This is a genomic window from Paenibacillus terrigena DSM 21567 (genome assembly GCF_000374845.1).
GTDB lineage: Bacteria > Bacillota > Bacilli > Paenibacillales > Paenibacillaceae > Paenibacillus_K > Paenibacillus_K terrigena.
The window spans coordinates 290,018-405,360 of the sequence record NZ_KB895417.1 but is presented as its reverse complement, the minus strand read 5'-3'; the positions used below and the strand labels follow the sequence as shown (position 1 = coordinate 405,360).

The 115,343-nt window shown below is 46.2% G+C and carries 115 protein-coding genes, 5 tRNA genes, 1 riboswitch and 1 other annotated feature (2 of these 122 running past the window's edge); of the genes, 25 read left to right on the top strand and 95 right to left on the bottom strand.

Annotated features, from left to right (window positions below; genetic code table 11):
* From C558_RS0118005 to C558_RS0117935, 15 genes are all read right to left on the bottom strand, one after another.
* Window positions 1-19, bottom strand: partial view of a glycoside hydrolase family 65 protein gene (locus C558_RS0118005; RefSeq protein WP_018757685.1) — the 5' end (the start) only. The gene continues 2,312 nt to the left of window position 1, outside the view; 19 of the gene's 2,331 nt are visible here — the first part of the coding sequence; it begins with the start codon at window positions 17-19; the stop codon falls past the left edge of the window.
* A 365-nt stretch (window positions 20-384) separates the two neighbouring features.
* Window positions 385-2,604 (bottom strand): alpha-L-rhamnosidase-related protein, encoded by a 2,220-nt coding sequence (locus C558_RS0118000; protein ID WP_018757684.1) that lies wholly within the window; start codon window positions 2,602-2,604, stop codon window positions 385-387.
* Between the two features lie 150 nt (window positions 2,605-2,754).
* On the bottom strand, window positions 2,755-3,765 hold the full coding sequence (locus tag C558_RS0117995; protein WP_018757683.1) for a LacI family DNA-binding transcriptional regulator: 1,011 nt from the start codon (window positions 3,763-3,765) through the stop codon (window positions 2,755-2,757).
* Between the two features lie 148 nt (window positions 3,766-3,913).
* Window positions 3,914-5,002: an LLM class flavin-dependent oxidoreductase gene (locus C558_RS0117990; protein WP_018757682.1), complete on the bottom strand. Its 1,089-nt coding sequence runs from the start codon at window positions 5,000-5,002 to the stop codon at window positions 3,914-3,916.
* Window positions 5,003-5,036: 34 nt separating this feature from the next.
* Complete coding sequence (ssuE, locus tag C558_RS0117985; protein WP_018757681.1) at window positions 5,037-5,609, bottom strand: NADPH-dependent FMN reductase; 573 nt, start codon at window positions 5,607-5,609, stop codon at window positions 5,037-5,039.
* 30 nt (window positions 5,610-5,639) lie between these two features.
* Window positions 5,640-6,983, bottom strand: a complete 1,344-nt coding sequence (locus C558_RS0117980; RefSeq protein WP_018757680.1) for an LLM class flavin-dependent oxidoreductase — start codon at window positions 6,981-6,983, stop codon at window positions 5,640-5,642.
* A gap of 49 nt (window positions 6,984-7,032) precedes the next feature.
* Window positions 7,033-7,500, bottom strand: coding sequence for a DinB family protein (locus tag C558_RS0117975; protein ID WP_018757679.1), 468 nt, complete (start codon window positions 7,498-7,500; stop codon window positions 7,033-7,035).
* A gap of 13 nt (window positions 7,501-7,513) precedes the next feature.
* Window positions 7,514-8,680: an N-methyl-L-tryptophan oxidase gene (solA, locus tag C558_RS0117970; RefSeq protein WP_040675247.1), complete on the bottom strand. Its 1,167-nt coding sequence runs from the start codon at window positions 8,678-8,680 to the stop codon at window positions 7,514-7,516.
* Window positions 8,677-9,858: a M20 peptidase aminoacylase family protein gene (locus C558_RS0117965; RefSeq protein ID WP_018757677.1), complete on the bottom strand. Its 1,182-nt coding sequence runs from the start codon at window positions 9,856-9,858 to the stop codon at window positions 8,677-8,679. The genes solA and C558_RS0117965 overlap by 4 nt, the downstream gene beginning before the upstream one ends.
* Window positions 9,859-9,898: 40 nt before the next feature.
* Window positions 9,899-10,915 carry an LLM class flavin-dependent oxidoreductase gene (locus C558_RS0117960; protein WP_018757676.1) on the bottom strand — a complete coding sequence of 339 codons (1,017 nt, stop codon included), beginning with the start codon at window positions 10,913-10,915 and terminating at the stop codon, window positions 9,899-9,901.
* Between the two features lie 12 nt (window positions 10,916-10,927).
* Entirely contained in the window at window positions 10,928-11,680 is a 753-nt protein-coding gene (locus C558_RS0117955) for an amino acid ABC transporter ATP-binding protein (protein ID WP_018757675.1), read from the bottom strand.
* Window positions 11,677-12,387: an amino acid ABC transporter permease gene (locus C558_RS0117950; RefSeq protein ID WP_018757674.1), complete on the bottom strand. Its 711-nt coding sequence runs from the start codon at window positions 12,385-12,387 to the stop codon at window positions 11,677-11,679. The genes C558_RS0117955 and C558_RS0117950 overlap by 4 nt, the downstream gene beginning before the upstream one ends.
* A complete protein-coding gene (locus C558_RS0117945; RefSeq protein ID WP_018757673.1) occupies window positions 12,384-13,169 on the bottom strand; it encodes an amino acid ABC transporter permease in 786 nt (261 codons plus the stop codon). The genes C558_RS0117950 and C558_RS0117945 overlap by 4 nt, the downstream gene beginning before the upstream one ends.
* 35 nt (window positions 13,170-13,204) lie before the next feature.
* Entirely contained in the window at window positions 13,205-14,038 is an 834-nt protein-coding gene (locus C558_RS0117940) for a transporter substrate-binding domain-containing protein (RefSeq protein WP_018757672.1), read from the bottom strand.
* Window positions 14,039-14,164: 126 nt separating this feature from the next.
* Complete coding sequence (locus tag C558_RS0117935; RefSeq protein WP_018757671.1) at window positions 14,165-15,043, bottom strand: LysR family transcriptional regulator; 879 nt, start codon at window positions 15,041-15,043, stop codon at window positions 14,165-14,167.
* A gap of 255 nt (window positions 15,044-15,298) precedes the next feature.
* On the opposite strand from C558_RS0117935, the gene C558_RS0117930 reads away from it, so the two are divergent.
* A complete protein-coding gene (locus tag C558_RS0117930) occupies window positions 15,299-15,841 on the top strand; it encodes a GNAT family N-acetyltransferase (RefSeq protein ID WP_018757670.1) in 543 nt (180 codons plus the stop codon).
* A gap of 340 nt (window positions 15,842-16,181) precedes the next feature.
* Here C558_RS0117930 and C558_RS0117925 read toward each other — a convergent pair whose 3' ends face one another.
* The 3 genes from C558_RS0117925 to C558_RS0117915 are packed head-to-tail and all read right to left on the bottom strand — an operon-like array spanning window position 16,182 to window position 20,181.
* On the bottom strand, window positions 16,182-16,730 hold the full coding sequence (locus tag C558_RS0117925) for a DUF1697 domain-containing protein (protein WP_245583823.1): 549 nt from the start codon (window positions 16,728-16,730) through the stop codon (window positions 16,182-16,184).
* Window positions 16,727-18,466: an ABC transporter ATP-binding protein gene (locus C558_RS32640; RefSeq protein WP_018757668.1), complete on the bottom strand. Its 1,740-nt coding sequence runs from the start codon at window positions 18,464-18,466 to the stop codon at window positions 16,727-16,729. The genes C558_RS0117925 and C558_RS32640 overlap by 4 nt, the downstream gene beginning before the upstream one ends.
* Window positions 18,463-20,181, bottom strand: a complete 1,719-nt coding sequence (locus C558_RS0117915; protein ID WP_018757667.1) for an ABC transporter ATP-binding protein — start codon at window positions 20,179-20,181, stop codon at window positions 18,463-18,465. Before C558_RS0117915 ends, C558_RS32640 begins: the two co-directional genes overlap by 4 nt.
* Before the next feature lie 133 nt (window positions 20,182-20,314).
* On the opposite strand from C558_RS0117915, the gene C558_RS0117910 reads away from it, so the two are divergent.
* Window positions 20,315-20,521, top strand: a complete 207-nt coding sequence (locus C558_RS0117910) for a helix-turn-helix domain-containing protein (RefSeq protein ID WP_026263983.1) — start codon at window positions 20,315-20,317, stop codon at window positions 20,519-20,521.
* Window positions 20,518-21,216 (top strand): effector binding domain-containing protein, encoded by a 699-nt coding sequence (locus tag C558_RS0117905; RefSeq protein WP_018757666.1) that lies wholly within the window; start codon window positions 20,518-20,520, stop codon window positions 21,214-21,216. The genes C558_RS0117910 and C558_RS0117905 overlap by 4 nt, the downstream gene beginning before the upstream one ends.
* A gap of 390 nt (window positions 21,217-21,606) precedes the next feature.
* On the opposite strand, the gene C558_RS0117895 is transcribed toward C558_RS0117905, so the two are convergent.
* The 17 genes from C558_RS0117895 to C558_RS0117820 all read right to left on the bottom strand — a co-directional run bounded on the left by C558_RS0117895 (window position 21,607) and on the right by C558_RS0117820 (window position 36,439).
* Window positions 21,607-22,467 carry a WD40/YVTN/BNR-like repeat-containing protein gene (locus tag C558_RS0117895; protein ID WP_018757664.1) on the bottom strand — a complete coding sequence of 287 codons (861 nt, stop codon included), beginning with the start codon at window positions 22,465-22,467 and terminating at the stop codon, window positions 21,607-21,609.
* Window positions 22,468-22,592: 125 nt separating this feature from the next.
* On the bottom strand, window positions 22,593-23,564 hold the full coding sequence (locus C558_RS0117890) for a hypothetical protein (protein ID WP_018757663.1): 972 nt from the start codon (window positions 23,562-23,564) through the stop codon (window positions 22,593-22,595).
* A gap of 20 nt (window positions 23,565-23,584) precedes the next feature.
* Window positions 23,585-24,583, bottom strand: coding sequence for a hypothetical protein (locus tag C558_RS0117885; protein WP_018757662.1), 999 nt, complete (start codon window positions 24,581-24,583; stop codon window positions 23,585-23,587).
* A gap of 49 nt (window positions 24,584-24,632) precedes the next feature.
* Window positions 24,633-25,535, bottom strand: a complete 903-nt coding sequence (locus C558_RS0117880) for a helix-turn-helix transcriptional regulator (protein WP_245583830.1) — start codon at window positions 25,533-25,535, stop codon at window positions 24,633-24,635.
* Window positions 25,536-25,677: 142 nt separating this feature from the next.
* Window positions 25,678-25,869, bottom strand: a complete 192-nt coding sequence (locus C558_RS33235) for a hypothetical protein (RefSeq protein ID WP_083927206.1) — start codon at window positions 25,867-25,869, stop codon at window positions 25,678-25,680.
* 128 nt (window positions 25,870-25,997) lie between these two features.
* Window positions 25,998-26,828: a sugar phosphate isomerase/epimerase family protein gene (locus C558_RS0117875; RefSeq protein WP_018757660.1), complete on the bottom strand. Its 831-nt coding sequence runs from the start codon at window positions 26,826-26,828 to the stop codon at window positions 25,998-26,000.
* Between the two features lie 184 nt (window positions 26,829-27,012).
* Window positions 27,013-28,413 (bottom strand): alpha-L-fucosidase, encoded by a 1,401-nt coding sequence (locus tag C558_RS0117870; protein WP_018757659.1) that lies wholly within the window; start codon window positions 28,411-28,413, stop codon window positions 27,013-27,015.
* Between the two features lie 198 nt (window positions 28,414-28,611).
* Complete coding sequence (locus C558_RS0117865; RefSeq protein WP_018757658.1) at window positions 28,612-29,538, bottom strand: methyl-accepting chemotaxis protein; 927 nt, start codon at window positions 29,536-29,538, stop codon at window positions 28,612-28,614.
* Between the two features lie 47 nt (window positions 29,539-29,585).
* Window positions 29,586-30,383: an ATP-binding cassette domain-containing protein gene (locus C558_RS0117860; RefSeq protein WP_018757657.1), complete on the bottom strand. Its 798-nt coding sequence runs from the start codon at window positions 30,381-30,383 to the stop codon at window positions 29,586-29,588.
* Window positions 30,380-31,579 (bottom strand): staphylopine family metallophore export MFS transporter CntE, encoded by a 1,200-nt coding sequence (gene cntE / locus C558_RS31315; protein WP_018757656.1) that lies wholly within the window; start codon window positions 31,577-31,579, stop codon window positions 30,380-30,382. The genes C558_RS0117860 and cntE overlap by 4 nt, the downstream gene beginning before the upstream one ends.
* Before the next feature lie 13 nt (window positions 31,580-31,592).
* Window positions 31,593-32,402 (bottom strand): ABC transporter ATP-binding protein, encoded by an 810-nt coding sequence (locus C558_RS0117850; protein ID WP_018757655.1) that lies wholly within the window; start codon window positions 32,400-32,402, stop codon window positions 31,593-31,595.
* Window positions 32,377-33,285, bottom strand: a complete 909-nt coding sequence (locus C558_RS0117845; RefSeq protein ID WP_018757654.1) for an ABC transporter permease — start codon at window positions 33,283-33,285, stop codon at window positions 32,377-32,379. Before C558_RS0117845 ends, C558_RS0117850 begins: the two co-directional genes overlap by 26 nt.
* Before the next feature lie 3 nt (window positions 33,286-33,288).
* Complete coding sequence (gene nikB / locus C558_RS0117840) at window positions 33,289-34,239, bottom strand: nickel ABC transporter permease (RefSeq protein WP_342662344.1); 951 nt, start codon at window positions 34,237-34,239, stop codon at window positions 33,289-33,291.
* Window positions 34,240-34,257: 18 nt separating this feature from the next.
* Window positions 34,258-35,898 carry a nickel ABC transporter substrate-binding protein gene (gene nikA, locus C558_RS0117835; RefSeq protein WP_040675246.1) on the bottom strand — a complete coding sequence of 547 codons (1,641 nt, stop codon included), beginning with the start codon at window positions 35,896-35,898 and terminating at the stop codon, window positions 34,258-34,260.
* Window positions 35,899-36,147: 249 nt separating this feature from the next.
* Window positions 36,148-36,232: transfer RNA gene (locus C558_RS0117830), tRNA-Leu, on the bottom strand.
* A gap of 21 nt (window positions 36,233-36,253) precedes the next feature.
* Window positions 36,254-36,329: transfer RNA gene (locus C558_RS0117825), tRNA-Lys, on the bottom strand.
* A gap of 35 nt (window positions 36,330-36,364) precedes the next feature.
* Window positions 36,365-36,439: transfer RNA gene (locus C558_RS0117820), tRNA-Glu, on the bottom strand.
* Window positions 36,440-36,587: 148 nt separating this feature from the next.
* Here C558_RS0117820 and corA point away from each other — a divergent pair.
* Window positions 36,588-37,517 carry a magnesium/cobalt transporter CorA gene (gene corA / locus C558_RS0117815; protein ID WP_018757651.1) on the top strand — a complete coding sequence of 310 codons (930 nt, stop codon included), beginning with the start codon at window positions 36,588-36,590 and terminating at the stop codon, window positions 37,515-37,517.
* Here corA and C558_RS0117810 read toward each other — a convergent pair.
* Window positions 37,514-38,443 carry a DNA-3-methyladenine glycosylase family protein gene (locus C558_RS0117810; RefSeq protein WP_018757650.1) on the bottom strand — a complete coding sequence of 310 codons (930 nt, stop codon included), beginning with the start codon at window positions 38,441-38,443 and terminating at the stop codon, window positions 37,514-37,516. The genes corA and C558_RS0117810 overlap by 4 nt on opposite strands.
* Window positions 38,444-38,553: 110 nt before the next feature.
* Between C558_RS0117810 and tlp the strand changes: the two genes are divergently transcribed.
* On the top strand, window positions 38,554-38,763 hold the full coding sequence (tlp, locus tag C558_RS0117805; RefSeq protein ID WP_018757649.1) for a small acid-soluble spore protein Tlp: 210 nt from the start codon (window positions 38,554-38,556) through the stop codon (window positions 38,761-38,763).
* A 134-nt stretch (window positions 38,764-38,897) separates the two neighbouring features.
* Here the strand turns inward: tlp and C558_RS0117800 are convergent.
* From C558_RS0117800 to C558_RS0117790, 3 genes are all read right to left on the bottom strand, one after another.
* Window positions 38,898-38,989: transfer RNA gene (locus tag C558_RS0117800), tRNA-Ser, on the bottom strand.
* A gap of 9 nt (window positions 38,990-38,998) precedes the next feature.
* Window positions 38,999-39,074 (bottom strand) — tRNA-Asn (locus tag C558_RS0117795).
* A 47-nt stretch (window positions 39,075-39,121) separates the two neighbouring features.
* Window positions 39,122-39,598, bottom strand: a complete 477-nt coding sequence (locus C558_RS0117790) for a SprT family protein (protein WP_018757648.1) — start codon at window positions 39,596-39,598, stop codon at window positions 39,122-39,124.
* Window positions 39,599-39,910: 312 nt separating this feature from the next.
* Here C558_RS0117790 and C558_RS0117785 point away from each other — a divergent pair, with 312 nt between their 5' ends.
* Both C558_RS0117785 and cmpA read left to right on the top strand, forming a co-directional pair.
* Window positions 39,911-40,258: a hypothetical protein gene (locus C558_RS0117785; protein ID WP_018757647.1), complete on the top strand. Its 348-nt coding sequence runs from the start codon at window positions 39,911-39,913 to the stop codon at window positions 40,256-40,258.
* Window positions 40,259-40,568: 310 nt separating this feature from the next.
* Window positions 40,569-40,703, top strand: coding sequence for a cortex morphogenetic protein CmpA (gene cmpA, locus C558_RS33230; protein ID WP_018757645.1), 135 nt, complete (start codon window positions 40,569-40,571; stop codon window positions 40,701-40,703).
* 180 nt (window positions 40,704-40,883) lie between these two features.
* Here the strand turns inward: cmpA and C558_RS0117770 are convergent, their stop codons facing one another.
* From C558_RS0117770 to C558_RS0117750, 5 genes are all read right to left on the bottom strand, one after another.
* Entirely contained in the window at window positions 40,884-43,088 is a 2,205-nt protein-coding gene (locus tag C558_RS0117770; RefSeq protein ID WP_018757644.1) for a Tex family protein, read from the bottom strand.
* A gap of 95 nt (window positions 43,089-43,183) precedes the next feature.
* On the bottom strand, window positions 43,184-43,534 hold the full coding sequence (locus C558_RS0117765) for a type II toxin-antitoxin system PemK/MazF family toxin (RefSeq protein WP_026263981.1): 351 nt from the start codon (window positions 43,532-43,534) through the stop codon (window positions 43,184-43,186).
* Between the two features lie 3 nt (window positions 43,535-43,537).
* Entirely contained in the window at window positions 43,538-43,819 is a 282-nt protein-coding gene (locus C558_RS0117760; RefSeq protein WP_018757642.1) for a CopG family ribbon-helix-helix protein, read from the bottom strand.
* Window positions 43,820-44,058: 239 nt separating this feature from the next.
* Entirely contained in the window at window positions 44,059-45,237 is a 1,179-nt protein-coding gene (alr, locus tag C558_RS0117755) for an alanine racemase (protein WP_018757641.1), read from the bottom strand.
* 198 nt (window positions 45,238-45,435) lie between these two features.
* Entirely contained in the window at window positions 45,436-46,521 is a 1,086-nt protein-coding gene (locus C558_RS0117750) for a LolA family protein (RefSeq protein WP_018757640.1), read from the bottom strand.
* A gap of 130 nt (window positions 46,522-46,651) precedes the next feature.
* On the opposite strand from C558_RS0117750, the gene C558_RS33875 reads away from it, so the two are divergent.
* Window positions 46,652-46,978 (top strand): hypothetical protein, encoded by a 327-nt coding sequence (locus C558_RS33875; protein ID WP_156826171.1) that lies wholly within the window; start codon window positions 46,652-46,654, stop codon window positions 46,976-46,978.
* Window positions 46,979-47,008: 30 nt separating this feature from the next.
* Here the strand turns inward: C558_RS33875 and C558_RS0117745 are convergent, their stop codons facing one another.
* Window positions 47,009-47,683 carry a DUF559 domain-containing protein gene (locus tag C558_RS0117745; protein WP_018757639.1) on the bottom strand — a complete coding sequence of 225 codons (675 nt, stop codon included), beginning with the start codon at window positions 47,681-47,683 and terminating at the stop codon, window positions 47,009-47,011.
* A gap of 600 nt (window positions 47,684-48,283) precedes the next feature.
* The gene (locus C558_RS0117740; protein WP_018757638.1) at window positions 48,284-48,835 is read right to left on the bottom strand and encodes a GbsR/MarR family transcriptional regulator; all 552 of its coding nucleotides are present in this window, start codon (window positions 48,833-48,835) and stop codon (window positions 48,284-48,286) included.
* A 361-nt stretch (window positions 48,836-49,196) separates the two neighbouring features.
* Here C558_RS0117740 and C558_RS0117735 point away from each other — a divergent pair, with 361 nt between their 5' ends.
* The 4 genes from C558_RS0117735 (at window position 49,197) to mgtA (ending at window position 55,488) form a co-directional block, all read left to right on the top strand.
* On the top strand, window positions 49,197-50,399 hold the full coding sequence (locus tag C558_RS0117735; RefSeq protein ID WP_018757637.1) for a quaternary amine ABC transporter ATP-binding protein: 1,203 nt from the start codon (window positions 49,197-49,199) through the stop codon (window positions 50,397-50,399).
* Window positions 50,392-51,219 (top strand): ABC transporter permease, encoded by an 828-nt coding sequence (locus C558_RS0117730; RefSeq protein ID WP_018757636.1) that lies wholly within the window; start codon window positions 50,392-50,394, stop codon window positions 51,217-51,219. Before C558_RS0117735 ends, C558_RS0117730 begins: the two co-directional genes overlap by 8 nt.
* Before the next feature lie 37 nt (window positions 51,220-51,256).
* Window positions 51,257-52,189, top strand: coding sequence for a glycine betaine ABC transporter substrate-binding protein (locus C558_RS0117725; protein WP_018757635.1), 933 nt, complete (start codon window positions 51,257-51,259; stop codon window positions 52,187-52,189).
* A 140-nt stretch (window positions 52,190-52,329) separates the two neighbouring features.
* A riboswitch (M-box (ykoK) riboswitch) is annotated at window positions 52,330-52,504 on the top strand.
* Between the two features lie 350 nt (window positions 52,505-52,854).
* On the top strand, window positions 52,855-55,488 hold the full coding sequence (mgtA, locus tag C558_RS0117720; RefSeq protein ID WP_018757634.1) for a magnesium-translocating P-type ATPase: 2,634 nt from the start codon (window positions 52,855-52,857) through the stop codon (window positions 55,486-55,488).
* Window positions 55,489-55,541: 53 nt separating this feature from the next.
* Here mgtA and C558_RS0117715 read toward each other — a convergent pair whose 3' ends face one another.
* On the bottom strand, window positions 55,542-55,724 hold the full coding sequence (locus tag C558_RS0117715; protein ID WP_018757633.1) for an H-type small acid-soluble spore protein: 183 nt from the start codon (window positions 55,722-55,724) through the stop codon (window positions 55,542-55,544).
* Complete coding sequence (locus tag C558_RS0117710) at window positions 55,725-56,156, bottom strand: CBS domain-containing protein (protein WP_018757632.1); 432 nt, start codon at window positions 56,154-56,156, stop codon at window positions 55,725-55,727. It lies immediately after the preceding gene.
* Between the two features lie 133 nt (window positions 56,157-56,289).
* Here C558_RS0117710 and C558_RS31310 point away from each other — a divergent pair, with 133 nt between their 5' ends.
* Window positions 56,290-57,345, top strand: a complete 1,056-nt coding sequence (locus tag C558_RS31310; RefSeq protein ID WP_018757631.1) for a glycosyl hydrolase family 18 protein — start codon at window positions 56,290-56,292, stop codon at window positions 57,343-57,345.
* A gap of 48 nt (window positions 57,346-57,393) precedes the next feature.
* Here C558_RS31310 and C558_RS0117700 read toward each other — a convergent pair whose 3' ends face one another.
* The 9 genes from C558_RS0117700 to C558_RS0117660 form a co-directional block, all read right to left on the bottom strand.
* Entirely contained in the window at window positions 57,394-58,101 is a 708-nt protein-coding gene (locus tag C558_RS0117700; RefSeq protein ID WP_018757630.1) for a DUF421 domain-containing protein, read from the bottom strand.
* 103 nt (window positions 58,102-58,204) lie between these two features.
* On the bottom strand, window positions 58,205-58,729 hold the full coding sequence (locus C558_RS0117695; RefSeq protein WP_018757629.1) for a DUF4352 domain-containing protein: 525 nt from the start codon (window positions 58,727-58,729) through the stop codon (window positions 58,205-58,207).
* 28 nt (window positions 58,730-58,757) lie between these two features.
* On the bottom strand, window positions 58,758-60,086 hold the full coding sequence (locus C558_RS0117690) for an alpha/beta hydrolase (protein ID WP_018757628.1): 1,329 nt from the start codon (window positions 60,084-60,086) through the stop codon (window positions 58,758-58,760).
* Between the two features lie 2 nt (window positions 60,087-60,088).
* Window positions 60,089-61,432, bottom strand: a complete 1,344-nt coding sequence (locus tag C558_RS0117685) for an alpha/beta hydrolase (RefSeq protein WP_018757627.1) — start codon at window positions 61,430-61,432, stop codon at window positions 60,089-60,091.
* A 26-nt stretch (window positions 61,433-61,458) separates the two neighbouring features.
* Window positions 61,459-62,373: a LacI family DNA-binding transcriptional regulator gene (locus tag C558_RS0117680; RefSeq protein WP_018757626.1), complete on the bottom strand. Its 915-nt coding sequence runs from the start codon at window positions 62,371-62,373 to the stop codon at window positions 61,459-61,461.
* A gap of 95 nt (window positions 62,374-62,468) precedes the next feature.
* Window positions 62,469-63,302, bottom strand: a complete 834-nt coding sequence (locus C558_RS0117675; RefSeq protein ID WP_018757625.1) for a sugar ABC transporter permease — start codon at window positions 63,300-63,302, stop codon at window positions 62,469-62,471.
* Complete coding sequence (locus C558_RS0117670) at window positions 63,303-64,619, bottom strand: sugar ABC transporter permease (protein WP_018757624.1); 1,317 nt, start codon at window positions 64,617-64,619, stop codon at window positions 63,303-63,305.
* Between the two features lie 36 nt (window positions 64,620-64,655).
* Window positions 64,656-65,951, bottom strand: coding sequence for a sugar ABC transporter substrate-binding protein (locus C558_RS0117665; RefSeq protein ID WP_018757623.1), 1,296 nt, complete (start codon window positions 65,949-65,951; stop codon window positions 64,656-64,658).
* 150 nt (window positions 65,952-66,101) lie between these two features.
* Window positions 66,102-67,709, bottom strand: coding sequence for an S-layer homology domain-containing protein (locus tag C558_RS0117660; RefSeq protein ID WP_040675333.1), 1,608 nt, complete (start codon window positions 67,707-67,709; stop codon window positions 66,102-66,104).
* Window positions 67,710-68,015: 306 nt separating this feature from the next.
* On the opposite strand from C558_RS0117660, the gene cysK reads away from it, so the two are divergent.
* From cysK to qoxD, 5 genes are all read left to right on the top strand, one after another.
* On the top strand, window positions 68,016-68,951 hold the full coding sequence (gene cysK, locus C558_RS0117655) for a cysteine synthase A (protein WP_018757621.1): 936 nt from the start codon (window positions 68,016-68,018) through the stop codon (window positions 68,949-68,951).
* Between the two features lie 661 nt (window positions 68,952-69,612).
* Window positions 69,613-70,575 carry a cytochrome aa3 quinol oxidase subunit II gene (qoxA, locus tag C558_RS0117650; protein WP_018757620.1) on the top strand — a complete coding sequence of 321 codons (963 nt, stop codon included), beginning with the start codon at window positions 69,613-69,615 and terminating at the stop codon, window positions 70,573-70,575.
* A 29-nt stretch (window positions 70,576-70,604) separates the two neighbouring features.
* Window positions 70,605-72,551 (top strand): cytochrome aa3 quinol oxidase subunit I, encoded by a 1,947-nt coding sequence (qoxB, locus tag C558_RS0117645; RefSeq protein WP_018757619.1) that lies wholly within the window; start codon window positions 70,605-70,607, stop codon window positions 72,549-72,551.
* Window positions 72,548-73,144: a cytochrome aa3 quinol oxidase subunit III gene (gene qoxC / locus C558_RS0117640; protein ID WP_018757618.1), complete on the top strand. Its 597-nt coding sequence runs from the start codon at window positions 72,548-72,550 to the stop codon at window positions 73,142-73,144. The genes qoxB and qoxC overlap by 4 nt, the downstream gene beginning before the upstream one ends.
* A gap of 4 nt (window positions 73,145-73,148) precedes the next feature.
* Window positions 73,149-73,433 (top strand): cytochrome aa3 quinol oxidase subunit IV, encoded by a 285-nt coding sequence (gene qoxD / locus C558_RS0117635; RefSeq protein WP_026263979.1) that lies wholly within the window; start codon window positions 73,149-73,151, stop codon window positions 73,431-73,433.
* A gap of 359 nt (window positions 73,434-73,792) precedes the next feature.
* On the opposite strand, the gene C558_RS0117630 is transcribed toward qoxD, so the two are convergent.
* The 10 genes from C558_RS0117630 to tyrS all read right to left on the bottom strand — a co-directional run bounded on the left by C558_RS0117630 (window position 73,793) and on the right by tyrS (window position 83,707).
* Window positions 73,793-74,497 carry a hypothetical protein gene (locus C558_RS0117630; protein ID WP_156826170.1) on the bottom strand — a complete coding sequence of 235 codons (705 nt, stop codon included), beginning with the start codon at window positions 74,495-74,497 and terminating at the stop codon, window positions 73,793-73,795.
* Window positions 74,430-75,116 carry an HD-GYP domain-containing protein gene (locus tag C558_RS31305; protein WP_018757615.1) on the bottom strand — a complete coding sequence of 229 codons (687 nt, stop codon included), beginning with the start codon at window positions 75,114-75,116 and terminating at the stop codon, window positions 74,430-74,432. The genes C558_RS0117630 and C558_RS31305 overlap by 68 nt, the downstream gene beginning before the upstream one ends.
* Window positions 75,117-75,366: 250 nt before the next feature.
* Window positions 75,367-76,317 (bottom strand): tyrosine-type recombinase/integrase, encoded by a 951-nt coding sequence (locus C558_RS0117620; protein ID WP_018757614.1) that lies wholly within the window; start codon window positions 76,315-76,317, stop codon window positions 75,367-75,369.
* A 236-nt stretch (window positions 76,318-76,553) separates the two neighbouring features.
* Entirely contained in the window at window positions 76,554-77,477 is a 924-nt protein-coding gene (locus C558_RS0117615; protein ID WP_018757613.1) for an LCP family glycopolymer transferase, read from the bottom strand.
* Window positions 77,474-77,866, bottom strand: coding sequence for a cupin domain-containing protein (locus C558_RS0117610; protein WP_018757612.1), 393 nt, complete (start codon window positions 77,864-77,866; stop codon window positions 77,474-77,476). Before C558_RS0117610 ends, C558_RS0117615 begins: the two co-directional genes overlap by 4 nt.
* Before the next feature lie 53 nt (window positions 77,867-77,919).
* Entirely contained in the window at window positions 77,920-78,216 is a 297-nt protein-coding gene (locus C558_RS0117605) for a hypothetical protein (protein ID WP_018757611.1), read from the bottom strand.
* Between the two features lie 242 nt (window positions 78,217-78,458).
* Entirely contained in the window at window positions 78,459-79,505 is a 1,047-nt protein-coding gene (locus C558_RS0117595; RefSeq protein ID WP_018757609.1) for an NAD-dependent epimerase/dehydratase family protein, read from the bottom strand.
* Window positions 79,506-79,613: 108 nt separating this feature from the next.
* On the bottom strand, window positions 79,614-81,452 hold the full coding sequence (locus C558_RS0117590) for a bifunctional diguanylate cyclase/phosphohydrolase (RefSeq protein ID WP_026263976.1): 1,839 nt from the start codon (window positions 81,450-81,452) through the stop codon (window positions 79,614-79,616).
* Window positions 81,453-81,679: 227 nt separating this feature from the next.
* On the bottom strand, window positions 81,680-82,321 hold the full coding sequence (locus C558_RS0117580; RefSeq protein ID WP_018757606.1) for a DUF5317 domain-containing protein: 642 nt from the start codon (window positions 82,319-82,321) through the stop codon (window positions 81,680-81,682).
* A gap of 126 nt (window positions 82,322-82,447) precedes the next feature.
* Complete coding sequence (gene tyrS / locus C558_RS0117575) at window positions 82,448-83,707, bottom strand: tyrosine--tRNA ligase (protein ID WP_026263974.1); 1,260 nt, start codon at window positions 83,705-83,707, stop codon at window positions 82,448-82,450.
* Window positions 83,708-83,786: 79 nt separating this feature from the next.
* Window positions 83,787-84,009, bottom strand: a binding site (T-box leader).
* A 162-nt stretch (window positions 84,010-84,171) separates the two neighbouring features.
* Between tyrS and C558_RS0117570 the strand changes: the two genes are divergently transcribed.
* On the top strand, window positions 84,172-84,534 hold the full coding sequence (locus C558_RS0117570; protein WP_018757604.1) for an HsmA family protein: 363 nt from the start codon (window positions 84,172-84,174) through the stop codon (window positions 84,532-84,534).
* Between the two features lie 135 nt (window positions 84,535-84,669).
* On the opposite strand, the gene groL is transcribed toward C558_RS0117570, so the two are convergent.
* Window positions 84,670-86,298 (bottom strand): chaperonin GroEL, encoded by a 1,629-nt coding sequence (gene groL, locus C558_RS0117565; RefSeq protein WP_018757603.1) that lies wholly within the window; start codon window positions 86,296-86,298, stop codon window positions 84,670-84,672.
* Window positions 86,299-86,350: 52 nt separating this feature from the next.
* Window positions 86,351-86,632: a co-chaperone GroES gene (gene groES / locus C558_RS0117560; RefSeq protein ID WP_018757602.1), complete on the bottom strand. Its 282-nt coding sequence runs from the start codon at window positions 86,630-86,632 to the stop codon at window positions 86,351-86,353.
* Window positions 86,633-86,961: 329 nt separating this feature from the next.
* Between groES and C558_RS0117555 the strand changes: the two genes are divergently transcribed.
* Window positions 86,962-87,285, top strand: a complete 324-nt coding sequence (locus C558_RS0117555) for a hypothetical protein (RefSeq protein ID WP_018757601.1) — start codon at window positions 86,962-86,964, stop codon at window positions 87,283-87,285.
* A 70-nt stretch (window positions 87,286-87,355) separates the two neighbouring features.
* Here C558_RS0117555 and tatC read toward each other — a convergent pair whose 3' ends face one another.
* The 5 genes from tatC to C558_RS0117535 form a co-directional block, all read right to left on the bottom strand.
* Window positions 87,356-88,123 (bottom strand): twin-arginine translocase subunit TatC, encoded by a 768-nt coding sequence (tatC, locus tag C558_RS0117550; protein WP_018757600.1) that lies wholly within the window; start codon window positions 88,121-88,123, stop codon window positions 87,356-87,358.
* A gap of 18 nt (window positions 88,124-88,141) precedes the next feature.
* On the bottom strand, window positions 88,142-88,399 hold the full coding sequence (locus C558_RS0117545; protein ID WP_018757599.1) for a twin-arginine translocase TatA/TatE family subunit: 258 nt from the start codon (window positions 88,397-88,399) through the stop codon (window positions 88,142-88,144).
* 106 nt (window positions 88,400-88,505) lie between these two features.
* On the bottom strand, window positions 88,506-88,616 hold the full coding sequence (locus C558_RS34750; RefSeq protein WP_342662342.1) for a molybdopterin-binding protein: 111 nt from the start codon (window positions 88,614-88,616) through the stop codon (window positions 88,506-88,508).
* 98 nt (window positions 88,617-88,714) lie between these two features.
* Window positions 88,715-89,212, bottom strand: a complete 498-nt coding sequence (locus C558_RS0117540; protein WP_018757598.1) for a MogA/MoaB family molybdenum cofactor biosynthesis protein — start codon at window positions 89,210-89,212, stop codon at window positions 88,715-88,717.
* 106 nt (window positions 89,213-89,318) lie between these two features.
* Window positions 89,319-89,957: a 5-formyltetrahydrofolate cyclo-ligase gene (locus C558_RS0117535; RefSeq protein ID WP_018757597.1), complete on the bottom strand. Its 639-nt coding sequence runs from the start codon at window positions 89,955-89,957 to the stop codon at window positions 89,319-89,321.
* 147 nt (window positions 89,958-90,104) lie between these two features.
* On the opposite strand from C558_RS0117535, the gene C558_RS0117530 reads away from it, so the two are divergent.
* A complete protein-coding gene (locus tag C558_RS0117530) occupies window positions 90,105-92,048 on the top strand; it encodes an ABC-F family ATP-binding cassette domain-containing protein (protein WP_018757596.1) in 1,944 nt (647 codons plus the stop codon).
* 387 nt (window positions 92,049-92,435) lie between these two features.
* Window positions 92,436-92,924 (top strand): CcdC family protein, encoded by a 489-nt coding sequence (locus C558_RS0117525; RefSeq protein ID WP_018757595.1) that lies wholly within the window; start codon window positions 92,436-92,438, stop codon window positions 92,922-92,924.
* 61 nt (window positions 92,925-92,985) lie between these two features.
* Here C558_RS0117525 and tsaD read toward each other — a convergent pair whose 3' ends face one another.
* From tsaD to cls, 6 genes are all read right to left on the bottom strand, one after another.
* Window positions 92,986-94,035, bottom strand: coding sequence for a tRNA (adenosine(37)-N6)-threonylcarbamoyltransferase complex transferase subunit TsaD (gene tsaD, locus C558_RS0117520; protein ID WP_018757594.1), 1,050 nt, complete (start codon window positions 94,033-94,035; stop codon window positions 92,986-92,988).
* Window positions 94,028-94,570: a ribosomal protein S18-alanine N-acetyltransferase gene (rimI, locus tag C558_RS0117515; protein ID WP_018757593.1), complete on the bottom strand. Its 543-nt coding sequence runs from the start codon at window positions 94,568-94,570 to the stop codon at window positions 94,028-94,030. The genes tsaD and rimI overlap by 8 nt, the downstream gene beginning before the upstream one ends.
* Window positions 94,571-94,586: 16 nt before the next feature.
* On the bottom strand, window positions 94,587-95,417 hold the full coding sequence (gene tsaB / locus C558_RS0117510) for a tRNA (adenosine(37)-N6)-threonylcarbamoyltransferase complex dimerization subunit type 1 TsaB (protein WP_018757592.1): 831 nt from the start codon (window positions 95,415-95,417) through the stop codon (window positions 94,587-94,589).
* Complete coding sequence (gene tsaE, locus C558_RS0117505) at window positions 95,414-95,932, bottom strand: tRNA (adenosine(37)-N6)-threonylcarbamoyltransferase complex ATPase subunit type 1 TsaE (protein ID WP_018757591.1); 519 nt, start codon at window positions 95,930-95,932, stop codon at window positions 95,414-95,416. The genes tsaB and tsaE overlap by 4 nt, the downstream gene beginning before the upstream one ends.
* Before the next feature lie 192 nt (window positions 95,933-96,124).
* Entirely contained in the window at window positions 96,125-96,307 is a 183-nt protein-coding gene (locus tag C558_RS0117500) for an H-type small acid-soluble spore protein (protein ID WP_018757590.1), read from the bottom strand.
* An 84-nt stretch (window positions 96,308-96,391) separates the two neighbouring features.
* Window positions 96,392-97,822: a cardiolipin synthase gene (cls, locus tag C558_RS0117495; RefSeq protein WP_018757589.1), complete on the bottom strand. Its 1,431-nt coding sequence runs from the start codon at window positions 97,820-97,822 to the stop codon at window positions 96,392-96,394.
* Window positions 97,823-98,053: 231 nt separating this feature from the next.
* On the opposite strand from cls, the gene C558_RS0117490 reads away from it, so the two are divergent.
* Window positions 98,054-99,034, top strand: coding sequence for a M23 family metallopeptidase (locus C558_RS0117490; RefSeq protein WP_018757588.1), 981 nt, complete (start codon window positions 98,054-98,056; stop codon window positions 99,032-99,034).
* 3 nt (window positions 99,035-99,037) lie between these two features.
* Window positions 99,038-99,448 carry a bactofilin family protein gene (locus C558_RS0117485; RefSeq protein ID WP_018757587.1) on the top strand — a complete coding sequence of 137 codons (411 nt, stop codon included), beginning with the start codon at window positions 99,038-99,040 and terminating at the stop codon, window positions 99,446-99,448.
* Between the two features lie 69 nt (window positions 99,449-99,517).
* Here C558_RS0117485 and C558_RS33865 read toward each other — a convergent pair whose 3' ends face one another.
* From C558_RS33865 to C558_RS32635, 11 genes are all read right to left on the bottom strand, one after another.
* Window positions 99,518-99,730: a hypothetical protein gene (locus tag C558_RS33865; RefSeq protein WP_156826168.1), complete on the bottom strand. Its 213-nt coding sequence runs from the start codon at window positions 99,728-99,730 to the stop codon at window positions 99,518-99,520.
* Window positions 99,731-99,850: 120 nt separating this feature from the next.
* Window positions 99,851-100,702, bottom strand: a complete 852-nt coding sequence (locus C558_RS0117480; RefSeq protein ID WP_018757586.1) for an SDR family oxidoreductase — start codon at window positions 100,700-100,702, stop codon at window positions 99,851-99,853.
* On the bottom strand, window positions 100,699-101,259 hold the full coding sequence (gene rfbC / locus C558_RS0117475) for a dTDP-4-dehydrorhamnose 3,5-epimerase (protein WP_018757585.1): 561 nt from the start codon (window positions 101,257-101,259) through the stop codon (window positions 100,699-100,701). Before rfbC ends, C558_RS0117480 begins: the two co-directional genes overlap by 4 nt.
* Before the next feature lie 16 nt (window positions 101,260-101,275).
* Entirely contained in the window at window positions 101,276-102,379 is a 1,104-nt protein-coding gene (tdh, locus tag C558_RS0117470; protein WP_018757584.1) for an L-threonine 3-dehydrogenase, read from the bottom strand.
* Between the two features lie 27 nt (window positions 102,380-102,406).
* A complete protein-coding gene (locus tag C558_RS31300) occupies window positions 102,407-103,516 on the bottom strand; it encodes an acyltransferase family protein (RefSeq protein ID WP_083927203.1) in 1,110 nt (369 codons plus the stop codon).
* A 52-nt stretch (window positions 103,517-103,568) separates the two neighbouring features.
* Window positions 103,569-104,627, bottom strand: coding sequence for a lipid II:glycine glycyltransferase FemX (locus tag C558_RS0117460; RefSeq protein WP_018757582.1), 1,059 nt, complete (start codon window positions 104,625-104,627; stop codon window positions 103,569-103,571).
* A 28-nt stretch (window positions 104,628-104,655) separates the two neighbouring features.
* Complete coding sequence (locus C558_RS0117455) at window positions 104,656-105,420, bottom strand: formyltransferase family protein (protein ID WP_018757581.1); 765 nt, start codon at window positions 105,418-105,420, stop codon at window positions 104,656-104,658.
* 14 nt (window positions 105,421-105,434) lie between these two features.
* On the bottom strand, window positions 105,435-106,031 hold the full coding sequence (locus tag C558_RS0117450) for a sugar transferase (protein ID WP_018757580.1): 597 nt from the start codon (window positions 106,029-106,031) through the stop codon (window positions 105,435-105,437).
* Window positions 106,032-107,255, bottom strand: a complete 1,224-nt coding sequence (locus C558_RS0117445) for a DegT/DnrJ/EryC1/StrS family aminotransferase (protein ID WP_018757579.1) — start codon at window positions 107,253-107,255, stop codon at window positions 106,032-106,034. It abuts the gene before it with no gap.
* A complete protein-coding gene (locus C558_RS35115) occupies window positions 107,248-108,540 on the bottom strand; it encodes a NeuD/PglB/VioB family sugar acetyltransferase (RefSeq protein ID WP_018757578.1) in 1,293 nt (430 codons plus the stop codon). The genes C558_RS0117445 and C558_RS35115 overlap by 8 nt, the downstream gene beginning before the upstream one ends.
* Window positions 108,541-108,570: 30 nt before the next feature.
* Window positions 108,571-109,623 carry a lipid II:glycine glycyltransferase FemX gene (locus C558_RS32635; RefSeq protein WP_018757577.1) on the bottom strand — a complete coding sequence of 351 codons (1,053 nt, stop codon included), beginning with the start codon at window positions 109,621-109,623 and terminating at the stop codon, window positions 108,571-108,573.
* 111 nt (window positions 109,624-109,734) lie between these two features.
* On the opposite strand from C558_RS32635, the gene C558_RS0117430 reads away from it, so the two are divergent.
* Window positions 109,735-111,018 (top strand): right-handed parallel beta-helix repeat-containing protein, encoded by a 1,284-nt coding sequence (locus C558_RS0117430; protein ID WP_156826167.1) that lies wholly within the window; start codon window positions 109,735-109,737, stop codon window positions 111,016-111,018.
* Window positions 111,019-111,087: 69 nt separating this feature from the next.
* Here C558_RS0117430 and tuaD read toward each other — a convergent pair whose 3' ends face one another.
* The 4 genes from tuaD to C558_RS31280 all read right to left on the bottom strand — a co-directional run.
* Entirely contained in the window at window positions 111,088-112,461 is a 1,374-nt protein-coding gene (gene tuaD / locus C558_RS31290) for a UDP-glucose 6-dehydrogenase TuaD (protein WP_018757575.1), read from the bottom strand.
* A 101-nt stretch (window positions 112,462-112,562) separates the two neighbouring features.
* Window positions 112,563-113,495, bottom strand: a complete 933-nt coding sequence (locus C558_RS31285; protein WP_018757574.1) for an ATP-grasp fold amidoligase family protein — start codon at window positions 113,493-113,495, stop codon at window positions 112,563-112,565.
* A 46-nt stretch (window positions 113,496-113,541) separates the two neighbouring features.
* Complete coding sequence (locus C558_RS0117415; RefSeq protein WP_018757573.1) at window positions 113,542-114,843, bottom strand: flippase; 1,302 nt, start codon at window positions 114,841-114,843, stop codon at window positions 113,542-113,544.
* Between the two features lie 21 nt (window positions 114,844-114,864).
* Window positions 114,865-115,343, bottom strand: partial view of a glycosyltransferase gene (locus C558_RS31280; protein ID WP_018757572.1) — the end only. The gene runs 694 nt beyond the window's last position; only the last 479 of its 1,173 coding nucleotides appear in the window; its start codon lies off the right edge, out of view; it ends in the stop codon at window positions 114,865-114,867.

Genomic DNA, 115,343 nt, shown 5'->3' with positions numbered 1-115,343 from the left:
TCTTGTTGTAATTAAGCATATAAACCTCCTGCCCCGAAAACGATTTCGATTTAACCCTTAAAAAACGAAAACGATTTCGGTGTAGTCAAAAAAATAATGTGTCGTTTCTCGAAAACGTTTTCATAGGGATTATAGCATTCGAAAGTTTTGGGTGTCAATATTTTGTTTAAATTTTATTGTTTCTTAAATAAGCAGTGAAGGGACAGCAACACGATCTGCCAGTGCCCCCAGAATAACTGCGATAAAAATGACGTCGGGAAACCCGTCTTAACTCAATTACGGCATAATAATAACATGTATACACTCAGTCAGGCGAGGCTTAACGACGCATAGTAAAGTGAATAATAATAAGTTGCTCTCTCACGATTCAATCCCTTTGCATTACTACAGGGCCGCTTCAATGATAGCATCGTTGAACGAATACGACTTCCCTTGCCACTGTACTTGAATGTTCCATTGCGAGTCATTCTTCACCTGAAGCTTTAACTGCCCTTGATCCACACGAAGCTGGATATCGATCCATGCATCCCCGACACGAACGCGGTTCAATTGAATGTCTTTGCCCTGCCAAGCGGTCGGAATCTTCGGAGCGATCGTTACCGTGCGGCGATGCGCTTCCGGTTGAACCCCGATCATGTGTCCGATTGTCGGCACCATCATGGCGTAGACCGTCCAAGCCTGTACGGCGCAGCCATAATCCGGCGACATCTCATTCATCGAACCCGGCAATACGCGAGAGAAAGATCCATTCATCCGCTGCAATAAATCGAGTGCTGCATCGATATCGCCGTACATCGCTTCGGCTATGGCGTGGACTCCCGTACTAATGGTCATCGTGCCCTGCTGGAATGTGCCCGACAGATATGAACCGTAAGGTCCGATAAAGTCCGCGTTGCGCATATGACGAATGGCGCTCTCGCCTTTGGCGCGATCGGCAATCCCGGCTTCCATCGGGGTGGAGATTACCCAGTTCTTATTAATTAACCAGCCATGATCGACGGTCTCATCCTGAACACGTGCAAGCTGGTGCTCCAGATATTCGCGATAGCCTTGAATGCCGTTCTGCTCCGCCATACCGATCAGGAATTCGACCTTCGGAAGAACATCCTGCTTCGCTGCTACCGCATCGGCATAAAGCTGCTGTTCTTCGTTCCAGAAGGTTGTATTGATGGCTTCGACGGCACGTTCAGCCAATGCTTCATATTGCGAAGCACGCTCTTCTCCGAGCTCAAGGCTCATCTGAACGAGGGATTGCAGCGCTTTGGCCGTATACACTGCAGAATCGATCAGCTCCATATTGAGCCCTGCGATCTCAATGATGCCATAGCCTGACGGGAAGAGATCGCCGTCCGGATCCATCTCATGCAAGAGCCAGTCCATCCCTTGCACGCAATAGGCGTAATGTTCTTCGAGGAATGTACGATCGCCAGTCCAGCGATACATATCCCATACCATGCTGATATAGTGCGCTGTTTCTTGCGTGTTCCCCGGGTTCGAGACCGCGCCCATCGTCGTTATCTCATGCACGACTCGGCCATTGCTGTTCTGCTTCTTCGAGCTGTCGAGCAGAATACGCATCGTATCCTTCGCTAACTCATGATCCCCAATCGCGAGTACTCCTTGCAAGGAATACGAATTATCGCAACCGAACCACCAAGGATAATGCGGGCTGCCCGCCGTTAATCCGCGCCCGATGCCATCGACTTGTTGAACAAGCCACTGATTGTTCCATTTCACCCATGTGAAAATATCGCTGAATGCCGACTCGCCTTCAATCTTCAACTCCGCACGCTCACGAATCGCGTCGTACGTCGCTTTCTTCTCCGCGAGCAGGCGCTCATGATCACGCACAAGTGTCTCATAGGTCGCCTCGCACTCCTGCTTCGAAGCATACGAACCCGCCACGAAGAGATGGAAGGATAGACGCGCACCCGCTTCGAGCGTCATCGTCGTCTCGAACTTCATGCCGCAGCCTTGACCGCTCGTGAATTCCGGCCCGAATAACGATTCACCGATCTCGTAGTCCTCACCCGGCAAGCTCGTCCCAATCATCGCATGCCAATCATGATCGCAATCCTTAGCATGCATCACACGATTCGTACGCGCTTCCACCACGTCCTTCGCGCCGTCCAGAATGCCGATCTCATCCGAGAACCAGACCGGACGCAAATCTGTACGAGCTAATAGTTCCAACTTCAGGCGCGTAGGACGATCTGCGTAATTATGCAGGTCGTAGCGAACGACTAAGCCTTTCTCGTGTTCCGGCGCGAATTGCTCGCGTTCGATCGCGACCGGAATATGCCCCAGACCGTGATCGTAGCGGAATCCGTTGCCCCACGGGTAAGTTATATATTCATCGGACTTCGACCATACGGAAATATTACGGTCCAGATCGGTTACCCGAAGCCAGAATCCGTCTAACAACTTAATGGGATGCAGCCATATGCCCCCCATTTCGTTCGCAACATGATGCCCGAAATCCGGGAAATAACCATCTTGCGTTCCAATCGCTTTTACATACTCACCTGCCGTCAGGTATACATTAAACGGATGCTTACTCTTTACGGCCTGCGTCGATGATAATTGACTATTGCTGTTATACATAGCTCGACCAACTCTCCTTACAACTCCAAGGTACATTCTCTAAACTATGATTCTGCGCCTTCGTTCGAAAACGTTTTCGATTATCGTCAAAAAAAGAAATGTTTTCGAGATTCAATAAAAAATGAATACATGAAAGCATTTGCACAATGATTATAGTTCTTTGATTGTCTCTCTGTCAACTATTTTGAAAGGCATCATAATATGCCGGCCTTTCTCCTCTTTCTCCAAAATATGAATGACTTGTTCGCAGGCTTGATAGGCAAGCTTATGGAAATTCTGACGCACAGTCGACAGCTTCGGCGTCGTATAACTCGATAATACAATATCATCGAAACCAAGAATCGAAATATCCTCTGGAATCCGTACACCGATCTCGCGGCACCGATTCATGAAACCAATCGCCATCAGATCACTCGCGAAGAATATCGCTGTGACATCACGATGCTCCTGCAAGTAAGAATCTGCTAGCTCGTAGGCCGATTCTTCCGAATAGTCCGAATTGACAACGATCGTAGGATCGAAATCGATGTCTTGTTCAGATAGAGCTGCCTTATATCCCTCTAGACGTTGACGGCTGACGACCGCGAATTCATGGCCGTTAATCATGCCGATCTTCCGGTGATTTTTCGAGATCAAAAACTCGACAGCCACCTTAGCCGCACCCACATTGTCCGTCGATACCGAGCCAGTATGTTCGCTAGCTAGATCCGTATCGAGAACGACGCACGGAAAATCGCTATTTACGATTTCTTGGAAATAAGGGTCCGTTGTCTTCAATCCAGTTACGACTGCACCCGCTATTTTATGGTCTTTGCAAAATTTCCAATATGATATATTCTGCTGCTCAGACAAGCTGCGTGTGTAGATCACAACCTCATACTTGAAATCTACAGCAGCTGCGTAAATTCCACTCATAATCTGGAATAAGACGCCATCCTTGCCGTTAGCGCGTTCGAAGTTCGAGAAAATCAATGCGATGGACTTCGTTACTTTTTGTTTTAAGTTCTTCGCTAGCATATTCGGCGTGTATTTGAGCTCTTCAGCTACTTTTAACACTTTGCGTCGTGTGTCCTCATTGACATCCGAGTAGCCGTTTAACGTTTTCGATACAACTGTGACGGATACATTAGCCGCTTTAGCTACATCTTTAATTGTTACCATCCATTTCCCACCACCGTATCCATACTCTCACAAACAATAGCAAGTCCTTATATATGTGTCAAGCAGGTTACGGCTGAACAGCACGATAGGGGAGATACGATTCCCCCCTATTGCATCTTCTCCGCTATCCAATTGTCCTTCTGAGTACTCAGCTTGAGACAGGAGAAGGAATTGCTGTATCACCTTCCGTTAGAGCAGGTGGCTTATTCCACACTGTACTTGGGATTTCCCGCCTCAGCACAGGAAGCACTTCCTCGGCAAAACGATGCAGCTGTTCCTCTTGCTCCGATTCTGTCAATCCATCGACGCTGATGCTCAGCACCTGATGGCCGAAGGCCTCGTGATAATGGATAATTTTCTCGATTACTTGCTCCGGGCTGCCGATCAGCGCCGGACCATTCGCGATGATATCTTCCAGATTTATGAAAGGCGATTGATTATGCTTCGACGATTCCGTTACGCTGAATGCATTGTAGTAGGGTCGATAACGCCGGATGGCTTCCTCGCCAGTGGTACCGAGATATAGACTGCCTGAGCCCGCGCCGACGACGGCTTGAGACGGATCATGCCCATAAAAAGCTAGCCGCTCGCGGTAATGATCAATCAATGCTTTGTATTTGGCCTGCGGATGGAACGAATTTGAGGAGAAAATCGGCTCTCCGAGCTGGGCCGCCAGCTCCGTCGAGAGCGTGCTGGAGGCGCTGCCGTGCCATACGGGGATTGATTTCTGGTAAGGTCGCGGATAGGTCGTCACATGCTCAATCGGCGGACGGTAACGGCCTTCCCAAGTGACGCCTTCTTCCGTCCACAACCTTTTCAGCAGCCGATAGCGTTCAGCCATGGATTCCCACTGTTCCTCCTCGGTAATGCCGAAGAGCGGATAGTGCCGCGGATCATTGCCTTTCCCGATGATCATTTCCAGCCGGCCTCCCGAGAGATGATCCAGCGTCGCATAATCCTCTGCAACCCGTACCGGATCGAGCACGCTAAGCACCGTCACCGTGGTTAACAGTCGAATACGCGAGGTCTGAGCTGCAATCGCGGTCAATACGACCGGCGGCGACGAGGACAGGAATGGCGCCCCGTGCCTCTCGCCTACCCCATAAGCATCGAATCCTAGCTTTTCCGCAAGAACGGCTTGGCGGATGACGTTCCTGAATTTTTGCTGCGCTGTCCAAGATTCTCCTGTCACGGCATTCGGGAGATTCATCATCAAGCTAAACAATGCAACCTTCATGATCCTGAGCCCCCTTTCGAACGAAACTGATCAATCAGCTTACCGGTTCCTGTATATCTTGATTCCGAAACACGGCTTCGCGTTCCAGCTCTAGGGTCAGTTCGCTGATGGAGGCGTCAATGCGCTCCTTCAGCTCTTCGGTAAGTTCAAATCCCCCATGCTCCGTGCGGCTAATCCATTGGTCGACAGCATACACACCGCCCAGAATATTCGTTCCTCCTAACGCGGCAACAACCGGCTTCAGGGCATAATCAATAGCCAGCAAATGAGCAATCGTCCCGCCGATAAAGAGCGGCAGCACCACTTTCCCTTGGAACCCTTTCTGCGGGACAAGGTCAAGGATGGTCTTCAGCGCGCCCGAATACGAAGCCTTGTAGACGGGGCTGGCGATAATAACAGCGTCCGCCTGCTCCACTGCCGCAAGCGCCTTCTGGATGACAGGACTGTTAAAATTCGCGCGGAGCAGATCTTCTGCTGGAAGCTCGGCAGCTGAGATCACATCGACGTCAAAGCCAGACAACGCGAGATGATCCGTGGCGTATTGCGTCAATCCGAATAATCTCGATCCGTTCGTAGGACTTCCTGCAATCAAAACGATTTTGCTCATCTTCATCCTCCTTAGGGTTGCATAATTATACTAGTAGCGAGCTTCTTCCGCTTCGGCTCTGACCTTCGTATACCGGTTCTCAGGTACCGATAAGCCAAGGTTCCCCCGAAGCGTGTCGCTCTCGTATTCCGTTCTGAAAATCCCCCGATCCTGCAGGATCGGCACCACTTGCTCCACGAAATCCTCCAGCCCGCGCGGCACGGCAGCGGCTAACATGAACCCGTCGGCTGCGCCCGCTTCGAACCATTCCTGCACACGATCCGCGACCTGCTCAGCCGTTCCAATGAAGCTGGTGCGCGGCGTTGCCGATTGCAGGGCTACTTGTCTTAGCGTCAACCCTTTCTCCTTCGCGTCCTTCTTAATCTTATCGGTACCACTCTGGAAACTGTTCTTGCCCAGATCCCCGAGTTCCGGGAACGGTTCATCCAGCGGATACTGCGAGAAGTCATGATGCTCGAAGAAACGTCCCAAATAATTGAGCGCATTCTCGATCGTGACGAGGCTCGCCACCTCTTGGTATTTACGTTCCGCCTCTTCCTCCGTGCTGCCGATTATCGGTCCGATTCCAGGGAAGATCAGGACATCGTCTGGATTGCGACCGAAGCTGGCAGCACGGGCCTTCACATCCTGCGCGAACCGAATGGCTTCCTCCAGGTTTTCGGCGCCAGTGAAGATGGCATCGGCTTCCTTCGCAGCATAATTTTTACCGACTTCTGAGGCTCCTGCTTGGAAAATAACCGGACCGCCTTGCTTTGAACGGGCAATATTCAGCGGACCTTTCACCGAGAAGAACTCGCCTTCATGACTCAGCGTGTGAACTTTCTCCGGGTCAAAGAAAATCCCCTTCTCCTTATCGCGGACAAAAGCATCGTCCTCCCAGGAATCCCACAGCCCCCGTGTCACCTCAAGATATTCCGTTGCGATCCGGTAGCGCTTATCATGCTCTGGATGCTCCTTCTTCCCGTAATTCAGCGCAGAGCCTTCGAGCGGAGAAGTTACCACATTCCAGCCGACACGTCCGCCGCTGAGAACATCCAAAGAACCAAACTGACGGGCGACCGTAAACGGCTCGCTGTACGAAGTCGACAAGGTGCCGACCAGACCGATATGCTTGCTGACGGAAGCCAGCGCACTTAATAACGTGAGCGGTTCGAACCGGTTCAGAAAGTGGGGAATGGACTTCTCGTTAATATACAATCCGTCTGCGATAAAGATGAGGTCCAGCTTGCCTTGTTCCGCTTTATGAACCCAGCTCTTGTAGAGCTCGAAATTAACGCTTGCCCCTGGATCCACATCCGGGTGCCTCCATAGGGAGGTCCCTCCACCGACACCATGCAGAAGTGCCCCGAGCTTTAACTGTTTTTTCTTTGCCATGATTCCATCCTCCTTATCTGAAATGCTCCGGATTAACATCAATTGTGATCTATACTGCGACGGCAGCCTGTTTCGTCCGTTCAATTTGTCCGAGATGACCTTGGATATGCCGGATAAAGCCTTGAATGATCGTCTTAATACTAACCGTCTCGCCTTTGAAATTAACACCCGTCTTCTCCAGCTCCTCATCGCTTAACCGTTCAATGAGCAGGCTGTTGTATTCCAAGATCGCGTGAAAAGCATCCAAAACATCCGACAATTGACCCCGGTTCGAATGCTGGCCGCTAACCCAAGCATCCTGCCCAAAAGCCGGAAGCTGCGCCGATGTGCCGGCGAGAATATCCCGAATCCGGAACGAGATCACGAAGCTGTGATCCACAAGATGGGATACCACCTCCTGCACGCTCCATGCCTCCGGCGATGGCTTCCATTTCTGCTGTTCCTCGCTCAGTCCTTGGACGGCATTCACCAGCTGACCATGAGTATTTAATAAGGCTTCTAAATTGATCTCGCTCATTTCCTTCTCCTCCTTATGGCAAGTGTGGTGCAGACACGGCCTGCTGTGTAAAACGCGAGAGCGCGAATGGGCGAACATCCAGTTGCGGCGCTTCATCCAATGCAAGCTGCGAGCATATTTCCCCTACGACGCTCGAAAATTTAAATCCATGGCCCGAGAACCCTCCGGCCACAAGGATATGTGAATATTGCGGGTGCCGGTCAATGATGAAGTCTTCGTCGGGCGTCAGCTCGTATTTGCACACCGCGCCTTGGACCAACCTACCCGCTGCACCGGGCATATACCTCAGCAGTGCGCCGCGCAGATCTTCTTCATCCTCTGTCAGGCTGCCGAATGGAGAGACTGGATCGCCCGGCTTCCAATCGAGTCCGGTATCATGGCGGCCGATCTTGAGTCCGGCACCGCCGATGTCCGGAAAGCCGTAATAGATGCCCTCCTTCGTATGCAGCGTAAATCCGGGGAATCGTCCAGGCTGAAAATCGGAGCCGCTCGTCTCGAACCATCCGACGACTTTGCGGACGGCTCGGATGGGAAGCGTGATGAACGGCGCCAACGTGCCGAACCATGCTCCCGCCGTCAGAATTAACTTCGCCCCGTAGTAATCGGCATCCCGTGTATGAACCACGACGCTGTCTTGCTGGGCCGTAATCCCGCTAACTGCTGTATACGTCAACAATTCTGCACCGTGTCTTAACGCTAACGCTTTATATGCATCGATGCAGGCTTCGCTGCGTAAGTATCCGGCAGCAGGCTCATACATCGCTCCGAAATGGTCGGGAAGCTGAATCCCTTTCCAGCGATTCTGTATTTCGTCCGCATTCAGCCATTCCGTAAGAACACCTCGCTTCGCAGCTTTTGGTGTACGTTCCTTCAAAGAATAGAGCGCCGGGTCCGTTATGTTCAGGACGCCGGACTGAATTAGCAACTGCCTTTCCGTCTGTAATTCCAGTTCATTCCACAGCTGATGGGCGCGTACCGCCATGTCTGTGTAGACAGCATGACCACCGTATGCATGCCGGATCAATCGCGGCTCCCCGTGATGGCTGCCCTCCCGGTGTGGCGGATCAAAGGCGTCGATCAGCAGCGTACTTACGCCTCGCTTGGCAAGGTGATAGCCGGCGCTCATGCCCATGGAGCCCGCACCGACGATAATGACGTCGTAGCTCTTCGTAGATGTTATGGCTGTTCACCTCCGCCAGACCCAAGCTGCTTCAGAGCACGTTCCGCAAGCTCCGTGAAGAATCGGATGCTGACGGGAATCGCAGCTTCATCCAGCGTAAAAGCGGGGTGATGCCATTCCTGCGTCCCTGCCGTGCCCATAAAGACGAATAATCCCGGAATGTCCCGTTGATAGACGGCGAAATCCTCACCCGCAGGCGAAGGCACAGGCACCACCGCCTTGAGACAGGCGGCAGCCGCCGCTTCATTGCCGAGCTGCGCAAGCGATTCGTCATTATTCACCGGAGGCGGGCCTTCAATCCAACGTACACCGCCGCTGGTGCCAAAAGCCGTCGTGACGCCTTCCACCACTTGGCTGAACCGTTCCAGCACCTGCTGACGTACCTGCTCATCAAAGGTCCGAACCGTTCCTTCCAGCACAGCTTTATCGGGAATAACGTTCCATGCCGTGCCGCTGTGGAGCTGGGTTACACTGATGACAGCACTTTGCAGGGCGCTCACGTCCCGGCTCACGATCGACTGCAGCGCCGTAATGACATGGGCCGCGGTGACGATCGGGTCTAGTCCCGCTTCCGGTACCGCAGCATGCGAGCCTTTGCCCTCGATCTCTACACGGAAGCCATCTGCCGCCGCCATGAGCGGACCGCTCTTAATACCTACCGTTCCGACAGCAAGATCCGGTTTGTTATGCATCCCGAAGATCGCTTGCACGCCTTCAAGCGCACCGCTGTCGATGACTTGTCTCGCCCCTTTGGCTCGCTCCTCAGCAGGCTGGAAGATGAGCCGAACCGTTCCTTCAAGCTCGCCTTCCCTCGCTTTCAAAGCATAAGCCGAACCGATCAAGGATGCGGTATGGAAATCATGCCCGCAGGCATGCATTTTGCCAGGAATCTTCGAAGCATAATCAAGGTCCGTCTCTTCCTGAATCGGCAGCGCATCGATATCCGCACGCAGCGCTATCACGGGTCCCGGACGGAGTCCTCCGACTTCGGCAATGATGCCGGTTGCCAAGGGATAGTCGAGAACTCGGATATCCGCTTCCTCAAGCCATCCGCGGATCGATCTCGTCGTCTCGAATTCCTCGTTCGACAGCTCTGGATATTGATGCAGATGGCGGCGAATTTGAATGAATTTTGCTTCGTCAATGCCATATATGGACTCTAGTTGATGACCAGACAACCCATCACCCTCCTTCGCATATTTGATAAGCCGCTAATGCCTACACCTCAGCTACCGTGCCGCTAAGTGCTTCACTTAGTAGCTCGAACGAGCGGAGACGTTTATCGAACGGAGCAATGTTGCTCGTCACAATAAATTCCTCTACGCCGGATGCTTTATGCAGCGCCTCGAACTTCTCACGAACCGTCGCCTTCGTTCCCTTGGTGATAAATGGTTCGTGTTCTTCAATGGTGTAATGTTCCTTCGCTTGCCGTCCGAACTCCTCCGCCTGCTCACGTGTTCCGAGCGTGAGCGTCTTCCCGCTGGCAAGGTGAATCTTCACCAGCTTTTGAGATCCGACAAGGCTTGCTGCCTCTTCCTCGGTATCGGCAACGGCCACCGCTAGCGCGATAATCGCCTGCGGCTGTGTGCCGTGCGCTCCATTGAAGCGATTGCGATAGCTGCGGATGGCTTCCAATGCCACCGCCTCATCTCCGTTGATAAATAAGGAGAAGACGTATGGTAGCCCTAAATCAGCCGCTATTTCTGCACTCCCAACGCTAGCGCCCAATACGTATAGTGCAGGTGGAGCCTCTGGGGAAGGCGATGCCTTCAATCCGATCAACGGATGATCGGCCGGAAGACTATGATGCACATACTGATCTAGCTCCGCGATTTTATCCGTCAGTGACGCCGGATCAGAAACCCCGCGCTGCAGTGCCTGTGTGCTGCGGGGTAGCCCGCCCGGCGCGCGTCCGATGCCTAGATCGACGCGTCCTGGTGCCAAAGCCGCTAACACATTAAAGTTCTCAGCGACCTTATAGGGGCTGTAATGCTGAAGCATAACGCCGCCAGAGCCGATACGGATCTTCTCTGTTCTAGCCAGCAGGTAGGAGATCAGCACCTCCGGCGATGATCCTGCCAGCAGCTCCGAATCGTGATGTTCGGATACCCAGAAGCGCCGAAATCCAAGCTGCTCTGACTTTTGCGCCAGCTGAACCGTATGCGCCAGCGCCTCTGAGGCCGACTCCCCCGGATAGATTGGACTTTGATCAAGAACGCTGATTGTAATGGTCATACCTTATGCCTCCTAAATGCTATAGTTAAGTTCCGGGGTAATCCGCTTCAAGAACTGCTTCGTCCGTTCTTCCTGCGGATTGTTGAACAGCTCCACAGGCGTCCCCTCCTCGACAATGACACCCCCGTCCATGAATACCACATGATTCGCGACATCTCTTGCGAACCCCATCTCATGGGTAACCACGATCATCGTGATGCCTTCCTTCGCAATTTTCCGAATAACCGCTAACACTTCGCCGACCAGCTCCGGATCGAGCGCCGACGTCGGCTCATCGAATAGAATCACTTCCGGTTCTAACGCGAGCGCCCGGGCAATGCCCACACGCTGCTGCTGCCCGCCGGAGAGCTGACTCGGGTAAGCATCCAATTTGCTGCCAAGCCCCACCTTCTCGAGCAGCGCAATACTCCGCGTCTTCGCCTCCTCCTTCGACAGCTTCTTCACGACCACAAGTCCTTCCATGACATTCTCAAGCGCTGTTTTATGTTTGAACAGATTATATTGCTGGAACACCATCGCTGATTTCTGCCGGAGCTGGTAAATGTCTTTCTTACTCGCATGCTTGCAGTTTAATCGGTAATCGCCGATGAGAATCTCGCCGTCGTTTGGCTTCTCCAAATAATTCACGCAGCGCAGCAGCGTCGTTTTGCCGGAACCGCTAGGACCTAGAATAACGACGACTTCTCCCTTCTGTACGGTCAAATCGATCTTATTCAGTACCTGGTGGCGTCCGAACGATTTCGTAATATTCGTAAGTTGGATCATGCAACTCCACCCCGATTGTACAAATTGATTCGTTTCTCGATGACAGCGGTAATCCGTTCGATCAGGAGCGTCAATCCCCAGAAAATGACGGCTGCCGCCAGATAAGCCTCGAAAAACTTCCAGTTGGTCGACGCCACGATCTGCGCCTTCGCGTTAATATCTACGACCGATACGGTAAAAACAAGCGTAGAACCGTGCAGCATCCCAATGACGGAATTGGACAGGTTCGGCAGACTGACTGCCAAGGCTTGCGGGAAGACAATTCGGCGCAAAGCCTGCGGCGTTGTCATCCCTACCGAGTAAGCCGCTTCCAGTTGACCCCGATTGACCGCGAGCAGTCCGGAACGAATGACCTCTGCCATATAGGCTCCCGCCGTGATCGAGAACGAGATAAAGGCAAAGCCAATCATCGGGATCGACGAAGATTTGATGCTCCAACCGAACTGTGCGGACAAAGCATCTACCAGCATCGGAAGCCCGAAATAAATCAGCAGTAAATGCGTTAGCATCGGCGTTCCGCGAATGAAAGTTACATAACCCGCCGCTATTTGGCTCAGCACTGGGATTTTATAAATCCGCAGCAGCGCGGTAATTAACCCAATAATAAAGCCTATGGTGACCGATACGGCCGTAATCACCAATGTCGTAGGAATTGCTGACAGCAGCTGGATCAGCGCCGTCCAGATAAAGGATGGATCCAGTTTCATACTTCTGTTCCTCCTTTTCCGGCATCCACGCTGGCAACCATGCGGCGATACGAACTTTTCTGCTCAAGCCGAAATCTTCGATGTCCCGTGGAATCCGTTTCTTCATGTCTTAACAAGCGTCGTTCTGCAATGAGAAGCAGCTTCTCGAGCGTCATGCTAACGACGAGGTAAATCAATGCAAGCGAGATATAAGCTTCGATAAAATGCTGCGTGAGCGATCCAAGCGTCTGCGCCTTGCCCGTCATCTCCATCACGCCAAGTGAGAAGGCAAGCGACGTATCCTTCAGCAGCGCGATGACCAGATTCGAGAACACCGGCACCGCAATCGCCATCGCCTGCGGCAGCATAATTCGGGTAAAAGCCTGATAGCTCGTCATGCCTACAGCATAGGCCGCTTCCACTTGTCCGCGATCCACCGCCGTCACCGATGCCCGTATCGTCTCCGACATAAATGCACCGGTATGAAGACCGTAAGTGATGATGACGAACACCAGCACCGGGGCTTTTGAAATATCGAGATGCGCCAACTTTAAGATTTCAGGCAACCCGTAATAGAACAGGAACAGCTGGATCAAGATCGGCGTCCCGCGGAAAAAAGAAACGTATATTCTAGCCAGCGTGTTCAGCATCGGAATCCGGTATAGACGGGGAAGGGCGATGAGAAATCCCACGACAATCCCCACCAGTAGCGAACCTCCCACGATCAGCAACGTCATGCCCAGCGTCGATAGCAGCTTCGGTAAGTAGCCAAACACATACGTAATATCAAACGGGGCTCCCATGAGCTTCCTCCTCCCCTTCTAGGACCTTTAATGCCTTATTTCTTATCCGCGGTAAAATCTGAGCCGAGCCACTGCTTGCTGAGCTCGCCCAGCGTACCATCCGATTTCAGCTGCTTAATCGCGCCGTCAATGTCATCCGCCAGCTTCTGTGATTCCGGATCATCCTTACGGAACACGAAGAGGATATCTGCTTCCGAGAGGTCGTCGCCCGTTATTTTCAGCTTGCCTTGCGGATCGATGAGCGGCAGCGAGAAATCTGCGCCAATCGTGGCTTCCACGCGCCCGTTCGTAATCTGATTCACCGCATCCTTCGCCGCGCCGCTCTGATAGACAATGTTAATGGCGTTGTTATTCGCTTTGTTGTAATTCTCCAAGATCTGAGCCTCTGCGCTTGTCGCACCGGTCAGCACCTTCTTGCCTTTCAAATCATCCAACGATTGGATAGAATTGTTGTCCTTCGCGACAATGATCTTATTTCTCCAGTGCGCATAAGGCTCTTTATTGAACAAGTACTTTTTCTCGCGTTCCGGATTCTTCTCCATCTCATGCGCGACAAAATCGATTTTCTTCGTCTCTAGACTTAAAAGGAGATTCGCGAATTCCTGGGTTTGCAGCTCGAATTCATATTGTGGAAGCCGCTTATCGATTTCTCTGACCAGCTCCACATCAAAGCCCGTCAGCTTGCCGTTCTCGTCGATGAAGCAGATTTTAGGAAAATTCGTGCCTGTACCTACGACGATTTTTTTGACCCCTGCAGACGCATTAACGGTTCCTTCTTTGTCTTGATTCGCTGTTTTCTCGTCAGTGCCGCAACCAGCAATCACCCCCGTGAGCAGTAACGTTGCAACGAATAGCCATGATTTACGCATGATCTCATCCCCTTTTCACTAAAACTAGATAATTCCTATCTGTTTAGTATGAATTTGTTGACACTAACTTTACCGCGATTTGCCCTTCGCGTCTAATAGAGTTTTTCTATTCGTATATGCAATTCCTTAATGGAGCACATCCGCGCCCCATTCCAGCAGTGACTCCGCGAATTCCGTATGGACATCATGTAATGTAATCAGGTTGGTCTGAAGCGCAATGCCCGTTGTCTCTGTAATATTCACAGGGACGAGCAGACCCGCCTCGACTTCCTCTTGCACGCATAGCCCGGGGAGGAAGCAAATACCTGCCCGGCGCAAAACAAGCTTCTTCGCTGTCTCCGAATTATCGACCTGAAACACGATGTTAGGAGGCTGTTCCAGGCTCTCGAATACCCGGTGTATCCGCAGCCAATCGAGCGATCCGCATTCGAAGAAGATCAGCTTCTCATGACGAATCTCACGAATATCCGCTCTTCCTGCAGCAGCCAGCGGATGGTCCTGATAGACATACAAGCGGATCGGATCTTCAAAAAAAGAATAGGACTGGAAAGCAGGGTTCACCAATTTGCGCACGATGGCCAGATCCAGCTCCTTGGAAGACAGCTTGGCAGCCAGCTCATCCGTTGTCGCAGTCGTAATTTTAAATCGCATATCCGTGAATCGTTCTTGGAGCCGCATTAATAGGTGGGGCATCAAATAATTCGACACCGATACGGTGCATCCGATCCGCAGCTCGTTAGGCGTTGCACTTTTGGCGTGTAGATGATGTTTGCCTTTCTGATACGTCTGAACAATTTGCTGCGCAAAAGGGAGGAATTGCTTGCCTTTGTCCGTCAAATGAATTTGCTTGCCGAAGCGGTCGAACAACCGGCAGTCCAGCTCTCGCTCCAGTGACTGAATGCGGGCAGTAACCGTCGGCTGGGACAAGAACAGCACATCCGCCACCTTATTGAAGCTCCCGTAATGATTGATGTAGACAAAGGCTTCGATATTCTCAATATTCAATGAACCCACCTCCATATTATTCATATTATTCAGATAAAAATAGACGGTTTTAGGACAGTCGTAAGGGACATAAATTATTTTTATCTTATGGAGTTGAATTTTTATTGTCAATCCAAATTTACGGTGAGCTCGGCACTTTATCATTGAATTTTTCAATAACGTTATCGATATTTATTATTTCCTATATGTTTAATCAGAATATAAAGTTATACTGGATTACAAATTTGACGAAATCGATGAGAGGGAGTGACCGAGATGACCGCACCACAAGATATTCGTATCCGTGATGCAGAGGAATTCGAACAAGAGGCGATCGCGCAGGTCATGATTGAAGCCTATCAGCAATATGCGCATGATCTGCCGCAGCCTCGTTGGGAGGAATACCGGGATTCCATTCGGAACTCCGTCTACGGTAATGCAACTTATGCCCGAATTGTCGCTGAACTCGATGGGGAGATCATTGGCAGCGTCCAGATGTTCCTCTCCTCGGAAGCCGCCTATGGCAAGCCAGAACTGGGCATTCATTCGCCCATTATACGGTTGCTAGCCGTATCGCCTGACTACCGCGGACGCGGCATCGCCACGCTTCTGATTCAAGAAGCCGCACGCCGATCGGTACTGCTGGGTTATTCCACGCTCCATTTGCATACATCGGACATGATGGCTTCCGCCGTGCTGCTGTATGAACGTCTGGGCTTTGAGCGTGCATATGAAGCGGATACCCGTAACGGCGACACGCTCGTGAAGAGCTATTGGCTCGATTTACACAAGGCATCCCTACAGGAGCGTGTGGTATAGCGCAAAATTCTAAGGCTGCAATCCGCGTGTTGAGCCAACAATCTAAGGGTTATTCCGTACGAAATGACATCCAATCGTGCCACTCTTGACTCCTATCGTGGATTCCATCCATCATAGCGAAGCGTACTACGTGGTGTGTCGTACTTATAGTGGATTCCTGCAGGGTAGGACACGCAAATCATCTCTCAATCACCCAAACCGGCCAAAGTTAATACAAAATTCCACTATAGAAGTCCAACTGCCGCATTATAAGCTGAAGTTACTGCAAATATCCAATATAGCTTAGAGGGTGGATGAAAGAAAAAAAAGGGGGCGCTATGCCCCCTCCTTCATTTTTTCCCTATGGCATCTCCTTCGCCATCTCCGAGAGCTTCGTCATAGTGTTCCAATTACGCGTCGTTACGCGGTCTCCGAGCTTCTGCAGATTCGTCGCGAGCTTGGAATCCAGAACGCTCTGGCGGAATAAGAAGTAGATCTCGTAGCCTTGCAGCTGAAATTCATCGATTTCACTCTTCCCACGCGATAAGATTTCCGCGATCTGCTGATCCGGCTTTTCCGTTAATACCGAGACTTGTATCGTCTGCCCTTCGGTTAGGCTTTCTGCCGCATAAGGGCAGTCTGCTATGATCTTCTCCATTTGCTCTGCCGTGCGGAGTACAACCGTCGGCGAGACGCCGAATTGCTCGCTTATCTTAAGCTCAATTCGCATACGCAGCGCCTCCGCCGTATCATCGGAATGGAACAAAATATTCCCCGTCTGTAAATACGTCTCCGCACCAACAAACCCCATCGTCACTAACATCTTTTTGAGCTCCGCCATCTTAATCTTGTTTTTGCCGCCAACGTTAATGCCGCGTAGGAATCCAATATAGACCGTCATCGTCATCATCCTCTATTCGTAAATAGTCGAACATAATGTCCCTGCTTCTTCATGAGCTCCTCATGCGTACCCGCTTCAACCAGTCTACCCTGATCTAACACAAGAATTCGATGAGCTCGTCTTGCCAATTCAACGTGATGCGTCACGATGACCGCCGACTTGCCGTCTAGGAATCGAAATAATTGTTGGATGACCTCTTGTTCGGTATGAATATCTAACGCAGAGGTCGGTTCATCCAAGATATACAGCTCCGAATCTCTTAAAAATACACGAGATAATGCGAGTCGTTGGCGCTGCCCGCCAGATAGATTCATTCCTCGTTCATCTAATAAGGAATCGTATTGATCGTCCAGTTCCTCGATATAAGAATGCAATGCCACAGACTTCGTTGCTTGTATCATCTCTTCCTCTGTAACGTGCTCAAGGTCCAGCTTGATATTCTCTCTGATGGTTCCCGCAAAAAATGCAGGATGCTGGGTGAGATACGTTACGGCATTGCTCTCTTCCATCAGTCGATCGGATGCCAGTCCACCTGATAACATCACTTGTCCTGATGTCGGTTCATAAAGTCCGGCGAGGAGCCTGCACAATGTTGTTTTACCTGAACCGCTGGAACCGACGATTGCCACGACTTCACCAGGGTGGATTTCCATCGTCATACCATTCAACACTGGAGCCTCTAATTCCTCCGGCTGAAACTGAACATTCATCATCTTCACAACGGGCTCCCCTGTTGATGAAATATCAGATGACGTGGCTAACGGCTTGCGGTGCGGTTCCAACTTAAACCATTCATAAATCCGATGAAATGCGCCCGCTCCTTCCTGCATGCGACTCCGCTGACGTGATAATCCCAAAACCGGCCATACGACGAGCTCAAACAATAAGCTGCAAGTTACAACCATACCTGGCGTCAGATGATGCCTTGCCGCTGCTAATGCAATAATAATCAGGGCAGCGAGCTGCGTGACGCTAAATACAGCCAATGCTGTGTTATCCGATACACTTTCTGTCATGGCCAGCTTCAATCTTCGTTGATTCAAACGTTGCTGATCTATCATCAACCGATCCAGAAGCCATGGCGCTGCTTCATACTGCTGAACTACCCCGAGCCCACGCACATATTCCTGCATGTGACCTTGAACAACCGCTTCACTGGATTCCACCTGATCGGATTCCGAACGCAGTCGACGATCGAAGAAGCGGCTGGAGAAGAATATCGCAATGACGCTAACAATGGCTATCATAGCAAGGAATGCGTCTACTTTCAGCAAGTATCCGAAAGAAAAGACAATAATCAGAATGACTGTCATCATTTCCGCTGCCGAATCAATCAGTTCCGAGCCGTGCTCCGTATCTTCCTTCACGCGGAGCTGGATATCCCCTGAAGATTGCTTCTGAATGAATCCGAAAGGCATCTTATTCACCACACCGAATAGATGCGATGACATGCCTTTGTACACGGCTCCATGTAACCAGACAAGTAAATATCTGTGCACTGCGAGCAGCGTAACGAACCCGATCAACGCGGCCATAGCGATAAGTGCGATGCCATGAAATTGCGTCTCTCCCTTTTCCCGAATGGCATCGATGAAGAATCCTTGTCCAAGCGCAACGCTGATCTCGAACAACCCATCGACGGCAATCAGAATCAGAATGAATACCACGACAATCCAATAGGGCTTCAGAAATTGAAAAATAATCGGCCATTGTTGTGATAGCTTTGTTGTTTCTTGCTGCTTCATACCCATTCCTCCACCCGTCCATCATGCTCCATCATAAACCGATCATACTCGCTTCGACGTCTTAGCAGCTCCTCATGAGAGCCAGCATCAACAATTCGCCCCCGCTCCATAAACACAACATGATCCGCAAGCTGAATGAGAGGTAAGCGATGCGTCACGACAATCACAGTCATTCGTGCGGCACATTCCTGCAGAGCTTGAATGACCTGACGTTCGTGTACTGGATCGAGGGATGAAGTAGGCTCGTCGAGTACAAGTACAGATGGATTTCTTAGAAATGCCCTAGCGAGTGTAATCCGCTGCTTCTCTCCTCCCGACAATGGAACACCTTGATCCCCAATGAGGGTGTCATACCCATTCGGGTGCTCCATAATCCTGTCATGAATCGATGCGCGCTTTGCAGCGGCAATCCATTGTTCCTCGGTCGCCCCATCACACCCGAACAGGATATTCTCGCGAAATGTGCCGGAAAGAATAAACGCTTCTTGGGGGACGTAGGTCCGATTCCCCGCCATATAGACGTTTCCTTCATCCGCCGCGTATCCTCCCGTCAGGATCTGGAGTAATGTCGTCTTGCCGCAGCCGCTCGGGCCCGTAATCACGGTCATTCGGCCAGATGTAGCCGCAAATGAGAGATTCGTTAGCGTGCTTTCCTCTGCATGAGGATAGGTAAAACTGACTCGTTCAACCGATACACCGCCACTGATCGAATCCGTTGCAATAGATGGATCCGACTCGTTCTTACTCGGTTGATCCAGTATCGTAAATACACGATCCGCCTGTGAAATCGCTCCCATCAGTCCTGCCCAAATCCCACTGAGTGATTCAACCGGCCGGGTTAATTGACTGCTCGCAACGAGAAATGTAGCTAAGCCGCCGACATCCATATGGCCCCCATACACTTGAAGCCCACCGACATACAGGATAAAGATCATCCCGCCAAACGTAGAGAGTCTTCCTGAAGCATCCAGAAGACGCTCGATGATCGAGACACGTAATGCAGCAGCGAATACACGATTCATCTTCTGCTCGAATTTAGTCCGAACATAGGAGCCTAATGCATAGGTTCTTATTTCTTCAGAGGCATGGACCGTATCCGTTAGGAATGAATCTCTGTCTGCAGCTGCTGCATTTCGCTCGTCATATCTCCGCCGAAGCACCCTGCTGATCGGAACAGCAATGAAGGAAAAGAATATCGTATACCCAATCACGCCCAAGGAAAGCGGAATATTAATCCAACTGAAATATAGAAATGCAATACCAAGCTGAATCACACTTTGAAGCATGGATAAGAGCTTATCGTTGATTCCGAACTGCGCTTCCCTAGCAGAATCCCATACGCGACTCGTGAGGTCACCCGAATGAACCTGCTGGATGGTCGGCATCGAAATCTTCGATAGCTTCTCTAACATCGTCCATTGTAGATGGGTTACCGAAACATTGTTCAGTAATGCACTCATTCGTGAGGCAAACGCCGCAATAACGAATCGAATCACAATGATTCCTGCCCCTAGAATCGCCCCGCTATAGACCATTCCCACGTTCGTCTCAACCGCACCATTTACGAGTCTTCGGATCGACTCCATGTATCCCGTCTCCATGATGGCCGTCAGGATAGAGAGTACTAGAATCCCGATCATATAGTTCCAATGCTTACTAGAAAGCCGCAGCATTCGCCGTAATGCTGCGTAGGATGTGTAAGTTTGTTTTTTCATTTCAACCACATTCTCTTCCCCATTCTTGTCAATAACTAGAGTTAAAGGTTACTATACCAGAATAAGGAATCTAATAATGGACTTTTCTTGCTACCTTTTATATTCAACTTTAGAAAAATGGAGATTCACAATCATGAGATCTGATTTACAGCAAGCTTTTGATGATATTTTCGACTATATCGAGGAACACATTACGGACAAGCTCACGCTTGAGACGATTGCGAGTACAACCAACATTTCCAAATATCATCTGCATCGACTGATCAAAGCCCTTAGCGGTCAGCCTCTTGGCGAATATATAGAGCCCGTAAACTCGCGAGAAGCTTCGAGCAGCTCATGAACCTATCCTATAAAATCATTGAGATTAGCCAGCACTACGGATTCGAACATGAACAAACCTATATCCGCGCATTTAAAAAAGCTTATGGGATTACGCCGGCACAATATCGCAAGCAAAACACGGTTGATGTGAACATCACTGCGAAGATAACCACGTCCATGATCACGCCGCTCCAAGAAGGATATATCTTCTCGCCGACCTATGTTCGCAAACCATCGATGAAGCTCATTGGACGCCTTAGTATCATTCGCTATATTGATAACGAGCTCTACCATGAAGCGAACACGGCAGGGAATCATTTTTTCGAACAAGACTTTCATCGGATTCAGCATCAAGTCGAGCCTGTTCGGTATATTGGATTAACAAGAGAAATCGATAACACCTACAGTACGTATCTCACTTCCACCGAAGTGCACACCTTGGATCAAGTCTCTGAAGGCTGGAACTGGGATGAACTGCCTGCGAATCAATACGCGGTCTTCCGGTATGTATGCGACTTTCACCCAAGTACCATTACGATCGATCATCTCGATCAAATTTGGACCTACATTGATGAATATTGGCAGCATTATTCCGGTTATCAGAAATCGGAGCCTTACTACTTCGAATCGATCGATCTTAACTTGGCACGCGAGGATTATGGGGAGATGGAGATCTATATTCCGGCCAGACAGGTGGAGCACGAGGTTACCTAAAACAAAAGGGAGGACCGAAGTCTTCCCTTTACCGCAATCCGATATCATGGAACCGATTGATTGATTCCATTTGGGATATTACGTTGAGATAATTGGGATCATTCATTGTTAGGGAAGACGGACTCCCAAGTCAATTGGTCTTTTGAAGTTAGTATTGTCCCAAAATATCCAATCCCAAGAACAATATCTTTGTCGGCGTATACCCTTTTGACATCTGTATAAATCCCTTTTTCTATATGAAAGCTCAGTGGATCGAATGTGAATTTCTCATAAATCCGATCAATTGTTGGTGAGAATTCCCAGTTGATTGCGTCGTTAGAGTACATAATTAATCCATATTTTCCACTTACTAAATATCTATCACCTGTCCAAGCGATAGCACTGAAAGGTTTATACGAAAACTTTTTTTTGTTCCACTGAACTCCAATTCATACCGTCTTTTGATGTATAAATGACACCCTTGGGTTCTGAAAATCTACCATCCCAACCCACTGTAATCCATTGTTTCTCACGATATATTAAATCACGAATATCCCCTTGAATATTACTGGAAGATGTCCATTGGTTTAAATCTTTTGAAGTGAAAATAAGATCATCTCCTGTAACTACATAACGATCCCCGTTCCAATATATAGCGTTTAGATCTGCATTTGATCTACTCGCATCAGCCTTATTTGAAGTCAGATTCGTAACCTCAAATTTTCTAAGCTTCCAATTTACCCCGTCTGTTGAATGAACAATTATTTGATAAACATAATTCCGATTCTCAGCATCTGGTTTTATGATTTTTCCTATAGCTACATACTGCTTGCCGGTCCAAATGATATCTCTTAAAGAAACATTTGCATTCGTTATCGTTAAGCTAAGATCTTTTTTGGAGTAATTAGCGATATAACGTTTATTCACCATATCCTTCAAGGTCAAATTAACCTTGAATTTAACATTCTCCCATTTGTCTCCACCCACGGAACGAAGAATAGTTCCCTTATCCCCTACTGCATAAAATGCACTATTGTTGCTTACGACAGCATTAATATTTTCTTTTTGGTTAATATTAACTTTCTCCCATTTCTCACCATCCACGCTCTTTACGATAGTCCCTGATTCCCCCACTGCAATAAAGACGCCATTGTCAGCACGTGTAATGTCGTGAAGATTACCCACATCACCATTTTCAGATGAAGAAGCGAAAACAGACTGCGAATTTGCAAATAACATTACCATGCTTATTACTATAAACTTTTTAAACATAAGTCCACTCCTATATTTTTCTATTTATTGCCTTATTCTTCTTTTATCGACATAACCCCTTTTCAATTCAATACATTTCTTTCATTCGCCATCTTTATGGAAAAGGGGAAGACCAAGTCCTCCCCTTACCGCAAACCGATATCATGGAACCGATTGTTAATCGTCTCTCGCATCAGGCGCTTGAGCGATAGGACCGCTTCCTCCTCTAAGACTTTTGCAGCTTCGAAGAGATCGATGATCGTGTTGATGGGGGCAAGGTTATCGACTGTTTCGATGGTAGTGAACAGCCGTGCCGCTTTTTCCCACTGTTGCGCCACGTCGCGATACTTCTCTGATGCGTCACGCAGCTCCGGCCAATAACGTTCCAAGGCAGCGACATAGGTGGCAATGTCTTTTTTCGCGGTCGCATAATATGGAATCACTTCCCTAACCCCTAACGGATCATAGTTCCCCGTTCGAAATGCTTCGATCATCGCATCATAGGCCGCTTCGCCACAGGCATACTCGGCTTCAGGCAGCATCAGTTCATGCGTCTCCCATTTGAAGATCGCTTGGACCAATGATTCTTGATAAACTGCAATCTCATCCAGTACGATATGACCTTCAAGAAATTGATAGTACCAATAAGGACTATCACCCTTGCCGAACTGCGCATAAGGGAGCGTTCGATAACCTTCGGCCTGCCCGTCCGAGATGTAGAGTACTTGCTGGTCTTCATCGTAACCCGCTACGACCACGAACCGATCCTGCCAGATGGCGCAGCCGATCCCGCGGTCTAGAGATTTCCGAATATCACTCAGCGCCTGCTTCAGATATAACGGAAACGTCGGTTCGAAATGGAATCCGGCAGCTGACGAGGCGGTAACCCCGATGAAGTCCGCAGCTAGAAAATTCTCCGCTATCCAGTTATAGGCTGATGTGGATTCAGCTGTGAGTCTACAATCTACGGTAAATCGAAAAGCCGTTGCAGTCATCCCTGCGAGCATCGATTTCGAACAGGTGATCCACCCTTGATGCGTAAGAATCGCATGCAACGCATCGATATAGCTGTTCGCATGCTGCGGCAACGTCAAATTTTCCAATAACACCTTCTGCAACGCCATCCCTCCCTCTCTGTTCAACGTGGTGAATGGGCTCCCCATCTGGGCAGCGTGGTCCGTTTACGATCCGGATACTGTTCACTAATCACTTGGAAAAGGCGAATCGCCTGATCTTCCAGCACCTCCGCCACCCCCAATTCAGTGACGAGCTCCGCGATTCGATCCGAATCAATCTGACGTACACCTTGATTCTCCTGCATACAACACATCATGTTCGGAAGCATCTTCACAATCTCCTCGTAACAGTTCAGCGCTCCCAGCAGCTCGGGCCACATCCCTTGGACATCTCTCAGATAATCTCGAATTTCCGTTCTTGAGACCGCATAAGCATCCAAAATATAGACCGCACCGCCTGCATCATACGCTCCGCCATGCAGCCCCTCCCGAAGGAAGGTGTACGCTAGCTTGCCTGAAGCGATGTCGGTGTTCGGCAATGTTTTATAAGGCGTATGCCAATCCTGGATCGCAAGCCGCAGTGATTCAAGAACCATATCCTGAAGCGCAATCGCTACCCGATCCCCGAAAGTTTCATAGTACCAGAACGGTGTGAAGTTCAGCCCAAAATTATCATACAATACGACCTGACTCTCCGCGTTCCATCCATCCTGGACAAAAAACACCTGATCCGCATCATCATACCCCTGAATCACCCCGAACTCGGGAATCCAATAGATGGCGCCTACCCCACGATCTAGACTTTGTTTGACGGCGATCACAGCTTGCTCTTGATACCATCGAAAAGTAGGATGCCTCGTTCGTCCTGCATCAGTCTCCGACAAGAGGCCAAGATTTGTAATCGCCGGTTCATGCTCATTACCCCACTGCCCATAGGCCGATACCGAGAGAGGAAGAAGATGCTCATGGACTGACATTTTGAAAGCCATTCCGGTTAGTCCAGAGAGCATGTATTTGGGACCCTGAAACAGCCCCGCCGCGGTTAAGATCGCATATAGACTGTCGATATAGGATTTCGATTCACGTTGTAAACAGATATTGTGTAAAAAGGCGTTAGACACACCGGTTAATCTCCTTTCCGTTCATTCATGAAATATCATCGCACACGATTCACTCATCACGTCTTAATCGATTGACTGTATCTTGACATCGGGCTAACAATTTCTGCCGCAGCCATTTTGGAGATCGCAGCGACTCCCATGGTGTTGTCAATAAATGCTGCAGGAATGCGTCAATATCATGGAATTCCACATCCATCGCTGCCTCATCTTGGGCGACAATGCGGTAACCGTGCCAAGAATCGCCTAGATGTGGGCGAGAAAGAATGACGCGGGCGACAAAGGGTTTGCGACGCAGAGCTTGATGTCCTCCAACGCCATCCATATCCAAAGTCGAGCTAAGTTCGAATCGCTCCTTCAGCACCTGCACTTGTAGCAATTGATCGAGCCGTATTGTGCACTGTGAACGCGCCGTTTCACAATAGACAACAACATAATCCGCGTTAAAGCGAGAGATAAATTTCAGCGGGTACATACGAGCATGTTGCGAACTGCCCGCATCGTCTAAATAAGTCACATCCACCTTCACAGCATCTTTGATCGCCTGCGACAACTTTTCAAAATGCTGAATGATCCTGGGATTCAACTCAAACTGCGGCAATCGGTTATTCATGTCGTATGCTTCGTTATCCGTAAACCGATCGAGCACATGGGCGATGCGCTGCACCGTCTCCCCATTATCATAATCATATTGCCGATAGCGGTAAGCCAGATATTTCAGCACCTTCTGCTCTTCTTCCGTCATATAGAGGTGCGGCAGTACATACGTCTTATCCTCATAGCTGTAACCTCGATGCCGTGCGATATAGAGTAGTGGAGCTCGCAGGGACGCTACCATATATTCAATATCACGTTGGGCCTGTCGCCGAGAGATCTCGAATTGTTCAGCGATATGACCGCTATTCGGATACTTCCCCTCACGAATCCGTTGATCGAACCAGTGAATGCGATGCATATGGCTCAAGATTTCCCCATCCTTCCTTTTGTTGTCAAAAACAACGATAACTCTATTACATCACTCGCATATCTTGCTTGGCAAGCCCGAATCAATCGAAAAGCCCATCCCCTTCGGGACGGGCCTCACTTATCTGCACGCATTAGATTAACACGGCGGAATCCACTCTGCTCTGTTCTGCTTTGGAGCATTTCTTACAGACGGTCACGGCTGTACCTTCCGACTTCGTACGTGGATATAACAATTTAATTCTTGTGCTGCTGCAGACCGGGCAAGTGCCTCGACTGCGGGATGGAAGTCTCCATAAGGAGCGTCCTCTTTTTGGTTTTGACATGGCTATTAGGCCCCTTTTCTATTTTTTCCCATTATAAAATAACTGCTACGACATATGATGTCGTAGCACAGCGCGAATTGGAGAACATGAAAAAAAGCCCATCGAAATGGGCTTAAGGGGATGTTCTGTCATCGAAATGATTTCACGAGTGCTTCATAGGCCGCTACAATCGCATGGAAGCTAGTAACTACATCCTTCGGATCTTGGTATTCAGCTTCGAACATAAAGGGGCCTTCATACCCGATATCCACGAGTGCTTGCAGCACTTCCGCCCAATTGACAATACCTCGACCTGGAATCCAGTGCTTCTCATCGATGCCATCATAGTCTGATACATGCAGCGTCTGAATACGAGATCCGACTGTTCGAATAAAATATTCTGGAGTTTCGCCTAGTAGATGATTCGTGTCGCAGCATACGACGGCTTCTGACGCATCTGCGATCAAAGCTAGAATCTCCTCTGCATGCTTCCCTAAGCAGGAGCGCGGAAGATCCTCCACTGCAAGACATAACATCCGTTCTGCCGCCTTCCCACTCAAGATGCGAATGGAGTCACGCGCAGCCTCTAGACGGCCTGCATGCTCTTCATCACTGATCGGCTCGAAGCTGGGATGAATGACGACGCAGTTCGCTCCCCAACCCTGTGCCCAATCCATAACTTGCACATTCGCTTCGACGACCGCCGCGCGGGCAACCTCATTGGTGAGTGAGATATCCCATAGATCGCCGAACGGCAAATGGACCGACCAAATGTCAAGGCCTACTTCCTTCGCCGCCAATACCGCTTGATTGTAACGATCATAATTTTCTTGCTTCAGCGTCTCCGATAACGATTGATAATTATCCAAATTCAGTTCAATGCAATCGAATCCCGCTTCTTTCAGTGCTGTCAGCGAATGGGACTCTCGGTCCGACCAATACGTACCTAGTCGCCACGATGCAGGTTGTACTGTTTGCATGATTACATTTCCTCCTTATACCGCAATGAAATGAAGTAACGATTTGGAGTATATCATTTTCCATTTTAAACCATTCATCAAAATTCATTCAACATCCCCTATCCTATTCTCTCTATTCAATAAGAAAAAGCCGATTTCACCCTCTTCCTAAGGAGCATCGGCTTGATCTAATCATTCATTACGTCTATTCAGTCACGATTCGAATCACATGGGCAATCGGACAGGGGCCCTGTACGGCTTGTTCTGGCAGCACAACTTTTAACCCTGTATCTGTACGTGTGTAATCTAACGCCTCGCTATCATCGAACCATTGTACGTCCAAGACCGCTCCGTCATATGGAATGTGTATTTCTTGTTCCATTGCAGCATCTACTGTCTTATACATCTTGAAACAGAAGACCTCGTTGCCCTTCCGTGTGAACGCATATCCATCTCGGAAATAAGGCTCCGCAATCCGTGTGCCATATACAGCTTCACCGTATCGCGCCAGCCAAGCGCCCAATTCCTTCATTCCTCGAATCGCACCCTCAGGCAGTCTGCCATCCGGCTGCGGACCGACGTTTAATGCTAGATTCCCACCCTTAGACACAATTTCGAGCAGAAGATGTACGATCTCACGACCGGATTTGTAGGTATCCTCATATTTGAATGAAAATGACGTGCCCATCGTAATACAGCTCTCCCAAGGGATATGCATCGCCTGCTTCGGAATCGTCTGCTCTGGCGTAACTACGTTCTCATACGGCCCTCCAACGGTACGATCCACGGCTAACAACCATGGCTGATGCTCGCGCATTCGATCCACAATTTCATCCAGCCGAATGTCCTGTTTCCGCTCTCCACCGCGAACCCATCCCGCATCGAGCCACAGCATATCAATGCGGCCGTAACGCGTCAGCAATTCTTCAATTTGGTCGTGAGTGAACTTCACGAATTTCTCCCATAGCCACGGATACTCGGTCGGATCATAGGATGGCCCCCGCCACATCAGTTGACCGCGTTCCATCCCCGGCGCCCAATAATATGGTGTGTTCCAGTCGGCTTTGGAGAAATAAGCCGATATCGCGAGACCTCTGCTGCGGAATGCATCAAAGATGTGCTTACATAGATCCGCATATCGATGCGCATGAAAAGGCGTCTCTGATCCGGTAATCCGATAATCCGTTGTCCGTGTATCCCACATGCAGAAGCCGTCATGATGTTTGGTCGTGAAGGTCAAATATTTGAATCCGCCCTCCGCCGCAAGATCAGCCCATAACTCCGGTTGCACGCGAATCGGATTGAAGGTCTTATTCAAATCAACATATTCTCTCTTGAAGTTCTCCATATCTTCGGTCCAGTCCACGCCGCCGCGGGACCAGTCGCCATCTGCATCGCTCAAAGCCCAAGATTCGACTAAACCGAGCTGTGAATACGGACCCCAGTGCATCATCAGGCCGATTTTCTGATCTCTGAACCATTCCAATCGCTCCTGCAGAACCGGGTCAGTCGGCTTCACCCATTCTGATTCAGCACTAAAGTTATGAACTCCTTCTTCAACCTCCGATTCGCTCACAACGTTTTGATCTGTTTCTAATGCATCCATTTGATACCCTCCCATAACAATCGCTATAAGTTTAATTGAAATGTTGTGCATGCCCCCATTGTAGATCCCCACGTGTTAACCAACAACAAACAAGAATAACCCGGTTTAACCTTTTTCACTTGTCTATATAACAAGAAAAAGCAACGATCCTCATCGCTGCTTTCACTGTTTTCTACAACCAAACTATTTTCAACTGAACTATACCAATTGGCTGAGCGCCTTTGCCTGCACTTCAAGCTTACCTGTCGCTTCACCAATCCCTGCAAAGACATCCACAGCGTACTGAATTTGTTCCCGGCTATCTTGAATGGCCGCCTGGGAGCTTTTCGTACTGACGTCAATCAGCTCGACTTGCTTGGAGATACCTTCCACCGTGTCCTGAATCTCTTTCGCGGCTTCTTGAACCTGATGCGCAAGCTTCCGTACTTCTGTCGCTACAACATTGAAGCCACGTCCATGTTCACCGGCATGCGCAGCTTCGATGGCTGCATTCAGAGCAAGAAGGTTCGTACGGGAGGCAAAATCATGTATCATTCGAACAATACCCCCAACAGCTTCTGTCCGCTGCTCCAAGTCTCGAAGAAAATCCAGATTGCTCTCATTCTCACGAACGACGCGTGAAATGGCCGATACCACTTGTCTACTACGTTGAATTCCTTCTTCCGTCCGTTCCAATAATTCTTCCGCCATTTGATGCAGCTCACTCGTTACCCTGGCAGCAGCAGCTTCTCGTTCTGTAATATCTGTAGCAACCTTAAGAACCGCCACGACCTCTGCATTCTCATTATGTATCGGCATATACGTAGCTTCGAGACAAAGAATCCTCCCGTCTTTCGCCACGCGAATGATCTTCTCTTGAAATTTCTTACCTCGCCGTAAATTATCCCACAGCATATTGTACTCTGCGCTCTTCGCGAAGCTTGGTGTACAAAATTGACGATGATGAATGCCCTGTAACTCCGAAACCTGATATCCCATCGCCTGAGCAAAATGTTGATTCGCCCAGAGAACCTCCCCCTGCACATTAAACTCGATCATAGCCAAGGATTGCTCTAATGCCGACAACACCGCTTCGACTTCTAATACCTGCGTACTTTTATGGACCACACGTGTCTCTATACTCAAGCTTCATCTTCCTTTCAAAATAACACCACCACATCTCAGTACTCTCATTAAAACACAAAACCCTCAAATTGGTCACTAGATTTAGCACCAACAATGCGTTGACACGAGGGATGAACAGTGTCAAATAAGCTTTCAGCATCGATCGTCTCCACAATCGTCCCATTGTCCAGGACAGCAACTTGATCGGAGAGGGTATGAATGGCCATGACATCGTGGGAAATAAACAAATATGAGAATCCGTGCTTCTCTTTTAATTCTTTCAGGTGAAGTAAAATTTGTTTTTGCACGATCATATCTAAGCTGCTAACAGGTTCATCAAGCACGACGAGCTTCGGTTTTAATGCAATGGCTCTCGCAATATTGACACGTTGTAATTGTCCGCCGCTCATTTGGCTTGGCATTTTATACATATCATCAGCTCGGAGCCCCATCATCTCCAGCAATTCGGAAATCACACGAATCTCTTCCTTTGCCGATAACCGTTCATAATTTCGCAAAGGCTCACCAATAATTTGTTTGATCGTCATACGGGGATTCACAGCGGAATAACTATCCTGAAAAACAACCTGTAAATCACGTCGTAATTCCTTTCTCTGACTTCGGGATGCAGCATATAAATCAACGCCTTGAAACAGCACTTTCCCGCTATCTGGCGCAAGCAGCCCCAAAATGATCTTACCGATGGTGCTTTTGCCTGCGCCGCTCTCCCCTAATAATCCAAGACAACTTCCGCTTTCAATCGTAAAAGAGATATGATGCACGCCTTGATCAGCGGACTGATCTGAACGAAACCAACCTGTTGACTTATAAGTTTTGGATAATTGATCGGCTACAAGCAGACTCATGGATTCACCGCCTTTTGTCCACGATGCAACAAGGAGAGCAGCAAGGTAACAGCCCCTAATACCGCTGCCGTGATAAGCATTCCTCGATACGAATAGAAGTCTGCCAGAAATCCCATGAGTAATGCGCCTGATGACGTGCCGAGGTCCGCTGCAGCAATAAACCAGCCGATGGAATACCCGCGAACTTTCTCAGGGACGATGAACGTAATATACGTCATAAGCGTCGGATATAACAAAGATAAAGCCAGTCCATTACACACCGCCGCGGTAAGCAGTACAGGTAAAGAGAATGACAATGAAAGAAGCGCTGGAGAACATGTGAAGCAGGCTACAAGCGCAACAAGCAGCCACTTGGGATACGAATCAGAAGAAGGAATATATTTTCGGCCAAAAAACCGGATCAAGATCAGCACGCCCGTCTCCGTCAGAAAATAAAGCGGTGCTGTCTGTTGCCCTTGACTCTCCAAATAAAGAGGAAGGAACGTGGGCGAAACACTAAAGACAATCGAAGCGAGGAGCATAACAAGCGATGGAAAAAATATATCTTTCCCGATACGCTTGTTCCCTTTATCGAACTCTTTCTCCCCCTTCTCCTTCTTTGCCTGGGTATCATCAGAAGAAGTATCTCGCATGATGCGGAACAAACGGATCCCGAGTAAAATATTAAAAAATCCAAGTCCAGCAAACATAAGCAGCATGGTAGTCATCGTAACCTGATCCTTCATGAAGAGAACAAGTGCAGGTACAAAAGTATATGGCAGCATGGAGGATAACGAGAGCAGCGACAGGCCTTGTCCCCGTTCTTTATCCGACAATAAATCGATAATCAGCAAATGAATGGTCATCGAGAAAAAGGCAAGGATGGCCCCTTGCAGCGCTCGCATGACCGCAAACACCCACAGGTTCTCTATCGTATAGCTAAGAAGCACGATAGCATTCAGCACTAACGCGATGATGAATATGTTCCTTGAACCAAACCGATCGACAATCGCACCTGCGACAGGCCGTAAAAACATCGACACAAACATATAAGAACCCATGATTATACCAATTTCTGTACTTCCTGCACCAAGCGTCTGAGAAAAAAACGGAAGCCCAATAATGAGCATATGATTGGTGGCGTAAAAGATAAAAGCAACCGCATACAACCAAACGGCTCGATTGCTTAAAGGATTTTCAGTGCGCATAGCATTCATTTCAAGTCGACTCCTATTCATTCCTACTGTTCACGGTAAGTCTTGCATCCCATAACATCTTGGTATATTCATGTTTCGGATCTGCCATGAGACGATCTGCATCCCCTTGCTCCACAATAAGCCCGTCCTTCATAACTATGATATGATCCGCAAGGCCGGCAATCACGCTCAAATCATGCGATACAAGGAGTATGGATGTATGGCCGGCTGCTTTTATCGAGCGAAAGGCCTCCATGACATGGTGTCGGTTAACATTATCGAGCGCCGTTGTCGGTTCATCCGCAATAATGAGAGAGGGCTTCATCGATAGGGATAACGCAATCATAATACGCTGCAGCATCCCTCCGCTTAATTCAAAGGGATATTGCTTCAGGATACGTTCTGGTTCCGCTAGATTCATCTGCTTCAAGCAGTCTATAGCCATCTCTTTCGCTCGTTGTTGCGACAGCTTGGCATGTGTTCTCAACGTTTCGATAAATTGTTTACCGATTGTTAATGCAGGATTAAAAGCGGTCATCGGATTTTGCAGAACAAGCGATAGCTCGCGTCCCCGTATATGGCGTAATTGATTGGCGGTCATATCCGTTAAACCCTGCCCGCGCAGCTTCATGCTGCCATGGTCCATTCTAGCTGATAAAGGCAGCAATCCAAGGATGGACATACATGTCATTGATTTTCCGCAGCCGCTCTCGCCCACAATCCCAAGTACCTTCCCCGCCTCAATTTGAAAAGAAACCTCTTGGACCGCTTGGGTTATTCCTCGTTCCGTCTGTACACTAATACTTAAGCGCTGCACATCAAGAATGATTTCCCTCTCTTTCATGTTGTCCCCCCTTGAGTTTATTGGAATGTTTGGCTGCCTTGCGCATTGGAATAGCCTTACCATTCTTATCGCCAAGCGTTTCGCCTATAATATTCAACAATGCCACCACACACAAAATGATGACACCAGGTGCAATAATCAGTCTTGGATGACTACGAATAAACGTTTTTCCCTCATTGATCATGGCTCCCCATTCTGGCGTCGGCGCCTGTACACCAAGTCCTAAAAACGATAATGCAGAAATATCCATAATGACCCAACCGATCTCGAGCGTAACGACGATGAATAAAGAAGGAAGCAAGTTCGGTATGATGTGGCGCGTAACCATGCGAACAGGTGAAGTACCCATAATACGAGCTGCAACGACATACGTTTGCTGTTTCAAGTTGACCACCATGCCTCGAATGAACCTCGTATAATACACCGATTGAACAATAATCAACGCGATGGCCATCTGCTTCCAACCGGCGCCCCAAATCGCAATTAAACTGATCGCAAGGATAAGGGATGGAATCGCAAGAATGGCATCGCATATACGCATGATGATGCCGTCTACTTTGCCGCCTGTATATCCTGCCAAACTGCCTATTACAAGTCCGATCGAAACGCAGGCTGTGACGATCAATAATGCCAAGCTAAGCGATACTTGTGTTCCGTACAAAAGACGAGAAAGCAAGCAGCGTCCAAGTTGATCCGTCCCTAATGGAAATTGTGGTGAGGGTCCTTGCAGCTTATGTGATAGATCAACAAAATTTGGATCATTCGGGGCCAGCAGTGGTGCAAAAATTCCCGCAAGCACGATAATCAACAACAATACGACTGGAATCACGGTGGTGACTCGTTGCCGCCCTACAATCCATTGAATGTTACGTATCACACCCATTGGCTAGCCCTCCTTACCCATCGATTGTCTTAACCTTGGATCCAAATACGCCTGAATCATATCCGCTGTTAGACTTCCCAGGATAAAAACAAATGCCATGATAAGGACATAGCCCTGAATAACGGGATAATCACGATGAAAAACAGCTTCCAGGAAAAAACCTCCCATGCCAGGCATTGCGAAAATTTGTTCTACGATAACCGTTCCCGCAAATAACTTACCCAGGTTCATTCCTGCTGCGGTGACAACAGGACGTATCGCATGCCGAAGAACATGGCGTCCAATCACGGTGAACGATCTTAATCCTCTTGCATTTGCATATAAGACAAATGGCTGCTCCAAGCATTCCAGCAACCCTCTTCGAAGTAACCGTGAATACGTAGCGATAAGTGCGAAGGCTAACGTGATGGATGGCAGAACATAATGAATCCAGGTATCCGCGCCTTGAAGAGGAAACCAATCCATTTTCACCGCCATAAAATAAATGAGTAAATAGGCCAGCCAAAATTGCGGTACAGATGCACCAAGAAAGGCAAGGACTCGGCTAATATGATCCATTGCCCGATTTTTACGAAGTGCCGCGGCAATCCCTAGCGGAATGCTGACAATCAATGCGATTGCAAGACTGGAGAAGGCAAGCATGGCCGTCACAGGCAGCCTTGCTGCGACCTCACTAGCCACGGGGAGTTTGGTAAAAAAGGATACACCAAAGTCTAACTGACACAACTGCCACAACCAGTGTACATATTGACTCCAGAAAGGCCTATCAAGTCCCAATTGCTCCCGTACGGCTCTTAACGTCTCTTCCGTAGGGATGATGTTGGATACCGATAAGTAAGCTTTAGCCGGGTCAACCGGCGTTAACCGTAAAAGTAAAAAACATACGAACGAGGCCCCCAATAAAACGGGGACCATCGTCAGTACTCTTCTTAATAGATATTTGGACATCTTCATCTCAGAGCAGCACCTTATCTATTTTTGAATATCCAGCGTATCGAACGGTGTCTCATCGCGGTGAGCCGGGAATTTCAAATCCTTAACATAATTTGGATAGACCGCAATGTTCGTCAAGTATGAAATTGGCAAGTATACCGCTTGTTCATGTAAGGTTGTAAAAATCGATGTGTACAGTTTTTGTCTCTCTGTCTCATCTGTTGTAAGCAGAACGTCTTTCATTTGCTGATGCAATTCGTCCTTCATCGATAGCCCTTGCTGTGATTCAAAAATGCCGTATCCTGGTTCATAGTTTGTCGATACAAAGTTATGCGGATCATACGGTGCGCCGTACGTTCCCCAGAACAACAGGTCAAAATCGGCCGTTTCCATCCGTTTATTGCGCAGTTCGCGTTCTAGACCCGTTAATTTAAGGTTGATGCCGACTTGCTTCAAATCGGATTGGATGGCGGCTGCCATCGGTTGTTCAACCTGATCCGGCCCCATGTAGACCATTTCGATTTCAAGCTTCTTGCCGTCCTTCTCACGCACATCTTTACCTTCTGGAAGCTTCCACCCTGCAGCATCCAATAATGATTTCGCTGTTTCGACATTATAGTCATAAGGCTTCAAACCTACGTTCGCATATGGGAAATTGCTCGAAATAATCGTATCTGCGACTTTCTCAACGCCGTTGGTTACCCCATCTACTAACGCAGTCTTGTTTACAGCATGCTGCAATGCTAGACGAACGTTTAAGTCAGCAAAAGGACCCTTCGCTGTATTTACAATTAACGCACGGCTCGCTACGGCATCCGAGATGGATGTTTCGAACTTGCCTGAATCTCTGAGCGCAACGAAGGAATCAAGACTAATGACGCCTTCTCCATAAATCAGATCAATATCGCCTTTCTCTAGTGCCAGTACTCTTGCTTCCCCATCAGGGATAACCTTTACGATCAGCTTATTGATCTTAGGCTTTGTTCCCCAATAGTTATCGTTACGCGTGAATACCGCGACTTTATCTTTCTGATACTCACTTAATACCCAAGGTCCCGTTGTAATCGGACTCTTTATGCTTTCAGCTGTATTTCCGTCATCTGGAAAACCTGCTGCACCAAGAAAACGAAGAGGTCTCACGACCGCAAATTCTTGCAGCGCCGGGTAATAGCGGTTTTTCAATGTCACGGCAAACGTATTGGCATCGATGACTTTCGTTTTCTCAATTTGGCTGATTACACCTAACCATGAGTGCATATCTTTATTCGCAAGGATCGTGTCAAAGTTTTTTTGTACTACATTCGCGTCAAAGTCGGACCCGTCTGTAAACTTTACATTTTTACGTAAGTGAAACGTATACACTTTTCCATCTTCGGAAATATCCCATGACTCAGCTAACTTAGGCACCAGCTTGCCGCCTTCGCCATAACCAATAAGAGGCTCATAATACATTCCCTGTGCAAAAAACTCATTTGGCGTGTATTGATGCGGGTTAAGCGGTCCAATATCTTTAGGCCACGAGATCGTTAACGTTTTCTCCGTATTAGCCTTATCTGTTGTTGCGGATTCCTTCGTTGTATCAGGACTAGCTTGATTGGTAGATTGACACCCAGCCATCACAATTGAAATTATTAGCACCAAAATAATTGAAACCATCCGCCTGTTTCTTATGCGACCCATTCTATGAAATCCCCCTAGTAATATACATCATCTCTTCGATTGATAATGATTATCAACATCAACGAACAAATCTTACAATATTCCTTAAAATAACACAAGCTTTTTTTTCACCTTTTTCTTAAGCACAAAAGACAACAAAAATAACCCTTGGATACCAAGGGCTTCTACGTATTTCGTTCACAATTTACTCAAGCTAGATGAACATCAAAAAAACCCTTCAATATGAAGGGTTTCAAATTTACATATGTATGGTGCGGTCGGCGGGATTTGAACCCGCACACCCTATGGGCGCCACCCCCTCAAGATGGTGTGTCTGCCGTTCCACCACGACCGCATGTTACGAGGGATATAAAACTGGTGAGCCATGAAGGACTCGAACCTTCGACACCCTGATTAAAAGTCAGGTGCTCTACCAACTGAGCTAATGGCTCTTACTGACTGAACATGATGAGCTCAGTATAAGAAATGGTGACCCGTAGGGGATTCGAACCCCTGTTACCTCCGTGAAAGGGAGGTGTCTTAACCCCTTGACCAACGGGCCTTGCTTATTAATTTCGATCACGATCTTCCGTGACAACAGAATTTATATTATCAGATATTCTTGGACATGGCAAGTGTTTTTTTTAACTTTTTTTCATGAACAGTCGATATGGTATAATTATTCCAATTCCAGGAGGTGTACAAGCATCATGCTAATTTACAATCAAGCAACACACCAAGTCTCAAAAGCCCCCCTCCGCATGCCGGAGGACCACGAAATCGTATGGATTAATATGATTCAACCTTCGAGTGAAGAGATTCACCATGTGCTCCAAAATATGTTCAATTGCCACCCGCTATTGATTGAAGACTGTATCAAACAGAACCAACGTCCCAAGATCGATCAATATCGCGATAATGTACTCATCACATTCTATACGCTAGTGAACCCACTCAAGCTGATTGAACTCGATATTGTCATCGGTGCGAATTACATTATTACCATCTGTCAGACACCACTGCCCTTGCTGCACGAGCTATACGAGAAGCTTCAACAAATTGAAGGACGAATCGACCATACCGGTCGGATTCTGTACTTCATTCTCGATCGATGCGTAGACCAATTCGTAGATAGTATCTCTGTCATTGAAAATAAGTTGGAGAGTTACGAAGAAGCCGTGTACAAGGACCCCTATGTCCGTATATCGCAGCAGGTCTTCAAACAAAAACGCGCGCTCCATCATATTCGCCAAGTGCTCGCTGATCAGAAGACCTTGATTAGCACGATCAGCCACCGTCAGTTCCCTTATACGAAGGAAGAATCGAACGCCTACTATATGGACATATACGATCATATCTCCCGGGCAATTGATTCAATTGATATCTACCGTGAATCGCTTAACAGCCTGGTGGAAATGCAAATGAGTATGAAATCTGACCGGATGAATGAGATCATGAAGACGTTGACGATTTTCAGCGCCATTTTCCTGCCTCTCATGTTCATGTCTAGCTTATACGGCATGAATTTCGAATATATGCCCGAATTGAAGTTCAAGCTCAGCTACCCGATTATTCTCATGATCATGGCGATCATTGCCGGAAGCCTCTATATTTATTTCAAAAGAAAGAAATGGCTCTAACTGCCGGCCCGTTCCTTCAACTTATCATTGAGCGTCTCCCACAGATAGAACGTGACATAACTGGACCACGGAGCCCAAGCGGCTCCGATCCGACGCACTTCCGCTTCGGTCGGTTTGTCCTCCATCCCGTAGAGCTTCTTCACCCCATTGCGAAGACCGATGTCGGCTGCAGGTAGCAGATCCGTCCGCCCCATCCCGAACATCAGGAAGCATTCAACGGTCCAACGTCCAATCCCGCGCAGACGACTAAGCTCCGTAACAATCTCATCATTTGTCTTCGTGAAGAGTCCGTTCAAATCAATCTGTCCCTCTGCCACCAATCGTGCAAGATCAATAACGTACTCTGCTTTACGCTGGCTATACTGCAATTCGCGAAGCTGACCGTAATCAAGACGCGCCACATCTTGTGCCGAAGGAAACACAGGCAGCTCAAGCCCCTCCCACATGACGGGTTTCGCTGTCAGCTCCATCATTCGCCGATTAAGCGTCGATGCGAACGCCAAATTCAACTGCTGTCCAATAATCGTCTTCGTCATGCATTCGAACAAGTCTGCTTCAAGAATGAATCGTAAGCCATAGAAGCGTTCCACTAAAGGTTGATATAGCGCATCCGCTGCCAGCTGGTCGTAAAAAGACTGGATATCCAAATCCGCCGATAACATAACACGAATGTATTGCTTGAGCCCCTCCACATCGTTGATATGTCTAAGCCCCTCCCCATACAACGCAATTTGCAGCTTCGGGTTCTCGATACTTCCAATCGAATCGACCGCAAGCACAAGGACCTGATCATCGATCCGAATCGTTCGCAATAGTCGATCACCTTGGAAACGGAACATTTCGTGATTCACACCTTGCAGACGACGAATCATTTTACCAAAATCATAGGGCGCACGAGGCTCCATTTCGTAGATCAATCTCTCCATTCATTACGAACCGCCTTTCAAATGTACAGAATAATAATCCAATGCATGAGAATCCTCCGTCGAAGGTATCTTATAGGATGGATTCAATAAACAATGAGGAGGCACACCACATGGCTAAACCAGATGATCGTTCTGATAACGCAGAGAAAATTCAAAACGCAATTCAGAACACGAAACAAAACATGGCTGAGACGAATCAATATCTCGACGAGCATGCCGACGAGATTTCCGGCAAGGAGAACCGTCAGTTAGAGCATAAAAATGAGAAGCGTAAAGCCGCGATCCGTGGACTGGCTGATGAGCTGCAAGACGAACAATAATGAGCGTATGAAAAATACCCCCACAAAGTGATGGATTGGCTTCGAGGTGATTCAGGTACTTTGTGGGAAGCACGAAACTTTATCAATTCTAATGAAAAAAAGAGCCTTCACAGGCTCTTTCTAATTGTTATGTATGGCGGAGAGAGAGGGATTCGAACCCTCGCACCGCTTACGCAGTCTAACCCCTTAGCAGAGGGTCCCCTTATAGCCACTTGGGTATCTCTCCAGATAAGAATGGCTCCCCGAACAGGACTCGAACCTGTGACAACTCGATTAACAGTCGAGTGCTCTACCAACTGAGCTATCAGGGAATATTCAAAAGTGACATGATTTAATTTATCACGAAATGTAAGCGAAGTCAAGTCACTTCAAGTAAAAAAAGTTCAAGCCTCCCTCTACACTTTCCACAAGCATATTTTCGCGGATCCATACGCCGTTTGCGCTTGTACGACATCCCGCACCGTCCACATCGCAGCTCATATCGATAGGGCTCAACACGTCGCTTTGGCTTCATTGTCGTCGGTAGATGACTGCAGAATCGACTCCCGCCAACCTGCTCGAGTAAAGTCTTAAACTCTGCATCTCGATGCTGATAACCGCGCTTCTGAATATGCAGATGATAGTGGCATAACTCATGCTTAATGATCTTCTCGACCTCATCCGCTCCATGGGCCTCCAGTTGATGGGGACTGATCTCAATATCGTGGCTCTTCAGAAAATAACGCCCGCCCGTCGAACGCAGCCTGGGGTTGAATCTGGCGCGATGCCGGAATGGGATCCCGAAAAACTCTAATGAAATGCGTTCAATCCAAGCTTGTAATTCCGCGTCATCCACTGTCCATCTCCCCTTCCAATGCTCGTCCGCCAACTCTTAAATTGTAACCCCTACTTAGGCTGCACTGTCAAGTTGTGATTGCTTGGAATTCTCTGGATATATCCCATCCGTGAGAGCAGCACACGCCAGATCAATTCGCACGTAAGAATGGCGGATATACCGATCAGCGCCGTCAATCCAAATGCCTGTATTTCCGAGTCATTCTACCGTCCTTTTCCCTTCCGCATGCCCTCCCTCTAATGCTTGAATTGTAACGCCTACTTAGGCTACACTGTCAATTAGGATCGTAAATTGAGGGGAGATTTACTACAGATGTCAAAGATGCGTTACATTATTCTACAGCATGAGAGCAGCCTTGAATTCATCGAGATGCCTAGCGATTATGCTTATCAACTTAGTGCATTGAATCTACGCCTGAACAAAGAAGTAAGCAAACTTACCGCCGAAGAGGTTCCCGTTCTTCCATTAGCGATTGCAGAATGCGATTCGCTGGAGCTGCTGCAAGAGACTTCAACAATCGAGGGCGGCCTTGATTATTTGAATCGTCTGGAGCAATCCTTCGCATCCATTCAAGAGAAGAGCTATCCGCTCATCTCGCTGCTTACAGAAATCCGCGCCTTGCAAGCGCAATTAGAACAATGGTACGAAGAGGAAGCATAAAAAAGCCCCACAAAGTGGAGCAATGGCTTCGAAGCGGATTCAGATACTTTGCGGGGAGCCCCGAACACATAAAAAAGCCCCACAAAGTGGAGTAATGGCTTCGAAGCGGAATCAGGTACTTTGCGGGGACCCCGGGAACATACAAAACAACTCACAAAGTGAGGCCTTGGCTGTGATGTCAATTCAGTTGCTTTGCGGGGACCCCAAAGGCATATAAGTTTTATTCCTTGTCATCTGCAACAGGACGTGCACAGGATCGCCTTTCCGCCCATATGGTAATATTACACCAGGTTTGGGAGGAGGAAGGGCAATGCCGCAATGGCTGTGCAATCAACTCATGAAAGCCTTCCACAAAAAAGACCGTCGGCAAATCAAGTTATTAAATGATTGTTGGTTCTTCTATTCACGAAGATCCATGTCCACTCACGAAGAGACACAAGGATAAGCGACTTCGTCGTCCTTGTAAGGACGGGAAACGTATAAGCGAGAAATATAAGAACAGTTTATTCGTGAAACTTATAAATTCTTATATTTTCGAAAATGTAACAGGGTAGCGCCCAGGACATCATCTACTGAAGTCCCACGGGCCGCTACCCTGTTTTATGCTATAAGCGCTCTGTAATGGTTAAGATGGTTTGCGCATCGTTAACCCAACACGCCCCTTCTTCTCATCCACATTAAGGACCCATACCGTCACGTTATCACCGACCGAGACCACGTCCATCGGATGCTTCACGAACTTGTCGCTGAGCTGTGAAATATGGACAAGCCCGTCATTCTTGATCCCGATATCCACGAAGGCTCCGAAGTCGATTACATTGCGAACCGTTCCGGCAAGCTCCATCCCTGGCGTTAGATCTTCCAGCTTGAGCACGTCCGTACGGAAAATCGGCGGCGACAGCTCCTCACGCGGATCTCGGCCTGGGCGCTGCAAGCTGTCTAGAATATCACGGAGCGTCGGAACACCAACCCCGAGTTGATCCGCTACACCCGATGGATCAACGGTCGAGAGCGCCGCTGCAAGCTCCTTCGAGCCCACTTGATCAAGCTCATAACGCAGCTCTTTGAACAATTGATCTACGACATTGTAGGATTCCGGGTGAATCGGCGTCCGATCGAGTGGATTCTCTCCATCACTAATTCGCATGAAGCCAATACACTGCTCATACGTTTTCGCCCCGAGACGTGGTACCTTCTGCAATTGCTTCCGTGAGGTGAATTTGCCATTCTCTTCACGGTACTTCACGATATTCTTCGCAATCGTGCTGTTCACGCCTGCGACGTACGACAGGAGGGAAGGTGACGCCGTATTCACATCGACACCGACATGGTTCACGGCTGACTCGACGACTGCGCCCAAGCTCTCTTCTAATCGTTTCTGCGTTACATCATGCTGATATTGTCCGACCCCAATTGCCTTCGGATCAATCTTCACCAATTCCGCGAGTGGATCTTGCATCCGACGTGCAATCGATACGGCGCTGCGCTCAGCGACATCCAGATCCGGGAACTCTTCCTGGGCAATCTTCGATGCGGAATACACACTGGCACCCGCTTCACTAACGATCAGATATTGCAATCCGCGTCCTTTGTTCTTGCTCATCACATCCACGACGAACTGCTCCGTCTCCCGCGATGCTGTACCGTTACCTATGACAATGAGTTCGATGTCATATTTGCTAATCAATCGGTTGAAGATCACTTCCGCTTCTGCAACCTTATTATTCGGTGCTGTCGGATACGTCACCGCTACCTCAAGCAGCTTGCCCGTCTCATCCACGACTGCCAGCTTGCAGCCTGTCCGGAATGCCGGATCGACGCCTAACACGCATTTCCCTTTGACAGGGGGCTGCAAGAGTAAGTTCCGAAGATTGCCTGCGAAGATTTGAATCGCTTGCTCCTCCGCCTTCACGGTTAATTCATTACGTACCTCACGCTCAATCGACGGTGCAATGAGTCGCTTGTATGCATCCTCAATCATCGCCGTCAAAATATCTTGAACGACGGAGGCGCCCCGAAGAATCTGCTTGCCAATGTACTGATGTATACGATCTGTCTGCACATCAATCGATACTTTGAGGATATCTTCTCGTTCTCCACGGTTAATAGCGAGTGTACGGTGCGGCGGCAGCTTCTTGATCGGTTCCTGATAGGCATAATACATTTCATAGACCGATTCCTGCTCCGCATCCTTCGCTTCCGTACGAAGAAGTCCTTGATCTACTGTGTATTGACGCACCCACGCTCGAATTTTCGCATCATCCGCAATGATTTCTGCCAGGATATCCATCGCGCCTTGTAATGCTTCCTCCGCGCTTGCTACCCCTTTTTCGGCGTCTACGTATGCAGCAGCCTCTTGCAGGGCATCCCCTTGTTTCGGCTGTACCCATATCCATGCAGACAAAGGCTCTAGCCCTTTCTCCTTCGCCACACTCGCTCTCGTCTTCCGCTTCTGACGGTATGGACGATATAAATCTTCAACCTCTTGCAGCTTCTCTGCGCTTACAATCGCCTTCTGCAGCTCTTCCGTCAACTTCCCTTGTTCATCAATGATACGGATCACTTCACGCTTCCGCTCTTCTAAGTTACGCAAATAATGCAATCGATCTTCAATGGAGCGAAGCTGATTCTCATCCAGCTCTCCCGTCATTTCTTTTCGGTAACGTGCTATGAACGGGATTGTATTCCCTTCGTCAAGCAATTGGACGGTCGTCCGCACCTGCTTCAGCGCGAGCCCAATCTCCTTCGCCATCTGCTTCATTATACGTTCGAGTTCCGCGGCCTTCATTGCTTCTTCTGCTGTTCCAGCCACCGTTGTCTGTTCCGTCATTCACAATCCCTCACTTTGTTAACATACTTCTTCTATTGTCTCAAAATGACAAAAAAAAACAAGGGCTCTCGAAGAACCCTCGCAAGTCTAGTACTTCAAAATTCGATTAATCCAATGCTGATCTGGAGACCGTCGTCTACCTTACGCATCGTTTCCTCATCAAGATGAGTGATCTTATCGGTAAGCCGCTGCTTATCGATGGTTCGAATCTGTTCGAGCAAAATAACAGAGTCCCTGTCAAATCCGTGGGTCTCTGCATCAATTTCCACATGCGTCGGCAGCTTTGCCTTCTGAATTTGCGCTGTAATAGCCGCGACGATGACGGTTGGGCTGAAGCGATTGCCGATGTCATTCTGGATAATCAATACAGGTCTTACCCCACCTTGCTCCGAACCGACGACAGGCGAGAGATCCGCAAAAAATACGTCGCCACGCTTCACTATCAATGGTTACACCCCGCTCACTAGACGACCAAGAGTGCCCTCCGCATCTTCCTCCGCGTAAAATGCTTCCGATGCCATGGTCAAATTAATTTTGGCCATCTCCATATAGCCACGTTGCATCGATTCCCGGATATACCGTTTCTTCCGATCCATTAAATACAACTTCATTGCTTGCCGAATAAATTCACTTCGGTTGGAATTTTCCTTTGCCACGATCCCATCCACTTCTTGCAGCAGATTGTCCGGCAGACTGATCATGATCCTTTTCGTGTTCTGAACATTGGACACTTTTACTCGCACCCCCACAAACTTTCAACAACAATTAATACCAGTATGTCGATAACCGAGGAAATTTATACAAAAGAATATATATGCTTGATATATACCAAGTATGATCACTGGATTAGCATATGCCCGCGAATCGGGTGTTATCGGCTGCTATACTCATGTACTTATTCGAGAATAGGATGCGAAAACCCTTTAAATACGACAATGAAATTATTGGTAAATATTGCTGTAGTTCACTTTTATATCAATCGATTGTCAATTTCAACTGGCACACCGTCACGCATATAGATACGCGGTACACGATTGGCCAGCATACAGATGATCTCATAATTGATTGTACCTGTATGTACTGCAATTTCTTCAACACGAATCTGTTCTTCGCCTTGTGAGCCGATCAGGACAACATCTTCCCCAGCCTGAATCTCCTCTACATCAGCTCCCAGATTGCTTAACTGCACCATGCATTGATCCATACAAATCGTACCTACGACAGGTACACGTTGACCTCGGATCAATACTTCCACTTTACCGCTCATCATGCGTGAAAATCCGTCAGCATAACCGACAGGCAACGTTCCGATGCACTCATCTTCCTGCTCGGTGATATATCGTTTGCCATAACTAATCCCGATATCTTTCGGCAGCCGTTTCACGCGTGTGAGACTCGTCCGCACCGTCAATATCGGCTCGAGCTCTACCCGCTCCTTGAGCACTTCTTCGGAAGGATAAAGTCCGTATAAGCTAATTCCTAGACGCAGCATATTACCTGTCAATTCAGGCAGATCAATCCCTGTTGCACTATTCCCTGTATGAATGATGGGAAGCGTGATGCCGCGCGCTTGCAACATATCAACCGTTGCTTGAAAACGCCGATGCTGCCCCATTGTATATTCCTTATCTACCTCGTCTGCACAGGAGAAATGTGTGTACATGCCTTCGACTTCAACCTGCGGCAAAGCAAGCATCTGTTCCACAAAATCTGCTGCTTCCTTACCATATAAAAGTCCGAGTCTGCCCATTCCTGAGTCCACTTTGATGTGAACCTTAAGCTGCTGCGGGTCTTGAGGTAAGGCTGCAATTGCCGCTGCAACCTCTTCACTGAACACGGTTAGTGTAACACCATGTTGTCTTGCAACAGCAACCCCTTCGGGGCCTGTATATCCTAGGACGAGTATTGGCGTCTGTATTCCTGCATCACGCAGTTGAAGGGCTTCATCCAAAAACGCTACGCTCAAATAATCGATACCGAGCCGCTCCGCTTCGCGTGAAACGCCAACCGCTCCATGTCCATACGCATTCGCTTTGACACAAGCGAGAAGCTTCGTGTCTGCTGGAATCAAGCTGCGGAATGCCTCGATGTTATGCCGCAATGCGTTTAATGAAATCTCAGCCCGTGTCGGGCGATAATATGAATTCAATAACTCCACCTTCTCTTCAAGCGTCACAAAGTCCGATTCTAATACACATTATTTAATCCTAACGGCCTGGAACTGTCAATGCAATGCACTTAATCATGGAATTTAATATATTTTTTTCCAATTAAATAGGTTCGAAAAGAAAAAGCTGTGCTTGCGGGCATTGTTCTACCCTTCGCACAGCTTCATCCTATTAGGTTCTTATTTACCGGATTGATCGATCAGGGAAGTTGCAATGCTGACCATCTCGGACTGCGGCAGGTCTGCACTGGAGAGACGGTATTCGATACCTTCATCCGTCATCCAAGTTAATGTGCGCTGTTCTGTGCCTGTCAGATGACCGATTGTAAAACCAAGGTCAACGCTCTCGCCGTTCATAATCGCCACTTTACGATCTTGAGGTCTAGATTCGCGAAGGGTGAAGTTATAATCACCTGAATATCTGAGAAGCACGGCATAATCTGGCGCATCCGAAATTTCTTTGGCATCCTGCAGCGTCACGTTTGCTGGAATATAACCTGGCTCAATCATACCGAATGGACCCAAATCTTGTGTTGGTTCAGCCGTTGTCTCCTTGCTCGGCTCCGTGGATGGTTCTCCTTCCTTCGTGGAAGCTGCTGGATCACCCGTCGTAGGCAAGACCTCGATGTTCATACCTGTTGTCATGTTGCGCTGCATCTCGAAGGAGTCCTTCTCGAATTTCGCATTGAAATCGAATTGGTCGAATTTCACCTCGACTACGACATTCGAATTCGCATCGGTCACTTGGACTTGTTTAGGCGCATACGTCTCTTTATTTAACCAAATCTTCTGGCGAACCAGCGCACTCGTCTGGTAATTCGCTAGCACATCGAACACGTAAGATTCCTTCTCCGATGCGAACTGGCGCGTATTGTCTTGAAGGATGCTATGTACCAAGGTTTGGTAAAGGTAGACCTGACCTTGTTTCTCCGGCCAATCGCTCTGGAAGCGGAAGCTCTTGTTCAAGCTAGGCGTCAAGACGAACACGCCTTCATCGTTGCGCAAGACGATTTGAGTAATATCTTTCTTGGCATTTTTGAGCGCAATGCGGTAGTACGATGGATTCTGATACCACACTTCAACCTGATACTCCTGCGGCTGCTGTCCCGTATGCAGTGTCATCGTACCTGATCCTTGATAACTCGATAGTTTGCTGACCACATGATCCAAATCCTTGACAATCGCTGCTGCATCTTTTGTCCCACACCCTGATAGCAAAAATGTTACACACATCACTATGGCCGTTATCCATGTGATCCGACGCATGAAATCATCCCCTCTGCACAATTGTTAATTCATTGATACATGTCTATGAGGGATCTTGGCCAATTATGCAGACTAGCATGACAAGCGTGACAACCTCTTTGTTGAGCTTGTCCGGGGGAGGGGGCTGGTGGTGTGCGCGGCGACGAGGGAAATAACTGCTTTTAAGCAGTTATTTCGGACGGGACGCAGCATGGCGGGACATTTAACTGCATTTGTGCAGTTATTTAACTCGTTTCACCGCTGGTCCGGCCATTTAACTGCATTTATGCAGTTATTTCGCTCGTTCCGCTGCCGTTCAGGACATTTAACTGCATTTGTGCAGTTATTTCGGACGTTCCGCTGCCGTTCAGGACATTTAACTGCATTTGTGCAGTTATTTCGGACGGGACGCCACAGGGCTGGCCATTTAACTGCTTCTGGGCAGCTATTCCGGACGGTATGCTGCACAGCGGTCTGATTAACTGCTAATAGGCAGTTTATTCGTCAATCACCATATCATCTCGCCCATTGGCTTCCCTCCTAAGCCATACTTTGTTACTCGGACACCATTCCCACTATGAATCGGTGTAAGGTAACCTTTTGTGCACAACTCCTGCAATAAACGAACTGCCGTGCGGTGACCCAGGCACAAATGCGTCTCAATATCCTTCGGGCGGAGGGGCTGCGCCATTTGATAAGCCAATCGCATAGCCTCCCGCTCATCGCGCGAAGCAAGTCCATCAGACTCTCCAATGCTGTGGTATCGACTCATAACCATCCTCAGCAGTGTTATACATAACTCCGGGCGATCAGCCACATCATCGTAAGCAAATGAGATGATCCGATAACCCATCGCTTGCAGAAATGTGTCTCGATTCAGCTCATGACAATAACGTTTGCGATCCATATCCCGAACATGGGGGCCATAGCCTTTGATCTCTATGATCAATCTGAGATCTCCCGTTATCCATGCAAAGTCCGCAAAATATGACCGTCCCCGCCAGTCCGCCACCTCATATTCCGGATGTAGCTGCGCAAAACTGCCTACCACAGGCCACCAAACATAGCGCACAAAAAGCTCCTCCCCGTGCTGATGTCCGCGTTCCAACCGACCTTTTCGCTCGCCCGATCTCCTTTTCATATGGGAATTGATCCAAACCTCATGCGCTTTCTCATATTCCAACGTCATCATCTCCATTCAGTACACAACAAAAAAACGCCCCTGTTCTTATCTAACGATAAGCAGAGACGTTCTTCGTCATGTGAAATATTCCATTTCTCTCATCATACCCACTCCAGTGCGTGATATCAAGACGCAGAGTGCAAGGTTTGGAATCCTGCGGGCGGTGGGCGAAATAACTGCTTTTTAGCAGTTATTTCGGTCTGGACTCGGCATAGCGAACCAAATAATTGCTTTTAAGCAGTTATTTCTACCGTGACGCAGCATAGCGGGCCATTTAACTGCTTTTTAGCAGTTATTTCGACCTGGACTCGGCATAGCGATCCAAATAACTGCTTTTTAGCAGTTATTTCTGCCATGACGCAGCATAGCGAGCCATTTAACTGCTTTTTGACAGTTATTTCGCTCCAGACGCGGCACGGTGAACCAAATAACTGCTATTTAGCAGTTATTTCGGCATTACGCACTGCAGCCACAGGTTAGCGCCAACCCAGCCGCGCCCGAAATACACAAAAACGTCTCTGCTGTTCAGCAGAGACGCTCTTCGCCTTATCCGCCATGCGATGTCCTTCCGCATACGCGCCGCGTTCCGTCGTATCACCACTACTCCTTCGGCACCAACTGATAGATGTCCCCATTCTCTAGGCAGTCAATCAATCGATTCAACCAGGAATAGTACCGAACCGCACCTTCCATCTTCCGCTTGTCCACTTCGAGCACTCCGCGAATAGCCGTATCTTCAGGAATCTCCCGCATCATCCGACTGATCTCTTCAATCGAACGCCGAATGATCTGGATGTTCGTCTCCACCGCTTTGCGCCACTCGATGGCAAAATAGTCCGTAAACGTCTGGTACCAATCATATTCCACCTCATAGAGGTCCTTGCGGGAGCCTTTCTCCCACACTTTATTCACCATATTCAAATCAAGCAGCGTACGCATACTGGTACTCATGCTTGTTTTACTCATACTCATTTCCCGACCCATCTCATCGAGGGTCATCGGCTTGTCCGCGAAAAAAAGAAGGCCGTACAAATGCCCGGTAGATAACGTAACGCCGTATAAATCCATATTGCGCCCGATCGCCTCGATGACACGTTTGCGTACGCGAAGCACAGTGCTTTGTTCCTCTTGACTTAACTGGTCCAAGCTCATTGCTTGTAACCTCCTATTCTCAATCCATCATAAAGCAGGGCCGTTCTCCGTCCTGCAATGATCTCGCTACATTATTATGAATGATATTGGTAATTATAGTTATACCGTACCGTTTGTGATTTATGCCAAGCGGCAGATCATTGTCTATTTTAAGGAAAGGGAAATTAAATGTAAAGGACCGCAAGTGTGCATTAGATCAAGAAAAATCAGGGAATATCACGTAAGTATACTTTGTACAGTTTTTTCTGTACATACCAAATATACAGAATTTACGGTTGATCAATTGTGACTATCTCTGTTACAATGGGTAGCACATTATACATGCACCGAAGCTACCTATCAACTCAAAGGGGTGAATCGTATGGCTATATTAGAAATCAAAGATGTGATTAAACTGTTCGGACCTAACCAAGAGCAAGGCGTTGCTCTCCTGAAGCAAGGCTATACCAAACAACAGCTAGCCAAAGAAAAACAGATTACGGTCGGGGTCAATCGCGTCAATCTCGATATTCAGCAAGGTGAGATCTTCGTTATTATGGGTCTCTCCGGCAGTGGTAAATCGACGCTCGTACGGATGTTCAACCGTCTTATCGAGCCGACATCCGGTCAAATCCTCGTGCATGGCAAGGACCTGATGAAGATGAACAAAGAACAACTCCGCCATGTTCGCCGCAAGACGATCAGTATGGTGTTCCAGAAATTCGCACTCTTTCCGCATCGCTCCGTTATAGAGAATGTGGAGTACGGGCTAGAAATCCAGAAGGTCGATAAAAAGACACGCCGAGAAAAAGCATTACAGTCGCTAGAACTCGTCGGTCTTAAAGGTTGGGGAGACAAGAAGCCAGATGAGCTCAGCGGCGGGATGCAGCAGCGTGTCGGTCTCGCACGGGCGCTCGCCAACGATCCCGAAGTGCTGCTCATGGATGAAGCCTTCAGCGCGCTTGACCCCCTCATCCGCCGGGATATGCAGGATGAGCTGCTCGAGCTGCAGCTTCGCATGAAGAAGACGATTATCTTCATCACGCATGACCTCGATGAGGCCTTGCGTATCGGTGATCGGATTGCGCTTATGCGTGAAGGTTCGGTCGTCCAAGTGGGTACGCCCGAGGAAATTCTGATGCAGCCGGCGAACCGATTCGTAGAACGTTTCGTGGAAGACGTAGACTTGTCCAAAGTCTTAACCGCCTCCCATGTCATGCGACGTCCCGAGACAATCACGCTCGATCGGGGTCCAAGAACGGCACTACAGCTCATGCGTGAACGCGGTATCTCCAACCTCTTCGTCATTGACCGCTCTAAGCATCTGCTCGGCGTCATTACGGCCGAAGATGCGTCGAACGCTTATAAGCATCATCAGTCTCTCCAAGATATTCTGATCACCGATGGCCCGAAGGTCACGCCTGAACGCTTGATTGGCGAGTTATTCGAAATTACCAGCTCTGCGAAAGTACCGCTGGCCGTTGTAGACAGTGATAACCGATTACTCGGCGTCATTGTCCGTGGGGCGCTTCTCGGTGCATTAGCCGGCGATATCGACTTCAAGGAGGTGACCGATCATGCCTAAAATTCCTATAGCGGAGTGGGTACAGAGTCTTGTGGAATGGATGAGCGATCATCTCTCCGTGCTATTCGATGCCATCTCGCTTATCATTGCAACCGTCGTCGATTTTATTGCGTGGCTGTTCTTGCTCCCGCATCCGATTATTTTCATTCTCATTCTAGGGGTCATTGCGTACTGGGCTGGCCGCATTCCGCTTGCACTGTTCTCCATGATCGGATTCCTATTGATCTATAACCTAGACTATTGGACTCAAACGATGGATAGTCTCGCCCTTGTCATTACGTCCGGGCTCGTCTCCATTTTACTCGGTGTACCGATCGGCATTCTGACAGCCTACAATCGTACAGCATCTCGCATTATCATTCCGATTCTGGATTTTATGCAGACGATGCCTGCCTTTGTATACTTGTTGCCTGCGGTTACCTTTTTCAGCCTTGGCGTCGTGCCTGGGGTTATTGCATCGGTTATTTTCTCCATCCCCCCTACCATTCGGTTAACGCAGCTTGGAATCAAACAGGTACCGGAGGAACTGGTCGAGGCATCGAACGCCTTTGGATCGACTGCATTCCAGAAGTTATTCAAGGTTCAATTGCCTTTGGCGATGCCAACGCTCATGGCCGGTGTGAACCAGACCATCATGCTCTCGCTATCTATGGTCGTCATCGCATCCATGATCGGAGCACAAGGGATCGGAGCGGAAGTCTATCGCGCCGTTACGCAGCTCCAGATCGGTAAAGGCTTCGAGGCAGGTCTTGTCGTGGTTATTCTAGCGATTGTGCTTGACCGTCTGAGTCAGAATATATTCAAGACGAAGAAGAGATAAGTAACACTCTCCCTATTCACGAAAGGAGTGAACAGAATTGCGTAATTTGAAAACGATCCAAGTCGTTCTGGTTAGTCTCCTGATGATCACATTGCTATCGGGTTGTCTCAATCCAGACCGCCGAACATTAGGTGAGACGATACCGAAGAGCAATAAATCAATAACTTCCGATGAATCTGTAGGGGCACAGACGAACTATCAGATTATTGGGATTGATCCCGGTGCAGGGATTATGAAGGCGGCGCACAAAGCCCTTCAGGATTATCAATTGACGGATTGGAGTCTCGTGGAAGGATCAGGTGCAGCCATGACTGCTACGCTTGATAAAGCCATTAAGCAACAGAGCCCCATCATCATTACAGGATGGACACCACATTGGATGTTCTCGAAATATAAGCTCAAATATTTGGAGGATCCAAAAAAATCTTTTGGAGAAGCTGAAGAAATCCATACCATTGCCCGTAAAGGCTTAAAGAAGGATCATCCTGTCGCGTATACCTTCCTGGATCGATTCGAATGGACACCGGAAGAGATGGGTCAGATCATGACTGCCATTCAAGAAGGGGTCTCACCTGCTGACGCAGCAAAAACTTGGGCCGAAGCCAATCCAGCACGCATTAAACCATGGATTGAAGGGCTTCAGCCGGTCAAAGGCGATTCGATCAAAATCGGATATGTCGCATGGGATTCAGAGATTGCCAGCACGAATCTACTCAAATATGTGCTTGAGACCAAGCTTGGATATAAGGTTAACGCCTTACAAGTCGAGGCTGGACCCATGTTCACGGGTGTAGCGAATGGCGATGTCGATGTCTCGGCTGCTGCATGGCTGCCATTAACGCATGCGGATTACTGGGCGAAGTATAAGGATAAGCTCGATGATCTCGGACCGAATATGACAGGTGTGAAGACGGGATTTGTTGTACCAGCCTATATGAATATCGAGTCTATAGAAGATTTGCATTCGTAAGCAAAGGCAGACTTAATAAGATAGGCTTATTTCACGTAGCAAGTTCTACCATGCAACATAAGATGATGTTAAATGAGCAGTATGAAGCAAAAAAAAGGTTTGACACTTCCTTTCATCGGGAGTATCATGCGGAAGTATTCATATGTCCTCGTTAGGTGAGGCTCCTATACAAATACAGGCCACTGCCCGGAAACATCGAAAGATGCCAATGGGTAGAACAGGGATTGCCGGATTAAGGCTTTTCATAAGGTGGCTAAGAGATGCATCCATCTCTTTACGTTGTATAGTGCCAAAACTCGACTAGGGGGAACGGATGTTTATTTGCGCGTCCTTAAACCCTCTAGTCCTGCTAGAGGGTTTTTTGTTTTCATTTGAAATTAGGGGGGAACTTCCACATGGACGGTAGTCCGAGTTGTAATTGTTACAGTCATAATCTTCGTACAATGAGGGAGAACGATGTTCTCATCGCTCACATGCATACTCCATGCGTTCGTTCTCGGCGTTCCCTAGCATTAGGGCAGGTCTATTTAACGATGCGTACGTGAGCTGTGAACGAATGACATCACGCTTAATCGGGCAGCTCTCCCTCATCCCGGGGAGAGCTTTTTTAATGCCTATGTATAGCACAATCATCAATCATTGTGCAGTAATTGGAGGGATGACCGATGAAACAACAAAAAACAAATGTAGAAACATGGAACAAAGAAATCGCATCACGGCTTATCGAGGCATCAACATGCCACTTGGACGACTTAATGGAGGATCTGAATTCAAATACACAAGGACTCAGAGAATCCGAGGCTTCACTTAAATTAGAACAGATCGGCAAAAATCAAATTGCGCATGATAAGCCACCTGCATGGTTCATTCAGCTGCTATCCTGCTTCAAAAACCCATTCATTCTCATTCTGCTCGGCCTTGATCTTTTCTCATATTGTACGAATGATACTGTAGCCGTCCTCATTATCAGCATCATGGTATCGATCAGTGTCCTTATCACGTTCACGCAAGAATTCCGCTCGATTCGAACGGCTGAGAAACTGAAAGCCATGGTCAAAACAACGGTTACCGTCACACGGGATCACGTCAAACAAGAAATCGATATGGAGCTGCTCGTGCCCGGCGATTTGATTCACTTCTCGGCAGGAGATCTGGTTCCAGCGGATGTTAGACTGATTGCTTCTAAAGATTTGTTCGTTGCCGAATCTGCACTGACGGGAGAAGCCCTACCCGTTGAGAAACAAGATTCCCTGTCACGGGGAAATATCATCAAGAAACGGACACATCGTCCCATTAATGCGCTTGAACTTCCGAATATGTGCTATATGGGAACGAACATTATAAGTGGTACTGCATCAGCTATCGTCGTATCGACAGGCACATCCACCTATTTTGGCTCGATGACGAAAACTTTAGTCGGCAAGCGCCCGTTGACTAGCTTTGATAAAGGGGTCAATAGTGTAACCTTCGTCATCATTCGTTTTATGCTCGTGATGGTCCCTATTATCTTCTTCATCAACGGCTTTACCAAAGGCGATTGGATGGAGGCCTTCTTCTTCGGTCTATCCGTCGCCGTCGGCTTAACACCTGAAATGCTGCCGATGATTGTAACGGCCAATCTAGCGAAAGGTGCTGCCGTTATGGCACGCAATCAGGTTGTTGTTAAAAAGCTCAACGCCATTCAGAACTTAGGCGCGATGAATATTCTATGTACAGACAAAACAGGCACCCTGACGAAGGACAAAATTATTCTCAAACGGCATCTCGATATTTATGGCAATGATGATGATGAAGTATTGAAGTACGCCTATTTGAACAGCTACCATCAGACGGGATTGAAAAATTTGCTTGATGTCGCCGTGCTGGAACATGCGGAGTTGTCTGACGTGCTTGGTGTAGCGGAAAATTACACGAAAATCGATGAAATCCCATTCGATTTCAATCGGCGCCGGATGTCTGTCGTATTAGAGAAGAACGGCAATGGACATATCTTAATCTGCAAAGGCGCGATGGAAGAAATCCTACACCACTGTACCCATGCGATGGATCATAATCAAATTGTGCCTCTCACAGCGGAGATGAATGCAAATGTCAAGCAGCTCGTAGATAATTTAAATATGGATGGACTGCGCGTTATTGCTGTGGCGATGAAGAAAACTGCACCAAAGCAGGATCCGTATGGCGTACAGGATGAGAGTGATATGACCCTTGTCGGTTACATCGGGTTCCTGGATCCGCCAAAGGAAAGTGCCGCAACTGCAATTCGGGCGTTACAAGAAAACGGCGTTGCCGTCAAGGTGCTTACAGGCGATAATGCCGCGGTCACACGCAGAGTGTGTCAAGAAGTAGGACTGGAGACTGGCCAAATCATCCTAGGAAACGATATCGATCAGCTCTCCGAGGACCAGCTCGCCAATTTGGCTGAGCAGGCAACCGTGTTCGCCAAGCTCAATCCGATGCAAAAATCGCGAATCGTCAGAGCACTTCAGAGCAAGGGACATACGGTCGGGTTCATGGGTGACGGCATCAACGACGCCGCTTCACTCAAAGATGCCGATGTTGGGATTTCTGTGGACACGGCTGTCGATATTGCGAAAGAATCGGCAGACATTATTTTGCTCGAAAAAAGTTTGATGGTACTGGAAAAAGGCATGATCGAAGGCCGTAAAACATTCGGCAATATCATCAAATATATCAAGATGACCGCAAGCTCCAATTTCGGCAATATGTTCAGTGTGCTCGGCGCTAGTATTTTCTTGCCATTCTTGCCAATGCTCCCCATCCATCTGCTAATTCAGAACCTTTTCTATGATATCTCACAGCTATCACTTCCATGGGATCATATGGATAAAGAGTTCTTGGCGAAGCCGAAAAAATGGGATGCCAAATCTGTCGGTAGATTTATGATCTTCATTGGACCGATCAGTTCTATCTTTGATTATGTCACATTCTTCGTCATGTTCCATGTATTCTCGGCTAGCACTGTAGGGGATCAATCCTTGTTCCAATCCGGCTGGTTCATCGAAGGGCTCTTATCGCAGACATTAATCGTGCATATGATTCGAACAGAGAAAATTCCATTTATTCAGAGCAAGGCGAGCTTACCTGTTATATTGCTCACCAGCGTCATTATGATGGTTGGTATTTACATCCCGTTCTCCGCTTTTGGCAGCAGTATCGGATTACAACCATTGCCAATGAGCTATTTCCCTTGGCTTGTTGGCATACTTCTCAGCTATTGCGTGCTTACGCAATGGGTCAAAAAATGGTATATCCGTAGATTTAACGAATGGCTATAAGACAAAAAAGCAGACTGACGACTATAATACTATAGCGTCAGCCTGCTTTTTTGTTATTCGTGCTCGATAAGCATGTGTACTGGAACATTCTGCTCATGTTGCGGATGATCGAGGGGGTATATTCTTGCCATATTATTTTCTTCATTCACATGCTGAATATATACCTGCTCCCCTTCGTAGATCACATTTGCCATGACCGGTGATACAGAAATTTCTAACGCTCTTTGTGTATTCATTTAATGATGCGGCACATCCGTATGCTGGGAAATATCACTTAGCGCTCCGCTGGCTAAATGATCGTAATGATCCTCAGTAGCCAAATCTCCAATTGCAACAATACCGACAAGATTACCGTTCTCGACGACCGCTAAGCGGCGAATCATTTCCTGTGACATGATCTTGGCAGCTTCATCGATGGTTGTATCCGGCGTTGCTGTGACAATGTTCTTCGTCATCACTTCTTCCGCCTGTGCAGAGCCGGGTCGCTTGGCAGCATATCCACGTACCGCAAGATCGCGGTCTGTTACGACACCAATCAGCTTGTCATTTTTCACTACGGGGACGAACCCGATGTTATTCTGCTCCATCATCACTGCGATCTGATGAATATTTTGATCCGGTGCAACGGTTTCAACATCGGTTGACATAATCTCACGTAAAGTTTTCATTAGATCCCTCCTTATTCAGTGGTTAGAATGGCCTGAAACCGTGCTTCTTATTCGAATGAATTCCAATGAGTACGTACGAGAACGCAGGGGAAATATACAATTCGTAAACATCATTTGATGAAGGGATTGTTATATGATGCGACGCTTTATCATCCCCCTGCTGATCTTCGCAGTCATCCTACTGACCTCATGCAATGCTTCAACACAGCCTCCTCCACCAACACAACCACCCAAACAGAAACAAGCTTCGAACTGCGGGAATCGCATCGTCTTGGGATGGAATGCCTTCGGTACAACCGAGAAGTATATAGAACAAAACAATACCGCCCCCAGCCTTAATGTGGTATCTCCTAGCTGGTTCCGATTGGAGGCAGAGCAATTCGTTCAATCAAGTGTTGACCCTAAGTACATCCGTTGGGCGCATCAATCAGGCCACCAAGTATGGCCATTGTTCGGTAATCGATTTGATCCCGAGTTAACGCATCTCGTCCTAAGCAATACAAAGAAACGTGAAAAGTTGATTCATCGCCTGCGCGATATTCTCGTTCATAACGATATCGATGGGATTAATGTTGATTTCGAAAATATAGACATCAAGGATAAAAAAATCTATGTATCCTTTATCCGAGAACTTCAAGAGACTCTTCATCCCCACGGCATTCTCGTCTCTGTCGATGTCAGTCGTGAGAACCCTGATCCATTCTGGTCTGGCAGTTTTGATCGACATGAACTGGGCAAAGCAGCAGATTATATCATTATGATGGGATATGATGAGGATTTAGGCGGCGGAGGGAGAGTCAGTTCCGTTGCATCTCTACCTTGGGTAGAGAAAGGGATCCAGCTATTATTGCGAGATGTACCTGCACGCAAAGTTATTCTTGCTGTTCCCTTCTACACAAGAGATTGGGTTACCGATCTAAAAACGAAGAAAACCGAACAAAAAGATCTTACTTTAATCGAAGTGAAGAAGATTATTGCGGACAAAGGATTAAAGAAGAAATGGGATCCGCAATCCAAACAAAATGTTATCGAGTATACAGAAGAGAATAAAAAACATCAAATATGGGTTGAGGATGAACAATCGATGCAACAGCGGCTAGGCCTTGTTGACCAATATAAGTTACGCGGTACCGCCATCTGGTTTATAGGTCAAGAATCGCCAGAAATTTGGGATGTATTCCGCAAGTAACAACGACGATCGGCTTATTCCGAATACGCTAAGCTCCATTCCTTTGGGCTATTCCTTGTCGATTATATGTTTAATCTGATCCGTATAAGGATCCAAGAACAAATGGCCGTTCGAGCTTTTCACCGCGTAATTGATATCTTTAACCGTAAGGCCTCGCTTCTTCACTTGCTGCAAGAGCCATTCCTTATTTACGTCGCTCAATTTCAGATTATCGTCAATAAGTTCACCATCCATGATGAGCTCAGTCGGAAAGGATTGCTTCTTACTTTTCATCTTGAAATCTTTACGCGTGACAGGCAGATACTCCTCTTTGCGCAGCACGGACAATTTGCCGTTCAGTTCCAACACCGCATATTCGACTTCTTCGATATTGAATATATTTTTTTCGCGCAGCTCCTGATTTAAGGTATCGAGCGTGAATTTCATCTTTCGCATATTGTTCTCTAATATTTGCCCTTCTTGAATAATGATGGTCGGCTGACCGGAGATCCATTTGCGAATCGTCCGGTTTTTCATTGCCAGCACAAGGAACAAATAAGCAATACTGCCGAAAATAAATAGCGAAACGAGCAGCTGCCAACCGTTCATTTTCACATTAAATGCAAGATTGGCGGTTATCGCACCGAGTGTGATCGCTGCAACAAAATCGTGATAGGTCATCTGTGAAATCGTTGCTTTGCCTAGAATCCGAGCGATAACCATCATAATTCCAAAGGAGGCCACTGATCGAATCACAATCTCGAACATCTGGTTCATCTCTTATTCTCCTTATCCCGTTCATTTACCTTATAAGCATGCTGCTAATATGCCCCTAACCACGGAGAAATAAACAGATATTACCAGATGTTCGTCATTGGATTTATAGCGTACGGAATTTAAGATCTTTACAATCGATATAGAAGGAGAACTTTCTCTGTTTGTTTTTCCCCTCTACAGAAAAGCTTAACGTCATATTTCTAACCTTTTTATCTGATAGGGCTTTATAGCTTAACCAACCATACTTTTCTTTGTTCGGTTTGATCGTGCTATCGCCAAAGTCGGGATTATCCTGTGATATGCCCACTGTTTCCTTGGTTTTACCTTGGATCTGAACATTCGCACCTGCGATGCTATGAACCAATTCCGGTATAATCGTCTCATCATCCGTGTTGTTCTTGATCGTGATTTCGAAATCCGTTGTCTCATCCGTCAACCTCACGGCATGGATCGTAACCTCGACATCGTTTATTTTTTGCGTGATGGGTAGCTTCTGAAAATTGTTAGTCTGCTTACTGCTAACCTTGGCTTTAGGCTGTTCACCCTTCGCCGGTAAGCTCGACGCCGCATACGCAGCCCCTGAGAACAAGATCACGCTGCAAATCAATCCTATGAGTACTTTTTTCATTGTCTATCTTTCCTTTTCTGTTGCTTACCTAAGACCATCGCTCTACATATATTTCGACGGTCCCATTAGCAGCAGCCTTATATTTGTGCTCTACCGGATTCCCATTCCGATCTAACTCGATACGCCCATCCGTTCTTGTCACTTGAAACACAAGCTCCGTGTGCAGAGGAAGACGCAAATGATTCGTATACGTTCCATGACCCGCATCAGCCAATGGGAACCACGCGTAGATCCTAACAACCTCCGGCGTGTTCGGCGGAACGTGAACGATGATGTCCAGCGTTACATGTTCTGGGGTCTCCGGAATAACTCGAATGGTTCTGCTCGCTTGAAGCCCCTGATATTGCACGGTGACCGTAGTTTCTCCTGTAGATTTCGGAAGAAGGGTACCATCCGCCCGAACATCGAGTATTTCAGGATTTAAGACTTGATAATCCGCACGCAACAAGGTCATCTGAAGCCCATTCTCCATCTCGACAATCGGATTGAGTCGGCTCTTCGCACCCACCATGCCCACTTCATCGTGACCGTGTAAAGCAACTGCACGTGTCTTTCCCTTATTGCCATAGAAATGAATGAGCGGTGAAATCAGTCTTGCCGCCCAATCCTTCTCTACATGAGCCGCTTCGGGCGCGTACAGATAGAGCAGTTCGTTGTCTGCTTCATATCCGAGCTCCACCAGCTTCTCGGCCGCTTCGCGCACATGCTTCTCCATAATCAGCAGTCCTTCGCTGCTGCCCAAATCGATCCAGATGCGGGAAATCGGCTGCTTGCTCTGAAAAGAGTGATATTGCGGGAATTCCTCCAATGTCAGCGGATCGACGTAATACAAATACGGTGAAATAATGCCGAGCTTGCTGAAAATATCTGGACGGCGAAGCCCGATATGATATGTGACCTGTCCCCCACGGGAAGAGCCCATCAATGCGGTATGCTCGGCACCTGGTTTTGTACGAAAAATCCTGTCGACATAAGGTTTTACCTCTTCGATGAGGAATTTCTCATACAAGTGGCCCAATGGCCGAATATCAACCTTATCATCCTGATAGCGTATGCCGTCCATATCGTGGGTAAATTCATTCGACCGCTCCATGCCCATATTGGAGATGCCGACAACGATGATTTCTTCCATCTTGTTATCCTGAACCAGCTGATCGATGGTCTCATGGACGTTCCATGAATACCCGTTAAATGCCGGATGAAAAATGTTCTGACCATCATGCATATACAGCACCGGGTACCGTCTACTTGAGTCTTGATCATAACTAGGCGGCAGATAGACTAACAAATCTCTTTGATTATCTAGATAAGACGAATAGAAACCTTCAATTCTAAGCATGCTTGAACGATGCTCCATCTTTATTGCACCTCCCTCGCTGGTACACAATCCACCCAATTCTCCACAACGTAATTCAGGATTAACCCATCCGTGACCGTAAATTTGCGATAAGGGACCTCGTGGCCATAGCGATCCGTCTCGTGCTTACCCAGTCCTCTGGAAATACGGAATTCGAAAGACATATCTCGCGGTACTTCGAACGTGCCTCCGAAGAGACGATTATGAATCATCGGCAATGCAATGCCTGCATATAAGGAATCCGTCTGCGGCGTTGTTGTCGGCACTTTCACGAAGACATTCACAGTAGCGGTCGGGGACAGATGCGGGATAACGCTCAGCTCTAACGAAGCCGTTAAATGCGCATAGTGATAGGTCACCTTTGTCTGCCCTATTTTCTTGGCAAGGAGTCTTCCATCCACCGTCACATCCAGCAGTTCAGGATCAGCCACTTCATAGGTCCCCTGTAAATCGGTCATCATAAAACCACTGTCGAAGTGAACGATCGCATTTAAATTACGCTTAGCCCCCTGCAGCCCAACCGTCTCAGGCCCATGCAATTCCACACGGATCGGCTTACCAATCTCCCCGAAGAAGTAAAGGAGCGGCGCGTGAACTCTAGCTGCCCAATCTTTCTGCGAATGACCGGAGTCTACGGCATAGTAATACATCATGTCCTCACCAGGCTGATAACCCGTGTTGATCAGGACATCCGCCACCTGGCGCACATGCTTCTCCATCACGGTAAAGCCTTCAGCATCGCCGACATCCATCCATATCTTCAAATCCTTCTTCTCCGTGTACACATGGCTTAACCAGCGGTCTTCCATCGTATTCGGGTCAACACTGACAAAGAAAGGACATAACGCGCCGATCATCCCGAATATATCCGATTTTCGAAATCCAATATTGTAGGACACTAATCCTCCAGCTGACGAGCCCATGAGCGCTGTATGCTCTCTACCTGGCAACGTACGGTAGGTTGTATCGATGTAGGGCTTTACTTCTCGAACGAGAAATTCCTCGTATAATTCCCCTTGATTGGTTGTGCCAAAAATATTATGTCCTTGCGGATTCGCATGCATATATTCGGCAATTCTAGCATCTTCAATATGCGAGATCGCGACCACAATGATTTCTCTCATTTTCCCTTCCGCAACCAACTGATCTACGGCCGTATGCACATCCCAGGATTCGCCCTTCTGATCCGCGAAGAAAACATGCTGACCGTCATGCATATATAAGACTGGATACCGCTCTTGATCATTCAGGTTATAGCTTGGCGGCAAATATATGAACACTTCTCTCGTATTATTTAATATCTTCGATTCGAAATCTTTAAGTTGTATGAACCGCGAAACATCCACTCCGCATTCTCCTCACCACATAAGAATCATGATGTGGCGGTCAATAAGAAAAACTTCTCCTCTTTGACATACGCCGCATCATTAATATAACTGTCCATCATATTAACAACTTCCGTGTAGTCATTGAGATTAAATGATATCTTCATCATGTCGTCCGGGAATAACTCCTCGCAATGGGATGTACAGCATGCCACCAGATTCTTATGCGTCTTCCATGCTTCATTCGCCAGGAACTCGTTAATTACGATACCAGGCTTACCCGCAAACTTTGATAAAAAAGCTTGCATCCCATCACGATTCTCATAGACATAAATTCGATCTTCGTCCAATCCCGATTGCTGCTTGATGACCTCTCTTAATTCTGTATTGTTATAGGCATCCATCACGAGAAACTCCGGCGCTTGCCCCAGTACCGTCTGGGCCGCTGCAAAACCTTGCCCGAAGTTCGGCATAATTTTGTGAAACAACGAATCTTCGATATAGCTATCGATGACGAATACCGGAATCCCGAACCCAAATTGATTCGAGATCGCATAGAATTTCTCCCGATCCGCATTAATTAAGAACACGCCATCCAAATTCCGTTCCATAATGACCTTATAGGATAAGGATGCGCTGTCCAATTGCATAAAAATCACATGATATCCGAGATTTCTGCACAGCTCCTCCAGCTTGTAGATCGTCTTGGCATATTTCAAGGCCGATCCAGGGCTTTGCTGGGCGTCCTTGAACAACAGAATACCCATCAGTCCTGTTTTCTTGATCTTTAACGATTGAGCAGAACGGTTCGTCACATACTTCAACTGCTGCGCGACTTTTAGTACTTTGACACGGGTTTCATCCGAGATGGATTGCGTCTTCACATCATTCAGAATGTAAGACACGGTTGCTATGGATACATCTGCTGCTTTCGCAATATCTTTAATCGTAGTTTTTTTCATATGAATCCGACCTCTCACCATGACTTAAACGTTTAAGTTAATTTAAGCATACTGCCTTTTCAAAGTCAATTTTGCAAGTCATGAGAGGGTCAGATTTATCCTTTGTCTGCGCCTGCTGTCATGCCGTGGATTAAATACTTCTGGAAGTACATGTACAAGAGCGTGATCGGCAAAGCCACTAATACCGCGCCAGCAGCGAATACCGTAAAGCTCGAATTGGTCTCATTCGCGACCATGCTGTATAGCCCCTGCGCTAACGTCATTTTCTCCGATGACCGCAATACAATTTGCGGCAGTATGAAGTCCATGAACGGTGTAATGAAGCTATTCAGGGCGACAAAGGTAATCGACGGCAAGGATAAAGGTAGAATAATTCGGAAAAACGCATCTTTATTGCTCGCGCCATCGATAAAAGCAGCTTCCTCTAGACTTCTAGGAATGGTATCAAAATGACCTTTCATCACCCAAGTCCCCATCGAAATCGAACCGCCGACATAGATGAGAATCAGCCCTAGATGCGTATCGAGCAATTTGGTCTGCAGCAGCAGCACAAAGATCGCCATAATCGATAAGAAGCCCGGGAACATCTGCAAAACAAGCAAAGTCATAAGCCCCTGCTGCCGCCCTTTGAAGCGAAATCTGGAGAAAGCATATGCCGTCATCGCAACGAGGATGGTCGATAGAAATGCATTCGCCACAGCAATCTTAAGTGTATTGCCGAACCACAGCATAAAATCGGTATTCCGAATCAACTCAACATAATGCAGCAGCGACGGATTGTCAGGGAACATCTTGCTGACCAATAAGGTATTCCCTGGATTGAGCGAGGTTCCGACAACCCAGATCATCGGATAAATGGTCGTGATCAACAGCACGATAAATACCATATAAATCCCTATGACGACTAAATTGCTTTTTAATTTAGACATTTAGACCCAATCCTCTTCTTGATTTGACTTCATTCGCTTGTAGTTCCATAAAGAGAACCCTGCTATGAGTATAAACATGATGATGGATACAGCGGAAGCCATGTTGAACTGGCTCTGATTCAGCGTCATTTTGAAAATCCACGAAATCAGAATATCCGTACTTCCGGCGTAGAAGTAATCCGGTTGATTCGGGTTACCATCCGTTAGCAAATAAATCAAATTGAAATTATTAAAGTTAAACGCAAATTGCATAATCAATATGGGCGCAGTAGCTAAGAGCACAAGCGGAAGCGTAATTTTGCTAAACTTCTGCCTCCATGATGCACCGTCAACCTCTGCGGCTTCGTACAGATCGCGCGGCATCGTTGTGAGTACGCCCGACATAAGCGCCATGAGAAATGGCGTCGAGAACCACAGATTCACAAGAATAATCGATACTTTTGCCATGGTTGGATCCGAGAGCCAAGGTACTGGCGAAAATCCAAGTTTGACTATCAGATCATTAATCGGACCGAACGACCCATTCAGAAGCACCCGAAATACAAGGATCGAGATAAATTGTGGAACCGCCCATGGCAGGATGAACGCCGTGCGCCAGAACTTCTTGAACTTAACTCTCGGATGATTCACCATCATCGCGAGGATCAGACCACTTAAGAAAACCGAAATGGTAGACACGGTAGCCCAAATGATGTTCCATACCGCAATGCCTACAAAAGTAGATCGCCATGCCTCTTGCGTAAATAAATCGTAGAACGATGCGAAGCCGATCCAATCAACCAATGAACGGTCAGGAATATGATCCGGAGCCGAATAGTTCGTAAATGCAATCAATACATTGAAGACTAATGGCATGACTGTCACGAATAGTACGAAGAAGGTGGCTGGCAGCAAGAGTAAATAAGGAAAGTTCCGAAATTTAGCCCTCTTCAGGGATGCGATAAATCCGAGCACTTGGCCCCCTTCGTCCCGAATCTCGCCATTTTTCTTCGCGTCAACAATATTCATGATGTACACGCCCAAGAACAATAGAATGATCACAACGGTGATAAGTCCATTAATGAGCAAAAAGATCGAATGATCGCCTTGGACTACTTTCCCCTTAATGATTCGTGAAGGCACGTCGCCTAACGTGATCAGGCCGGTTATGCCTTTATACGCAATGGGATAATACGTCCAGAAGAACAGTTGGGCCACGACCATCCATAGGAAGCCCTTCACATATTGCCGATTATAAAGCTGTCCTAACCCGATAAATAGTGCGGAAAAAATAGCAGCTTTGGTCCGATAGCGACGAGCGTCTAGGTTTACATGCATTCTGCAGACCGCCTTAGAAATAATTTAAAAATTCATTTAATGCTTCGTTTTCATTGCCGTTTTGATCTGTTCTACCGCCTTATTGAGGGCTGCCGCAGGGTCTTGATTGTCATTCCAGATCGAAGCAATTGCTGCGCTGGCCGGCTGCCACACATTCCCCATTTCCGGAATGGAAGGCATCGGAGTAGAATACTTCGCTTGCTCTAGGAATGCGAGTGCATTCGGATTCTCCGTCAGAATCGGATCATTCGTTAGATCATTCCGCGGTGGCAGCTGCGTCGTCATTTCGAAACGTAATTTCAAATTCTCCTTGTTCGTTGCAAAGCTAGCGAACAGCTTCGCAGCAGCTGGATACTTCGTATAGGAATTGACATACAATGCTCTGATCCCAGAGAAACTCTTCGGATGTTCGCCATTCGGCAGCAGTGGCAGCGGCGCGACTCCATAATCCAGGTTGTCTTTGGATAGACTGGAAATCAGCCACGGCCCGTTAATGATTGCCGCCGTTTTACCCTCTTGGAAGAAACCCGTGATGATATTGTCATTCATATCATTGACGTTAATCGGAAGAATTTGCTTAAGCGACTGTAGGAATTTCGCCCCTTCGATCGCTTTCACATTGTTCAAACCAATATCGTTCGCGTCTGTACCCTCATTACCGAATACATACCCACCATAGCCCGCTAGGAACGAATAGGATTGATACAACTGTGCGACATCCCACATGAAGGCAAACTTCTTATTGGCGGGATCATTATAGGTCACTGCGAAGTTGATGATATCCTCATAGGTTTGAGGGGCTTTATCCATCAGCTTCTTGTTATAGAATAACGCATACGTATCGATCGCCGTCGGGAAACCATAGAGTACGCCTTGATACTTGACGCCGCTGATGGCACTGGACATAAATTCGTTCGTCATCTTCTCGTCGAACACATCATTCTCCAGTATGAGACCTGCCGTAACGGCATTTCCTAATTGATCATGCGGTGCAGAGAAGACATCGGCTCCGATTCCTGCCGGGCCGTCTGTCGTCAGCTTCTTAACACTGTCTATCGCCGGAACCGCTTCGACTTTTACTTTCACACCGTATTTCTTCTCAAATTCCACTGAGATCGCTTTCAAAAAGTCGAATTCAGGACCTTTCGATTCCCAGACAAGCAATTCTGCGCCTGGTTCAGGCTGCAATCCTTCAGAGCTATTCCTTTGTTGTTGCGCTTCGTTACTCTGCTCTTCCTTCCCAGGTGAGTTCTCTGCCTTGTCGCATGCAGCAAGAAATGAAAAACTGAAAAGAACAGCAATAACTGCAGTCATCATCAACCGTCTTGACATGTATTTGCCCCCTCCATTTGGACCTTAAACGTTTAAGTGCTGAAACGTTTAAGTAACTTCAGTAATATGATAACTTCAATTTCCTCGTTATGTCAACCCATATCAAAATGAAAAAAAGGAGCCTTAGAAGGCCCCTTATTCATCCATGATTTATGGTTGCATTGACGCTCCAGCTTGCAGCATCACAGCCACTTCAGCACGTGTCACCGCACGTGTCGGACGGAACGTTCCGTCTTCATAACCGCTAACGACACCGCGTTGTGCTAAGCTAGCGATCGCAGATGCCGACCAGCGGCTGCTGCTCACATCCTTGAACGATGCAGTGGTCAACGATGTTGGCTTCTGCTGCAGCACCTTAGCCAGCATTACAGCCAGTTCCTCCCGTGTTACAGATTGATTAGGTAGGAATCGACCGTCTTCATAGCCGTTAATCAGTCCGCGCTGCTTCGCAATCTGAATGTCCGCTGCTGCCCAATAGTTCGATGGGACATCCTTGAACAAGGTGGTCTGGCTCCCTGCTTGCAGCTTCGCGCCTGACATTCGTACGAGTACGGATGCCGCTTGTGCGCGCGTTAATGGCGTTTTCGGCTGGAACAGTCGATTCCCCGTCCCTGTCATCCATCCTTTATCCGATACAAATTGTATAGATTCGTCTGCCCAATGGCCGATCGTATCCAAATATGAAGAATTGTTCAGCCAGGTCGAATAATAATCCCACGTGTTGCCGGACTCTTCATTCAGACTCCAGTTGCCCGCGCCTTTAAGATTGTACTTCTGGACAAGACCCAGCTTCGCCTTAATCGATTGCTCATTCTCATACCAGACCGTATAATTGCCTGCTGTGATTCGCTTCCCATGGACCGTTGTTCCCGGATCACCGGCTGGAATCGTGAAGGTCGCTTTCGGCGTTTGACTCGCAGAATCAAAGACAACTTTCCCGTTGTATTTCTCAATGAGACTGGTTACAACCGTGTTCTGAATTCCAAGCCCTTGAATGCTGCCATCCGATTTCCAGTAACGACCGTAGAACGGGATCCCCATCACAATCTTGTCGCTTGGCACATGCTTAAGCGCATACGCAATCGATTTCTGTACAAATGGTAAGCTTGCAACAGGACCAGGATCTCCGCCCTCATAGCTCTCATCATATGTCATGATCATGAGATAATCACTCACCTTCGCGAGCTCGGCATAATCGTAGGACCCATGCCACCCCGTATCCCAACCATCCGGGTTCGCCGCCACAGCGACCGAGACCTCTTTATGGGCAGGAATGGCTGCACGAAGCATCTTCACGAGGGCAGTATAATCATCACGCTGTTTCTCTGTGACATTCTCAATGTCGACATTTACACCGTCTAGGTTATATTTCTCTATCGCCGCAGCAATTTGCTTCGTTAATGCTTCTCGATTATATAGCGCAGCAACGCCCAACTTCCGATCCCAGTGATTGCTCAGGAACGGGACGACCTTCATCCCTTGCTTGTGCATCTCCGCGGCAAACTTCGGATCCACTGCTTCAGTCAACTTCAAGGAACCATTCTCGTTTAAATCAAAATAACTCGGCGATACCATATCCAGACTGCCCTTGGTCTGGTTCACGGCTTGAAGATATTGATCCGGCTTACCAAAATAAATATAAGACATAGCGAATCGATGACTATCCGCTTCCGCTTCCGTCTTCGGTATGCTCGTTAACGTGACTGCAGCAATGGAAAGCCCAATCACCGCACCCTTTATGTATTTTGAAACACTCATCCACACTTCATCTCCTTCACTAGCAAAATTTGATAGATTCGCATAATCATCATGACATTCGTGAATGATATGGGACAATATATAAATAATGGTAATCATGAAGAAAGCCTGTCTCCGCACCGCTAAAATTGTGTTTTGAACGTATTCATGATACGGTTATATAACCGATTAATCTTATAGGAACAAGCATAAGCGACTTCGTCGTCCTCTATAGGACAATAAGCGTTTGAGCTAGAAATATAAGAACAGTTTATTCGTGAAACTTATAAATTCTTATATTTGAACATATCTCTGGAGGGAATTGCATTGCCGAATATCTATAAAAACTTAACGGAACTTATTGGCAATACACCGTTGTTGGAATTGTCCAACTACAATAAAATACACCAACTAGAAGCGTCAATTATTGCAAAGCTCGAATACTTCAACCCTGCGGGTAGTGTCAAAGACCGCATTGGGTTCGCGATGATCAAGGATGCCGAGGAGCGTGGATTGTTAAAACCCGATTCGGTCATTATTGAATCCACGAGTGGGAACACGGGGATCGGACTTGCTTTTGCGGCAGCCGCTCTCGGTTACAGACTCATCATTACTTTGCCAGAGACGTTCAGTATTGAGCGGAGAAAATTGCTCAAAGCGCTTGGCGCAGAACTCGTACTAACCCCTGCTACAGAAGGCATGACCGGAGCTATTCGCAGAGCGGATGAGCTAGCCAAGGAAATCCCCGGCGCATTCATTCCGGAGCAGTTCGATAATCCTGCGAACCCTGCCATTCATCGCAAGACGACGGCGGAGGAAATCTGGCGGGATACGGATGGTCAAGTCGATATCTTTATTGGAGGCGTGGGTACAGGAGGTACGGTTAGCGGTGTAGGCGAAGCGCTCAAAGCCAAGAACCCTGCCATTCAAGTCATCGCTGTTGAGCCCTTTGACTCGGCTGTTCTTTCTGGCGGCAAACGTGGCCTCCATGCGATTCAAGGTCTTGGTGCAGGATTCGTTCCAGGAAACTTCAAGGCAGAAGTGGTTGATGAGATCATTACCGTCAAAAATCACGAAGCGATCAATACCGCACGTATTCTCGCGAAACGTGAAGGCTTGCTCGTCGGCATCTCTTCTGGTGCTGCTGCCTATGCAGCGATGCTCGTCGCTAAACGTCCTGAGAACAAAGGCAAGAACATCGTCGTGGTTCTACCAGATACAGGTGAACGTTACCTATCCACGCCATTATTTGATGAAGAATAATAGATAACCCCACAAAGTGAGGACTTGACTTCAAAGCTGATTCAGGTACTTTGCGGGGGACCCCGACAATGATAAATAGAAGGAGACCATACTGGGCATGTGCCTGGCATGGTCTTTATTTGTTCACATATTGTGAATTTCGTCACAAAAAATTCAAAAATGAAAAACGAAGAAAATCGGAGATTTTAGGCGATATTCCAAATTTCCTTTTATTAGAAAACACCATCCAATGCCAAACAAATCCTGCTGCCGCCTTATTTTGATCACAGATCAGACACGTAATAGTCAAAATTTTAACTTCTTTTTCCTCTCATTTTCGCTTATTTTCTCATGAATACCTCATTTTTTCTGGTCATTACTTCCAAATAACCGTGATTTACCGCTTTCAATTGTGACGAATCTTTGATATTTGTACTTTCTATCACATTTATGAATAAAAATCAAAATCGGCGAATTTGGCGCTTTTCAGTGATATTTAACACATTTTCGGCTTTTAATATGAAATTGTCATCTTTTTTTGTTAGAAATGTACCCATTAAATTCCATTATTGGTTCTCAATAGGGTTTGTTATTAACTGAATATCTTAATAAGATAAAAGAAAATTAAGTTCTCTTGAAATACATCAACATGTGAATTGCATTGTTAAGGAAGGGGTTACTTATGAAAAAGAGAGGACCGCTATTATTATTGTTCATCTCACTCATTATGCTATTAAGTGGGTGTAGTTCGAAACTGCTGGTACTGGATCCAAAAGGGCCGGTAGCGAAGACGCAATCGAGCACGATTATTTTCTCCATGATCATCATGGCTGTCGTACTGCTTGTCGTCTACGTCTTGTACATTTACATGCTAACGAAGTATCGCGCTACGAAAGCTAATGAAGGTTATGAACCGCCTCATATTGAAGGCAGCAAGTGGTTGGAGCTGATCTGGACGATTATCCCGATCATCATCGTCGTGATTCTATCCGTCGTAACGGTTCGTTCGACCAACGCGGTCGAGAATGTACCCGTTGGGTATGAAGATCAGAAACCACTTGTTATTTATGCGTCATCTTCCGATTGGAAATGGCACTTCAGTTATCCGGAAGAAGGCATTGAGACGGTTAACTATGTCAATATTCCTACGAACCGCCCGATCGAATTCCGTCTCTATGCATTCGGACCGATCACAAGCTTCTGGGTTCCACAGCTTGGCGGCCAGAAATATGCGATGAGCGATATGGTGAATAAACTCAATCTTGTCGCTGAACATGAAGGATCATTCTATGGTAGGAACTCGAACTTCTCGGGTAAAGGATTCGCACATATGGAATTCGAAGTATTGGCTCAATCCCCTGCGGATTACACCAAATGGGTTGACGATGTTAAGAAAACAGCTTCGAAATTAACGCCGGAAGAGTTCGATAAATTACTGGCTACACCGGTTGTCGGACGTAAGACATACTCTTCTACGCATCTTGAATTCCGTCCAGCACCTGAAGGTGCAAATGGTGGACATCATCATGGCGGCGGCGATGCAGATGCCAAGAACAACACAGGATCGATGGATCATTCGAACATGGACATGGATGGCATGAACATGGATGATATGGGATCGATGGATCATTCGCAGCACGAATAAGCGATGGGACAGGAAGGAGTATTAACCGTATGAAACTCGATGAATTTTTCGTTACTGGAGAACCGATGATCTACGCCGCTATGGTGAGTATCGTCGTTGCATCTCTAGCAATCCTCATCGGTCTGACCTATTTCAAGAAATGGGGCTACCTTTGGAGAGAATGGTTAACGACCGTCGATCATAAACGAATCGGCGTCATGTATATTATCGCAGCACTCCTCATGTTATTCCGTGGAGGCGTCGATGCCTTACTGATGCGTGCTCAGCTTGCAGTTCCTGAGAATGGACTGCTCGACGCACAGCATTATAATGAAATTTTCACAACGCATGGTGTTGTCATGATCCTATTCATGGCGATGCCATTCATTATCGGACTTATGAACGTCGTTGTTCCACTGCAAATTGGTGCACGTGACGTTGCATTCCCAAGACTAAATGCAGTCAGCTTCTGGCTCTTCTTCGCTGGAGCGATGTTATTCAACATATCCTTCGTCATCGGGGGCTCCCCAGATGCAGGATGGACAGCGTACTTCCCGCTCGCGAGTCTGGAATTCAGTCCGACCGTCGGGAATAACTTCTATTCGATTTCATTACAGATTGCCGGTATCGGTACCCTGCTAACAGGGGTTAACTTTATCGTTACGATTCTTAAAATGCGTGCGCCTGGCATGAAGCTTATGCAAATGCCAATGTTCACATGGTCTATCTTGATCACAAGTGTTATCATCGTGTTCGCATTCCCGGTTCTTACCGTAGCACTTGCACTAATGATGTTCGACCGGATGTTCGGAGGCCAATTCTTCACGATGGCCAATGGCGGGATGGATATGCTCTGGGCGAACTTGTTCTGGGTATGGGGTCATCCAGAGGTTTATATCGTTATTTTGCCAGCCTTCGGTATTTATAGTGAAATTATCGCGACATTCTCCAAAAAGAATTTGTACGGTTATAAATCAATGGTTGCGAGTATGGTTGTCATTTCGTTACTTTCCTTCGTCGTATGGGCGCATCACTTCTATACGATGGGTCATGGTTCGATGGTCAACAGCGTCTTCTCGATTACAACGATGGCCATTGCAGTTCCTACCGGGGTCAAGATATTCAACTGGTTATTCACCTTGCAGAAAGGCCGAATATCCTTCACGACACCTATGCTGTACACGTTAGCGTTCATTCCGATCTTTACAATCGGTGGGGTTACTGGGGTTATGCTTGCTATGGCTTCCGCGGACTATCAGTATCATAATACGATGTTCCTGGTTGCGCATTTCCACTACGTATTGATTCCAGGTACAGTATTTGCCGTTATTGCAGGTTTCCATTACTGGTTCCCGAAAGTTTTCGGATTCCGTCTGAACGAACGTCTTGGTAAACTTGCATTTTGGTTAATTACGATTTTCTTCAACGTGACTTTCCTTCCGCTCTTCTTCTTGGGATTGAACGGAATGTCGCGTCGGATGTACACCTATTCCGAAGGTTCCGGATTCGGGCCGCTAAATATGGTCGCATCGATCGGTGCTGTCGGACTTGCACTTGGCTTCGTTGTTCTATGCTACAACATCTATTGGAGCTTCCGTTATGCACCACGTGAAAATGTAAACGATCCATGGGGTGGCGGTCGTACGCTTGAATGGGCTACACACAGTCCAGTTCCTGAATACAACTTTGCACGTACACCGAACGTTAAAGGTATGGATGCTTACTGGCATTCGAAGAAAGAAAACCAACCACTATTTGAAGGTAAAATTGAACCGATTCATATGCCGAATAACAGCGGCCAACCGTTCATTCTCGGCGTAATCTTCTTCTTCTTAGGTTTCTTCTTGGTCTTCAGCTGGTGGATTCCATCGATCATCGCGGGTATCGCGGTTATCATTATGCTTGCAGCTCGTACATTCGAGCGCGATCATGGTCGACACATCCCTGTCAAAGAGATCATGGAGATAGAGGAGAAACATGGAGGTGAACTCGTATGAAAATAAATCCGAATGTGCCGCTAGAATATGGCACAGAAGAGAACAGCAACCGCATCTTCGGGTTCTGGATATTCCTAGGCGCAGAAATCGCCCTCTTCTCTACGTTGTTCGCCGTCTATTTTACGCTATGGAATCGTTCGGGCAGCGGCCCGACAGCCAGTGAGATTTTCGAATTAAAAGGGGTTCTTGTTGAGACATTCTTACTCTTAACGAGTAGTTTCACTTGTGGACTTGCGATTCATGCAATGCGCCACGGCTTCAAAAAAGCAACACTCGTGTTCTTCGCCATTACCTTACTCATGGGTCTTGGATTCTTGGGCGTCGAAATCACAGAGTTCGTTACGTATGTACATGATGGAGCAACACTATCGACTAGCGCATTCTTATCCAGCTTATTCGTCCTGCTGGGTACGCATGGTCTCCACGTTACGATGGGCTTCCTCTGGGGAGCTGCCATCATGATTCAAATCAAACGTGAAGGCTTCACGCCAGATACAACGAATAAATCGTTTATTTTCTCCTTGTACTGGCATTTCCTTGATGTGGTCTGGATCTTCATCTTCAGCTTTGTCTACTTGAAAGGAATGATGTGATATGATGAAGCAGCTATTCCCGATCAAGCATGTCATGGGGTATATCTTCTCACTTGTCCTTTCGGTCGTCGCGCTGGCGGTTCTGATGGATGGTATCACCTACACCGTAGGACTTGCAATCCTACTTATCTGTGCCATCTTGCAAGCCGGAACGCAACTGTTCCTGTTCATGCACATCAATGAATCGAAGGATACGAAAACGAGCCTTTACCTCAACATTGCTTATGCCCTCTTCGTGGGTCTTGTCACGATCTTCGGTACGTTGTTCACGATGATTTGGGGTTACTAATAAGAAGAAACCGCCAGAGAGAAATCTCTGGCGGTTTCTTTGTTGTGGGGAAAGGCGGGGGATTTCAAATGAATTTGGCCGATTCCACGGTAGACCTCTCTCCAACCGGTTCTTGTTCGCCCATTTCCTTGATTGGATTGGATGGATGAAATGGGCTGCCAAAGACCGGACGTAGACTTTTCCGTGAGTTCTACCCTTCCATCTTAGATTCATTTGAAATAACCTGACCAACCCCACGAACTCCAAAAATCAACCGCCAAGGATTCTCTCTGCGGTTTCTGGTGGCGGGAGGAAAACCGAAAGCGCCGCATCTTGATAGATGGCGGCGCTTTTTCCTACACGAAACCGTGACGGATTAGTTAAACCTTGAAGTGAACATCGACATAGGTAACATCCCGCATCGATTGCAGCCACCCCTGAATATCGTCCACGCGAACGGGATCCACGACGACGTATCGAACCTTGCTGTAGGAGTCCTCTCCTGCCTCATCGCTGGACGGCTCCATATACAACACCTCCCCGACCAAGGAGCCGATCTGATCCAGTATAACCATCGCACAGGCCATCTTCATCATGCATCGGGAAGCGAGACCAACCTGAATCTGAAGCACACGAATTCCTTCATTCTGAATGCGATGGATGATAGCATCCAGGTTGAATGCCTTGCCAGCCTCTGCTGAAATACTGCTTAATATGTCTTGACGCATGTTGGCGTTCTTCTCACTTGTCTCGGCGTAACCTCTTAATTCTCGAAGCAACGGTATAACATCCGCTGTGACGTTATATCCAAGCAGGATCGCATCCTTCAGCATTCGCATTTGATCCATACAGCGAAAAACCAGATTAATAATATCGTGAGTCATGTTCAGCTTCCAATGCCGTACAAGGTTCAACAACCGTTCCATTTCATATCTGAGTTGTTTCATTTGCTCAACTTCTAATAATCGATTGGACTTGTGCGACAAATCTACCTTTTTGATTTCTTGACCTACATAATTAATTTGTGCTGTAGCTTCGTCTAGAAACTCGCTTTGCATCACTGGAAATAAAGTTGAAATTGTCATGTTGTTCCTCCTTCACTCCCATGTCCTTTAGCAGCTCTAGAATATCGATCTCCTTCCTCAATAATTCTTCATCCGGGATTCGTAGACATGCTGCAACGTATTTTTTATCAAATTGACTATTGGTGTTGCGAATTAATTCAGCCTTAGCCTCCTCAAGCGTCATTGCCGGTCGATAAGGCTGATCTGATATCATCCTGTCCAAGGCATCAATGACTGCGCATATCCGTGCAAACGGAGGGATATTATCCCACATTAATCCGGAAGGGTAACCCTCGCCATTCCACCGTTCATGATGATATTTGACGATATCCATAACCGTACGACTACCGAGCTGGAGTAACGATAGTCGTTCTGCCCCAAGGATCGGGTGTTGTCTCATGACATCCCATTCATATGCCGTCAATTGCGTATCCTTCGTCAGAATCTCCGTCGGAATTAGAATTTTACCGATATCATGAAGACAACAACCCATAATCAGCTGACTCGCTTGCGTCTTGGTTAGTTGTAATTGCTTCGCTATACATTTCGCTAAATATCCCACCCGGATACTATGCTCGTACGTGATCTTGTCTTTCTCCAACAAGTCATGCAGCACTTCCGAGATGTGAACGTATCGCAATACCTCACCTTCTTCGCCATGTTATGCATAAGAAATTGAAGACCGCTCGCTCAATTGAGGATCTTCAACATTTTTTAACAATCCATCCCATATTCCTGTCCGCATCCATCCCCTTTACCTCCATTACATGGTAAAATGGTTAGTACGTACAATTTGTGTTGTTCGACATCTTTATACAAATATCGATTTAATTATAGTAAACCTTTCCTATTATTTCAAGTGACTTAAACGAAATAATAGTCTTATTTACCTATAAGATATCTTTTAAGCATTCTTCAACGTAATCGGGAGCTGCTTTCTGAATTTGCTGAACAGTATGTAGATATCTTTGTGTTGTATTGATATGCGTATGCCCAAGGGACTCTTGTACCTGCTGGAGGGTCGCACCGCGTAGAAGGGCTAATGTCGCATTCGTATGTCTGAGCCAGTGGGGGGTTACCACTTTGGTTAGACCGCATTCTATTCGTGCATTTTGAATAATTTTCTCAATATAGCGTACAGAGATAGGGAAGATGCGCGAGTCTTTAGCAGGGGATTTTTGTTCCAGCATCATGAAGTATTGCGAGAGTATCGTCCACAATCGTTTCGGAACTTTCACTTCACGTTCTTTACCGCCTTTGCCGAATACGGTCAACCACATGGTGGTTCCTCCCGGATCGGTATGAAAATCCTCTTTCATAATCGATATGAGCTCAGATACCCGCAACCCTAGTAAGACAAGGGTCAATCCAATCAAATAATTCCTTAAACTCTGCTTCTTAAGCTGGTTGATTAGGTGAACCAATTCCGTTTCAGTGAGATAGTGGTTCTTACTGGTGATTGTTATTTTCGGAATACGAAGACTTGTCGTCGGATTGTTCGCGAAAATGCCAATATTCGGATCATTCCCCCATTTATAGAGCGATCTTAGAGGTGCAATAAGAGCTGCTACCGTTGCGGGAGCTTGCGGCTTATTCCCTTTACTTAAATACCCCTGAATTAACCCGAGTTTATACATCTCAAGTTCTTTCCACGTCGCTTCTTTAAGCGTTTTATTTCCGAGGAAATCCCTGAATTTATTAATGGCGTTCCGATAATTTCGTATCGTGTAGGCCGAATGATGAAACGAAGCTAGAAATATGTTAACGATTTGATCATCCGAATAAGCGTTGTTGTGATCCATTTGTATAATGCTTTGAGATAAGATGGGTTGTGTTTTCAATCTTATGGTCTCCTTTATTATGCGAACAACACAAATTGTACGCACTTCATTAGAACTATACAATTCTATGTCTAATAGGGTCGCAAAATTTTCGTCTCTTGATGTTAATCTATATCTAAAATATGGACACGAACGCATCTAATTATTCCGCGTCATGCTTTAAAGGAAAGTATAAGATACTGTTAAAATAACACAATTTATCCCGCCAAGAAAGACTTGGCGGGTTTGCTGTATCGTCACTGATTTGATTTTAACAGATCATGCAGCCGTTTACGTTCCTTGTCATTCACGAGGTAATAGTAAATGTTACTAATCCGTGTTCCCGTCCCCTGCACCTCGGTTGTATCAATGGTATTAAACGCAGGCAGATAGTTCTTGTACATATACTTCATCTCGTCGAATGAAATGTTCGTCTTCACATTTCGGCCAAGAGCCTTTAATATGCTCGGAATCCGATCGATACTACCCCACTGCATCGCGGTATGCATCAGCTTAAGTAATACCTGACGCTGACGATCATTCCGTCCCTTATCCCCGCGTGGATCATCATACCGCATCCTAGTATAGAGCAGCGCATGCTCCCCGTCCAGCTGCAGAGTCCCTTTATTGAAATGAACCCCTTCCTGATTAAATGCGAACGGGTTCTCGACCTCCACACCACCTACCAAATCGACGAGCTGCACGAAGCCCTCCATGTTAATTTTAACGACATAATCTATCGGCATATCGAGGAACTTCTCTACGGTCGCAAGCGCCATCTCAACGCCTCCAAAGGCATAAGCATGATTCATCTTATCCACTGAATGATGACCTACAATTTCGGTTCTTGTATCACGAGGGAGATTGAACATTAGCATTGATGGCTTATTCGGATTTACAGAAACCACAATAATGGTGTCGGACCGACCTCGGTCATGTTCACGTTCATCCACACCCATGACGAGTACGTTGAAGGGTTCGAGCTTCTCCACAGCTACAGGTTCTGTCTTTGGCTTCACGGTCGTATCTTGGCTCACATATACCGGCTTATTGGCTTTCACAGGGATGTACATTTGCTCCGCCGTCTCTTTGACCGAGCTGTAGACATAATAGGCAACGCCGCCTGCGCCACACAGCAGCAGAAAGACGGTTATCGAGACAATCCATACCCAACGTTTCATTGTAATAAGACCCCTTCATCCATTAGCTCCAATTCGCCCCACCAGACCTTAAGCTGCTCCTCCACTTCATTGAGACCGCCTATTCCCACTTGGACTTCAGCCCACTTCATTTCGGTCACCGCACGAATGCAATGTGGTTTACCGGCCATAATTTGCAAGACATCACCCGCACGTACTTGTCGGCTTTCCCCGTTATGTATGAACTCACCATCGCCATGCGTAACAACCCACACTTTGGATCGCATCGAGTGATTCACATAAGCCAGTTGATAGCTCGGCTCCAGCACATACTTGCTCGACATCACGATATGTCCTGAGGGCTCCTGTCTACAATCCAAAATCCAATATCGTCCACCATCAAAATCATATTCAGCAGTTAAGCGATTCATGCTTTCCATCCTGCACCGTCCCAGTCCCATTCTTCGAATGCCTCTGAAATACTTCAAGCAGACACTACCGATACAATCACTTGTGCCAAAACAACCATCATACCCGTGACCTTAAGCAGCATATATCCTTCTCGCAATACGACGATTGCCATGAGCGTCATCATTCCCCATCCCGCTGCCGAACGCGCCGATTTGGAGTGGACTCTACCTTTCTTGCGCTGAACGATGCGGAATAATCCGTAACTGATGATACTAAGAATCAGAATCCCTAATAGAATTGGATCTATGACATCCTCTACCACCGATCCGGATTGCCAGACCTTGCTGTACAACCATTCGAAGTTCAACATGACTAGATCCTCCTCTACTCTCTCATCTATGAATTTTTGTATATTAAATTTATGATACAATATGTATCCTTGTCAATCAAAAATCTACCAAAAAGATACATTTTGTTTTGTGTCATTTTTCCCCTTAAAAACCTTGCTATTGCTGCATTTCTCGACATCTGTCCGATCAACAAATTGAGACAGATAGTGCTGATCTTCGTCCATGAATCAATAAAAAAAGCCTCCTTACGGAGGCCTAACAATTACTGCTCGTCACGATATAAACGAATCAATTCTACTTCTCTATCAGAGGTTAATCCTGCCTTAAGCGGCTTCCCCTCCTGCAATCGTTGCTGATCCCAATTCCATAAATCTGCAATCGTGGCTTCCAGAGGTCTAAAGGTGAGTCCTGCCTCCAACGCGCATGTTATATCCACCGAACCTGCACCGCGCCAAGGCTCTCCTCCCTCTTCTAGCGGAAAGTTATGCGGTATCCATAACGGCAAATCTCGCCATGGTTGAACCCCATGATCGAGTAAAAATTGCTCCTTCGCCCATATCCATGCCGCATTGCTATTCGTGACGCCTCGGCACGTGTTCAGGAATTGCTCCATCGTTAGCGGTCTCGCGGGACCTGTTGCATTATAAATCCCGGTAATCTGTTGTTCTACGCCATGCAGAATCCAACAAGCAAGATCACGGCCATCAATGAATTGAATCTGCTGCTCCGGGAATTCTGGCGCAAGCACAGCCTCACCTTCACCCACACGTCTTACCCAATAAGTCAATCGATCTGATTCATCATGAGGTCCAACAATCAAACCAGGACGAACATGCAAGACTTGATTCGGCATGATACGCTCCGCTTCCATCTCACACATTCGTTTCAAGTGACCATAGTGCTCTCCTGGTAAAGTAACCGAGGGATCATTTAGAAGCTCTTGTAACTTCTCCTCCGATAGCGTTGGCGTTGTATACGACTCATCAATGCCGACAGGAACCCAATCCTGATACACTGAAATACTGGAGATGAACGTATAGTGTTTGATATTGCCCTTGAGCATATCCAATAGCCCTGTAACATCACCCGGGAGATAGGCGCATGTATCCACAACCGCATCCCAAGATCGATTACGCAGCAGTGATAGATCCTGTTGTCGATCTCCAATCAGCTGTTCTACAGGCTGTCCTTCAAAAATTCCATTATGTTGCCCTCGATTAAATACCGTTACCTGATAGCCTTTACGCAGCGCCTCTTCGACGACAAATCTGCCAAGAAACCGTGATCCACCGATGACAAGAATGTTCATTTCCTGTCCCTCCCTTAATATGGTGATAGGTCATAGACTTCCATCATTCTGATTATACGAAGAAGACCTCATATCACACAAATAAAAAATGCCGACTCCTAATCATGATTAGGAAGTCAGCACTCGAGAAGTGTCGATGGTATATTTCTTTTCAATATAAGCGATAAAATACCCAGCAAGCTCCGGATCAAACTGACTGCCTGTACATCGTCTGATCTCATTCAACGCTTCCTCATACGATTTCGTTGCTTGATAAGGCCGCTCTGTCGTCATCGCATCAAAGGAATCGATGATACAGAGCATTCGAGCAAGCCGTGGGATCTCATTTTCTTTTAAGCCATGTGGGTAACCCTTGCCGTCGTAACGTTCGTGATGCAACTCAATAAGTGGAATAAGCTCCTTATATTTGCCCGTCGCTAGCACAATTTCTTTGCCCCATAGAACATGCTTCTTGACCATTTCCCATTCATCCGGAGTCAGCTTCGTCTTCTTATTCAGCACATCTCGTGGAATCTCTAATTTGCCGATATCATGAATCAACGCGCCTAAAATCAGTGTTCGACGATCTTCTTCATTCAGCTGCAAGACTTCTGCCATATCCACCGCATAGGAGTAGACACGTTTTGAGTGTTTGTAGGTGTAGATGTCTTTGGATAGGAAGATCTTGACCTGCTGTTCGAGCTCGTGAATGTCGTATTCCAAACGCTGTGGAGGCGCATCCTGTTCTCCATAGATTGATACCATATTCTTTCCCTTAGATTTCGCCAGATACAAGGCACGATCCGCTGCATCGACTAATTGCGACTTATCATAATGGTCCTTATTAATTTCAAGTAAACCTGCCGAAAAGGATATACAGCCATGCGGGAACACATCTACACCATCGTAAGGCGTATGGTTCACGAGCTTTCTTAAGCCATTTATAAATCCCTTTGCTTGATCCAACGTATAATCTGGCATAATAATCGCGAACTCTTCGCCGCCGTATCGCGCCGCTAAGAATTGATGGGGCTCGCACTCCTTCTTTACGAGATTACCAAAAAAACTTAGCAACTTGTCTCCCTCAGGGTGCCCATAAGCATCATTGTATTTTTTGAAATCATCTAGGTCGAGCATGGCAAGTGAAAAAGTACGCTCTTGTGATCGATATTGCTTAATATATTCATCCAGCTTCTCTTCGAAGTAGCTATGGTTATAAAGTCCTGTTCGCTGGTCAATGTTCGCTTTTTCGGTTACTTGGTTGTAGATCAAATATAATTTTTTGAAGGAAAAGGATAACAAAAGAGTGATTGCTGAGATCAATAACAATCCAAAAAACCCGTTTTTCTCCAGTAGCATCACTAAAACAAGTGACAACAACATGGTGCTAACATATGCAAATATCGCATCTTTTACAAAACCAACTACGATATCATGAAGCTTAACTTTGGACACAATAAAAAAATAACAACTCATGAAGATAACATTAATTAATGAATACATAGATAGTGACGCTATATATGCAAACAGATGATTCAATTCAAATATTCCTGTATGGCCTCCTGAAAAATGAAAGAAAGCTTCAGCACCAAGCAACATCATCGTATAAGCACTGAAATTCAATAAATGTTTCCAAAGTGTCGTTGTATTCTTATCTATAAATACAAGAACAATAGAACTAATAAATAAGACTGAAAGTGCATATCCTCCACCATATACAAAAAGAACTGCCATCAGTACAGCGGAATCCATAGATTCATAGTTCCCTTCAGGAGGAACTCGAAACATAAAACATTGAAGCAATAATACTGATGCAATAAATGCGTAAAACATCACCCAGTCTGATGGTGATTTAGAAAACAGAGTTTTATCAAAATTCCAGACAAAGAGTGCGAAACCTACTAGGGAAACCAACAACGCATAAATAAACCCAGGTTGTCTTAATTGTAGTTTAAAATTATGTAACAAAGATTCTCCCTACCTTCTCTCTCTTAGTCTCTTCAAACAAAAAGGAAGCAGGCAATCCTACCTCCTTTCCGTCTTAATATTAATCTCCTACTCTAAAGCCCGATGTTAATGCAATAACAACCGATGCTACAATCACAACATTTAGCAAAATGCCCGCAACGTTGATGCCTTTAATTTTTTTCATCGTATGTATCCCCTTTCACATTAGTCTAGTATAAAATTAATAGTCATTGTGTCTCGACTAAAGAAGTACGAATTTTCTCCTCCAGCATAATCTTCTGAAGGTAGATAAACATCCCAAAATTCATAATAACATCTCCCACACTGATCGCCTGCGTTCTGGGGTAGGGTGATGATAAAGGTATAATATCACCAAGGAATGGTAAACTGGTTGAACTATCCATCAGAAAATGCTTCGTTACAGCCGTACCACTTTGAAGCATCTGTAGATATATCGGTTCTAGTACTGAGGCCGCTTCTAAGGAAACCGGCATACGCCCATTGTTCACGATCATAACGACGAAATTCAAGGCTACACCAGCAAAAATAAACCCGAAACCTTTCTCATGTCGATTAAGCCACAATAGATAGAGGCCTGTTATGTAAACAACAATATAGAAATATCCACTAATATCAGCAAAAAACTGAACTTTCTCTTGTATGTAAAACATAGCAAATTGAAGAATCAGTAGGACTGGAAAGATTAGTCCGCCTTTTATTCGAACATTCGAGATTGCGATGAGACCGTTTAGAAAACCTGCTCTTATAAACCCAACAATTAACCCGATTAAAATCCCATCGTAAACCATCTCATAGATCCCCTTTATATTACTAAAAATGACAATAGTCTTACCATCATTTACCGCCATTATAAGACTTCCAGCCTTTAACGTCAATATTTCCCTAATATACCGTACCTTACTAGATACCAAAAAACTCCCCACAAGTTCATAAAAAAATGTGAGGAGTTCTTGCTAACCCAAACCTAGTTCTTATTAAGTCAATCGAACTAGACTATAATTCTTCTTCCCTTTACGGATAATGATGAATCGGCCATCGAAAGAGTTCTCTACGGTTACTTCCATCTCAAGATCCGTAACGCGTTCGCCATTCATGGAAATCGCGCCTTTGGTAATATCCTCACGCGCCTGGCGTTTGGAAGGCTCGATGCCCAGGTCGACCAGCCATTCTACGATATTCTTCGATTCTTTGGTCGCATGGAAAGTCGGCATTTCTTTGAATCCTTGCTCGATCTCGTCTGCGGTCAATGATTTGATATCTCCACTGAACAATGCTGCGGTGATTTTCTTCGCTTGCTCCAGCATTTCCTCACCGTGCACGAACTTCGTCATTTCTTCAGCCAACGTCTTCTGCGCTTCACGTTTATGCGGTTCTGTCTGAACCTTCTCCACTAATGCATCAATCGCTTCTTTATCCAGGAACGTAAAGAATTTCAGGTACTTAATGACATCGCGATCATCCGTGTTCGCCCAGAATTGGTAGAATTCGAATGGGGTAGTTTTGTTCGGATCAAGCCATACCGCGCCACCAGCCGTTTTACCAAATTTCGTACCATCGGATTTCAGCATAAGTGGAATCGTTAAGCCATAGGCTTTTGCTTCCGATCCTTCTTTCTTACGAATCAAATCCAAGCCACTCGTGATGTTCCCCCATTGATCAGAACCGCCAATTTGCAGTTGAACATCCTCTTCCTTGAACAAATGAAGGAAGTCGAGGGATTGAAGAATCTGATACGAAAACTCCGTAAAAGAAATTCCGCTCTCAAGACGGCTTGCTACAACATCCTTTGCGAGCATCGCATTGATACTGAAATTCTTCCCATAATCGCGCAAGAAGTCGATGACATTGATTTTATGTGTCCAATCATAGTTATTCACCATTCGAAGCTGGTTGCTGCCATCCGTATCGAACAGCTTCTTCATCTGTGCAGTTAACGCTTCAACGTTCGCTTGTACTTGCTCCATCGTCTGTAGAGAGCGCTCCGATTGGCGGCCACTTGGATCCCCAATCGTTCCTGTTGCTCCACCAATTAGAATGACAGGACGGTGTCCAGCGAGCTGGAAGCGTCTTAGCATCATGAACGGAATTAAGTGTCCAATATGCATACTGTCGCCTGTCGGGTCAACGCCGCAGTACAAGGAGATTGATTTCTCATTCGTCAATTGACGCAATCCTTCTGCATCCGTCTGTTGGTTAATGGCGTCGCGCCATTCGAGTTCGTCGATAATGTTCATCGTCATGTTCTCCATCTCCTTTTCATCGTTAAAAATTCTCCGAATAAACAACAAAAAATCGTCCCCTGTCTATTCTAGACATCGGGACGATTGAATAACCGTGTTACCACCCAAATTGTATTCACAGCGCGTACGTCGCCATAAATACCACTCTCAGCGATATTATCGATCGCTACTCCGCTTAGGGTCACCTAAGATACTCCAGAGTGTAATTCGCAGGATTTGTGTGTACTGGGTCTCATCAACCCCCAGCTTTCTGAGAACAGGGACAAGCTGCTACTTCGCTCTTTCAACGTATAGAACATATAAGATTACAGACATTATAGAGAATTCAGATTGCATTGTCAACAACTCGAACTTCTCCACTATCGCAACCGTAATGTTCTGTTCACACTGCATTCATCTAACCATGATAGGATACATTTGAAAAAGAAATCGCACATCACAACACGAGGTGAACCTACATGCTAACAGCTGCAATTATTTTTATCAATTGTGCACTTGTCTTCTACACGATCGGTGTCTGGGGAGAAAAACGTTCAGGCACGCTTCAGAACAAACATCTGATTTATTTTCTGCTCGGCCTCATCTGTGATACGACAGGCACAACGATGATGAGTGCGCTCGCAACGAATGGCGGGAATATTATTCATGCCTTAACTGGAGGTGCTGCACTTATTCTTATGCTTATCCACGCGGTCTGGGCCGCTATGGTCAAATGGAAAGGAACAGCGAAATCACAGCATAATTTCCATCGATTCAGTTTGATTGTCTGGATTCTGTGGCTAATTCCTTATCTTATCGGCGTTAGTATGAGCATGCTATAACGGCTATAACTGGCTCTGCCGAGACACTTCCTTGGACTTGTAGCATTTTTTCGTGATACAAATGTGATTTTCATTAAAAAAAAGGACCCTCGCGGGTCCTTTTTTGTTGATATATCAAGGTTTTTGGCCTGATGATTACATCATGCCGCCCATACCGCCCATGCCACCCATATCAGGCATAGCTGGTTTGTTCGGTTCTGGCTTGTCAGCGATTACCGCTTCAGTTGTCAAGAACATAGCTGCAACAGATGCTGCGTTTTGCAATGCGGAACGCGTTACTTTCGCTGGGTCAACGATACCTGTTTCGATCATGTTCACCCATTCGCCAGTTGCTGCATTGTAACCGATGCCTACCGCTTCTTTTTTCAGACGCTCAACGATAACAGATCCTTCTTGACCTGCGTTCGCCGCAATTGTACGAACTGGCTCTTCTAGAGCGCGCAAGATGATGTTCACACCAGTCTGCTCGTCACCGTTCGCTTGAACTGCTGCTACAGCGTTGTAGATACTTACAAGCGCCGTACCACCACCTGCAACGATACCTTCTTCAACCGCTGCACGTGTAGCGTTCAATGCATCTTCAATACGCAATTTGCGCTCTTTCAATTCTGTTTCAGTAGCTGCACCAACTTTGATTACCGCTACACCGCCAGCCAATTTAGCCAGACGCTCTTGCAATTTCTCTTTATCGAATTCGGAAGTTGTCTCTTCCAATTGAGCACGGATTTGGTTCACGCGTGCTTCGATATCTTCTTTTGCACCGTTGCCATCAACGATGATTGTATTATCTTTCGTTACGCGGATTTGACGCGCAGTACCCAATTGCCCGACTGTAGTCGATTTCAGATCAAGACCCAATTCTTCTGTGATCACTTGACCACCAGTCAATGCAGCGATGTCAGCAAGCATTGCTTTGCGGCGATCGCCGAAGCCTGGAGCTTTAACGGATACGCAAGTGAATGTACCGCGAAGTTTGTTCATGATCAGTGTCGCTTGTGCTTCACCCTCAACATCTTCAGCGATGATTAGAAGTTGCTTACCTGCTTGAACCACTTTCTCAAGCACTGGCAAGATTTCTTGGATATTCGAGATCTTCTTATCTGTGATCAAGATATAAGGGTTGTCTAGGACAGCTTCCATCTTGTCTGTATCAGTAATCATGTACGGGGAAGTGTATCCACGGTCGAATTGCATACCTTCAACCACTTCAAGTTCTGTTAAGAAGCCTTTGGATTCTTCAACCGTGATCACGCCGTCTTTGCCGACCTTCTCCATTGCTTCTGCGATCAATTCACCAACTTCATCGTCAGCAGCCGAGATTGCAGCAACTTGTGCGATCGATTGTTTACCTTCGATTGGTTTTGCAATTTTTTGCAATTCTTCAACCGCTGCACGAACCGCTTTATCGATCCCCTTACGGATGACCATTGGGTTGGCACCTGCAGTTACGTTCTTCAAACCTTCGCGAATCATCGCTTGAGCAAGAACGGTAGCTGTTGTTGTACCGTCACCGGCAACATCATTAGTTTTTGTAGCTACTTCTTTAACAAGTTGTGCACCCATGTTCTCGAATGCATCTTCAAGTTCGATTTCTTTCGCAATCGTAACACCGTCATTCGTGATGAGCGGGCTTCCGAATTTTTTCTCAAGAACAACGTTACGACCTTTAGGTCCAAGCGTCACTTTTACTGCGTTTGCTAATGTATCTACACCACGAAGCATCGCACGGCGTGCGTCTTCACTGAATTTAATTTCCTTTGCCATCGTGAAAAACCTCCCTAAATAATTGTTATTATGGATTCACTGATTGGATCAATTAGCCGATAATCGCGTGGATATCGCTTTCTTTCATAATCAAGTATTCTTTACCTTCGAATTTCACTTCAGTGCCAGCGTATTTCGAGAAGATTACGCGGTCGCCTTCTTTCACTTCAAGCGGAATACGAACGCCATCTTTCACCGCGCCGATTCCTACCGCAATAACTTTACCCTCTTGTGGTTTGTCTTTCGCGGAGTCTGGCAATACGATACCGAATGCTGTTGTCTCTTCTTTCTCTACTGCTTCAACTAATACGCGTTCACCTAAAGGTCTGATCATGAAAAATAGCCTCCTTTAAATATGTTTTTTAAGCATTAACCATTATGTGTAATGTATTAGCACTCGTTCACCATTAGTGCTAATAACAATTTTTATGATACCTATTTTGGAAGAACATTTCAAGTCCTTTTCTCTAAATTTACATGAACTTTTCAACATTCTTCCGCTTCGGCACACCTACCCATTCTATCCAATGTCAACCAAATTATGCCAATCGATACTCGCATGAAAAATAAATACACATACCAAGACACGTGCCCAAGCCGATAGTCATCCGCCCCCATACGTTAAAGATAAGATTGCTAAAATAACGATAAGGAGTGAACTTCATGGCATTTATGCCTCCTCAAGGCCCCTTCTTTCCTGGAGGTTCCCCACAAGGACCCTCCGGAACACAAGCTCCAACCTCACCGCCACCACAATTCACACCGGCTATGCCCCAAGCGCAAGCAGGTGTCTTCGCTGTAGATCCAGGAGCCATTAGCCGTTGTCTGTTCCGAAATACGTATGTATGGCTGAACAACGGCCAGCAATTCTGGTTTTTCCCTGTATTCGTCGGACGCGACTCCGTAGCCGGGTTCCGCTGGAATGGCTTCTTCTGGATGTATTTCGGCGTAGACTTGAGACAGATCGCATCTTTTACATGCTTCTAAAATATGAAAACTTACGATCCTAGCCAAAAAGACGCCTATCGGTTCATCCGATAAGCGTCTTCTATTGTTCCTACGATTCGTATTCTTCTTCCCAGGCTTGTTCTCGCGCAAGCTGCTTCCGATAAACAAGCGAAGACAACCATACACTGAATTCGTACAAAAGGATCAATGGCACAGCAACGAGCGAGTCTGAGATCAAATCCGGCGGTGTAATCACTACACCGATGAAGATCAATACAAAATAGGCTAACTTTCGCATTTTACGCAATCTCTTCGGATTCACGATTCGAATCTTGGTCAAGAACATAATGATAATCGGCAATTCGAACAAGAGCGAGATCGGAATGAGAATATTGAATAAGAATGAAAAGTATTGTGTAACCCCATAGGTCTCCACGAGTCCCATATGCTTCGTCATTTCCGTCGTGAACGAGAATGCGAGTGGAAATACAACATAATAAGAGAAAGCAAGACCAGCTAGAAATAATAGCAGAACAAACGGAATGTATTGCACGGCACCCTTGCGTTCAACATCGCGTAACCCCGGGCGTACGAACAACCAGACCTGGTAGACCGTGAACGGAAGGCCTACGATTAAACCAATCACAAAAGCAAATTTCATATAGATACCGATTGCATCCCACATCGAAAAAGCATGAAAATTCATGTCTTTTACCGGCGCAATGGCAATTAGATAATTATAGATTGGGTCTGTAACGACAAACCCGAGAATCATCCCAAGGACCAATACAATCAGAATATAGAAGATTCGTCTGCGCAGCTCGCCGATATGCTCCCATATCGTCATGTCGTCTGCTTCGATATGCTGCTCTGTCATACAACCACCACGCTAATATTAATCAGGTAAACGTTTATCATTCGCGTGCTTCTGATCCTGTACAGGCTGCGATGTGCTGTCCGTACTGCGAATTTCTTGCTTCGCGGGTTTGCGATCATCATACTCATCGTCTGAGATAATATCACGCGCTCCCTCTTTGAACTCACGCAATGTCCGACCAAATGCGCGACCTAATTGAGGCAGCTTATTCGGGCCGAACAATAACAATGCGACGATAATCAGCAAAATAAAGCCTGTAACGCCTATGCCTCCCACCTTGCATATCCCCCTTCGTTCACTTCATCAGCGAAAATAATATCGATTCTGTTCTAGCATCCAAATAGCCCATTAATAACATGGAACCTGGCAGCATTGGCGTCCCTTAGCGGATAATTTCCACGCTTGCTTGCCGGATTGCTCCAGGCGTCCGATCATCGGGATCTACAGACGTCCCGCCTGTCAGCAGTATCATATCACACATTTGTTCCTTCAATTAGGAAATTTTCGTGACAATTATCACCATATCGTCCGGTACAAATCGATGCGATCTACGGTAGGCTTCGGAAAAGAAGCGAAGAAGAAATACTTCGATTATTCATCTTGGTGTTCCTTGTAACGGCCTGTGATGATGTCTAGTGCGTGCGGAAGCTGGTCCATGACTGCATTGAGATTCTCGTGCACGCCTTTCGGGCTCCCCGGTAAGTTCAGAATTAATGTCTTTCCACGAATCCCGCATACTCCGCGCGATAACATTGCCCGTCTTGTCTTCACCATGGATGCTGCGCGCATGGCCTCCGCCATCCCCGGTACCTCGCGGTCAACCACCTTCAACGTTGCTTCCGGTGTGACATCACGCTCGGCTAGGCCTGTCCCGCCTGTCGTCAAGATCAAATGAGTCTGGAAATAATCGGCCATCTCGATCAGCCCCGCCATAATCTCATCCTTCTCATCCGGTACAATGCGATACTCGACGATTTCACCGCCAAGCTCCTCTTCGATCATCTCGCGAATGACTTGCGCGCTCGTATCCTCGCGTTCGCCTCTTGAGCCCTTATCGCTAGCGGTTAGGATTCCTACTCTCCAGATCATTTCGCACTCCTCCCTCGAATGTCGAACTTCAATATATAGTTTTTCCATGTAGTACTTCTATCGTATATAAAAGAAAAATTCATGTATTATATCAATCATCATCAAGCTAGCCATTATAACTGGCTGAGTCTATAACGAGTGTCATGTCTTCCGTAATTAAGCAATCTACACGCAAATCATGGACCTCCATTGGCACATGATCAATCACCTGTAACCCGAATGCCAACGCAATACATAGCGGCCTTCGATCGGATTCTGGATGTGACGCAGCAACTCTTGCCATAAAACGATCGTAATAGCCGCCGCCGTATCCCATCCGCCCGCCATGCTGATCAAAGGCGAGCCCTGGAACGACAACCCAATCAAGCATTGCCCACCTTGTCGCAGGTAGTAGAGGAAGCGATAATTTCGGTTCCCGAATGCCGTAGCTGCCAACTTCTACATCGGATAACGATCGGATCTGGAACAACTGCATCTGTCCAGCGGCTTGATCCACATGTGGTGCATAAACCACATATCCCCGGTCCCAGCAATGCTGAATGAAAGGAATGACATCGATCTCGTGTTCATAGGGAAGATAGACGAAAACGCTACGATTCGCGGATTGTTCTCCCGACAGGGCCTTATGATCAACCCACCTCGCAGCTTCTCTACATATTCGTTCGGATTTCACCCGATGCTCACTCGCGGACAGGGCCTTACGCAAGGTCCTGATTCGCTTGCGAATCTCTTGTTTCTCGCTCATTTAACGAAATCACACCCTTAGTTTACCATTGTTCATTTACTTTCGCTAGTTTTCAACGTTATCCTTCCATTTCTTCGCACTTTCCTCAAAATTCATGTACAATATGTACTAATGAAACCGTGAACATGTGTTGGAGGTATCGACGAAATGCTGCTTCAAGCTTCAGGAATAACGAAAAATTATGGTGTAACCAATATTCTGTCAAATATTAACCTGATGGTCAATGATCGAGAACGAATCGGTCTCGTAGGTGTGAACGGCGCGGGCAAATCTACACTGCTTAAGATTATCGCCGGTGAAATCCGCCCAGATCAAGGGCAAATTTTCAAAGCCAAAGAGACACGCCTTGGGTATCTTGCCCAGAACAGCGGCCTGCAATCCGATCGGTCGATCTGGGATGAAATGCTGCAGGTCTTCGCGCATTTGATTGATGCAGAGAAAGAACTGCGTGATCTAGAACAACAAATCGCCGATCCGACGTTGATGGCAGATGATAAGAAATATGCGGACACGTTGAACCGCTATGCCACACGCTCAGATTGGTTCCGCGAACAAGGCGGCTATGAAGTTGAGACCAAGATCAAATCTATTCTACATGGGATGGGATTTGGGAGCTTCTCCTTCGATACGCCCATTCATACGTTAAGCGGCGGCCAGCGGACCCGACTTGCACTTGCTCGCATCCTGCTACAAGCCCCAGATGTGCTCATGCTGGACGAGCCAACGAACCATCTGGATATCGAAACATTAACTTGGCTTGAAGATTATTTGCGCGGATACGCCGGCGCCATCGTCGTTGTATCACATGACCGCTACTTCCTCGACGCTCTTGTCACGAACATTGTCGAAATCGAGCGGCATCAATCGAAGCGATATACCGGCAATTACAGCAAATATATCGAGCTTAAGGCAGCAGACTACGAAATCGAGAGCAAGCACTATGAACGTCAACAGACTGAAATCGCGAAGATGGAAGATTTCATCCGTAAAAATATCGTACGCGCAACGACGACCAAACGCGCGCAGAGCCGCCGTAAAGCACTCGAGAAGATAGATCGTATAGAGAAACCGCTTGGTGATATGAAGAAAGCGTCCTTCACCTTCGAAGTGGAGCTCACATCCGGGAAGGAAGTGCTGCAGGTTAGTGATCTTGCCATGGGTTTTCCGAATAAAGGAACCCTATTCAAGAATGTCTCACTCGATTTGCGCCGGGGTGAAACGGTCGCCCTCATTGGTCCGAACGGGATTGGCAAATCCACTTTATTGAAGGCTCTTGTCGGACAGATGCAACCGTTAAGCGGATCCTTTAACTGGGGCACGAATGTCAAACTGGGGTATTACGATCAAGAACAGACAGGACTTAATCCGAATAATACCGTACTCGAGGAGCTCTGGTCTGCCTATCCTCATCTAGAGGAAGCACGGATCCGTACCGTGTTAGGCAATTTCTTATTTAGCGGAGAAGATGTGCTTAAGAAAGTCATGTCGTTGAGCGGTGGGGAGAAAGCTCGCGTCTCGCTCGCTAAGCTTATGCTCTTAAAAGCTAACATGCTGATCCTGGATGAGCCGACGAACCATCTGGATCTCTTCAGCAAAGAAGTGTTGGAATCCGCACTCATGGATTATGAAGGAACGTTACTATTCATCTCCCATGACCGTTACTTCTTGAACAAAATGGCCGAGCGTATCGTAGAACTTGGTCCGACTGGCACGCAACATTTCCTAGGAAATTACGATGATTATGTCGAGAAAAAGCAAGAAATTGCTGAAATGTTAGCCGAAGCTGCAGCTGCGACTAACAAAGAATCCGTAACAAATAACGGATCGGGAGACAAATCATCCGGCGGTGCCTCTTCCTTCGAAGACAACAAACAAGTAAAACGCGATGAACGAAACAGACAGCGCAAACAAGAACAGCTCGAAGCCGATATCGCGCAGCTTGAAACGGAAATTACGGAGCTGGAGCACAAACTCACGCTTCCTGAAGTCTATCAAGATTACGTTGCCGTACAGGAAGCTCAGACCCAAATCGATGAGAAAAAGTCCCGTCTGGCGTTAACGTACGAGCAATGGGAAGAGACAATGGCTTAAGCATACGCTTGTACACAGCCTTATCCACAAATAAAGTGAATAACTTTATCCTCCTTGCGGCCTATATGGCCGCTTTTTTTATTGATATACGAGGGGGTAACATGCAATTTCCATAATTATTCACTTTTTTATCCACATTATCCACAGAAATAACCGATTCGACATGAAAAAGCTATCCCCGATTTCCATAAAACCCGCATCACTGCGCGCCATAGCGTTACAACGGTTATGCACAGCTCTCGTCGGATATGTGGATAACTTTGTCCACAAGTTTAAAGTCACCCCCCAAACCAGCTCTAAGGAACAGGAGATTTCTCCAGATGCTTTGTGCTATAATACGACTTAATGCATTGCACGCACTCTATATTCCACAATGAGGTGATTGTCTTGGCTGGCTCTTTATTCTCTATGCACGGCCTTTCCATTCTTGCAACCATATTAGGCGGGTCCGCCGTTATCTTCCTACGACTGCGCGCTACGAACAAACCTACGAATATGAAAAAAATTATTATGCCACCGATCGGTATGGTATCCGGCTTCTTCATGTTCGTGGTACCTGAGTTTCGAGTCCCGCTAACTTGGGCTCTAGCCTCATTTCTCGTCGGGGCAATTCTCTTCTCTTATCCGCTGATCCTTACATCACGATTCGAGCAAAAGGATGAGCTGATCTATTTGAAACGCTCCAATATGTTCATCTTCGTCATTGTTGGACTCCTTGTGCTTCGCGTCATCCTTCATGATGTGCTTGAAAAATACATCACGGTCCCACAAAGCGCAGGTCTCTTCTTCATTCTCGCGTTCGGCATGCTGCTTCCATGGCGTATCGCCATGTTGATGCAGTACCGTAAGCTACAGCATACAAATGTTCGTATTTAACAAAAAAGGCTGTATCGACACTCTTCCATGAAGAGAATCGATACAGCCTTTCGTATATGGACTAGCTTTGAACGGACCAAGCTTCGAGCGACAATGTCGGCTCCCCCTTCAGATCCAGCGCTGTAAACTCACCGCGCTTCCACTTCAGGTACGCCGCCGCACCAATCATCGCCGCATTATCACTGCATAACGCGAACGGCGGAATAAGGAGCGGCAAGCCTTCTGCTGCGCATCGAGCCGTCAACGCTTCACGTAAACCCCGATTGGCGGCTACGCCACCGCATATGAGCAGCTGCTTTACTTCGAACTCCTTCGCCGCGCGAATCGCTTTCTCCGTCAAGACGTCAATGACCGACTCTTGGAATCCACGTGCAACATGCGTGAAGTTTAATTCTTCGTTCCTCATTTTCGTCTGATTAATCACATTCAGCACCGCAGACTTCAGACCACTGAAGCTGAAATCATAGGAATCCGGTTCTAACCAGGAACGCGGCAATGGAACTGCTGCTTCCGCTTCATGCGCAAGACGGTCCACATGCGGTCCCCCCGGGTATGGGAACTGCAGCGCTCGCGCGACTTTATCATACGCTTCGCCCACCGCATCATCTCGCGTTCGCCCGATCACACGAAATACACCTTCGCTCTCGAGCAGCACAAGTTCCGTATGCCCACCGGATACAACGAGCGCCATACATGGATATTCCAACTCATGTACGAGCTGATTCGCATAAATGTGCCCTGCAATATGATGTGTTCCGATCAAAGGCAAATCCAATGCCATTGCGAGCGCTTTGGCCGCTACAATCCCGACGAGCAGCGCCCCGACAAGGCCAGGTCCCATGGTCACCGCAATCGCAGACAAATCGGTTAAGGCGATGCCTGCCTCCTCCACCGCTTCCTCCGTCGTGATCGTAATGGTCTCCACATGCTTGCGTGATGCCACCTCCGGCACGACACCGCCGAAGCGTTTGTGTGTCTCGATCTGACTCGCAACGATATTCGACAATATTTCTTTGCCGTCTTTAATGATTGCCACGCTTGTCTCGTCACAGCTTGTCTCTATGGCTAATATATAATTCGGCTTTCCTTCTTCGCCGCCTAGATTACTCATGACTGTCACCTGCTTCCTTCGATCCAGGGGTTGTTTCCCCAGATTCGATGGATTCCCAATGCTCTGGAATATCCGCCCACATAATAAGTGCATCTTCATTATTATCGGAATAATAACCCGGACGAACGCCCGCTGCCGAGAAACCAAATTTATGATATAAATTTTGCGCGACATGATTCGACACTCTGACTTCAAGTGTCATCTTCTTCATCCCGACAAAACTTGCTGTCTTCATCATTTCCTTAAGCAGTCTAGCACCCAACTTCCGACCGCGATATCCCGAGCGAACGGCAATATTCGTAATATGCGCTTCATCCATGATGAACCACATCCCGCCATAGCCAATAATCTGGCTATTCCATTCCATAACCATATATTTAGCAAAATGATTGTGCGCTAACTCATTCCGGAACGCTTTTGCTGTCCAAGGAAGCGTAAACGCTTGTTTCTCTAATTCTACGACATCCGGAATATCATTCAGCTGCATTAGCCGAAAGCAAAGCCCGTCTGTTGCCTGGTCCTTATACTCATCCATGATTCGCATTCCCCCTCTACGATTTCCCGAGCAGCTTCGCTTCCGCTTCTGCAAGCTGTGTATAATTCGGCTCCAATCGATGCGCATCATCATACTCCCCTTGCATCAGTCTCTTGCCGCCCGTAAGGCCAAGCCATCTTGCTTCTATCGTATGACCAACGATCTGCACCGGACAACGGACTAGCGTGCCTAGACGCTCCGCTTCAGCTCGATGCAATTCCACGTCACCCACGACCCATATCGAAGATGGCGTTCCTTCAACTTCAGCCTTTTCCGCTAGCTGATTAACCCACTCCTTCATGAGCCGAACCCGATCCTCTTCGAGATTGGCCCATGGGGTCGAATCCGCAGCCACCTCGCCGCACCACAGGGAAGTATAGACTTGTCCTCTACGGGCATCCATCAACGGGACGATCCAGTGCTGATCCTGCTGCGCATCGATTGAACTTAATGGGAGCATGTCTAATTCACCAGCCGAAGCTTCGGCTCCTTCCGCATGCAATCCGTGCTGCCACCCCGCGAGTGCTAGACCTTCCAAACTTGAGACCCCGACAATCGGCTTTTTCCATACCCATGCCAGTGTCTTTCCAACCGTCACACCAATACGTACACCTGTATAGGAGCCTGGTCCGCGGCCTATGATAATGCCATCCAAATCCTGCTCTCCCAGATCCAATGCATGAAGGACCTCTTTCACCGTCGGGATTAAATAAAGTGAATGATTGCGTTCTGCTGATGAAGAGACCTCTTTCAGTACACGTGTACCTTCAACAACAGCAACACTTAACATCGCAGTCGATGTATCGATTGCCAAAAACCGCTTACGCGGTGCTTCTTTGCTCATCATGATGACGCCCCCTCCTTGTTCAGTTCCTCACACCATGCCTCATAGGGAGAGCCATATGCACGCACATGGAATACCCGTTCTGTCATCCCGGCGTATTCAATATAAATGTGCAAGTACGCCGCAGGCAGCAGCTCCGTAATCAAACTCGACCATTCCACAACCGTCAACCCTTGCCCGAAGAAGTAGTCATCGAGTCCAAGCTCGTCCGCTTCTTCGATGGACAGACGGTAGACATCCATATGATAGAAAGGAAGTGTTGTTCCTTCATATTCTTTGATAATCGTAAATGTCGGACTATTCACGACATCAGGCACGCCAATCGCGCGAGCTAGCGCCTGAGAGAATCGCGTCTTCCCCGCTCCCAAATCACCGTCCAGCGCAATAACAGTCCCCGGCTGAATCCAATCCGCCAGCCTTGCAGCAAGCCGTTCAGTGTCTGCTTCTTGCATGGAACGGAATGTATACGTATTAAACACCACTTTCAACTCCAGTTCTTCTCCGTATGATTCAAGCATACCTATCTGCCTGATCTGCCTGATACATATTGCATAATGCTCTTATTATATCGGCCCTCTTCCCTGCCTGCAATATTCAGGCATAGCCCTCGCGATTCGAAAAAAGCCCGAACCATAAGTCTGCGTACTTGCTCGCATCTTGGGTTCGGGCCGGTTCCATCTCATACCATCTTCTTATTTCAGCATTTCTGCTTAATGTTCACTCAGCCGTCCCACAGACACCGTCTGCGTATCCGTCGGACGAGAGCCGATTTGTACGGTCGCCATCTGATTGGCTTCATCTACATTCTCAATCCAGACGGATTCACCAGTATCAAGCTTCACCGCAATGGTATCTTGGCTCTTATAAATTTCTTGCGCACGACGTGCATCCATTGTTACTAGTCCTCCTTGATGGTTCTTCGTAGTCCTCTACAATATACCCGTTTCACCCAGTTCCCATTCAATTCGGTGTAAGAGCTATAACAACGGTGACAGCATGCGTGCCAATACTTCTTTGCCTTTCTGAATCCGGGAACGCTGCTCGAATTCCTTCAGAATCAATTCCTTACTATCTTTCAAATCCTGCTCGAAATCGGCATAGAGCCGGTCAATCGTACCGCGATCGAACAATACCGCATTTAACTCAAAGTTGCTAAATAGACTCCGCATATCCATATTCGCTGTTCCCACGGAAGCCAGCATCCGATCGATCAGGACAACCTTGGCATGCATGAATCCTTTTTTATACTGATAGAACCGAACACCCGCCTGCATAAGCTCTTCTACATAAGACAAGGTCGCAAGATTCACCAGCTTCGAATCATTTACACCCGGAATTATAACTCGAACGTCTACCTTACTTACTGCGGCTGTCTTCAGAGCCGTAAAAATGCTCAAATCCGGAATGAAATAAGGCGTCTGTATATAGATGCGATGCTTCGCCACCGATATCGCCCCAAAGAACATCTCCTGAATGGCATCCCAATGGGAATCTGGGCCACTCGCAATCATCTGCACCTGCTCGGAGCCTTGGCATTCATGCTGCGGATATAAGTCAAGATCACTGAGTTCTCGATTCGATACGACAAACCAGTCATTTACGAACGTATTTTGTAGAAAATAGACGGCATCGCCGCGTACCTGAATCTGTGTGTCACGCCAAAATCCGAGCTTTTTATCATTCCCTAAATATTCATCACCAATGTTGATGCCGCCGACAAAACCAATTTTCCCGTCAACCACGACGATTTTACGATGATTCCTAAAGTTCAGCTTCTTATGATACAAGGCGAACAGCGGCGGCAGGAAGCTATAGAATTCAATCCCACTGTCCTTCAGCGGCTTCACAAACCGATCATTCAATCCATAACTCCCAAGTCCGTCCACGATAATTCGTACTTTCACGCCCTGCTTAGCCTTCTCCAACAGCAGTTGCTGAAACCTTGTACCGATCCGATCACCGCGAAAAATATAAAATTCCAAATGAATATGATGCTTAGCCTGCTCCATCGCCTTAAACATCGCCTCATAGGTTGCCTCACCATTCGTGAGCACCACCGTCTCATTACAGCCGCTAATCGGGCTTTCGGATAAATGCGTCAGCAGCCGGAACAATCGTCCTTCTCGGCGCAGTTCATAATTATTGCTCTGGAAATGCCGGGTCACAATGGAAGAATTCTGCCAGATCAGCTTTCTTTTTTTCCGAAAAATCGTAGTCCCTTTCTTCCGAACCTTCCTCCGATTCTTATAATCTTGGGCTACGAAATAATAGACCGCAAATCCAATCACCGGAAAACAGAATAGAATGAGCAGCCACGCCACCGTCTTCGATGGATGCCGGAATTCCACGATAAGGATCGTCGCGATTTGAAATATAAATACAACTAACGCCAGTGCGAGCCATGCCATACTTCTGATTCCCCCTCGCCTTCGTCCCCGCTCAGAGGATATGATCGCTTTCGATCACGCTACTCTTATTTATAACAACAATTCCCTTAACCTATACGCAGGTACAACCATCTTTGCACAGGATTCACAATATTTTTTCGGCATGTTTTGGCGGACAACCGAATAGAATCCCATCTATAGCAGTCTATTCCAATCGAATCGGTGCTTTTCTTCCGGTAGAAAGGAGAACCCTTGAAGAAACGATGGTTTACTAGCAAGATAACGCTGCTCGTGATTCGTAATGCCGATCAGTCGGTCAGACAAATCGAAGTGCCGAAGTTGCTAGTCATCTCCGTTCCTCTCATTACTGCTGTGTCCCTAACAAGTTTTGTCCTCGGACTCCAAATGCGCTCTTCATCTCAGATTGAAGGGCTGCAAGGAAGAATATCTGCCAATGTTACTGCAAGTGCAAATACCATTCAGCAAAAAGACCACGCCATTACTTCTCTCCAAAATGAAGTCATTGAACTCTCTTCGGATGCGCAAATGATGAAAGAAGGCATGGAACGTATACATAAGATGGAGAAGACACTGCAAGGTCTGATCCGCAAATACGGCAAGACGGAGTCGACAAGCGATTCAAGCGTTACGCAACTGCCATGGGATGCTATGGAAGATGTCGGCGGTGAATATTTTCCGGTTAGCAATGAAGAGGTTATTCGGCTCGCACAGGATACAGCCATTGATTTGGAGCAAATGGAAGCCGTCATTGCGATCATGCAGCAGAACGTCTCGAAGACCGTTGAGCGCGTACAGGATGTGTTCCAGAATATGCCTACAGGCTGGCCGACGACATCCCATCGCCTGACCTCGAATTTCGGTTACCGTCGTGATCCCATGACAGGAAGAGCAGCCTATCATGCCGGTGTCGATATTGCGGGTAAAGTAGGGGATCCTGTCTTTGCAGCGGCAGATGGGAAAGTGATTACGACCGGGTCCGACAATTCCCGCGGCAAATATATTGTGATAGCGCATGCGAAGGGCTATGACACCTGGTATATGCATTTAAATCGGATTGAAGTGAATGAACAGGACGTTGTTGTCAAAGGGGATCGGATTGGGCGGCTCGGCAATACGGGACGAAGCACAGGCCCTCATCTTCATTTTCAAATCGCTCGGGAAGATCAGCTCATCGATCCATTGCCTTACATTACGAATCCGGAGGAGGAATAATTCATGATGCGGCGACAGAAGAAATTACGTCTCACCGATACATTAATAGGACAAGGAACGACAATGGATGGACATCTGACATGTCAGACCAATTTACGAATCGAAGGACATTTCCAAGGGGAGATTGAAGCGAGCGGGACGATCACCATCGGGGAGCAAGGCGTTGCGACGGCCAACATTCAGGCCAGAGAACTTATTATTGCGGGCAAAGTCTATGGCGATGTGACGACAAAGGGAAAATTAATCATTACCAGCAAGGGCCAATTTCACGGTAATTACCATGGCTCTTCCATTATTATTCATGAGGGTGGAATCTTCAGTGGTGAAAGTCGGATGGAGAAACTAGAACCTCGGTCCATTGTCCAAGATTCGGAATTACCGGTTGCGAAGAAGAATAAGAAGCAAGCCGGATAGAGCGTCTGAGAGACTGCTGGCTGGGCAAGACCTCCCGGTTCCCGCCATAACTGCTTAGGAGGTCTTGGTTCACTTCAGGACAGGGGGACTCTGGTGATTCACAAAATTTACGAACTGCTCTTGAATCTGAGAAAGAGAATAACACGCCTCGCAGCAGCCGAGTGGTACGCCAACACGATAATACCCTGTTGTGAAAACAATACGCTGACGCTGTACACTTTGTCTCGTATTGCATGCCAAACAATAGATGGATTCCGCGGAATCCGTATGGATGGTTCTCACCTTCATTCAACCCCCAATGAGCAGACTTCCAATGATACTTACAATGGTCTAATGTTACAATATGTATCGTATCAACGTTACACCATTTCTCTCAAATTGTCAATTCATAGGGATAAAGTTTCATACATTTCGATTCATCCAGTCCGCTAATGCTTCATACCAATGACGCATCGGCGGGATTCCTGTTCGTATTAGTGCTGCGGGTTCTAATACAACCCGTTCAGGCCGTCTAGCGCGCCGCTGCGCTTGATCAGATGAGCTCTGCTGCCAATCAATCGCGGGGGTAAGCGCCCCAATGGCATCTCTGAACTCTTGCATGGAACAGGAACCGCTACTTGTAACATGGTAGAGACCGTGACAACGTTGCCCTAGCATCTCTTCGACATGGTGGATCAAATCTGGCACATAGGTCGGACAACCAATTACAGTAGATTCGGCGTGCCATATCGATGAACGGCTGGAGCATGCTGCACTACTGATCTCTTCCTTAATCGAAGAAGTACCGAACAGCCAGGCTGTTCGAACGATCAAATGCTGGGGATGAATAGCCTGTACGAATCGATCGCCAGCCACTTTGGAAGCCCCATAAGTATGCACTGGCAGTGGATAAGATGTCTCCTCATACGACTGCTCCGATGACCCTTGGAAGACTTGATCGGTGCTGAAATGCACCAATTGTGCACCGACCGCTCTCGCAGCCAGTGCAACATGCCTTGCACCATAAGCATTGATGCGATACGCTTCCTCCGGCTCCTCCTCCGCAAGATCGATATCGGTGTATCCAGCCGTATGAATGATAATGTTCGGCTGATACCGCTCGCATTGCTTCATAACCGACTCCGCGTCTTTCACATCAAGCTCTTGTCTGCTTAGTGCAATCACCTCATCATCATGAGACGTCCAAGCTTTACGGAAAGCTGTGCCTAATCGTCCCTGTGCTCCGGTTATTAACACTCTTCTTCGAGAACTCATCCTTCTTCACCCTCCAGTTCGAGCTGCGCATCCGCAAGGTAAGGGTGCTGTTCGTCTTTGGGCGACAGCAGCGGTCGATCCGTCGGCCATGGAATGGCGAGTGCGGGATCATCCCAGCGAATGCCCCGATCATGTGCAGGCGCGTAGAACTGATCCACTTTATAACTAACTTCAGTGTTCGGAACAATCGTACAGAAGCCATGCGCGAACCCTTGAGGGACGAGCAGTTGGCGTTTATTCGCAGCGCTCAGCACGTATCCGACCCATTGACCGAAGGTCTCTGAACCTGGCCTAATATCGACAGCGACATCATAAATCGCCCCTACCAACACACGCACCAGCTTCGTCTGTGCTTTGGGTGAGAGTTGATAGTGAAGGCCTCGCAGCGTCCCTGCAGGTTCAGACAAGGAATGATTATCCTGCACGAATTGATACGGAAGTCCCGCTGCTGCGTACTTCTCCGCATGATAGCTCTCCATGAAGAATCCACGTGCATCGCCGAAGACATCCGGTTCAATCAATACGACGCCTTCTAATTTCGTAGGAATAACTCGCAAGGTTCACCCTCCTCCGCTATATCGATGAGATAGCCTGCAATGCAGGGTCTGTACTGTTATATGCGATGCCTCCCGGCTTTGATAACTCATGAAGGAAAACTACTTTGCCGCAGCGCCCCTCGCGCATGAGTTCGAAGGCTTCTTCATAACGGTCCAGTGTGAACGTATGTGTCACCAATCGATCCAAATGAAGCACGTCGCGATCCAGCAACCCTTTCATCTGATACCATGTCTCATACATCCGGCGGCCTGTAATGCCTTCAACACGAATCCCTTTGAAGATGATCTGCCCCATATCCAGAGGAACATCCTGCGTCGGAATCCCTAACAACGATACACGCGCTCCGTTCGCTGCACCCTCGAAACCTTCGCGAATCGCATCCGGGTGGCCTGACATTTCAAGCACAACCTCCGCGCCTTCGCCGTTCGTATGATCAAGTATCGCCTGCGACAGCTTCACCTCTCCGCTATGTATCAATACATCCGCGCCCATACGATGTGCCATGTCCAATCGATAGGGATTAATATCTGCCGCGATGATCTGCGCCGCACCGCATGCCTTCGCTACGGCAATCGACATCAGTCCGATTAAACCCGCTCCAATAATGACAACCGACTTGCCGACAATATCGCCTGATAACACCGTCTGTACCGCATTTCCAAGAGGGTCCTGCAGACAGGCAATCTCGAATGGCATATCCTTACGGTTATGAATCACATTGCTCGCCTTCACGACCGCATATTCCGCAAAACATCCTGGCGCCGTAATGCCGAAACTCCGCGTATTCAAGCATACGTGCGACTTTCCCGTCCGACACGGCTTACAAATCCCGCATACCATATGCCCTTCCGCAGACACGTGATCGCCAATCTTCACATGGGAGACCCCGCTGCCGATCTCTTCCACGATCCCTGCGAACTCATGTCCGAATACATTGCCCGTCACCACGGACTTCTCCGCCCACGCATCCCAGTTATAGATGTGCATATCCGTTCCGCAGATTGAGCTCGCTACGACACGTACGAGCACCTCGTCCGGTCTAATATCCGGCACAGGCACTTCCTTCAGTACAGCGCCGGGCCCTCGGTGTTCTTTGACTAAGCCGATCATTGTTCTCATGTGTTTTCACGCCTTTCAAATTAATCCCTACACATTTACTTGCGTTAGCGATACGCTCTTATCAGGGCGACTACCTATTCCTATTTTGCCGATAAAGAAAGCCCCTCCAGGTACTTTATTCAATAAATATGTTGTAATGATAGATAGCCCTATGGAGCCAATAAAGAGGAATATCATGCCGAGCATACTATGATTCAGCAAGGGTATTTTGGAGATGCCGATGATCATAACCCCCATAAAAAACGGGTGAAGGAGGTAAATACCGAACGAATATTTGCTAATTCGAACGATTGAATATGGAATATTTTTTATTTTATGTGCGAGGAGATAGAGTGTAAGAATCATACTTAGAGTAAAAAATATCATATCGATTCGTTTGGAGGAGTGAACAACGAGAATATCCTTGTAGGTGAGCACAAGTGGAATGAGCGAATAAATTAGCGTAAACAAGTAAATCCAAAATTGCCTTTTCACTAACCATTGAATAAATCTTTGATAATTACGCCCACAATAATAAGCTACGCTAAAATAGAAAATCCAACCTAAAAATAGCAGCCAGTGCCCCTGAAGCCAAATGTATTGCAACACTGGTGTATTCGGAATCTCAGTAAAATTAAAAATGCCTAAATATAAAATATTGACAATTAGTGATATCGCAATAACCCATTTTGGATCAAACCGATGGATGTATCTTTGAAATAACATATGCAATAGATAAAATTGAAAAATAATAAGAATAAAATAACCTTGGAAGTCACCAATCAATAGATGCCTCCAAACCAAAGTGAAAAATGTCTGAAAAAAGGAAGCTTGTTGGAATAACCAATCTTCAATTGCTTTGGATAATGCGTAGAAGATACCAAAGAACACGTAGGGAAGTAAAATGTATTTTAATCTTTTCTCCCAAAACTTCCTTGGTGTATGAATGGGATATGAACGAGAAATGACAAATTCCGAAATGAACACAAACGCGGGTGTCCCAAAAGTTAATAATAGGGTTATTAGCTCAGGCACGGTATTTACATGTCCATATATACGATCAATTGCATGCAAGAGTACAATCGAAAGACAAGCCATACATCGTAGAAAAAATACTTCTTGGATCGTTTTAGCCTCACTCATCATTCCACGCTCCATTTCGACATTTCTAATGTGCCTTGCCGATGATGGTTGTTATGTATCTCTTCCTTTAACTGAGGCGGTATGCTGGGAAATAATCTTCTTGTTCTTGGGATTTACATTGTAATTTATTCAACAACATATTATAAGTATAGTTACAATGGATTTTTCGCCCGATATAGAAATCAGCAGGTTCCCCTGTGTTAAATCCTTTCTTGAATCGGAGCAGATTATCATCCCCCTCGTAACCTCCGCCTAAATGCAAAAACTTAAAGCCCTTTTCTTTCGCCCAAAGTACTGCATAATGAATTAAGAAATTCACAGGACAAGCACTTAGAAATTGTTTGTCAGAGCCCATTAAGTGATAATGAACAAAGTCGTTATAATACATAAATAAGGATGATGCAATAACTTGATTACCACACTGCACTTCAATCAACTCAATACTACCTTTTAGGAAGGTCAGTGTGTTCATAATAAATTGCGGACTAAAGTAGTAATAATCATTAGCTTGCTTCTTTTCCATCGTCGAATAGTATAGTTTTGTAAAGTTATCAATTCCCCCGCGATCTGTATGTTTAATCATTAAATTTTCCCGCTGTGATCTCCGAATACGATTTCTATTATTCTTAGAAAATCGTTCCCATATCTCTTCTACAGAACATCTTAAATCGATATATATCGTGTTCCGAACAAACGTTGGATTGACAGCTCTATAGTCCACATTATTTTTAAGCATCGGATGAAATCTCACAAATTCTGTAATGATATTATTTTCAATACAATATTCATGAAATATACTACCAAAATTCTCAAATGCATGTCGCTTCTCATCTTCGTCTGTAATATTCGACAGCGGCCCACCATAACCATATGGTGTCGTAATATCATACAAATCAGTATCCAATTGTGAAGATATACGAGGGTCCAAATTTATTTTTCGCAATAAAAACGGATAGCATATAAATTTGTTCTCTCTATAAAAAACAAACAGTTGCGCTAGTCCCTCGCCATTCTCTTCATAGATCCTACAATATTCAGGTGTGAAATAAATATCTGCTTCCGGTAACTGTGTAAGATACTTATGCCATTCCTCGTACTGATCCACACCCAGTACTTTCACTTGCATATTCAAGACCTCCGTCACTCCATATGGTTTAAACTTGAACAGTCAAATTAATTCTTCCCCTAGGTGTGGTAACGTAGGCTGGCTCATGCCCAGGAAATTGAAATGCCCTAGTTCGATTCCAGAGTTCCTCTTCAGATAGGTTAGAAGTAACCTCTTTATATTGCAAAACATCTTTTTTAAGATACATCTTGCTTGAAATACCCCATTGTTCTGCTAATACTTGCTGGGGCTGGCCTTGAATTGTTCCATCGATAATTGAAAATAGATGCTCTTTAATTAGCAGGAGTCCGTGATGATTACATTTCAAAAATAGATCATATGATGTATCATTCTCAGAAATATCGAATCGGTGTACAGCCAGAACATCACCCGCATCTACCTTCGTATTCATCCAGTGAATACTCGTTCCATATTCCTTCCGATCCTCAATGATTGCCGCCACAACGCACATGGATCCCTTCATCTCCGGTAATGGAGCGGCATGCAGGTTAATAACGCCTAATTTGAAACAATCTAAATGCTCCTGCCTAAGGACTTCATGAAAACGCACACTAATACCAATATCCGCATCTATATCCAGCAAATCATCCAAAGTAAGCATACGGATTCCTAGTTGTGGTGCAATTTCTTGCATGTCGGGGTCGTAAACAGCTTCACGCCAGCTTGATTTCGGATTCTGACTGCAGACAACACCAATGAGTTCTATCGACGGCTGCTTCAAAAGCCAATAAAGACATTCCACTGCAACACCTAAACTTCCAAATAAGACAACACGTGTTTTAACTACGCTCATTGGATGCAATCTCCTCACAATCCCCGTTCAATATCCATATCTTTCATTAGTAAGCTCGGAACATCTGCGATATCTTTACGCTGAATGACTTGAATAACCGTACGAAATACAATTTGGATATCGAGCCACAGCGTCCAATCTTCAACATACAACACATCTAAAGCTAGACGAGCATCCCAATCTAACAAATTCCTCCCAGATACTTGTGCAAGTCCCGTTATTCCAGGTCTAACCCTGAATCTTTTCCTCTCCTCCTTGCTATAGTAAGGGTTGTAACGTACTAGAAGAGGCCTCGGACCAACAAGACTCATATCTCCCTTAAGAACATTAATAAGCTGTGGTAATTCATCCAGACTTAGTCTACGCAACCACTTGCCTAATGGGGTTAATCTCATTTCATCGGCGAGTAGTTCCCCTCCTTCATCTACGTCCATGGTCAAAGTTCGAAATTTATAAATATAAAAGGTCTTCATCTGCAATCCTGCTCTCTCTTGTCTATACAGGACCGGTTTACCCATATTCAACCGAACTAAAATATAAATCAGACACCAAACAGGAAGTGACATGAGCATCAATAGAACAGAAACGAAACAATCCACACATCTCTTCATTTATACACTTCCATTTAAGATTTCTCTGAACGGGTGGATATCATTCTCTCCTTGTTCTAGAATGTCTAACAGTGTTCCAATGACTCGATTTTGATCCGATATAGATAAGTTAGACCCCGAAGGGAGACAGACCCCTTGCATAAATAAGTTGTCGGAGACACTTTCATCCTCGTTATGAGAATAATAGAGGCAATCAACAAATAACGGTTGCAGGTGTAATGGTTTCCATACGGGACGAGCTTCGATATGATTCGCTGTTAATCGTTCTATGATATGTTTACTCGTAACTCCAACTCTAAGGGGATCTACAATCAAAGACGTCAACCATCTTGTCGATCTTCCGAGGGATGATTCCGGCATAAATTCGATCCCTGGAACCCCTCCTAGCTTCTGAACATATCGATCGAATACGGAACGTCGCATGTTCACCCGACTATCTAATACTTTCAATTGACCTCGACCAATACCCGCAAGGATATTACTCATTCGGTAGTTATATCCTACCTCGCTATGCTGATAATGTGGAGCAGCATCCCTAGCTTGAGTCGACCAGAAGCGAGCTTTCTCAAGTGCCTCAAGATCATTGGATACAAGCATCCCACCTCCTGAAGTCGTAATAATTTTATTCCCATTAAATGAAAATATCCCAAACTTCCCCCATGTACCGCTAGGTTTCCCACAATACATGGCTCCGAGTGATTCTGCTGAATCTTCGATAACGGGTACTTCATAACGATTACATATGGCAAGTAGGTTCTCATAGTCTGCACTTTGACCATATAAATTCACAATGATTACAGCTTTAGGTAATTTCCCGGCTTTATCCGCATCTTCAAATGCACGTTGTAATGCAGTGACAGACATATTCCACGTGCTTGGCTCTGAATCAATAAACACTGGAATCGCCTTTTCATACAAAATCGGATTCGCACTAGCTACAAACGTTAGAGAGGAACAAAATACGATATCTCCTTCACGAACACCAATAAGCTTTAGAGCCATATGTATCGCTGCAGTCCCTGAACTCAAAGCAAGCGCACCATTTGCGCCCGTGTATTCCGCTATTTCACGTTCAAATCCATCAACATGGGGTCCAAGTGGAGCAATCCAATTCGTTTGAAATGCATCTTGAATATTGTATAGCTCGTATTCCCCCATATGTGGGGGGGAGAGATAGATTTTATTCTCGTTCTGTGACACAACAATCGTCCCTTTCTCATCCATTTAACATTCCTACTTTCATCTCATGATGAAATTTGATTGCTTTTGCTGGCACACCAACCGCTGTACATTGCGCAGGAAGTGATTTCAAAACAACAGCACCAGCACCTACAACTGTATATTCACCCACCTCAATCCCTTGGATAATCGTAGAATTGGATCCGAGACTAGCACATTTTTTTACTACAACATCCCCAGATACATTGGATTGGGGTAAAAGTGAAACATAATCTTCAATCATTGAATCATGCCCAATCATGCATCCATAATAGACCAAGACAAAATCGCCAATATAGGAATGTGGCTCAATGACAACTAAGGCATTAACCACGGTCCCAACTCCAATTTTCGCTTCATTTGATACGATAGCTGTAGGATGGATTAAAGTTGGACTAGTAACCTTCGGATATTTAACTCGAAACTTCTCAATAAGCTTCATTTTCTCAACAGGATTTCCGATAGCAAACGTTACATGGACTCCTGCATAAAAAGGATCATTCAATACATCGATTGACCCAAATACTGGGAGATTAAAAAGCATTCCCTTCGACTTCTCTTCGTTCTCATCAATAAATCCGATGATGTCCCAAGTCTTTTTCACTTTGTTAATATCTTCAATAATCTGATAAATCCCCTTACCTACCCCGCCAGCACCAATAATGATGATTTTGTTAAACTCCTCTTGTTCCGTATCTGGATCGTTGTTCCCCATAAAAATGGGCATCGTTACATTACTTGCCTGATTCACATCTTCCGATCGAATCACTTTGATCAACGTACTCCATATGATTTTGAAATCTAGTAATAGAGATTGATTATCTACATACCACACATCTAACTTAAATCTCTCATCCCAACTAATCGCATTTCTACCATTAACTTGTGCCCATCCTGTAATTCCAGGCCGTACCTCATTCCTCCGTGCTTGCTCAGGAGAGTAACGATCAAGATATTCCATTAACAAAGGTCGAGGACCAACAATACTCATATCTCCCTTCAAAACATTCAAAAGCTGTGGTAATTCGTCTAAACTAAGCCGACGAATGATTTGGCCAAACTTTGTAATCCGTTCAAAAGTTGGAACCAGTTCTCCTGCTTCATTGTATTCGTCAGTCATTGTTCTAAATTTATAAATTCGAATCGGCTTTCCGAGTAGCCCTGGTCTTAATTGATTGAACATAATTGGAGAACCCAGATTAATTCTGATTAATATCGCAACGAGGATCATGACTGGCAATAAGATGACTAGCCCTACGAAAGCTACAATGATATCGAATAATCGTTTCATCTTTTTATCTCCATACTCAAAATAGATATCTTAATTCGCACGATAGAGTGGAAAATAGTCTGTATTTAGGGATGGATTTAGATTCACTGCATGCGTACATAGTAAGGAGTACATGGATGGATTATGTATTTTTTTACCTACCAAGAATTCTATCTCGTGTTTTGGTGCAAAAGACTTCTTGTATTGATAGACCCCATCGTTAGCCTTATAACCTCCGCCCAATAAATATCGGGATATCCCCTTTTCCTTGGCCCATAATATGATATGGTGTTTAAGCAGATTATTCGGACAAAGATTAAAATAATCTGACAATGTCCCTCCTAAATAGAAATAAACGCAGCTCTCATCAAAAAGTAATAACTCCGTAGAAATAATGTTATGGTCATGCACCGCATGTGCCAATACACAATTCGAGTGTAAATATTCAATCAATTCTCTGAAGTAGTCTTCATTAAAATAATAGAACTCATTGGCATGGTTTCGATCCATCGTATGCTTATATATATGAATAAATTCATCCAAGAATTTCTTTTCTTCGTCAATAACGATCTCAACGCCATGATTCATCGCTTTCTTAATCCGATTACGATTCGTTGATTTATACGTTTTTAAATAATCATCTGATGACAACTCTGCGTCCAATTCAACGTACAAGTTCATATTTTTAACATCTATATCGATAAATTTGTCCATTATTTCTTTATCCACAATGAATGGCTGGAATCGGATAAACTCCGATACAATTTGCGAATCTTGACAATATCGATCAAATTCGACCCTAAAGGCTGCGAATAGAGCTTCGCTATCCCTATTATCTCTACAATCTATAAGAGGGCCACCAAATCCATAAGCTGTCGTAATATCGAAGAAGCTCTCGCTTCTATTCAACCCTAATTCGTTCAAGTTAATTTTTCTTTTCAGGTACGGATAGAATACAATACCTCGATCATCTTCGTAATAAACGGCCTCCGGTACTCCTTCATCTTTATAAAGCAGATAATACCTATACTTCCAGAAAACATGGTTTGAGAATTTTTTCAGACAGTCCTCCCATTCATTGCTCCCCTTCATAATTTTCAGCATTGTAAGTCTCCTTATTTAAGGTTTTAGTATATTCCACTTTTTCACCAGAAAGTTCGTTCAATCCAACCTATAAAGTCTTGCATATAATGAATAGAAAATTTAGCTTGAGAGGTGAAAACGATGCCAATGAACGCAATAATACCGGACAGCTATAACGGATCGGATTATCAAAAAGTACAATCTGCAATAAATGATGCCGTAACACAAAGACGAGGTGTTGAGTTTGATAGATTGTATGATATTACAGGAAGTACCGTGACGATTAACAAAACGCTTGGGAATCGAATTCCGTTACGATTTTACAGTAACTCTAACGGGGGAATTCGAAAAACGGATTCAGGTTATATCTTTATCGCAAGCAATATGAATACGGGTGATATTTTCGTAGATGGAATGACGTTCGAGAGTGTTCCAGGTGCGGGTACGATCGTGTATAAAGCTCCAAGTATTATTCGAATTCACTCCAATTTATGTTCATACAACAATATGGATACAATCGTAAAAACCGAAGATCGTGGATATATGCAATCGATGAGATTTTCCAACGAGAGCATCACGGGTGGTAAAGGTTACGCATTTGATTTCGGCGGAGCATATGATTGCAGTTGGAATAATGTTGTCATTGAACAACGAGAACACGGATTTATTCATCGAGAGTCAGGGACGGATCCAGATATATATAATTGCAGAATAAGAGACTCTGTTTTGGAAGGACTTTCGGGTACAGCCATACAAATTAAGAATTCCACCAACCTTGTCATCGATGGTTGTTACTTTGAAGCAAATACCGGCGGTCACATTATTATTAACTCCGAATCGACAAAAAGCATTACCATATCGAATTGTAGACATGGTGGTGTCGATGTACCTGCATTTATCGTATGGAACGGATATATTAAGGGCTTCTCATATAACAATACAGCTCAGAACATTGCCATTCATAACACAACCGGACTTATCGCTGGCAGCGAGATTACATCCGTCAATGATTTTACGCAATATGGGCAAACAGCAACGTATGATCCAACAATCATAGCTGGAAATATTCCGATCTATCGCTTATCTCCCATTATTTCAAAAACAACACCGATCAACGATTTGGAAGTTGATTTTGGGCCGTTACGGAAATCCACTGATACATTAACGAATATTAGCCTTAACGCCAATCAAATAAAAAAAGTAACTTTCTCATTTCAGCATGATGTTTCAATCGACGACGTCATTTCGATTCAAACTTTTGTCACCAATAATAAGAATGTAACGATATGTAGCTATTACCGAGATAATACGAATAAAAAGAACGTCATCGCCACCATAAAAAATGAAGAGTCATCTGCTGTTACTATAGCAACTTTAAAAATGACAAAACTTCGTCTCACCCCTATCAGTGGGTAATATGTATACAAATCGACGTGAGGCTTGTTTCACGTCTTTTTTTATTTTCAAGCACGAGTTATTCTTAGTTTAGTTAGCAACTGGTTCAATAGACCATTTGTTCATCCGTGAAGTTGGACTCTCCTCTTCATTCGCCAGAATTGCTGCTCTACCGATCGAATAATAGTTAAATTTCAATGCTTTCATTTCATTCGTCTCAAAACAGTTCCGTCCATCGATAATATTAGGATATTTAAGCGCTTGTCGTACTTTGGCAAGATCCATGCCTACGATACTTTCCCATTCCGTCAGGATTACACATGCTTCACAATGCTGAAGTGTCTCATAGAGATCTTCATGATACGTGATTCGATCATCAAATATTTTCTTAATTTCTTCTATTGCTACGGGATCATAAACCCGAATTCGTGCACCTTTTGCTAACAAAGCTGGAATTAAAGTTACAGATGGCGCTTCTCTCACATCATTCGTATTCGGTTTGAATGAAACGCCCAGAATCGCAATCTCTTTCCCTTTCATTTCACTTAACGCATCTTCCAGCTTCTCAAGAACCAATACCCTTTGCATCTCATTCGTATGTATCACTGCATCTAAAATTTTAAATTCATATCCCGACTGCTGAGCTATATGTTTGAGTGCCTGTGTATCTTTAGGAAAGCATGATCCTCCATATCCAATTCCCGCCTGTAGAAACTTACGGCCGATTCGACTGTCAAGACCCATCCCGGCAACGACATCCGTAATATCTGCTCCAAGCCGTTCGCATATATTCGCAATCGAATTAATAAATGAAATTTTTGTCGCTAAAAAAGCATTTGAAGCGTACTTAATCATTTCTGAACTTTCCAAATTCGTCCTAATTATTGGTGCTTGAAAAGGTTTATACAATTGTGCAATTCTATCGGCGGCTTGATCATTTGTTGCCCCAATGACAACGCGTTCCATATTAAAGCAATCAAATAACGCTGATCCTTCTCTTAGAAATTCTGGATTCGAGACCACATCAAATGACAGATTATGATTCTCTAAATTCTCGCGAATGATCGCTTCAATAAGTTTCCCTGTCCCGAGGGGGACCGTACTCTTCGTAACGATAATTTTATTGGATATCAGATTCGCTCCGATCGTCTTTGCAACTTCCTTTACATAACGCAGATCCGCTTCACCTGAAGAAGACATTGGTGTGCCCACAGCAATCATGATAATATCTGCTTCTCGTATCGCTGTGGGGATATCGGCAGTGAAAACAAGCCTTCCCTGATCCATATTCTCCCTTACCATCTCTTCTAACCCTGGCTCATAGATCGGGAGATCAACTTGATTCAATCGTTCTATCTTGAAGCGATCAATATCGCAGCAAACAACATGGTTTCCAACATGCGCAAAACAAGTCCCTGACACTAGTCCCACATATCCCGTTCCAATTACAGCGATTTTCTCCATTACCAATATTTCACCTTCCTCGACATGTAATACGAATCAAAATAAAGATACATTTTGTATCGTTGGGCACATATTCAATTTACGATACAAAATGTAACATGTCAATTATTTTTCACGCTATTTGGTTTATACTTTCCCGGTAGTGTAATGAGATTTCCCATATAGAGACTTGTTTCCTCTTCTAATTGACTATCCAAACAACCTGTTGGCGTGAAGGACATCTCTCCTAATATTAGTTGACCTTCGTATTCATAATAATCAATCCGTACAAAGGGAAATGGCTGTGATAGCGCTTCTGATACACGAAGCATTTGGTCTAATGTTATTGGTTTATCAATGTTTTTCGAGCTATTCCACTTTCGATAGGGGAATAATTCCCAATTTTTGTCATACAGACTGAATTTAACACCTGTATTCCGATCTGTACAAGCCAATATGAATACCGCTTTTCCGTGAAAACAGTAGACCTTGAAATCAGCCGGCGTATTACCAGCAGCATCTCCGAGGTATTTCTCGCATATAATTCTTGGTTTCATCTTATCGTATTGAACTTCTGCTGCGACTAGACTATATCTCGTTTTCATCCATCCATCTAATTTCTCTCTCATCTCTTCCGTATTCACCGCACTCAGATCACTACAAATAATGTTAAACCCACAGCCATGGGTACACTTTATAGCAAATTGATTCGGCAATGCCCCAAAATCAACGTCTTGACTTTGATCATACACACCATATAATTCATTCAAAATCTCTGAATAACCGCACTCTTCAATATATTCCCGAACGGTATATTTATCCGCACATTTTGCAACAAGCGGATGTTGCCAATACAACTTGAGCCATTGCAGTTTTTCATTGAAATCTTTTGGATTCACTAAATCCAGTCTCGTCCCCATCGTTTCTTTATATAATTTCTTTGTTAATAGTACGGGAGAGATTTGATATATGGCATTGTTGATTCTCTGGTTCAAAAATTTGTACATGTTCATTAATGACTCTTGACGTCGAATGGTTTCTTTCAATGCTTGCATGGATTTCAATCTCCTCTATAGTGGGATGGTCAAGATAGAAATATCGTTATAAAGCACTACTGCGAACACGTTGTTGCAGTACACCTCTTAAAAGAAGTGCATCAAACATCAATAATGATGAAGCGCGTGTTCGTTTGTAGAACAACGGTGCAATAATCGCAACAACAATTTGAGCTATTAGCGTAGACCAGGATGCCCCATATATACCTAATTTAGGTATCAATATCCAATTCAATACAACATTGATAACCGTCCCAAAAATGATGTAATGCTTAACGTATTTCTGATAGTTTTCACACACAATCCAAATAGAACGTGCAGATCCTAACATCGCAAACGTCCCTGCCCAAATATTAATATTGAGAACACCAGCTGCTCTGGAATAGGCTTCCCCGTATAACGTATGTACAATAAATAAAGAAAAAATGGAGAAGATAATCCCCACGCCAATCCCCATCCAAATGATCACGGCATACAACTGCTTTAATTTCCTAATGTACGCTTCATAGTCATGTTTTCTCTGTTCAATGATGACTGGGGTTACGGAATTAATTATTGCAAGTGGGATAATATACCACATATCAGATAAGCGAATAGCAGCAGAATAAATCCCTACATCCACCTCCCCAATCATACTTCCAATCATGATTTGACCTAATTTGGTATAAAGAGATACCAGCAATCCGGAAATAATAAGATGGTAGCTCTGTGACAGCATTCCTTTAGATATTTGCATGGAAAATTCCCATTTTACGCCGCCTTTTTTGACATACATGAACAACAATATAGCAGATACTAGCATTGCCTCTAACGTCGTTGAGAATGCAAACCATATCACTGGTGCATTCATCATTAATAACGAAATTTTCCAAATGGCTATGCAGACACCCGTTAGAATCTTCGATATAGACACATATTTGGATTGAAGCCGTGATTGAAACCAACTATCAATCAATTCAATCGATCTAAAAATAAGCGAAAAAGACAAGACGATCGATACATAAATAACAATCTCGTTCGTAGGATCAATCACAATGACTGTTACTATCATTAAGATCATCGAGATAAAACCTGCAATAAATCGCATCATTATTCCAGATCCGAGTCGCACCCCAGTCGTTGAAGGTTCATTTAGGACGTCTCGAATAAAAATGTCTGCGATCCCTAACTCACAAAACGCAAAAAACAAACTCATGATTGAGATACTATAGTTAATCAATCCAAAATTTGAAGGTCCTAAAAATCTCGCTGACATGATGCCTACAAATAACGCAATTACAAGCTGCACAATACGTTCTGCAAGAATCCAGCTAATATTGTTAAATACTTTACTTTTTCTAATCCGCATAGTGCCTCCATAATTACGCCGTTACCTAAAAATTCTACGAACCCGTCTTTTAAATGAAGAATACACTTGATAATAAGCCAATCGGATAATTTCTTGCCTACGAATATCTCTGATATCATAGATACTTTTTAACAATTGTAAGTTAGCTCGTTTCCTGTTGTATGGATTGCCCTCAATAACCCTTGTATCATAGAGAAATATTTCTTTCCCTGGATTATTAGTGATTACATTCATTTCATGGGGTCTCAGTTGAAGTCCATAGGAAGATAGAATATGATAATCAGCAATTTCCATGGTAAGCCAATAGCGTCTAGAAGGATCCCTTCCTTTCTCACCATGCAAATCAACGCAAAGATCTTGATCAGAGAATCCAAGCGTTTTGCCCATCCCAATTCGTTCAAAATATACATCGTATTTCAAACTTTCCTTATCAAATGCCGGCAGGCTAAAATCATTCATTTTACCGTATAGTAATGGAACTTGATAACTTGTCGAAGAGA

Excerpts from the sequence above, each read along its gene's own strand:
- C558_RS0118000 (WP_018757684.1), bottom strand. The coding sequence starts at position 2,604 with ATGTATAACAGCAATAGTCAATTATCATCGACGCAGGCCGTAAAGAGT.
- C558_RS0117995 (WP_018757683.1), bottom strand. The coding sequence starts at position 3,765 with ATGGTAACAATTAAAGATGTAGCTAAAGCGGCTAATGTATCCGTCACA.
- C558_RS0117990 (WP_018757682.1), bottom strand. The coding sequence starts at position 5,002 with ATGAAGGTTGCATTGTTTAGCTTGATGATGAATCTCCCGAATGCCGTG.
- ssuE (WP_018757681.1), bottom strand. The coding sequence starts at position 5,609 with ATGAGCAAAATCGTTTTGATTGCAGGAAGTCCTACGAACGGATCGAGA.
- C558_RS0117980 (WP_018757680.1), bottom strand. The coding sequence starts at position 6,983 with ATGGCAAAGAAAAAACAGTTAAAGCTCGGGGCACTTCTGCATGGTGTC.
- C558_RS0117975 (WP_018757679.1), bottom strand. The coding sequence starts at position 7,500 with ATGAGCGAGATCAATTTAGAAGCCTTATTAAATACTCATGGTCAGCTG.
- C558_RS0117960 (WP_018757676.1), bottom strand. The coding sequence starts at position 10,915 with ATGACCATTACAATCAGCGTTCTTGATCAAAGTCCAATCTATCCGGGG.
- C558_RS0117955 (WP_018757675.1), bottom strand. The coding sequence starts at position 11,680 with ATGATCCAACTTACGAATATTACGAAATCGTTCGGACGCCACCAGGTA.
- C558_RS0117950 (WP_018757674.1), bottom strand. The coding sequence starts at position 12,387 with ATGAAACTGGATCCATCCTTTATCTGGACGGCGCTGATCCAGCTGCTG.
- C558_RS0117945 (WP_018757673.1), bottom strand. The coding sequence starts at position 13,169 with ATGGGAGCCCCGTTTGATATTACGTATGTGTTTGGCTACTTACCGAAG.
- C558_RS0117940 (WP_018757672.1), bottom strand. The coding sequence starts at position 14,038 with ATGCGTAAATCATGGCTATTCGTTGCAACGTTACTGCTCACGGGGGTG.
- C558_RS0117930 (WP_018757670.1), top strand. The coding sequence starts at position 15,299 with ATGACCGCACCACAAGATATTCGTATCCGTGATGCAGAGGAATTCGAA.
- C558_RS0117925 (WP_245583823.1), bottom strand. The coding sequence starts at position 16,730 with ATGATGACGATGACGGTCTATATTGGATTCCTACGCGGCATTAACGTT.
- C558_RS32640 (WP_018757668.1), bottom strand. The coding sequence starts at position 18,466 with ATGAAGCAGCAAGAAACAACAAAGCTATCACAACAATGGCCGATTATT.
- C558_RS0117915 (WP_018757667.1), bottom strand. The coding sequence starts at position 20,181 with ATGAAAAAACAAACTTACACATCCTACGCAGCATTACGGCGAATGCTG.
- C558_RS0117910 (WP_026263983.1), top strand. The coding sequence starts at position 20,315 with ATGAGATCTGATTTACAGCAAGCTTTTGATGATATTTTCGACTATATC.
- C558_RS0117905 (WP_018757666.1), top strand. The coding sequence starts at position 20,518 with ATGAACCTATCCTATAAAATCATTGAGATTAGCCAGCACTACGGATTC.
- C558_RS0117895 (WP_018757664.1), bottom strand. The coding sequence starts at position 22,467 with ATGTTTAAAAAGTTTATAGTAATAAGCATGGTAATGTTATTTGCAAAT.
- C558_RS0117880 (WP_245583830.1), bottom strand. The coding sequence starts at position 25,535 with ATGCATCGCATTCACTGGTTCGATCAACGGATTCGTGAGGGGAAGTAT.
- C558_RS33235 (WP_083927206.1), bottom strand. The coding sequence starts at position 25,869 with ATGTCAAAACCAAAAAGAGGACGCTCCTTATGGAGACTTCCATCCCGC.
- C558_RS0117875 (WP_018757660.1), bottom strand. The coding sequence starts at position 26,828 with ATGCAAACAGTACAACCTGCATCGTGGCGACTAGGTACGTATTGGTCG.
- C558_RS0117870 (WP_018757659.1), bottom strand. The coding sequence starts at position 28,413 with ATGGATGCATTAGAAACAGATCAAAACGTTGTGAGCGAATCGGAGGTT.
- C558_RS0117860 (WP_018757657.1), bottom strand. The coding sequence starts at position 30,383 with ATGAGTCTGCTTGTAGCCGATCAATTATCCAAAACTTATAAGTCAACA.
- cntE (WP_018757656.1), bottom strand. The coding sequence starts at position 31,579 with ATGAATGCTATGCGCACTGAAAATCCTTTAAGCAATCGAGCCGTTTGG.
- C558_RS0117850 (WP_018757655.1), bottom strand. The coding sequence starts at position 32,402 with ATGAAAGAGAGGGAAATCATTCTTGATGTGCAGCGCTTAAGTATTAGT.
- C558_RS0117845 (WP_018757654.1), bottom strand. The coding sequence starts at position 33,285 with ATGGGTGTGATACGTAACATTCAATGGATTGTAGGGCGGCAACGAGTC.
- nikB (WP_342662344.1), bottom strand. The coding sequence starts at position 34,239 with ATGAAGATGTCCAAATATCTATTAAGAAGAGTACTGACGATGGTCCCC.
- nikA (WP_040675246.1), bottom strand. The coding sequence starts at position 35,898 with ATGGGTCGCATAAGAAACAGGCGGATGGTTTCAATTATTTTGGTGCTA.
- corA (WP_018757651.1), top strand. The coding sequence starts at position 36,588 with ATGCTAATTTACAATCAAGCAACACACCAAGTCTCAAAAGCCCCCCTC.
- C558_RS0117810 (WP_018757650.1), bottom strand. The coding sequence starts at position 38,443 with ATGGAGAGATTGATCTACGAAATGGAGCCTCGTGCGCCCTATGATTTT.
- tlp (WP_018757649.1), top strand. The coding sequence starts at position 38,554 with ATGGCTAAACCAGATGATCGTTCTGATAACGCAGAGAAAATTCAAAAC.
- C558_RS0117785 (WP_018757647.1), top strand. The coding sequence starts at position 39,911 with ATGTCAAAGATGCGTTACATTATTCTACAGCATGAGAGCAGCCTTGAA.
- cmpA (WP_018757645.1), top strand. The coding sequence starts at position 40,569 with ATGCCGCAATGGCTGTGCAATCAACTCATGAAAGCCTTCCACAAAAAA.
- C558_RS0117770 (WP_018757644.1), bottom strand. The coding sequence starts at position 43,088 with ATGACGGAACAGACAACGGTGGCTGGAACAGCAGAAGAAGCAATGAAG.
- C558_RS0117750 (WP_018757640.1), bottom strand. The coding sequence starts at position 46,521 with ATGCGTCGGATCACATGGATAACGGCCATAGTGATGTGTGTAACATTT.
- C558_RS0117740 (WP_018757638.1), bottom strand. The coding sequence starts at position 48,835 with ATGAGCTTGGACCAGTTAAGTCAAGAGGAACAAAGCACTGTGCTTCGC.
- C558_RS0117735 (WP_018757637.1), top strand. The coding sequence starts at position 49,197 with ATGGCTATATTAGAAATCAAAGATGTGATTAAACTGTTCGGACCTAAC.
- C558_RS0117730 (WP_018757636.1), top strand. The coding sequence starts at position 50,392 with ATGCCTAAAATTCCTATAGCGGAGTGGGTACAGAGTCTTGTGGAATGG.
- mgtA (WP_018757634.1), top strand. The coding sequence starts at position 52,855 with ATGAAACAACAAAAAACAAATGTAGAAACATGGAACAAAGAAATCGCA.
- C558_RS0117715 (WP_018757633.1), bottom strand. The coding sequence starts at position 55,724 with ATGAATACACAAAGAGCGTTAGAAATTTCTGTATCACCGGTCATGGCA.
- C558_RS0117710 (WP_018757632.1), bottom strand. The coding sequence starts at position 56,156 with ATGAAAACTTTACGTGAGATTATGTCAACCGATGTTGAAACCGTTGCA.
- C558_RS31310 (WP_018757631.1), top strand. The coding sequence starts at position 56,290 with ATGATGCGACGCTTTATCATCCCCCTGCTGATCTTCGCAGTCATCCTA.
- C558_RS0117700 (WP_018757630.1), bottom strand. The coding sequence starts at position 58,101 with ATGAACCAGATGTTCGAGATTGTGATTCGATCAGTGGCCTCCTTTGGA.
- C558_RS0117695 (WP_018757629.1), bottom strand. The coding sequence starts at position 58,729 with ATGAAAAAAGTACTCATAGGATTGATTTGCAGCGTGATCTTGTTCTCA.
- C558_RS0117690 (WP_018757628.1), bottom strand. The coding sequence starts at position 60,086 with ATGGAGCATCGTTCAAGCATGCTTAGAATTGAAGGTTTCTATTCGTCT.
- C558_RS0117680 (WP_018757626.1), bottom strand. The coding sequence starts at position 62,373 with ATGAAAAAAACTACGATTAAAGATATTGCGAAAGCAGCAGATGTATCC.
- C558_RS0117675 (WP_018757625.1), bottom strand. The coding sequence starts at position 63,302 with ATGTCTAAATTAAAAAGCAATTTAGTCGTCATAGGGATTTATATGGTA.
- C558_RS0117670 (WP_018757624.1), bottom strand. The coding sequence starts at position 64,619 with ATGCATGTAAACCTAGACGCTCGTCGCTATCGGACCAAAGCTGCTATT.
- C558_RS0117665 (WP_018757623.1), bottom strand. The coding sequence starts at position 65,951 with ATGTCAAGACGGTTGATGATGACTGCAGTTATTGCTGTTCTTTTCAGT.
- C558_RS0117660 (WP_040675333.1), bottom strand. The coding sequence starts at position 67,709 with ATGAGTGTTTCAAAATACATAAAGGGTGCGGTGATTGGGCTTTCCATT.
- qoxA (WP_018757620.1), top strand. The coding sequence starts at position 69,613 with ATGAAAAAGAGAGGACCGCTATTATTATTGTTCATCTCACTCATTATG.
- qoxB (WP_018757619.1), top strand. The coding sequence starts at position 70,605 with ATGAAACTCGATGAATTTTTCGTTACTGGAGAACCGATGATCTACGCC.
- qoxC (WP_018757618.1), top strand. The coding sequence starts at position 72,548 with ATGAAAATAAATCCGAATGTGCCGCTAGAATATGGCACAGAAGAGAAC.
- qoxD (WP_026263979.1), top strand. The coding sequence starts at position 73,149 with ATGAAGCAGCTATTCCCGATCAAGCATGTCATGGGGTATATCTTCTCA.
- C558_RS0117630 (WP_156826170.1), bottom strand. The coding sequence starts at position 74,497 with ATGACAATTTCAACTTTATTTCCAGTGATGCAAAGCGAGTTTCTAGAC.
- C558_RS0117615 (WP_018757613.1), bottom strand. The coding sequence starts at position 77,477 with ATGAAACGTTGGGTATGGATTGTCTCGATAACCGTCTTTCTGCTGCTG.
- C558_RS0117610 (WP_018757612.1), bottom strand. The coding sequence starts at position 77,866 with ATGAATCGCTTAACTGCTGAATATGATTTTGATGGTGGACGATATTGG.
- C558_RS0117605 (WP_018757611.1), bottom strand. The coding sequence starts at position 78,216 with ATGTTGAACTTCGAATGGTTGTACAGCAAGGTCTGGCAATCCGGATCG.
- C558_RS0117595 (WP_018757609.1), bottom strand. The coding sequence starts at position 79,505 with ATGAACATTCTTGTCATCGGTGGATCACGGTTTCTTGGCAGATTTGTC.
- C558_RS0117580 (WP_018757606.1), bottom strand. The coding sequence starts at position 82,321 with ATGGCGGTAAATGATGGTAAGACTATTGTCATTTTTAGTAATATAAAG.
- tyrS (WP_026263974.1), bottom strand. The coding sequence starts at position 83,707 with ATGAACATTATCGACGAACTCGAATGGCGCGACGCCATTAACCAACAG.
- C558_RS0117570 (WP_018757604.1), top strand. The coding sequence starts at position 84,172 with ATGCTAACAGCTGCAATTATTTTTATCAATTGTGCACTTGTCTTCTAC.
- groL (WP_018757603.1), bottom strand. The coding sequence starts at position 86,298 with ATGGCAAAGGAAATTAAATTCAGTGAAGACGCACGCCGTGCGATGCTT.
- groES (WP_018757602.1), bottom strand. The coding sequence starts at position 86,632 with ATGATCAGACCTTTAGGTGAACGCGTATTAGTTGAAGCAGTAGAGAAA.
- C558_RS0117555 (WP_018757601.1), top strand. The coding sequence starts at position 86,962 with ATGGCATTTATGCCTCCTCAAGGCCCCTTCTTTCCTGGAGGTTCCCCA.
- tatC (WP_018757600.1), bottom strand. The coding sequence starts at position 88,123 with ATGACAGAGCAGCATATCGAAGCAGACGACATGACGATATGGGAGCAT.
- C558_RS0117540 (WP_018757598.1), bottom strand. The coding sequence starts at position 89,212 with ATGATCTGGAGAGTAGGAATCCTAACCGCTAGCGATAAGGGCTCAAGA.
- C558_RS0117535 (WP_018757597.1), bottom strand. The coding sequence starts at position 89,957 with ATGAGCGAGAAACAAGAGATTCGCAAGCGAATCAGGACCTTGCGTAAG.
- C558_RS0117530 (WP_018757596.1), top strand. The coding sequence starts at position 90,105 with ATGCTGCTTCAAGCTTCAGGAATAACGAAAAATTATGGTGTAACCAAT.
- tsaD (WP_018757594.1), bottom strand. The coding sequence starts at position 94,035 with ATGAGTAATCTAGGCGGCGAAGAAGGAAAGCCGAATTATATATTAGCC.
- rimI (WP_018757593.1), bottom strand. The coding sequence starts at position 94,570 with ATGGATGAGTATAAGGACCAGGCAACAGACGGGCTTTGCTTTCGGCTA.
- tsaB (WP_018757592.1), bottom strand. The coding sequence starts at position 95,417 with ATGATGAGCAAAGAAGCACCGCGTAAGCGGTTTTTGGCAATCGATACA.
- tsaE (WP_018757591.1), bottom strand. The coding sequence starts at position 95,932 with ATGCTTGAATCATACGGAGAAGAACTGGAGTTGAAAGTGGTGTTTAAT.
- C558_RS0117500 (WP_018757590.1), bottom strand. The coding sequence starts at position 96,307 with ATGGATGCACGTCGTGCGCAAGAAATTTATAAGAGCCAAGATACCATT.
- cls (WP_018757589.1), bottom strand. The coding sequence starts at position 97,822 with ATGGCATGGCTCGCACTGGCGTTAGTTGTATTTATATTTCAAATCGCG.
- C558_RS0117485 (WP_018757587.1), top strand. The coding sequence starts at position 99,038 with ATGATGCGGCGACAGAAGAAATTACGTCTCACCGATACATTAATAGGA.
- C558_RS0117480 (WP_018757586.1), bottom strand. The coding sequence starts at position 100,702 with ATGAGTTCTCGAAGAAGAGTGTTAATAACCGGAGCACAGGGACGATTA.
- tdh (WP_018757584.1), bottom strand. The coding sequence starts at position 102,379 with ATGAGAACAATGATCGGCTTAGTCAAAGAACACCGAGGGCCCGGCGCT.
- C558_RS31300 (WP_083927203.1), bottom strand. The coding sequence starts at position 103,516 with ATGGAGCGTGGAATGATGAGTGAGGCTAAAACGATCCAAGAAGTATTT.
- C558_RS0117460 (WP_018757582.1), bottom strand. The coding sequence starts at position 104,627 with ATGCAAGTGAAAGTACTGGGTGTGGATCAGTACGAGGAATGGCATAAG.
- C558_RS0117455 (WP_018757581.1), bottom strand. The coding sequence starts at position 105,420 with ATGAGCGTAGTTAAAACACGTGTTGTCTTATTTGGAAGTTTAGGTGTT.
- C558_RS0117450 (WP_018757580.1), bottom strand. The coding sequence starts at position 106,031 with ATGAAGAGATGTGTGGATTGTTTCGTTTCTGTTCTATTGATGCTCATG.
- C558_RS0117445 (WP_018757579.1), bottom strand. The coding sequence starts at position 107,255 with ATGGATGAGAAAGGGACGATTGTTGTGTCACAGAACGAGAATAAAATC.
- C558_RS35115 (WP_018757578.1), bottom strand. The coding sequence starts at position 108,540 with ATGAAACGATTATTCGATATCATTGTAGCTTTCGTAGGGCTAGTCATC.
- C558_RS32635 (WP_018757577.1), bottom strand. The coding sequence starts at position 109,623 with ATGCTGAAAATTATGAAGGGGAGCAATGAATGGGAGGACTGTCTGAAA.
- tuaD (WP_018757575.1), bottom strand. The coding sequence starts at position 112,461 with ATGGAGAAAATCGCTGTAATTGGAACGGGATATGTGGGACTAGTGTCA.
- C558_RS31285 (WP_018757574.1), bottom strand. The coding sequence starts at position 113,495 with ATGCAAGCATTGAAAGAAACCATTCGACGTCAAGAGTCATTAATGAAC.
- C558_RS0117415 (WP_018757573.1), bottom strand. The coding sequence starts at position 114,843 with ATGCGGATTAGAAAAAGTAAAGTATTTAACAATATTAGCTGGATTCTT.